Source organism: Streptomyces sp. NPDC021749, assembly GCF_040640655.1.
Taxonomy (GTDB): domain Bacteria; phylum Actinomycetota; class Actinomycetes; order Streptomycetales; family Streptomycetaceae; genus Streptomyces.
In genome coordinates, this window is record NZ_JBFACE010000006.1 from 112160 (window position 1) to 225480 (window position 113321).

General features: G+C 71.8%; 100 protein-coding genes and 3 pseudogenes (2 of these 103 running past the window's edge). 47 read left to right on the plus strand and 56 right to left on the minus strand.

The window, feature by feature from the left end; translation table 11 throughout:
• From AB0G35_RS08265 to AB0G35_RS08275, 3 genes are all read right to left on the minus strand, one after another.
• On the minus strand, positions 1-1592 hold the 5' portion of the coding sequence (locus tag AB0G35_RS08265) for a protein kinase (RefSeq protein ID WP_360945635.1). It extends 646 nt beyond the left edge of the window; 1592 of the gene's 2238 nt are visible here — the first part of the coding sequence; it begins with the start codon at positions 1590-1592; the stop codon falls past the left edge of the window.
• A gap of 7 nt (positions 1593-1599) precedes the next feature.
• Positions 1600-2571 carry a serine/threonine protein kinase gene (locus AB0G35_RS08270; protein WP_360945638.1) on the minus strand — a complete coding sequence of 324 codons (972 nt, stop codon included), beginning with the start codon at positions 2569-2571 and terminating at the stop codon, positions 1600-1602.
• Positions 2572-2678: 107 nt separating this feature from the next.
• Positions 2679-3158, minus strand: coding sequence for a hypothetical protein (locus AB0G35_RS08275; protein WP_360945641.1), 480 nt, complete (start codon positions 3156-3158; stop codon positions 2679-2681).
• 475 nt (positions 3159-3633) lie between these two features.
• On the opposite strand from AB0G35_RS08275, the gene AB0G35_RS08280 reads away from it, so the two are divergent.
• Positions 3634-5403 (plus strand): biotin carboxylase N-terminal domain-containing protein, encoded by a 1770-nt coding sequence (locus AB0G35_RS08280; RefSeq protein WP_360945644.1) that lies wholly within the window; start codon positions 3634-3636, stop codon positions 5401-5403.
• A gap of 78 nt (positions 5404-5481) precedes the next feature.
• On the opposite strand, the gene AB0G35_RS08285 is transcribed toward AB0G35_RS08280, so the two are convergent.
• Positions 5482-6666 (minus strand): alpha/beta hydrolase-fold protein, encoded by a 1185-nt coding sequence (locus AB0G35_RS08285; RefSeq protein WP_360945647.1) that lies wholly within the window; start codon positions 6664-6666, stop codon positions 5482-5484.
• A 357-nt stretch (positions 6667-7023) separates the two neighbouring features.
• Between AB0G35_RS08285 and AB0G35_RS08290 the strand changes: the two genes are divergently transcribed.
• The 6 genes from AB0G35_RS08290 (at position 7024) to AB0G35_RS08315 (ending at position 12744) form a co-directional block, all read left to right on the plus strand.
• Positions 7024-8295, plus strand: a complete 1272-nt coding sequence (locus AB0G35_RS08290) for a hypothetical protein (RefSeq protein ID WP_360945650.1) — start codon at positions 7024-7026, stop codon at positions 8293-8295.
• A 97-nt stretch (positions 8296-8392) separates the two neighbouring features.
• Positions 8393-9661: a DUF4145 domain-containing protein gene (locus AB0G35_RS08295; protein ID WP_360945653.1), complete on the plus strand. Its 1269-nt coding sequence runs from the start codon at positions 8393-8395 to the stop codon at positions 9659-9661.
• A complete protein-coding gene (locus AB0G35_RS08300) occupies positions 9655-10548 on the plus strand; it encodes a carbohydrate kinase family protein (protein ID WP_360945656.1) in 894 nt (297 codons plus the stop codon). The genes AB0G35_RS08295 and AB0G35_RS08300 overlap by 7 nt, the downstream gene beginning before the upstream one ends.
• Complete coding sequence (locus tag AB0G35_RS08305) at positions 10545-11171, plus strand: 2'-5' RNA ligase family protein (RefSeq protein WP_360945659.1); 627 nt, start codon at positions 10545-10547, stop codon at positions 11169-11171. The genes AB0G35_RS08300 and AB0G35_RS08305 overlap by 4 nt, the downstream gene beginning before the upstream one ends.
• Complete coding sequence (locus AB0G35_RS08310; protein WP_360945662.1) at positions 11168-11977, plus strand: inositol monophosphatase; 810 nt, start codon at positions 11168-11170, stop codon at positions 11975-11977. Before AB0G35_RS08305 ends, AB0G35_RS08310 begins: the two co-directional genes overlap by 4 nt.
• Positions 11978-12198: 221 nt before the next feature.
• The gene (locus AB0G35_RS08315) at positions 12199-12744 is read left to right on the plus strand and encodes a helix-turn-helix domain-containing protein (RefSeq protein WP_360946055.1); all 546 of its coding nucleotides are present in this window, start codon (positions 12199-12201) and stop codon (positions 12742-12744) included.
• Between the two features lie 26 nt (positions 12745-12770).
• Here AB0G35_RS08315 and AB0G35_RS08320 read toward each other — a convergent pair whose 3' ends face one another.
• Positions 12771-13754 carry a DeoR/GlpR family DNA-binding transcription regulator gene (locus AB0G35_RS08320; RefSeq protein ID WP_360945665.1) on the minus strand — a complete coding sequence of 328 codons (984 nt, stop codon included), beginning with the start codon at positions 13752-13754 and terminating at the stop codon, positions 12771-12773.
• Between the two features lie 388 nt (positions 13755-14142).
• Entirely contained in the window at positions 14143-15588 is a 1446-nt protein-coding gene (locus AB0G35_RS08325; RefSeq protein ID WP_360945668.1) for an NAD(P)H-quinone dehydrogenase, read from the minus strand.
• A gap of 149 nt (positions 15589-15737) precedes the next feature.
• Here AB0G35_RS08325 and AB0G35_RS08330 point away from each other — a divergent pair, with 149 nt between their 5' ends.
• The 3 genes from AB0G35_RS08330 (at position 15738) to AB0G35_RS08340 (ending at position 19016) form a co-directional block, all read left to right on the plus strand.
• Positions 15738-16175 (plus strand): gamma-glutamylcyclotransferase, encoded by a 438-nt coding sequence (locus AB0G35_RS08330; protein WP_030413146.1) that lies wholly within the window; start codon positions 15738-15740, stop codon positions 16173-16175.
• A 200-nt stretch (positions 16176-16375) separates the two neighbouring features.
• The gene (locus AB0G35_RS08335) at positions 16376-17197 is read left to right on the plus strand and encodes a purine-nucleoside phosphorylase (RefSeq protein ID WP_265361368.1); all 822 of its coding nucleotides are present in this window, start codon (positions 16376-16378) and stop codon (positions 17195-17197) included.
• Positions 17198-17336: 139 nt separating this feature from the next.
• Complete coding sequence (locus tag AB0G35_RS08340) at positions 17337-19016, plus strand: phospho-sugar mutase (protein WP_360945673.1); 1680 nt, start codon at positions 17337-17339, stop codon at positions 19014-19016.
• Between the two features lie 141 nt (positions 19017-19157).
• Here AB0G35_RS08340 and AB0G35_RS08345 read toward each other — a convergent pair whose 3' ends face one another.
• Entirely contained in the window at positions 19158-19784 is a 627-nt protein-coding gene (locus AB0G35_RS08345; protein WP_360945676.1) for a PH domain-containing protein, read from the minus strand.
• A 130-nt stretch (positions 19785-19914) separates the two neighbouring features.
• Here AB0G35_RS08345 and deoC point away from each other — a divergent pair, with 130 nt between their 5' ends.
• The 3 genes from deoC to AB0G35_RS08360 are packed head-to-tail and all read left to right on the plus strand — an operon-like array spanning position 19915 to position 23201.
• Positions 19915-20910, plus strand: a complete 996-nt coding sequence (gene deoC, locus AB0G35_RS08350) for a deoxyribose-phosphate aldolase (RefSeq protein ID WP_360946058.1) — start codon at positions 19915-19917, stop codon at positions 20908-20910.
• 7 nt (positions 20911-20917) lie between these two features.
• Positions 20918-22348 carry an aldehyde dehydrogenase family protein gene (locus AB0G35_RS08355; protein WP_360945679.1) on the plus strand — a complete coding sequence of 477 codons (1431 nt, stop codon included), beginning with the start codon at positions 20918-20920 and terminating at the stop codon, positions 22346-22348.
• Positions 22341-23201 carry an aldehyde dehydrogenase family protein gene (locus AB0G35_RS08360; protein WP_360945682.1) on the plus strand — a complete coding sequence of 287 codons (861 nt, stop codon included), beginning with the start codon at positions 22341-22343 and terminating at the stop codon, positions 23199-23201. Before AB0G35_RS08355 ends, AB0G35_RS08360 begins: the two co-directional genes overlap by 8 nt.
• Positions 23202-23288: 87 nt before the next feature.
• On the opposite strand, the gene AB0G35_RS08365 is transcribed toward AB0G35_RS08360, so the two are convergent.
• Positions 23289-23753 (minus strand): hypothetical protein, encoded by a 465-nt coding sequence (locus tag AB0G35_RS08365; protein WP_360945685.1) that lies wholly within the window; start codon positions 23751-23753, stop codon positions 23289-23291.
• 252 nt (positions 23754-24005) lie between these two features.
• Here AB0G35_RS08365 and AB0G35_RS08370 point away from each other — a divergent pair, with 252 nt between their 5' ends.
• Positions 24006-24614 carry an ATP-binding protein gene (locus AB0G35_RS08370; RefSeq protein ID WP_360946061.1) on the plus strand — a complete coding sequence of 203 codons (609 nt, stop codon included), beginning with the start codon at positions 24006-24008 and terminating at the stop codon, positions 24612-24614.
• A 49-nt stretch (positions 24615-24663) separates the two neighbouring features.
• Positions 24664-25140, plus strand: a complete 477-nt coding sequence (locus AB0G35_RS08375) for an OsmC family protein (RefSeq protein ID WP_360945688.1) — start codon at positions 24664-24666, stop codon at positions 25138-25140.
• A 217-nt stretch (positions 25141-25357) separates the two neighbouring features.
• Here AB0G35_RS08375 and AB0G35_RS08380 read toward each other — a convergent pair whose 3' ends face one another.
• On the minus strand, positions 25358-26155 hold the full coding sequence (locus AB0G35_RS08380; RefSeq protein ID WP_360945691.1) for a SigE family RNA polymerase sigma factor: 798 nt from the start codon (positions 26153-26155) through the stop codon (positions 25358-25360).
• Positions 26156-26397: 242 nt separating this feature from the next.
• Here AB0G35_RS08380 and afsQ1 point away from each other — a divergent pair, with 242 nt between their 5' ends.
• The 5 genes from afsQ1 (at position 26398) to AB0G35_RS08405 (ending at position 31169) form a co-directional block, all read left to right on the plus strand.
• Positions 26398-27075: a two-component system response regulator AfsQ1 gene (gene afsQ1, locus AB0G35_RS08385; RefSeq protein ID WP_026169550.1), complete on the plus strand. Its 678-nt coding sequence runs from the start codon at positions 26398-26400 to the stop codon at positions 27073-27075.
• A 98-nt stretch (positions 27076-27173) separates the two neighbouring features.
• The gene (locus AB0G35_RS08390) at positions 27174-28901 is read left to right on the plus strand and encodes an ATP-binding protein (protein WP_360946064.1); all 1728 of its coding nucleotides are present in this window, start codon (positions 27174-27176) and stop codon (positions 28899-28901) included.
• A gap of 221 nt (positions 28902-29122) precedes the next feature.
• Positions 29123-29797 carry a hypothetical protein gene (locus AB0G35_RS08395; RefSeq protein ID WP_360945694.1) on the plus strand — a complete coding sequence of 225 codons (675 nt, stop codon included), beginning with the start codon at positions 29123-29125 and terminating at the stop codon, positions 29795-29797.
• Between the two features lie 601 nt (positions 29798-30398).
• Positions 30399-30914: a VanZ family protein gene (locus AB0G35_RS08400; RefSeq protein WP_360945697.1), complete on the plus strand. Its 516-nt coding sequence runs from the start codon at positions 30399-30401 to the stop codon at positions 30912-30914.
• A 45-nt stretch (positions 30915-30959) separates the two neighbouring features.
• Positions 30960-31169 carry a PspC domain-containing protein gene (locus AB0G35_RS08405; RefSeq protein WP_360945700.1) on the plus strand — a complete coding sequence of 70 codons (210 nt, stop codon included), beginning with the start codon at positions 30960-30962 and terminating at the stop codon, positions 31167-31169.
• Positions 31170-31424: 255 nt separating this feature from the next.
• Here the strand turns inward: AB0G35_RS08405 and AB0G35_RS08410 are convergent, their stop codons facing one another.
• Positions 31425-31715 carry a hypothetical protein gene (locus tag AB0G35_RS08410; protein WP_360945703.1) on the minus strand — a complete coding sequence of 97 codons (291 nt, stop codon included), beginning with the start codon at positions 31713-31715 and terminating at the stop codon, positions 31425-31427.
• A gap of 143 nt (positions 31716-31858) precedes the next feature.
• Entirely contained in the window at positions 31859-33019 is a 1161-nt protein-coding gene (locus AB0G35_RS08415) for an adenosine deaminase (RefSeq protein ID WP_360945706.1), read from the minus strand.
• Between the two features lie 103 nt (positions 33020-33122).
• On the opposite strand from AB0G35_RS08415, the gene AB0G35_RS08420 reads away from it, so the two are divergent.
• Positions 33123-33938 (plus strand): alpha/beta hydrolase, encoded by an 816-nt coding sequence (locus AB0G35_RS08420; protein ID WP_360945709.1) that lies wholly within the window; start codon positions 33123-33125, stop codon positions 33936-33938.
• Between the two features lie 161 nt (positions 33939-34099).
• Here the strand turns inward: AB0G35_RS08420 and AB0G35_RS08425 are convergent, their stop codons facing one another.
• Positions 34100-35101, minus strand: coding sequence for a LysR substrate-binding domain-containing protein (locus AB0G35_RS08425; protein WP_360945712.1), 1002 nt, complete (start codon positions 35099-35101; stop codon positions 34100-34102).
• Positions 35102-35229: 128 nt separating this feature from the next.
• On the opposite strand from AB0G35_RS08425, the gene AB0G35_RS08430 reads away from it, so the two are divergent.
• Positions 35230-36549, plus strand: coding sequence for an MFS transporter (locus AB0G35_RS08430; RefSeq protein ID WP_360945715.1), 1320 nt, complete (start codon positions 35230-35232; stop codon positions 36547-36549).
• A gap of 121 nt (positions 36550-36670) precedes the next feature.
• Here AB0G35_RS08430 and AB0G35_RS08435 read toward each other — a convergent pair whose 3' ends face one another.
• The 6 genes and pseudogenes from AB0G35_RS08435 to AB0G35_RS08460 all read right to left on the minus strand — a co-directional run.
• On the minus strand, positions 36671-37264 hold the full coding sequence (locus tag AB0G35_RS08435; protein ID WP_360945718.1) for a Uma2 family endonuclease: 594 nt from the start codon (positions 37262-37264) through the stop codon (positions 36671-36673).
• 97 nt (positions 37265-37361) lie between these two features.
• Positions 37362-38639 (minus strand): thymidine phosphorylase, encoded by a 1278-nt coding sequence (locus AB0G35_RS08440; protein ID WP_360945721.1) that lies wholly within the window; start codon positions 38637-38639, stop codon positions 37362-37364.
• Positions 38591-38926 (minus strand): DUF6087 family protein, encoded by a 336-nt coding sequence (locus AB0G35_RS08445; protein WP_360945724.1) that lies wholly within the window; start codon positions 38924-38926, stop codon positions 38591-38593. The genes AB0G35_RS08440 and AB0G35_RS08445 overlap by 49 nt, the downstream gene beginning before the upstream one ends.
• 75 nt (positions 38927-39001) lie before the next feature.
• Entirely contained in the window at positions 39002-40168 is a 1167-nt protein-coding gene (gene tgmC, locus AB0G35_RS08450) for an ATP-grasp peptide maturase system methyltransferase (protein WP_360945727.1), read from the minus strand.
• Positions 40165-41133, minus strand: coding sequence for an ATP-grasp ribosomal peptide maturase (gene tgmB / locus AB0G35_RS08455; protein WP_360945730.1), 969 nt, complete (start codon positions 41131-41133; stop codon positions 40165-40167). Before tgmB ends, tgmC begins: the two co-directional genes overlap by 4 nt.
• Positions 41133-41246: pseudogene (locus tag AB0G35_RS08460) on the minus strand (putative ATP-grasp-modified RiPP); the annotation flags it as partial. The pseudogene AB0G35_RS08460 and the gene tgmB, both read right to left, overlap by 1 nt.
• 14 nt (positions 41247-41260) lie before the next feature.
• Here AB0G35_RS08460 and AB0G35_RS08465 point away from each other — a divergent pair.
• Positions 41261-42505 carry an XRE family transcriptional regulator gene (locus AB0G35_RS08465; protein WP_360945733.1) on the plus strand — a complete coding sequence of 415 codons (1245 nt, stop codon included), beginning with the start codon at positions 41261-41263 and terminating at the stop codon, positions 42503-42505.
• A 2-nt stretch (positions 42506-42507) separates the two neighbouring features.
• On the opposite strand, the gene cutA is transcribed toward AB0G35_RS08465, so the two are convergent.
• Entirely contained in the window at positions 42508-42831 is a 324-nt protein-coding gene (gene cutA, locus AB0G35_RS08470; RefSeq protein ID WP_360945736.1) for a divalent-cation tolerance protein CutA, read from the minus strand.
• Positions 42832-42951: 120 nt separating this feature from the next.
• Here cutA and AB0G35_RS08475 point away from each other — a divergent pair.
• Positions 42952-43146: pseudogene (locus tag AB0G35_RS08475) on the plus strand (DNA mismatch repair protein MutT); the annotation flags it as partial.
• 270 nt (positions 43147-43416) lie between these two features.
• On the opposite strand, the gene AB0G35_RS08480 reads toward AB0G35_RS08475, so the two are convergent.
• The 10 genes from AB0G35_RS08480 to AB0G35_RS08525 form a co-directional block, all read right to left on the minus strand.
• Positions 43417-43812 carry a cytidine deaminase gene (locus AB0G35_RS08480; protein ID WP_360945739.1) on the minus strand — a complete coding sequence of 132 codons (396 nt, stop codon included), beginning with the start codon at positions 43810-43812 and terminating at the stop codon, positions 43417-43419.
• Positions 43809-45098 carry an ABC transporter permease gene (locus AB0G35_RS08485; RefSeq protein ID WP_360945742.1) on the minus strand — a complete coding sequence of 430 codons (1290 nt, stop codon included), beginning with the start codon at positions 45096-45098 and terminating at the stop codon, positions 43809-43811. The genes AB0G35_RS08480 and AB0G35_RS08485 overlap by 4 nt, the downstream gene beginning before the upstream one ends.
• The gene (locus tag AB0G35_RS08490; RefSeq protein WP_360945745.1) at positions 45095-46201 is read right to left on the minus strand and encodes an ABC transporter permease; all 1107 of its coding nucleotides are present in this window, start codon (positions 46199-46201) and stop codon (positions 45095-45097) included. Before AB0G35_RS08490 ends, AB0G35_RS08485 begins: the two co-directional genes overlap by 4 nt.
• A complete protein-coding gene (locus tag AB0G35_RS08495; RefSeq protein ID WP_360946067.1) occupies positions 46198-47826 on the minus strand; it encodes an ABC transporter ATP-binding protein in 1629 nt (542 codons plus the stop codon). Before AB0G35_RS08495 ends, AB0G35_RS08490 begins: the two co-directional genes overlap by 4 nt.
• Positions 47827-48004: 178 nt before the next feature.
• Positions 48005-49042 carry a BMP family ABC transporter substrate-binding protein gene (locus AB0G35_RS08500; RefSeq protein ID WP_360945748.1) on the minus strand — a complete coding sequence of 346 codons (1038 nt, stop codon included), beginning with the start codon at positions 49040-49042 and terminating at the stop codon, positions 48005-48007.
• Between the two features lie 190 nt (positions 49043-49232).
• Positions 49233-50474, minus strand: coding sequence for an amidohydrolase (locus AB0G35_RS08505; RefSeq protein WP_360946070.1), 1242 nt, complete (start codon positions 50472-50474; stop codon positions 49233-49235).
• Between the two features lie 173 nt (positions 50475-50647).
• Positions 50648-51778: a hypothetical protein gene (locus tag AB0G35_RS08510; RefSeq protein ID WP_360946073.1), complete on the minus strand. Its 1131-nt coding sequence runs from the start codon at positions 51776-51778 to the stop codon at positions 50648-50650.
• A gap of 215 nt (positions 51779-51993) precedes the next feature.
• Positions 51994-52932: an N-acetylneuraminate synthase family protein gene (locus tag AB0G35_RS08515; RefSeq protein ID WP_360945751.1), complete on the minus strand. Its 939-nt coding sequence runs from the start codon at positions 52930-52932 to the stop codon at positions 51994-51996.
• Between the two features lie 56 nt (positions 52933-52988).
• Positions 52989-54191, minus strand: a complete 1203-nt coding sequence (locus AB0G35_RS08520; RefSeq protein ID WP_360945754.1) for an acylneuraminate cytidylyltransferase — start codon at positions 54189-54191, stop codon at positions 52989-52991.
• A gap of 38 nt (positions 54192-54229) precedes the next feature.
• The gene (locus AB0G35_RS08525) at positions 54230-55513 is read right to left on the minus strand and encodes a DUF6716 putative glycosyltransferase (RefSeq protein WP_360946076.1); all 1284 of its coding nucleotides are present in this window, start codon (positions 55511-55513) and stop codon (positions 54230-54232) included.
• Between the two features lie 224 nt (positions 55514-55737).
• On the opposite strand from AB0G35_RS08525, the gene AB0G35_RS08530 reads away from it, so the two are divergent.
• Genes AB0G35_RS08530 through AB0G35_RS08540 form a run of 3 tightly spaced genes read left to right on the plus strand, consistent with a single transcriptional unit; the run spans position 55738 to position 59227 of the window.
• Entirely contained in the window at positions 55738-56715 is a 978-nt protein-coding gene (locus AB0G35_RS08530; protein WP_360945757.1) for a glycosyltransferase family 2 protein, read from the plus strand.
• Positions 56715-58070 (plus strand): alpha-2,8-polysialyltransferase family protein, encoded by a 1356-nt coding sequence (locus tag AB0G35_RS08535; RefSeq protein WP_360945760.1) that lies wholly within the window; start codon positions 56715-56717, stop codon positions 58068-58070. Before AB0G35_RS08530 ends, AB0G35_RS08535 begins: the two co-directional genes overlap by 1 nt.
• Entirely contained in the window at positions 58067-59227 is a 1161-nt protein-coding gene (locus AB0G35_RS08540; RefSeq protein WP_360945763.1) for an acyltransferase, read from the plus strand. The genes AB0G35_RS08535 and AB0G35_RS08540 overlap by 4 nt, the downstream gene beginning before the upstream one ends.
• On the opposite strand, the gene AB0G35_RS08545 is transcribed toward AB0G35_RS08540, so the two are convergent.
• A complete protein-coding gene (locus tag AB0G35_RS08545) occupies positions 59228-59926 on the minus strand; it encodes a TetR/AcrR family transcriptional regulator C-terminal domain-containing protein (protein WP_360945766.1) in 699 nt (232 codons plus the stop codon).
• Positions 59927-59963: 37 nt separating this feature from the next.
• Between AB0G35_RS08545 and AB0G35_RS08550 the strand changes: the two genes are divergently transcribed.
• A complete protein-coding gene (locus tag AB0G35_RS08550) occupies positions 59964-61541 on the plus strand; it encodes an FAD-dependent monooxygenase (protein WP_360945769.1) in 1578 nt (525 codons plus the stop codon).
• Between the two features lie 138 nt (positions 61542-61679).
• Here AB0G35_RS08550 and AB0G35_RS08555 read toward each other — a convergent pair whose 3' ends face one another.
• Positions 61680-63107, minus strand: a complete 1428-nt coding sequence (locus AB0G35_RS08555; RefSeq protein WP_360945772.1) for a gluconate:H+ symporter — start codon at positions 63105-63107, stop codon at positions 61680-61682.
• 59 nt (positions 63108-63166) lie between these two features.
• Positions 63167-63697, minus strand: coding sequence for a gluconokinase (locus AB0G35_RS08560; protein WP_360945779.1), 531 nt, complete (start codon positions 63695-63697; stop codon positions 63167-63169).
• 129 nt (positions 63698-63826) lie between these two features.
• On the opposite strand from AB0G35_RS08560, the gene AB0G35_RS08565 reads away from it, so the two are divergent.
• Positions 63827-64528 (plus strand): FadR/GntR family transcriptional regulator, encoded by a 702-nt coding sequence (locus AB0G35_RS08565; protein WP_360945782.1) that lies wholly within the window; start codon positions 63827-63829, stop codon positions 64526-64528.
• Between the two features lie 149 nt (positions 64529-64677).
• Here AB0G35_RS08565 and AB0G35_RS08570 read toward each other — a convergent pair whose 3' ends face one another.
• Complete coding sequence (locus AB0G35_RS08570) at positions 64678-64890, minus strand: hypothetical protein (RefSeq protein ID WP_360945785.1); 213 nt, start codon at positions 64888-64890, stop codon at positions 64678-64680.
• Between the two features lie 80 nt (positions 64891-64970).
• Entirely contained in the window at positions 64971-66569 is a 1599-nt protein-coding gene (locus AB0G35_RS08575) for a methylmalonyl-CoA mutase family protein (RefSeq protein ID WP_360945788.1), read from the minus strand.
• 172 nt (positions 66570-66741) lie between these two features.
• Between AB0G35_RS08575 and AB0G35_RS08580 the strand changes: the two genes are divergently transcribed.
• On the plus strand, positions 66742-67608 hold the full coding sequence (locus tag AB0G35_RS08580) for a L,D-transpeptidase family protein (RefSeq protein ID WP_360945791.1): 867 nt from the start codon (positions 66742-66744) through the stop codon (positions 67606-67608).
• Positions 67609-67786: 178 nt separating this feature from the next.
• On the opposite strand, the gene AB0G35_RS08585 is transcribed toward AB0G35_RS08580, so the two are convergent.
• Positions 67787-68830, minus strand: a complete 1044-nt coding sequence (locus tag AB0G35_RS08585) for a hypothetical protein (protein WP_360945794.1) — start codon at positions 68828-68830, stop codon at positions 67787-67789.
• Positions 68830-69501 (minus strand): RNA polymerase sigma factor, encoded by a 672-nt coding sequence (locus tag AB0G35_RS08590; protein ID WP_360945797.1) that lies wholly within the window; start codon positions 69499-69501, stop codon positions 68830-68832. Before AB0G35_RS08590 ends, AB0G35_RS08585 begins: the two co-directional genes overlap by 1 nt.
• Before the next feature lie 868 nt (positions 69502-70369).
• Here AB0G35_RS08590 and AB0G35_RS08595 point away from each other — a divergent pair.
• Positions 70370-70951: a Uma2 family endonuclease gene (locus tag AB0G35_RS08595; RefSeq protein ID WP_360945800.1), complete on the plus strand. Its 582-nt coding sequence runs from the start codon at positions 70370-70372 to the stop codon at positions 70949-70951.
• Between the two features lie 529 nt (positions 70952-71480).
• Positions 71481-72251 carry a DUF4232 domain-containing protein gene (locus tag AB0G35_RS08600; protein ID WP_360945803.1) on the plus strand — a complete coding sequence of 257 codons (771 nt, stop codon included), beginning with the start codon at positions 71481-71483 and terminating at the stop codon, positions 72249-72251.
• A gap of 513 nt (positions 72252-72764) precedes the next feature.
• On the opposite strand, the gene AB0G35_RS08605 is transcribed toward AB0G35_RS08600, so the two are convergent.
• Positions 72765-74432 (minus strand): glycoside hydrolase family 20 protein, encoded by a 1668-nt coding sequence (locus AB0G35_RS08605; RefSeq protein WP_360945806.1) that lies wholly within the window; start codon positions 74430-74432, stop codon positions 72765-72767.
• A 425-nt stretch (positions 74433-74857) separates the two neighbouring features.
• On the opposite strand from AB0G35_RS08605, the gene AB0G35_RS08610 reads away from it, so the two are divergent.
• The 5 genes from AB0G35_RS08610 to AB0G35_RS08630 all read left to right on the plus strand — a co-directional run bounded on the left by AB0G35_RS08610 (position 74858) and on the right by AB0G35_RS08630 (position 78998).
• Entirely contained in the window at positions 74858-75346 is a 489-nt protein-coding gene (locus tag AB0G35_RS08610) for a 2-oxo-4-hydroxy-4-carboxy-5-ureidoimidazoline decarboxylase (RefSeq protein WP_360945809.1), read from the plus strand.
• A gap of 243 nt (positions 75347-75589) precedes the next feature.
• On the plus strand, positions 75590-75970 hold the full coding sequence (gene sdhC, locus AB0G35_RS08615; RefSeq protein WP_360945812.1) for a succinate dehydrogenase, cytochrome b556 subunit: 381 nt from the start codon (positions 75590-75592) through the stop codon (positions 75968-75970).
• Positions 75971-75976: 6 nt separating this feature from the next.
• Complete coding sequence (locus AB0G35_RS08620; RefSeq protein ID WP_360945815.1) at positions 75977-76450, plus strand: succinate dehydrogenase hydrophobic membrane anchor subunit; 474 nt, start codon at positions 75977-75979, stop codon at positions 76448-76450.
• Positions 76451-76470: 20 nt separating this feature from the next.
• Positions 76471-78225 carry a succinate dehydrogenase flavoprotein subunit gene (gene sdhA / locus AB0G35_RS08625; RefSeq protein WP_360945818.1) on the plus strand — a complete coding sequence of 585 codons (1755 nt, stop codon included), beginning with the start codon at positions 76471-76473 and terminating at the stop codon, positions 78223-78225.
• The gene (locus AB0G35_RS08630) at positions 78225-78998 is read left to right on the plus strand and encodes a succinate dehydrogenase iron-sulfur subunit (RefSeq protein WP_360945821.1); all 774 of its coding nucleotides are present in this window, start codon (positions 78225-78227) and stop codon (positions 78996-78998) included. Before sdhA ends, AB0G35_RS08630 begins: the two co-directional genes overlap by 1 nt.
• On the opposite strand, the gene AB0G35_RS08635 is transcribed toward AB0G35_RS08630, so the two are convergent.
• Positions 78995-79825 carry a hypothetical protein gene (locus AB0G35_RS08635; protein WP_360945824.1) on the minus strand — a complete coding sequence of 277 codons (831 nt, stop codon included), beginning with the start codon at positions 79823-79825 and terminating at the stop codon, positions 78995-78997. The genes AB0G35_RS08630 and AB0G35_RS08635 overlap by 4 nt on opposite strands.
• Before the next feature lie 150 nt (positions 79826-79975).
• Positions 79976-80374 carry a MerR family transcriptional regulator gene (locus AB0G35_RS08640; RefSeq protein ID WP_360945827.1) on the minus strand — a complete coding sequence of 133 codons (399 nt, stop codon included), beginning with the start codon at positions 80372-80374 and terminating at the stop codon, positions 79976-79978.
• Positions 80375-80462: 88 nt separating this feature from the next.
• Between AB0G35_RS08640 and AB0G35_RS08645 the strand changes: the two genes are divergently transcribed.
• Both AB0G35_RS08645 and AB0G35_RS08650 read left to right on the plus strand, forming a co-directional pair.
• Positions 80463-81275, plus strand: coding sequence for an alpha/beta fold hydrolase (locus AB0G35_RS08645; protein ID WP_360945830.1), 813 nt, complete (start codon positions 80463-80465; stop codon positions 81273-81275).
• Positions 81276-81365: 90 nt separating this feature from the next.
• Positions 81366-82426 (plus strand): annotated as a pseudogene (locus tag AB0G35_RS08650) (alpha/beta hydrolase).
• Between the two features lie 80 nt (positions 82427-82506).
• Here the strand turns inward: AB0G35_RS08650 and AB0G35_RS08655 are convergent.
• The 4 genes from AB0G35_RS08655 to AB0G35_RS08670 form a co-directional block, all read right to left on the minus strand.
• Positions 82507-83007 (minus strand): FBP domain-containing protein, encoded by a 501-nt coding sequence (locus AB0G35_RS08655; protein WP_360945833.1) that lies wholly within the window; start codon positions 83005-83007, stop codon positions 82507-82509.
• A gap of 292 nt (positions 83008-83299) precedes the next feature.
• A complete protein-coding gene (locus AB0G35_RS08660; RefSeq protein ID WP_360945836.1) occupies positions 83300-84490 on the minus strand; it encodes a S8 family serine peptidase in 1191 nt (396 codons plus the stop codon).
• Between the two features lie 115 nt (positions 84491-84605).
• On the minus strand, positions 84606-86018 hold the full coding sequence (locus tag AB0G35_RS08665; RefSeq protein ID WP_360945839.1) for a hypothetical protein: 1413 nt from the start codon (positions 86016-86018) through the stop codon (positions 84606-84608).
• Positions 86019-86074: 56 nt separating this feature from the next.
• A complete protein-coding gene (locus AB0G35_RS08670; protein ID WP_360945842.1) occupies positions 86075-86386 on the minus strand; it encodes a hypothetical protein in 312 nt (103 codons plus the stop codon).
• 709 nt (positions 86387-87095) lie between these two features.
• Between AB0G35_RS08670 and AB0G35_RS08675 the strand changes: the two genes are divergently transcribed.
• Positions 87096-87569 (plus strand): hypothetical protein, encoded by a 474-nt coding sequence (locus AB0G35_RS08675; RefSeq protein ID WP_360945845.1) that lies wholly within the window; start codon positions 87096-87098, stop codon positions 87567-87569.
• Between the two features lie 249 nt (positions 87570-87818).
• Here AB0G35_RS08675 and AB0G35_RS08680 read toward each other — a convergent pair whose 3' ends face one another.
• The 3 genes from AB0G35_RS08680 to AB0G35_RS08690 all read right to left on the minus strand — a co-directional run bounded on the left by AB0G35_RS08680 (position 87819) and on the right by AB0G35_RS08690 (position 90754).
• Positions 87819-89168: a metallophosphoesterase gene (locus AB0G35_RS08680; RefSeq protein ID WP_360945847.1), complete on the minus strand. Its 1350-nt coding sequence runs from the start codon at positions 89166-89168 to the stop codon at positions 87819-87821.
• 172 nt (positions 89169-89340) lie between these two features.
• On the minus strand, positions 89341-90066 hold the full coding sequence (gene gntA, locus AB0G35_RS08685) for a guanitoxin biosynthesis heme-dependent pre-guanitoxin N-hydroxylase GntA (protein ID WP_360945850.1): 726 nt from the start codon (positions 90064-90066) through the stop codon (positions 89341-89343).
• Between the two features lie 433 nt (positions 90067-90499).
• Complete coding sequence (locus AB0G35_RS08690; protein WP_360945853.1) at positions 90500-90754, minus strand: hypothetical protein; 255 nt, start codon at positions 90752-90754, stop codon at positions 90500-90502.
• Here AB0G35_RS08690 and AB0G35_RS08695 point away from each other — a divergent pair.
• A complete protein-coding gene (locus AB0G35_RS08695) occupies positions 90753-92141 on the plus strand; it encodes a D-alanyl-D-alanine carboxypeptidase (protein ID WP_360945856.1) in 1389 nt (462 codons plus the stop codon). The genes AB0G35_RS08690 and AB0G35_RS08695 overlap by 2 nt on opposite strands.
• A gap of 150 nt (positions 92142-92291) precedes the next feature.
• Here the strand turns inward: AB0G35_RS08695 and AB0G35_RS08700 are convergent, their stop codons facing one another.
• From AB0G35_RS08700 to glyA, 4 genes are all read right to left on the minus strand, one after another.
• Positions 92292-93215: a YihY/virulence factor BrkB family protein gene (locus AB0G35_RS08700; protein WP_360945859.1), complete on the minus strand. Its 924-nt coding sequence runs from the start codon at positions 93213-93215 to the stop codon at positions 92292-92294.
• Between the two features lie 192 nt (positions 93216-93407).
• A complete protein-coding gene (locus AB0G35_RS08705; protein WP_360945862.1) occupies positions 93408-93992 on the minus strand; it encodes a 2'-5' RNA ligase family protein in 585 nt (194 codons plus the stop codon).
• A 182-nt stretch (positions 93993-94174) separates the two neighbouring features.
• Positions 94175-95188 carry a tryptophan--tRNA ligase gene (gene trpS, locus AB0G35_RS08710; RefSeq protein WP_360945865.1) on the minus strand — a complete coding sequence of 338 codons (1014 nt, stop codon included), beginning with the start codon at positions 95186-95188 and terminating at the stop codon, positions 94175-94177.
• 399 nt (positions 95189-95587) lie between these two features.
• Entirely contained in the window at positions 95588-96934 is a 1347-nt protein-coding gene (glyA, locus tag AB0G35_RS08715) for a serine hydroxymethyltransferase (RefSeq protein ID WP_360945868.1), read from the minus strand.
• 340 nt (positions 96935-97274) lie between these two features.
• Between glyA and rocD the strand changes: the two genes are divergently transcribed.
• A complete protein-coding gene (gene rocD, locus AB0G35_RS08720) occupies positions 97275-98492 on the plus strand; it encodes an ornithine--oxo-acid transaminase (protein WP_360945871.1) in 1218 nt (405 codons plus the stop codon).
• Between the two features lie 215 nt (positions 98493-98707).
• Here the strand turns inward: rocD and AB0G35_RS08725 are convergent, their stop codons facing one another.
• The 3 genes from AB0G35_RS08725 to AB0G35_RS08735 all read right to left on the minus strand — a co-directional run bounded on the left by AB0G35_RS08725 (position 98708) and on the right by AB0G35_RS08735 (position 107344).
• A complete protein-coding gene (locus AB0G35_RS08725) occupies positions 98708-99898 on the minus strand; it encodes a glutathionylspermidine synthase family protein (RefSeq protein ID WP_360945874.1) in 1191 nt (396 codons plus the stop codon).
• Between the two features lie 16 nt (positions 99899-99914).
• Positions 99915-100319, minus strand: coding sequence for a hypothetical protein (locus AB0G35_RS08730; protein WP_360945877.1), 405 nt, complete (start codon positions 100317-100319; stop codon positions 99915-99917).
• Between the two features lie 278 nt (positions 100320-100597).
• On the minus strand, positions 100598-107344 hold the full coding sequence (locus AB0G35_RS08735) for an Ig-like domain-containing protein (RefSeq protein ID WP_360945880.1): 6747 nt from the start codon (positions 107342-107344) through the stop codon (positions 100598-100600).
• Between the two features lie 394 nt (positions 107345-107738).
• On the opposite strand from AB0G35_RS08735, the gene AB0G35_RS08740 reads away from it, so the two are divergent.
• Positions 107739-108287: a GNAT family N-acetyltransferase gene (locus tag AB0G35_RS08740; protein ID WP_360945883.1), complete on the plus strand. Its 549-nt coding sequence runs from the start codon at positions 107739-107741 to the stop codon at positions 108285-108287.
• 104 nt (positions 108288-108391) lie between these two features.
• Here the strand turns inward: AB0G35_RS08740 and AB0G35_RS08745 are convergent, their stop codons facing one another.
• A complete protein-coding gene (locus AB0G35_RS08745) occupies positions 108392-109810 on the minus strand; it encodes a PLP-dependent aminotransferase family protein (RefSeq protein ID WP_360945886.1) in 1419 nt (472 codons plus the stop codon).
• A 47-nt stretch (positions 109811-109857) separates the two neighbouring features.
• On the opposite strand from AB0G35_RS08745, the gene AB0G35_RS08750 reads away from it, so the two are divergent.
• The 3 genes from AB0G35_RS08750 to AB0G35_RS08760 are packed head-to-tail and all read left to right on the plus strand — an operon-like array spanning position 109858 to position 111519.
• Positions 109858-110325, plus strand: a complete 468-nt coding sequence (locus AB0G35_RS08750; RefSeq protein ID WP_360945889.1) for a carboxymuconolactone decarboxylase family protein — start codon at positions 109858-109860, stop codon at positions 110323-110325.
• 4 nt (positions 110326-110329) lie between these two features.
• A complete protein-coding gene (locus AB0G35_RS08755) occupies positions 110330-110779 on the plus strand; it encodes a carboxymuconolactone decarboxylase family protein (protein WP_360945892.1) in 450 nt (149 codons plus the stop codon).
• A complete protein-coding gene (locus tag AB0G35_RS08760) occupies positions 110776-111519 on the plus strand; it encodes an isocitrate lyase/phosphoenolpyruvate mutase family protein (RefSeq protein WP_360945895.1) in 744 nt (247 codons plus the stop codon). Before AB0G35_RS08755 ends, AB0G35_RS08760 begins: the two co-directional genes overlap by 4 nt.
• 15 nt (positions 111520-111534) lie before the next feature.
• On the opposite strand, the gene AB0G35_RS08765 is transcribed toward AB0G35_RS08760, so the two are convergent.
• Both AB0G35_RS08765 and AB0G35_RS08770 read right to left on the minus strand, forming a co-directional pair.
• A complete protein-coding gene (locus AB0G35_RS08765) occupies positions 111535-112011 on the minus strand; it encodes a GNAT family N-acetyltransferase (RefSeq protein ID WP_360945898.1) in 477 nt (158 codons plus the stop codon).
• Positions 112012-112095: 84 nt separating this feature from the next.
• Positions 112096-112617 (minus strand): carboxymuconolactone decarboxylase family protein, encoded by a 522-nt coding sequence (locus tag AB0G35_RS08770; RefSeq protein ID WP_360945901.1) that lies wholly within the window; start codon positions 112615-112617, stop codon positions 112096-112098.
• Positions 112618-112663: 46 nt separating this feature from the next.
• Here AB0G35_RS08770 and AB0G35_RS08775 point away from each other — a divergent pair, with 46 nt between their 5' ends.
• On the plus strand, positions 112664-113321 hold the start of the coding sequence (locus tag AB0G35_RS08775) for a PLP-dependent aminotransferase family protein (protein ID WP_360945904.1). The gene runs 833 nt beyond the window's last position; only the first 658 of its 1491 coding nucleotides appear in the window; it begins with the start codon at positions 112664-112666; its stop codon lies beyond the right edge, outside the window.

Genomic DNA, 113321 nt, shown 5'->3' on the forward strand with positions numbered 1-113321 from the left:
GTGCCGAGGTCCGCGGCGGTCACCGCCCAGGCGTTCTGGCGCGGGTACTGCTTGGCCTTACCGAGCGAGATCGCCAGATAGGCGGTGCCGCCGGAAACCGCCAGCAACTGGCTGTCGATTCCGTTGAACTGGGCGTCCGTCACCTCGGCGAGGTGCCTGCCGGCCTTGCCGGTGGCGAGGTCCACCCGGGCGAGGTAGCGCGAGACGTGGCTCGGAAAGGCACTGCCGTGCTCGTAGCGGGCGACCCGCACGTTCCGGTAGACGTTCCGGCCGTCCGAGGCGACCTGCCAGGTGTCGTCGATGTCGGCCGTCCACTTCACCGCACCCGTCGCCGGGTCGATGCGGTACATCTGCGTGGGGGCGAGCAGGACGGCCGCGTCACCGAGGACGAAGGGCGCCTCGGGCGACTCCTCCTTTTCCGTGCCGCCGGTCTGGATCTGCCACAGCGAGTCCCGCTTCTTCTTCTTGAGGGCACTCACGCTCGGGCCCGGCGCCGGCTTCTTGTACGGGCCCGTCGGCCCCGGCTCCGGTTCCCCGCCGCCCAGCCACGCCCACACGCCCGCCCCGGCGCCCGCCGCGCCCAGTACGGACCCGGCACCGGCCATCAGCAGCCGCCGGCGGGAGGGGCCGGGCGGGGCGGGTGCGGCGGCGGACGGAACGGTCGGCGGCTGGTCGGGCGGGGCCGGCAGCCGCTGGGGGACGATCTGCCAGACCTCGTTCGCGCGGCGGCCGATCTCGGCGAGGACGGGGGCGGGCAGCCGGTCGGCGAAGGTGTCGGCGAAGTCGCCGGAAGCGTCCTGGAGTTGGGCCGCGAGGCGATCCGTGTCCGGCCGTTCGGCGGGGTCCTTGGCCAGACAGGGGCCGAGGATCGCGGCCAGGGCGACGGGGACGCCGGTGAGGTCCGGTGCGGCGTAGTGGACGCGGTAGAGGAGGTCGGCGGGCCGGCCGTCGCCGAACGGACCGCGGCCGGTGGCGGCGAAGACCAGGACGCCGGCGAGCGCGAAGACGTCACCGGCCGGGGTGTGCTCCTGCCCGGCGGCCTGCTCCGGCGACATGAACGCCGGGGTGCCGACCGCGACGCCCGTACGGGTCAGCCGGTCGTCGCCGAGTGCCCGGGCGATACCGAAGTCGATGACCTTCGGGCCGTAGGCGGTGACCATGATGTTCGACGGTTTGAGGTCGCGGTGGACGACATCGGAGCGGTGCAGCTGGCCGAGCGCCCCGCACAGCGCCGCCCCAAGGGCGCGGACCGTCGCCTCGGGCAGCGGGCCGGCCAGCGCCACCGCCTCGTCGAGCGGCGGGCCGATCACGTACTCGGTGGCCATCCAGGGGGTGGCGGCCAGCGGATCGGCGTCGACGACCTGCGCGCCGTGGCGGCCGCCGATCACCCGGGCGGCGTCCGACTCCAGCCGGAAGCGGGTGCGGAACTCGGTCTGCGTGGCGATCCGGGCGTGCAGGGTCTTGAGCGCCACGGTCCGGCCGCCCGCGGAGCGTCCCAGGTAGACGGTGCCCATCCCGCCGCTGCCGAGCCGGGCGATGAGGCGGTACGGGCCGAGGGCGGGCGGGTCGTCGTGCGTGAGGGGGGAGGGCATGGCGGCGTCAGTCCTGGGGTGCGGCGGGCGGGGCCGGGGTGTTCGCGGCGAGCAGTTCGGCCGACTGGCGGGCGAGCGCGGCGATGATCCGGCCGGGCAGCCAGCCCGGGCCGAGCGCGGCGGCGGCCCGCCCGGCCGGATCACCGGAGGCGTCGAGCACGGCCGCGGGCGGTTCCCGGTCCGCCGGGCCGCCGGGGGCGGGGACCGCCGTACGGGGCACGAGCGCGTCCAGCAGCTCGGCGGGGCGCGGCCGGGCCGCCGGATCGCGGGACAGGCAAGCGGTGAGGACGGACCGCAGGTCGGCGGGCAGTTCGCCCCGACCCGGCACGGTATGGCCGGTGGCGGCGTACACGAGCGTCGCACCCAGGGCGTAGACGTCACCCATCGGCTGCGGGGGCCCGCCGTCGGCCTGTTCGGGTGGCAGGCTGCCGTACTCCAGCCCGGGCAGCCCACAGCGCGCGGTGCCGTCCGGGGCGGCGGCCCGTACCGCGCCGAAGCAGGTGAGCCGGGGCCCGTCCGCCGCCAGCAGCACCGCCCCGGGCGACACCCCGGCATGCGCGAGGCCCTGCCCGTGCCCGATGACCAGGGTCTCCACCAGGGCAGCGCCGAGAGCCCGTACGGTCCGCTCGGGCAGCGGTCCGCCGTGCACCGCGAGCGCGCCGGGCAGCGGCACCACGGGAACGTACGGGCGGGCGTGCCAGGGGGACCCGCCGGGCGCGGCGACCTCGGCGGCCGGCGCGGACCAGGGCCCGAGGAGATAGCGCGAGGTCTCCGCCTCCGCGCGGAAGCGCACCGGATCGGCTCCCGGCAACGGCACGCCGAGGAGGACCGTACGGTCGCCGTCCGCGCTCCGCCCGATGAACCGCCGTTCGGGGACGGGAATGCCGCGGGTCCCGTCGTCCAGCCGGCGGAGCACCGCGTACGGGCCGATCCGCCCGCCGCGCACCTCTTCCCCCGCGCCCGCAACCGGCGCCTGCATCCGCGCACCATCCCCCGTCGACGACACCGCCCGAAGAGCCTACCGGGGCGTATCGCGGCGCCCGCCGGGGCCTCGACGGGCGCCCGGGCGGCGGCGGTTCGCGGTGGTCAGAGCGCGCCCGGTGCCGCCGGCCGCGGTCCGTTCGGGGGACCGCCGGCGGACGGACCGCCGGCCGGGTCACCGTTCGCGGGGGCGCGCCCCTCGCCGTACGCCACCAGCGTCAGCACCAGCAGCGACAGCACCACCATCAGCGCGAGGAACGCGGGCCAGCCGGCCAGGCCGACGGAGAGGGCGCCGACGATGCCGTGCACCACCGCCGCGCTGATCAGGACGATCCGGGTGAAGCCGCCGGGGGCCCGGTCGCGGACACCCGTACGGAGCAGGATGCCCGCGCAGAACAGGAGATAGAGGCCGAAGACGGCACCGGCTATCCAGGAGCCGGCGGACATCGCCCGCGGGTCGAGGCCCGCCAGCGACATCTGCTGCCGGTCCACGACGATGCTCAGGATCCAGTTGAGCAGCACGATCCCGCCCGCCTCCAGGACCAGTACCACCGCCGCGGCCAGGGCCACCGGTCGTCGCGCCACCACATCCACCCACTTCCGCCAAGTGCCGGGCCCGATGCCGGTGCCGCGCACAGCCGCCGCCCGGAGTCCAAGAAGGGCATCGCGCACGCTACTAATGGGTAATAGCCGGGGCAAGGGTTCTGCACGGGTGGGTGCGGGACGCTGCGCGGGCCGTGCCCCCCGACCGCGCCCCCGGCACGCCCGGCGGACGGAGCAGCCCGCAAAGTTTCCTTCGCCCATTCGTAGGGACTCCACAAAGAATTGACGATCCGCTGGATGCGGAACGTTCGAGATCTAGGCCACACCGCGTCCCGCGTCGGAGCCCGGGAATCCGGGCCTACCCTGGGATACCAGGGGACTTAGGTCCCTCACTGGCGCCCCGAGCACACTCCGTGTGGGAAAGCTCACCCCAGGGAACGGGTCGGCACGCGGTGTCGCCAGTCCCTAAAATCGCCGCATCCCTTTGTTGCGGCGAAGCGCCAAGGAAGGACCCATCGTGCGCAAGGTGCTCATCGCCAACCGTGGCGAAATCGCTGTTCGCGTTGCCCGTGCATGCCGGGACGCGGGGATCGGCAGCGTCGCTGTCTACGCCGACCCCGACCGGGACGCACTGCACGTCCGCGCGGCAGACGAGGCGTACGCCCTGGGCGGTGACACTCCTGCCACCAGCTACCTGGACATCGCCAAGGTCCTGGCTGCGGCCGCCGATTCGGGCGCGGACGCCATCCACCCCGGCTACGGCTTCCTCTCCGAGAACGCCGAGTTCGCGCAGGCGGTGCTCGACGCGGGGCTGACCTGGATCGGCCCGCCCCCGCAGGCCATCCGCGACCTCGGTGACAAGGTCGCGGCCCGGCACATCGCCCAGCGCGCCGGCGCCCCGCTGGTCGCCGGCACCCCCGACCCGGTCTCCGGCGCGGAGGAGGTCGTCGCCTTCGCCAAGGAGCACGGCCTGCCGATCGCGATCAAGGCGGCCTTCGGCGGCGGCGGCCGCGGCCTGAAGGTCGCCCGCACCCTCGACGAGGTCCCGGAGCTGTACGACTCCGCGGTGCGCGAGGCGGTCGCCGCCTTCGGCCGCGGCGAGTGCTTCGTCGAGCGCTACCTGGACCGCCCGCGGCACGTCGAGACCCAGTGCCTGGCCGACAAGCACGGCAACGTGGTCGTCGTCTCGACCCGTGACTGCTCGCTCCAGCGCCGTCACCAGAAGCTGGTGGAGGAGGCCCCCGCGCCGTTCCTGACGGACGAACAGAACGCCGAGCTGTACCGCGCGTCCAAGGCCATCCTCAAGGAGGCCGGCTACGAGGGCGCCGGCACCTGCGAATTCCTCGTCGGCCAGGACGGCACCATCTCCTTCCTGGAGGTCAACACCCGCCTCCAGGTCGAGCACCCGGTCACCGAGGAGGTCACCGGTATCGACCTGGTCCGCGAGATGTTCCGGATCGCCGACGGCGAGGAGCTCGGCTACGACGACCCGGCGGTGCGCGGCCACTCCTTCGAGTTCCGCATCAACGGCGAGGACCCGGGCCGCAACTTCCTCCCCGCGCCCGGCACGGTCACCCGGTTCGACGCGCCGACCGGCCCCGGTGTGCGTCTGGACGCCGGCGTCGAGGCCGGCTCGGTCATCGGCCCGGCCTGGGACTCCCTGCTGGCCAAGCTGATCGTCTCCGGCGCCACCCGCGAGCAGGCCCTGCAGCGGGCCGCCCGCGCCCTGGCGGAGTTCACCGTCGAGGGAATGGCCACCGCCATCCCGTTCCACCGCACGGTCGTCCAGGACCCCGCCTTCGCGCCCGAACTCACCGGCTCCGCCGACCCGTTCACGGTCCACACCCGCTGGATCGAGACCGAGTTCGTCAACGAGATCCCGCCGTTCGCCGCGCCCGGCGGCGAGGAGGCCGAGACCGACGCCCGTGAGACGGTCGTCGTCGAGGTCGGCGGCAAGCGCCTGGAGGTCTCGCTGCCGTCCTCGCTGGGGATGCCGCTGGCCCGGGCCGCGGTCGCCGGCGGCGCCAAGCCCAAGCGCAAGGCCGCCAAGAAGGCCGGCAGCGCCGCCTCCGGCGACGCCCTCGCCTCCCCGATGCAGGGCACCATCGTCAAGGTCGCCGTCGAGGAGGGCCAGCAGGTCACCGAGGGCGAACTGGTCGTCGTCCTGGAGGCCATGAAGATGGAGCAGCCGATCAACGCCCACCGCACCGGCACGGTCAAGGGCCTGACCGCCGAGGTCGGCGCCGCGCTCACGTCCGGCGCGGTGATCTGCGAGATCAAGGACTGACGCGGCAGCGGTCCGCACGACGCGTGAGGGGCTCCCGGCGAACGCCGCCGGGAGCCCCTCACGCGTATCCGCCCGCCGCTAGGAGTTCCCCACCACGTCCTCCGGGAACGTCAGCTGCTCGTTCATCCAGGTGAGCGCGGCGGGCAGTTCGCGCCGCCAGGTGGCGAAGTTGTGGCTGCCGTGGTCGAGGACGACCGAGTCCGCCTTCATCGGCGGGCGCACCGCGGCCAGGAAGTCCCGCGCGGCCGGGTAGTTCTTCTCACCGGTGCGGCTCGTACCGATCAGCACGTTCACCTGCGGCGCCGGCAGATGCCGCAGCCGCCACACCAGATCGTGCTCCTGGCGCCGCCGGGCCCGGTCCCGGCCGTCACCGAAGAGGTTGCCGGTGGTCGGGTCGTTGCTGACCTTGTAGTCGGGCGAGAGGGCGGCCGCCGAGGTGTACGTACGGTCGTGCCGCATGGCCAGCTGCAGCGCGCAGCTGCCGCCCGAGGAGTAGCCCAGGACGCCCCAGCCGCCCGGGTCGTGCCCGACGCGGTAGTGCGACTTCAGCGCCTCCGGAACGTCCCGCGCGAAGAACGTCTCGGCCTGCGGGCCGCCGGGCACGTCGACGCACTGGGTGTCGCGCGGCGGCGCGATGGTGGGCCGCATCATCACGATGACCGTCGGCTGCATCCGCCCGGACCGGATCATCGCGGCGGCGGTCTGCGGCAGCCGCAGGTGCTGCCCCAGCAGGAACGTCCCGCCCGGATAGCCGCTCAGCGCGACGATCACGGGGAAGCGCTGGCGGGCGTACTGCGGCTGGAAGTACTGCGGCGGCAGATAGACGTACGCCGGGTCCGCCGCCCGGGTCCGCCGCCCGACGATCCGCACCGACTCGACCCGGCCCACCAGCTCCGGCCGGCCCTTCGGCAGCCCGTGCACCTTGTCCAGGCCGTCCGGACCGGACGTCTGCACCAGCCCCTTCGACGGGTCGCCGGCCGGGCCCGCCGCACCGCCGTCGCCCCACTTGCCGACCGCGGCCGGCGCATCGTCGTACAGGCCGAGCAGTTCGTGCCACGACGCGTAGAACTGGAAGTTGGCGTTCACCGCCAGCCCGAGCGCCGAGACGACGGCCAGCTGGGTCAGCACGATCGAACCGAGCCGCCCCAGCATCGCCCGCGGACCGCGCCCGGCGAACCGCGGCCACAGCCAGAGCGTGAGCGCCACACAGACCACGGCGACCGCGGCCATGGCGTACAACAGCGACCGGCTGGTCAGTCCCATGACGATTTTCCCCAGACGTCCCGCGCCGTGCCCCGCTCCCCCGGCGGCCCGCCACGGCGTATTCCGCGGTCCTCCGGAAGGGCCCGGAAGACCTCATTGCGCCAGGTTTGATGTCCCTTGACGCCCCGGCGTTGCGGGCCCCCGCAGGAGTTCGCCCGCGCGACCACTGGGGGATGCCGGGGCTTCATGCGCGGTCCGCCGGACGGCCACTTCCCGGCCCGGGCCGGGCCCCTTCCCCTCCCGCGGGAACTACCCGGTCTGAGAGCGCGTCTCGCCCTGCGGGCAGCGGCACCCGATCACCCTGCCCAGAACCACGGCCGCAGACCGGTATGGCGTTCAGGAGGAGGCACCGCGCGCGTGACCACAGAACTCTGCTCCGTGACCGGCGTCCGCCAAGCCATCACCGTCGTTCTCCCCGTACGCCTGCCGGCAACCCCGTCCTGGGACGAGGGCCCCATCCCGTTCGAACTCGGCAGCCGCCGCGCCGACGCGCAGACCCGGCAGACGTACTTCACCCCGGCAGCGGCGCGGGTACTGTACGGAACGCCGGAACGCCCCTGCCGGTGGCACCGCTTCGTGCAGCTCACCCACGGCCCACTGCACCTGCACGGCCTGGAGCTGCTGCGCACCGCGACCGACCGCTCCCACCGGCACGCGCTGGCGATCCTGCACTTCAGCGTCGAAGGGCCGGCGCTGCTGGATACCCTACGCGCCATCGGCCACCGCCATACGGCGGGCGACGATCCGCTGACCGGACCGCTGGACCCGCACGCCCTGCTCAGTGGAGTGGCAGAGCTCAGAACGGCTGAGTCGCCGTTCGCCATCGCCCGCCCCTACACGGTGGCCTTCTTCACCCCCGGCCCCGAGCACACCGCTGCCCTACGCCATGACGACCGGCTGGCGGACACAGCCGATCGCTGGCTGTGGCAGCTCGCCTCCCGCTCCACCGACGCCGACTTTCCCTCGGCGCCCGAGCACCTGGCGTCCCAGACCGACGCCACCGTCCGGATCTCCGCCGACTGGAGCGCACTCGTGCTCCGCCACGGAGCGGCCTTCCTCGGGCACCGCCCGGACCAGGGCGACGGCGATTTCTACGACTTCGCCGCCCTGCACCACCGCACCATCTACCTCGACGCGCTACTCCTCGGCACGGTGCAGCGGGACCACATCGATGAGCTCACCGACGCACTGTCCGGCGTCTTCGACGATCCGAACCTCGGCCCACGGGTCGCCACCCTGGAACAGCGCATCGCCAGTTTCCGCAGCACCTACTGGCGCCAGCATCTGACCGCCCACGGCCCGGCCAACGAACTGCTCCTCGCCTTCCAGGCGCAGTACCGCCTTCCGGACCGCTTTGCGGAGATCCTCGCGGAGGCGGCCGACTACTCCCGGCTCGTCCAGACACAGGACAGTCAGCAGATCGCCGGCGCCCTCGGCGTACTGACCATCCTCGGGCTCCCGCTGAGCACCGCCCTGGGCATCCTCCAGGTGCTCGACGACCACGACCCCGGCCATTTGCTGCTCGCCCTCGGGGCCGCCGCCCTCGCCACCGCCGTCGCGTTCACCAGCCGCTACGGCCGTCTCGTCCTGTCGTCCCTGCGAGACCGGGTCCGCAGCGGGCCGGACTGACCGCACCCGGCACGCCAACCCCCTTGCAGAAACTGGCAGTTGAGGTAAACGACCTTGGTACCATCGAATAAAAACTGCCGAAGAGGACACGGACGACGTGACAGTCAACGAGGGCGGGTCACTCCGGCTTTACAAGAAGGCTTTACGGTACGCCGAGTCGGACCCCGAGGTCTTTCTCAGCACCGCGAGGAGAGCGGCGGAGTCGATCCTCTTGGATATCGCCATGCAAGAAGCGGTCGGCTCCAAGCCGACACTCGAATCCTTACTGACCGTCCTGGCGGCCAAAGGGCTCGTCCCACCGAAGGTGGTGCTGGCCGTACGGACGATCCAGAATTACGGGAACTACGGCAGTCACGCGCAGCAGAACTTGGACGAGGAGATCTCCAGCGAAGACATCCGCCCGTGCCTCAACGCCTTGACACAATTGGCCGTCTGGTACGGACGCACGAGCAAGGCACTGGCTGAGGACGAGGCCCGGCAGAGCCTGACCGACATCCAGGGCACCGCATGCACCACGCGCCTTGCCGATTCCACACTGATCGTAGTGAAGGCCCTGCTGCTGGGCTGCGGTTTCGAGCAGTTGCTCAGCCAGCGCAACCACCGGCTGGTGCAGGTCCAGTTACCGTGGTCGGACCACCTGGTCAGGGACGTCTCCGGCCGCCTGCTCGACCTCGCGATCTACAACGAGCGGCGGGTGCATCGCCTGCTCGAAGCGGAGGAGCGGGTCCGGGACCAGGTGGTGCCCCTCGGACGCGTCGGCTATTCGATGGGCGGGCGCAATTTCTACCTGCTCGCGGCACGCGCCGGCCGCTGGGGAAACATGACCGCGGAGGAATTCCTGGCGGATCCCGCCGGAGCACAAATCGCGGTGCCCAAACTCAGCGATATGTTCGACAACATCCTGGCGGCATTCTCCACCGACGAGGCCGGCCTACGGGACATGGGTGTGACCATTCTGGACGTCCCCCACCATCTCGGCCTGGAACTCTTCCACCTGAACCGCGACGTACTGGCCGTGGGCGGGCAGAACCTCCGCATGCACGCGCGCGACGACGACGGCTATTTCGAACTGCTCAACTCCGAGATGCTGCCGTCGCAGGCGCAGGAAACGCTGCGCTCGGCAGCCGCCAACGTCCTGATCGCCAACCGGTCATGGCTCACGGACGTGGGCGCCGAACCGGCCGATCTCCACCGTGAACTGATGCGCCGCTTCCACGACCTGGGGGCGGAGAAGAGCCGGTTCGAGGAACTCGTCCAGGACCTCGTCACCCATGCCTCCTTCCCGCAGGAAAGCAGCCGCGCAGGACGGGAACGGCTGGTGCGCCATGTCCTGTTCGAGAGTTACCGGCTGGGAGAGGCATGCTAGAGCGCGACCGCACGGCCCCTCCTGAAGGAGCCAGGGCGGCGAAGCGGGTGCTCGTCGCCGGGGGCGCCAACTTCGACGTCATCATCACGGCGGCCCGGCTGCCGGAGGAGCACGAGAAGCTCCGCGGCGGTTCGTTCTCGGCGACGCCGGGTGGTTCCGCGGCCAACACCGCGCTGGGCCTGGCCCGGCAGGGCTGCGCGGTCCGGCTGGTATCGGCAGTCGGCAATGACGCCCTGGGACGCGTCTGCCTCGACGACCTCCGAGCAGGAGGCGTGGACACCTCGCTGGTCCAGGTTGATCCCATCGCCCGGACCAGCATGGCCATCGTCTTCTCAGCGGGTACGGGAAAGCGGATGATGACGTTCGCGGGCGCGGACCGCGAGGCCGCGATCGGGGCGGTCACCGAAGGCGACGTCCGCGCCGTGGACCACCTGCACGTCGTCGGTGAGCCCACTCCGCCGCTGAGGCGGCTGGTGAGCCTGGCCCGGCAGTACGGCCGGTCGGTCTCGGTCGAGTGGAACGGCCGCGACATGAGCACGCTCGCCCGGGGGCCGTACCTGAACCTGATGAACGCGGACGAGGCGCGGTCCCTTCCCGGTGCCTCACCGGACGACACTGCGGCCACCGCACAGCGGTACGCCGAAGCGCTCAAGGGCGAGGTGATCGTGACACTCGGTGCCCGCGGTGCACTATGGGCATCGCCCGGCCGTCCGCCCCTGCACGTCCCCACCCGATCCGTCGAACCAGTGGACCGCACCGGTGGCGGCGATGCCTTCAACGCCGGCGTCATTGCCGGTTGGCTCAGCGGCGCATCTCCGGAGCACTGCCTACGCCGGGGACTCGACGCAGCGTTGCACGTCATCACGAGGATAGGAGCACAACCATGACCAGATGGCTCGGCATCGCCCTGCTCCCGGACGCGGACCACCTCAGGTCCGCGATCCGGCTGCAGAAGGACATCGGCGGCGAGCACCAGCTGCGTCCGCCCCTGACGGCGGACGGGAACCTCCCCCATGTGACCGTCTTCCAAGGGCCGTTCACCGATGCGATCGACCCCGAGGCAGAACTCGACAAGGTCGGTGGCTCGGTACCGCTGCCGAGCACGGTGCGTCTCACCGCCACCGGCATCGTCTACCAGCCCACCGGCTGGGTCTTCCTCGCCCTGGAAAGGCCGCCCCTGCTGATGAGCCTGCAGGAAGCGGCACTCGACGCCCTGGACGGCCATCTCGACCGTGCGGCTTTCGATCGGACCAAGGACACCTCGCGGTTCTCCGAGAGTGAGCGCGCCAGCTTCGCGCGCTACGGATACCGCTACACCGGCGACGCCTACGCTCCCCACATCACCCTCGGGCGGGCCGAGGAACAGGTCGCCCAGGACCTGGTGCGCACCGCACCCGAGCGCACGTCCGTACCGAAGGAGTGGGTGTTCGACCGGCTCAGCTTCTATGTGATGGGCGAGCACGGAGCCCACGCAACGACGCTGGCGGAACGAACTCTGGGCCTGACGTGAGCGACGCTGCCACGCTCCAGGCGGTCGCCGAGGAGGCCGTCGACGCCGGGAACGCCTGCTTGGCCCGTGCCCAGCGGGGTGACGGGACAGCGAGATGGTTCAAGCCCTCGGGGGAAGAGGTGACCGCCGCGGACATCGAGGTCGAGCGGGTGATCTCGCAGGCCCTGCGACGGCGCACCCCCGACATCCCGGTCGTCGGCGAGGAGTCCGCCGGCGCCTGGCCGCCGCCGACCAGATGCTGGCTGCTGGACCCCATCGACGGCACCATGAATTTCGCGCGCGGGGCTCCGTTCTACGCCGTCTCATTGGCGTACGTGGAAGACGGACAGCCCCGTCTCGGTGTCATCGACGCTCCGGCCCTCGGCCGCCGGTGGCGTACGGGACCGCAGGGCGGGGGGCGAAGCGCCGCGACGCCCCCCGCCCGGAAGGTGCACGAGGCGGTCATCGGCATCACGGGCACCGGCTCCGCCGACGCCCTCCTCGGCCCGCGCATCGGGCAGCTGCAGGCGGCGGCGTGCCGGGTGAGGATGCAGGGCGCCATGAGCCTGGACCTCGTCGGAGTGACGGAGGGCTGGCTGGACGCCTGCGTGTGCCTGCACCCCAAGCCATGGGATGTGGCGGCCGGCGTGGCCCTCCTCCGTGAGCGGGGCACAGCGGTCCTGGGTGACGGCGGTCAGGACTTCGCTTTCGGTTCCCCGCTCCTGGTGGCGGGCAACGCGTCTTTGGCGCAGAGCGTGCTGACCGTGCTCACGGTGGCGGAGCAGCACCATTCGGCGCGGCCGGCTGAGAAGGGCGACGACGGCTGAACCGAGAGGGCAGCTGGTAAAGGAATCGGCTGGCGGAGGGCTCCGACAATGCTTGCGTACCGCACCGAGACATCCCCTCACCGGGCAATGGCATCCTGGACCCACCGGGCCGCAACCGGCCGGGTCGAGGGAGGACGGCGATGGCGACCGAGACGGCAGGGCAGCGGCAGGTGGGCGGGCCGCCGGCGACCGCGGCGGTGCGGTCACCGGACGTGCGACCGATGCGGGCCGACGCCCGCCGCAACTACGAGCGGCTGCTGACCGAGGCCCGTACGGCCTTCACCGAGCACGGTACGGACACCTCGCTGGAGGACATCGCGCGCCGCGCCGGCGTCGGCATCGGCACCCTCTACCGGCACTTCCCCAACCGCACCGCCCTCATGGGCGCGGTCTTCCAGAGCGAGGTCGACGCCCTGCTCGCCCATGCCAGGGACCTCGCCGACGCCCCGCAGCCGTGCGCCGCGCTGGTCGACTGGCTGCGGGCGATCATCACCCATGCCAGCACCTACCGTGGACTGTCCCGCGCCCTGATGACGGCATCGGCGGACGAGAGCTCGGGGATGGCGCGGTGCAGCGTGCCGATGCGGGAGGCCGGCGGCGCGCTGCTGGCCCGCGCCCAGGAGGCCGGGGCGGTACGGCCCGACGTCAACATCAGCGATCTGATGCAGCTGACCAACGGCATCGCACTGGCCGTCGAGGAGTCCCCGGACGACCCGAAGCTCGCCGACCGGCTGCTGACCCTGACCCTGACCGGCCTGAAGCCCTGACCGGACGGGACCTGCCCCAGCGCTCCTCAGCGGCGCCGCGGCGCGAGGTCCGCGACCCGGCCGCCCGGCGCCTCGGACAGCGACGGGGCCGACCGCAGCTGCGGCCCCCCGCCCCCGGCCGGCCCGTGGCTGCGCCGCTGGCCCGGCAGCGGGACGTCCCGCCGGGGGCCCCGGCGGTCACCCGCCCCGCCGTCCAGGCCCGGCTGGCCGGCACCGTGCCCGGCACCCGTACCGCCGGCGACGGCGATCTGGACGCCCTGGTCGGCCAGCGCCTGGAGCTCCGTCGCGGCCCGGTCGTCGTGGGCCGGCGGCTCGTCCGTCACCAGACGGGTGATCACATCCGTCGGCACGGTCTGGAACATCGTGTCGGAACCGAGCTTGGTGTGGTCGGCGAGCACCACCACCTCCCCCGCCGCCTGCACCAGCGCCCGGTCGACGCTGGCGGAGAGCATGTTGGACGTGGACAGCCCGCGCTCGGCGGTCAGCCCGCTGCCCGACAGGAAGGCGCGGGACACCCGGAGCCCCTGCAGGGACTGCTCGGCACCGCTGCCGACCAGCGCGTAGTTGGAGCCGCGCAGGGTGCCCCCGGTCATCACCACCTCGACGCGGTTGGCGTGCGCCAACGCCTGGGCGACCAGCAGGGAGTTGGTGACGACGGTCAGCCCGGGCACCCGGGCGAGCCGGCGGGCCAGCTCCTGGGTGGTCGTCCCGGCGCCGACGACGATGGCCTCGCCCTCTTCGACGAAACCGGCCGCGAGATCGGCGATGGCCGTTTTCTCCGCGGTCGCTAGATGGGATTTCTGCGGGAATCCGGATTCGCGGGTGAAGCCTCCCGGGAGGACCGCGCCGCCGTGCCGGCGGTCGAGCAGTCCCTCTGCCTCCAGCGCCCGCACGTCCCGCCGTACGGTCACTTCGGAGGTCTGGACGACGCGGGCGAGCTCCCGGAGCGACACCGCTCCGTTGGCGCGCACCATTTCAAGGATCAATTGGCGACGTTCTGCAGCGAACACGAAACTGACAGTAACGCCAACGACCGTCTGTTTTCAGCAGGTTGCACCAATTAACGGAAGTTGTTCACGCCGCACAGCGTGACGTGGTATGCGCGGCGCATATGTCGCCGGTACCTCGAACTCCCCTGCCCCGCACACCGCTTGCTGCCTGGTCAACCGGCCTGACGGCCGGGCCGCGGCGGAACCGGCCGACGGCCCCGCGACCGGCCTCCCCGTAGTGGACTGCAGGGACGTTTCATCCCAAGTGCTCACCGGGGGCACAAAGTTTTCAATCGCCGTTCGCCGGCGGCATATCGGCGCTTTATCGGTTGTTCACCGTGGTCACGGCCGCCCGCCGCCGCGCACCGGCCGCCGGGCACCCGCCCGCCGGCCGGCCACGCGCTGCGCCCTACTCGCTGCCCGTCTTCCGCGCGTGCAGCTGCCGGGCGACCTCGGCGATCGAACCGGACAGCGACGGGTACACGGTGAAGGCGCTGGCGATCTGCTCGACGGTCAGATTGTTGTCGACCGCGATCGAGATCGGGTGGATGAGCTCGCTGGCGCGCGGGGAAACGACCACACCGCCGACCACGATGCCGGTGCCGGGACGGCAGAACAGCTTCACGAAACCGTCGCGGATGCCCTGCATCTTCGCCCGCGGATTGCGCAGCAGCGGAAGCTTCACGACCCGGGCGTCGATCTTCCCGGCATCGACATCGGCCTGCGAATAGCCGACCGTGGCGATCTCGGGGTCGGTGAAGACGTTCGCGGACACCGTCTTGAGGTTGAGCGGCGTGACCGCGTCACCGAGGAAGTGGTACATCGCGATCCGGCCCTGCATGGCCGCGACCGACGCCAGCGCGAAGACGCCGGTGCAGTCACCGGCCGCGTACACGCCCGGCGCGCTGGTCCGCGAGACCTTGTCCGTCCAGACGTGGCCGGACTCCTTCAGCTTGACCCCGGCGCCCTCCAGCCCGATGCCCTCGGTGTTGGGGATCGAGCCGACCGCCATCAGGCAGTGCGTACCGGAGATCGTCCGCCCGTCGGACAGCGTCACCTCGACCCGGTCGCCCACCCGCTTGGCGGACTGCGCCCGCGAGCGCGCCATGACGTTCATGCCGCGCCGCCGGAAGACGTCTTCCAGGACCGCGGCGGCGTCCGGGTCCTCGCCCGGCAGCACCCGGTCCCGGGACGAGACCAGCGTGACGCGGGAGCCGAGCGCCTGGTAGGCGCCGGCGAACTCGGCGCCGGTGACACCCGACCCGACCACGATGAGCTCCTCGGGCAGCTCGTCGAGGTCGTAGACCTGCGTCCAGTTCAGGATCCGCTCACCGTCGGGCAGCGCGTCCGGGATCTCGCGGGGGTGCGCGCCGGTGGCGATCAGCACCGCGTCCGCGATCAGGCCCTCGGTCGTGCCGTCCGCCGCGGTCACCGTCACCTTGCGCGAACCGTCCGGCGCCTGGCCCGGCTCCAGCCGGCCGCGGCCGCGCATGACCCGGCCGCCGGCACGGGTCACCGACGCCGTGATGTCATGCGACTGGGCGAGCGCGAGCCGTTTGACCCGTCGGTTGACCTTCCCCAGGTCCACGCCCACGACGCGGGCCGGCCGCTCGTTGTGCGGGGTGTCGTCCTCGACGATGATGCCGAGCTCTTCGTACGACGAGTCGAAGGTCGTCATCACCTCGGCCGTCGCGATCAGGGTCTTCGACGGCACGCAGTCGGTGAGCACCGACGCCCCGCCCAGACCGTCGCAGTCGACGACGGTCACCTCCGCGCCGAGAGAGGCCGCCACCAGGGCCGCTTCGTATCCGCCGGGTCCGCCACCGATGATCACGATCCGAGTCACGTACTCCATTGTCCCGCACGCCCGTACGTCCCTCGCGCCCGGGGGCGGAGTGGAGGCGGAGTGCGGTCCCTACGTGCGCCGGGGCACGCGCTGCCCCGCCCTTGTACGAACCTCCGGTACCAGGAGCCCGACGGGCATCCTCCCGTACCCTCGGAACCATGTCGCTCTACGCCGCGTACGCCGGCAACCTCGACGCGCGGCTGATGTCCCGCCGCGCACCGCACTCGCCGCTGCGCGGCACGGGCTGGCTCAGCGGCTGGCGACTCACCTTCGGCGGCGAGCAGATGGGCTGGGAAGGCGCCCTCGCGACGGTCGTCGAGGATCCGGACTCCCAGCTCTTCGTCGCGCTCTACGACATCGCCCCGATGGACGAGGAGTCCATGGACCGGTGGGAGGGCGTCGGCATGGGCATCTACCGCCGGATGCGGGTCCGGGTGCACACCCTCGAAGGCGACGAGACCGCCTGGATCTACGTCCTCAACGGCTACGAGGGCGGCCTGCCCTCCGCCCGCTACCTGGGCGAGATCGCCGACGCCGCGGAATCCGCCGGCGCCCCGCACGACTACGTCATGGAACTCCGCAAGCGGCCCTGCTGACGGGCGCGGGCGGCCGGGCCTGCCGACCCGGCGCCGTCCGGCCGTGCTCACGTCACGTCCCGTGGCGTGCTCACGCCACGTCCCGGGCGCGACCGCGCCGGGTCCCGCGGCGCGTTCGTCGAAAGCCACAAGACCACGTTCCCCGCACCGTGAGCAGCGACATCTACGCGCGTAGGGGAATACCGGCTACCCTCGTCCGCGTGAACGCATCTGTTACCCCGGACATCGCGCGCGACCCCCAGGGCGCCGCCGACGCCGCCGCCGCCCGCCTGCGCGAGCTGACCGGCGCCGAGACCCACGACGTCGCCCTGGTGATGGGCTCCGGCTGGGCGCCGGCAGCCGAGGCCCTGGGCGCGCCCGAGCACGAATTCCCCGTCACCGAGCTGCCCGGCTTCCCGCCCCCGGCCGTCGCCGGCCACGGCGGCAAGATCCGCTCCTACCAGGTCGGCGAGAAGCGCGCCCTGGTCTTCCTCGGACGCACCCACTACTACGAGGGCCGGGGCGTCGCCGCCGTCGCCCACGGCGTCCGCACCGCCGTCGCCGCCGGCTGCAAGACCGTCGTCCTCACCAACGGGTGCGGCGGTCTGCGCGCGGGCATGCGCCCGGGCCAGCCGGTCCTCATCAGCGACCACCTCAACCTCACCGCCACTTCCCCGATCGTCGGCGCGAACTTCGTCGACCTGACGGACCTGTACTCGCCGCGCCTGCGCGCGCTGTGCAAGGAGATCGACCCGAGCCTGGAGGAGGGCGTCTACGCCCAGTTCCCCGGCCCGCACTACGAGACCCCGGCCGAGATCAAGATGATCCGGACCCTGGGCGCCGACCTGGTCGGCATGTCCACCGTCCTGGAGGCCATCGCGGCCCGCGAGGCCGGTGCGGAGGTGCTCGGGCTGTCGCTGGTGACCAACCTCGCCGCCGGCATGACGGGTGAGCCGCTCAACCACGAAGAGGTCCTGCAGGCCGGCCGCGACTCCGCGACCCGGATGGGGACCCTGCTCGGACAGGTCCTCAGCAAGATCTGAGTCCGGCCGAGGCCCCGGTCACGGTCGGACGCCGCCGGCCGTGGTCAGACCGCCGAGGCCCCGGCCGTGGTCAGGCCGGGGCCGGCCGGTGGTTCCCCGCACCCACCTCACCCACCGCACCCACAGGCAGGAGCATGACGTGGCTACCGAATCCGCGGAGCTGATCGACCGGGCCCAGGCTTGGCTGGCCGAGGACCCCGACCCGGAGACCCGGGACGAGTTGTCCAAGCTGATCGCGGCCGAGGACACCGACGAGCTGGCGGCCCGGTTCGCCGGCACCCTGCAGTTCGGCACGGCCGGGCTGCGCGGGGAGCTGGGCGCGGGCCCGATGCGGATGAACCGTTCGGTGGTCATCCGGGCCGCGGCCGGCCTCGCCGCGTACCTCCGGGCGAAGGGCGAGGGTTCCGGCCTGGTCGTCATCGGCTACGACGCGCGCCACAAGAGCGCCGACTTCGCGCGGGACACCGCGGCCGTCATGGTCGGCGCCGGCCTGCGCGCCGCGCTGCTGCCGCGTCCGCTGCCCACCCCCGTCCTGGCCTTCGCGATCCGGCACCTGGGCGCGGTGGCCGGCGTCGAGGTCACCGCCAGCCACAACCCGCCGCGCGACAACGGCTACAAGGTCTACCTGGGTGACGGTTCGCAGATCGTGCCCCCGGCCGACGGGGAGATCGCCGCGGAGATCGCCGCGGTGCGCTCGCTGGCGGACGTCCCACGGCCCGAGTCCGGCTGGGAGACCCTCGACGACGCGGTCCTGGAGGCCTACCTGGCGCGCACCGACGCGGTGCTGACGCCCGGCTCGGCGCGGGACCTCGACGTCGTCTACACGCCGATGCACGGCGTCGGCCGGGACGTGCTCACCGCCGCCTTCGCCCGGGCCGGCTTCCCGGCCCCCGTGGTCGTCCGGGAGCAGGCCGAGCCGGACCCGGACTTCCCGACGGTGGCGTTCCCCAACCCGGAGGAGCCGGGCGCGATGGACCTCGCGTTCGCCACCGCCCGGGAGCGGGGCGAAGACGTCGACCTGGTGATCGCCAACGACCCGGACGCGGACCGCTGCGCCGTCGCCGTTCCGTCCCCCGGCACCCCGGAGGGCTGGCGGATGCTGCGTGGTGACGAGGTCGGCGCGCTGCTCGCCGCCCACCTCGTCAGCAAGCAGGCGTCCGGCACGTTCGCGACGACCATCGTCTCCTCGCAGCTGATGTCCCGTATCGCCGCGGCCGCCGCGCTGCCCTACGAGGAGACCCTGACCGGCTTCAAGTGGCTGGCCCGGGTGGACGGTCTGCGGTACGCCTACGAGGAGGCGCTCGGGTACTGCGTCGACCCGGAGGGCGTCCGCGACAAGGACGGCATCACCGCCGCCCTGCTGGTCGCCGAGCTGGCCGCGGAGCTCAAGCGGGCCGGCCGGACCGTCGCCGACCTGCTGGACGACCTCGCGGTCGAGTTCGGGGTGCACGCCACCGACCAGCTGTCGGTGCGGGTCGAGGACCTGACGCTGATCGCCGACGCGATGCGCAGGCTCCGCGAGCAGCCGCCGGCCGCGCTGGCGGGTCTGGCGGTGACCCGGGCGGACGATCTGAACCAGGGCACCGACGCCCTCCCGCCGACCGACGGGCTGCGCTACTACCTCTCCGGCTCCCCGGAGGCCGGTATCGAGTCCGCCCGGGTCGTGGTGCGTCCCAGCGGCACCGAGCCCAAGCTGAAGTGCTACCTGGAGGTCGTCGCGCCGGTGTCCGGTCCGGAGGCGCTCGAAGCGGCGCGTACGAAGGCGGCCGCCGCGCTGGCCGCCATCAAGGAGGACCTGTCGGCGGCGGCCGGGATCTGACGGTCACCGCACGGCTTGGAAAGGCCCCTCGCCCGCGGGCGGGGAGCCTTTCCCTGGGTGTCGAGGGTGAAGTCGGTGCCCTGTTTCTCCCTCGCCCGCGGGCGGGGGGCCTTTTGTACGGGAGCCGGAGCCCGCAGGATGTCAGAGGGCGAGCATCACGGCCAGGCCGACGGCACCGACCGCGAGGGGCGCGAGGATCCCGTACGACCAGCGGACCACCGGCTCACCCTGGGCGTCCGCCCGGCCCGCGACGCGTTCCTTGATCTCGCGCAGCTCGTCGAGCGCCTGGTCGGCCATGGCCCGCGGCACCGGCCCGGCGCCGGCGTCCGGGCCGAACCGGGGGGCGTCCGCGCCGGCGCCGCGCAGGGCCTGCCGGTTCGCCTTCTTGCGCTGCCGCAGCGAGACCGGGATCGCCCAGAGCTGGAACTTCCCGGCGGTGGTGAAGACCTCCGTGGCGAACGAGGCCCGCAGCTCCTCGACCGCACCCCACGGGAGCGTGATCGTACGGAAGGGGTTGCGCACGGTCAGCCGCTCGTCACCGGCCCGTACCAGCGGCCGCAGGGTGAAGGCGGCCACCAGCGGGACGCCGAGGAGCAGGGCGAACACCGTGGTCAGCCTGGTGTGCGGGGTGCCGCGCAGCAGGGCGTCGGCGCCGAGCCAGCCGCCGAGCAGCAGGAGCAGGACGCCGCCGACGAGGGACGCGGGCGAGCGGTAGCTGCGCTCGGCGTACTGCTGCGGTGGCGGGGTGGTCCGGTCCTGGCGCGTCATGCCGCCGATTCTGCCTGACCGTCCGGATGCCGGACATTGCGTTACGGCATCATTCGGGCCGACGGCCGGAATGGCGGCATCCAGGGGGATGACATTGCGCTACGCGCGTAGATATGCTCCCCTCGTGACCATGCCCATCACTGTTCCCGCATACGGCAAGGAAGCCGCGGGGCGTCTGGCGTCAATGGCGGACGTGACCGCCGACGACGGTGCGCTGCGCCGCTTCCTCCACGGCCTCCCCGGCGTCGACGCGGTCGGCCTTGAGGCCCGCGCCGCCACCCTCGGCACCCGCTCGATCAAGACCACGGCGAAGGCGTACGCCATCGACCTCGCCATGTCGATGATCGACCTGACGACCCTCGAAGGCGCGGACACCCCGGGCAAGGTCCGGGCGCTGTGCGCCAAGGGCATCAACCCCGATCCCACCGACCGCACCGCTCCCCGGGTCGCGGCGATCTGCGTCTACCCCGACATGGTCGCGACGGCCAAGGAGGCGCTCGGCGACTCCGGCATCCACGTCGCGTCCGTCGCCACCGCGTTCCCCGCCGGCCGCGCCGCACTGCCGGTCAAGCTGGCCGACACCCGGGACGCGGTCGCGGCCGGCGCCGACGAGATCGACATGGTGATCGACCGAGGCGCCTTCCTCTCCGGCCGCTACATGGCGGTCTTCGAGGAGATCAAGCAGGTGAAGGAGGCCTGCCGCCGCGAGGACGGCAGCGCCGCCCACCTGAAGGTCATCTTCGAGACCGGCGAGCTCCAGACGTACGACAACGTCCGCCGGGTCTCCTGGCTGTCGATGCTGGCCGGCGCCGACTTCATCAAGACCTCCACCGGCAAGGTGGCCGTGAACGCCACCCCGCCCGTCACCCTGCTGATGCTGGAGGCGGTGCGCGACTTCCACGCCGCCACCGGCGTGCAGGTCGGCGTGAAGCCGGCCGGCGGGATCCGCACCACCAAGGACGCCATCAAGTACCTGGTGATGGTCAACGAGACGCTCGGCGAGCCCTGGCTGACCCCCGACTGGTTCCGCTTCGGCGCCTCCAGCCTCCTGAACGACCTGCTGATGCAGCGCCAGAAGCTCAGCACCGGCCGCTACTCCGGCCCCGACTACGTCACGGTGGACTGAGGCACCCATGACCTTCGATTACGCACCCGCACCCGAGTCCCGCTCGGTCGTCGACATCGCGCCGTCCTACGGGCTGTTCATCGACGGCGAGTTCGCCCCGGCCGCCGACGGCAAGGTCTTCAAGACCGTCTCCCCGTCGTCCGAGGAGGTCCTCTCCGAGGTCGCCCAGGCCACCTCCGACGACGTCGACCGGGCCGTGAAGGCCGCCCGCAAGGCGTTCGAGAAGTGGTCCGCGCTGCCGGGCGCCGAGCGCGCCAAGTACCTGTTCCGGATCGCCCGGATCATCCAGGAGCGCTCGCGCGAGCTGGCCGTCCTGGAATCGCTCGACAACGGCAAGCCGATCCGCGAGTCCCGCGACGCCGACCTGCCGCTGGTCGCCGCGCACTTCTTCTACTACGCGGGCTGGGCCGACAAGCTCGACCACGCGGGCTACGGCCCGAACCCGCGCCCCCTGGGCGTCGCGGGCCAGGTGATCCCGTGGAACTTCCCCCTGCTGATGCTGGCGTGGAAGATCGCCCCGGCGCTGGCGACCGGCAACACGGTCGTGCTGAAGCCGGCCGAGACCACCCCGCTGTCCGCCCTGTTCTTCGCCGACGTCTGCCGCCAGGCGGGCCTGCCCAAGGGCGTCGTCAACATCCTCACCGGAGACGGCTCGACGGGCGCGGCGCTGGTGGCCCACCCCGACGTCAACAAGGTGGCCTTCACCGGCTCCACCGAGGTCGGCAAGGCCATCGCCCGCACGGTCGCCGGCACGGACAAGAAGCTCACCCTCGAACTGGGCGGCAAGGCGGCGAACATCGTCTTCGACGACGCGCCGATCGACCAGGCCGTCGAGGGCATCGTCAACGGCATCTTCTTCAACCAGGGCCACGTCTGCTGCGCCGGCTCCCGTCTCCTCGTGCAGGAGTCGGTCCAGGATGAGCTGCTGGACGCCCTCAAGCGCCGGATGCAGACCCTGCGCGTGGGCGACCCGCTCGACAAGAACACCGACATCGGTGCGATCAACTCCGCCGAGCAGCTGGCCCGGATCACCGCGCTGGCCGACGCGGGCGAGGCCGAGGGCGCCGAGCGCTGGGCCCCCGCCTGTGAACTCCCCTCCGCCGGCTACTGGTTCGCCCCGACGCTCTTCACGGGTGTCACCCAGGCCCACCGGATCGCCCGGGAGGAGATCTTCGGCCCGGTGCTGTCCGTGCTGACCTTCCGCACCCCGGCCGAGGCCGTGGAGAAGGCCAACAACACCCCGTACGGCCTCTCCGCCGGCATCTGGACGGAGAAGGGCTCGCGCATCCTGTGGATGGCGAACAAGCTCCGCGCGGGCGTCATCTGGTCCAACACGTTCAACAAGTTCGACCCGGCCTCGCCGTTCGGCGGGTACAAGGAGTCGGGGTTCGGCCGCGAGGGCGGCCGGCACGGTCTGGAGGCGTACCTCGATGTCTGAGCGTCTGTCGGTCTTCAAGACCTACAAGCTGTACGTGGGCGGGAAGTTCCCGCGTTCCGAGAGCGGCCGGGTGTACGAGGTGAGTGACGCGAAGGGCAACTGGCGGGCGAACGCACCCCTGTCCTCCCGCAAGGACGCCCGCGACGCGGTGGTCGCCGCGCGCAAGGCGTTCGGCGGCTGGTCGGGCGCCACGGCGTACAACCGCGGGCAGATCCTCTACCGCATCGCCGAGATGCTGGAGGGCCGCCGCGACCAGTTCGTCGCCGAGGTCGCCGACGCCGAGGGGCTGTCCAGGTCCAAGGCCACCGCCCAGGTGGAGGCGGCGATCGACCGCTGGGTCTGGTACGCGGGCTGGTCCGACAAGGTCGCCCAGATCGCCGGCGGCGCCAACCCCGTCGCAGGCCCGTACTTCAACCTCTCCTCGCCCGAGCCGACCGGTGTGGTCGCGGTCCTGGCCCCGCAGGAGTCGTCGTTCCTGGGCCTGGTCTCGGTGATCGCGCCGGCGATCGTCACCGGCAACACCGTCGTGGTGGTCGCCTCGGAGAAGTCCCCGCTGCCGGCCCTGTCGCTGGGTGAGGTGCTGGCCACGTCCGACCTGCCGGGCGGTGTGGTCAACGTCCTCTCGGGCCGTACGGCGGAGATCGCCGCGCCGCTCGCCGCCCACCAGGACGTCAACGCGATCGATCTCGCCGGTGCGGACGCCGAGCTGGCCAAGGAGCTGGAGACCGCGGCGGCCGACAACCTCAAGCGGGTGCTGCGCCCGCGCGCCGAGGACTGGAGCGCCGACCCGGGCACGGACCGGCTGCTGGCCTTCCTGGAGACGAAGACGGTCTGGCACCCGATGGGTGTCTGATCCGGACGCGTCCACGACACACCACCGCCCCGGGTGCCGCGGCACCCGGGGCGGTGGTGTGTCCATAGGCGGACGGGAGTTCGTGGCTCAGCCGGGCAGGACCCGTTCGACCTTGTTGACCAGCGGGACGTCGCGGACCGCCGCGCCGCGCGAGAGGCTGCCGGTCACGAGAGTGGTGCTGAGCGGCTTGAAGTCGGCGACCTGGGTGCCGACGGCGTTGGCGAGCGGATCGACGGGGGTGTTGGCGAGCGGGTCCACCTGGACGTTCTTCAGCGGCCCGACGCCGCCGGCCGCGGAATGCAGCAGCGCTCCGGTCAGCGCGGAGGCGGTGGCACCGGTGTCGGTGCTGCGCTGCTCCTTGCCGTGCCGGTCAGGGCTGTGGTGGTCAGGACCGTGGTGATCAGGACCGTGGTGCGGGGTGGACGCGGGGGCCGCGCCCGCCGTCGCCGCACCGCCCCCCGCGAGCGCGGCGCCGGCCGCGGAGACCACCAGGCCGGCGCGCAGCAGGGTGCGCGGGACTCGGCTGGGCTTGGGACGTGCGTGGGAGGGCATCTGCCACCTGCCTGTGGTTCGGAAGCGTCGGAATGCGTCGGAAGCGTGAGGCGTTCCAGGGGCGTTGAGTAATCGTCTGGCTGCGTAGCGTAGTTGAGCTGCGGGCGGGCGGGCCAGCTCGCGCGCCAGGGGTAGCCCACACGGCGCAATACGGGACAATGGCTGCCCGTGACTTCCGACTCCGCCACCCGGCCGCCCTCCCCCGCGCTCTCGACCCCGGTCGAACCGGGAGGTGCCCGCACCCGCGTCGTCCTGCTGACCGGCCCGTCCGGCACCGGCAAGACGTCACTGGCCGCCCACAGCGGTCTGCCCGTGCTCCGTCTCGACGACTTCTACAAGGAGGGGACGGATCCGACGCTGCCCCAACTGCCGGACGGCGGCGGCGCGGACTGGGACTCGCCGCTCTCGTGGGACGCCGCTGCCGCCGTCGCGGCGATCGAGGCGCTGTGCCGTACGGGGCGCACAAACGTCCCGGTGTACGACATCTCCCTCAGCGCCCGGGTCGGCGCCGCGGAGCTCGATCTCCGGGGTGCCCCGCTGTTCATCGCCGAGGGCATCTTCGCCGCCGACGCGATCGCGGCGTGCCGGGCGGCGGGCCTGCTGGCCGACGCACTGTGCCTGCGCGGGCATCCGGTCACCACCTTCCACCGGCGGCTTCGGCGCGACCTGCGGGAGGCCCGCAAACCGTTCCTGTACCTGATACGCCGGGGGCTGCGGCTGCTGCGCGCCGAGCGGTCGGTGGTGGCCCGGCACATCGCGCTGGGCGCCCATCCGTGCGCGAGGCCGGAGGCGCTGGTGCGTCTTTCCGCGGCGGGCGCGGCCCGTGCCGCGGCCGCGCGGCGATCGGCCGTAGGCTCCTGACGTCCGACCGGGCACTTCGGGTGCCCGGCAACTCAGGGAGGACGTACCGATGCCGAGGGAGCACCACTACCGCACGACGGTCACCTGGACCGGCAACAACGGCACGGGGACCAGCAATTACCGGGCGTACGGGCGGGACCACGAGGTGAGCGCCGAGGGCCCGCCGCCGCTGCCGGGCACCGCGGACCCGGCGTTCCGCGGGACGGCCGACCGCTGGAACCCCGAGCAACTCCTGCTCGCCTCGCTGGCGCAGTGCCACATGCTGTCGTATCTGGCGCTGTGCGCGCTGGCCGGCGTGGTGGTGACCGGATACGCGGACGACGCGGCCGGCACGATGGCGGAGGACGGCCGGGGCTCCGGCCACTTCACCGAGGTGGTGCTGCGGCCGCGCGTCGAGGTGGCGTCGACGGACGACGTCGAACGGGCCCGGGCGCTGCACGTCGACGCGCACGAGAAGTGCTTCATCGCCAACTCGGTGAACTTCCCGGTCCGGCACGAGCCGGAGGTGACCGTGCGGGCGGCGTGAGCGCGCGCGGACGGCGGACGCACGGAAGCGGGCTCGGGCAGACCCCCCGGCCGCCCGAACCCGCTCATTCCCCCCGTACTTCCCCCGTACTTCCCCCGTGCTCCCCCGTATCCCCGATCCCCCTCGGGCCTTTCCCCGCGGGCATCCCCCTTCAGGTGCCCTCGGGTGTTTCCCCCGTGCGGCGCGGCCCGTTCCCCCGGCGGGCCGCGCCGTTCCTTCAGGCCACCAGCTCGCCGAAGGACTCTTCCTCGTCACGGCCGAAGCTGAGCACCTCGTCGTCGCGCAGCCGTCGCAGCGCGCGCCAGATGCTCGACTTCACCGTGCCGACACTGATGTTGAGGATGTCCGCGATCTCCGGGTCCGTGCGGCCCTCGTAGTAGCGCAGCACCAGCATGGTGCGCTGCGTCTCGGGCAGCCGGGCCAGCGCCTGCCACAGCACGGCACGCAGCTCGGTGCCGCGCATCGCGTCCACGTCGCCGGCGGTCTCCGGCAGCTCCTCGGTCGGGTACTCGTTGAGCTTGCGCCGGCGCCAGGCGCTGATGTGCAGGTTGGTCATGGTGCGGCGCAGGTAGCCGCCGAGCGCCGCCTTGTCGCTGATCCGGTCCCAGGCCCGGTAGGTCGAGAACAGCGCGCTCTGCAGCAGGTCCTCGGCCTCGTGGCGGTCACCGGTCAGGTGGTAGGCGGTGGCGTACAGGGAGGCGCGGCGCTCCTGGACGTAGGCGGTGAAGGCCGCTTCGGCCTCGGCCGCCTCCGACGCGGAACGCCGTTCCCCCGTGGCCTCCCCGTACTCCGCTCCCCCGTTGTTCCCCCCGTGGACGGCGCTTCCCCCGTGCCGTCCCGTTCCCCCGTTGATCTCCACCGTCGTCGCGTCGATGGCCACCATGTACGGCGGCCGCTGACGCCCGATGCCGCGAGCACACCCCCGCGAACCCACGGCACCGGACTTCTCCGGCGTCCGTACGACGTCGTGGAGTCGCGTGACAACTGCGCTGGAAGTGGTGCCGTGCGTGGTCATCTCGCGCCCCCCGTCGTAGAGCCGGCTCGTCGGTCCGTTTCGGTGTCCCGGGCGGTGATCGGTGTTGATCTCTCCCGGTGACCCAAAGCCTGCCAACCCAGTTTCATCGCGTTGTCCGCCGACTGTCACAGCCCTGTCACAGGGGCAGGTCCGGCGGTGCGGGCGGTTCGCGGGGGCGGCGGCCCGGGTAGGCCGGGGCCACTGGTCGATGTCCCGGCGCCCCATGGGCCAGAATGGCTGCCGTGCCTTTCCTGTTGCTGATCGAGGACGACGACGCCATCCGCACGGCCCTCGAACTCTCGCTGTCCCGCCAGGGTCACCGTGTGGTGACCGCGGCGACGGGCGAGGACGGTCTGAAGCTGCTGCGCGAGCAGCGCCCGGACCTGATCGTGCTGGATGTGATGCTGCCGGGCATCGACGGTTTCGAGGTGTGCCGCCGGATCCGGCGTACGGACCAGCTGCCCATCATCCTGCTCACCGCGCGCAACGACGACATCGACGTCGTGGTGGGGCTGGAGTCCGGGGCGGACGACTACGTCGTCAAACCGGTCCAGGGGCGGGTGCTGGACGCCCGGATCCGGGCCGTGCTGCGCCGCGGGGAGCGCGAGTCCAGTGACTCGGCGACCTTCGGTTCGCTGGTGATCGACCGGTCCGCGATGACCGTCACCAAGAACGGCGAGGATCTGCAACTGACCCCGACCGAGCTGCGCCTGCTGCTGGAGCTGAGCCGGCGGCCCGGCCAGGCCCTGTCCCGGCAGCAGCTGTTGCGCCTGGTGTGGGAGCACGACTACCTGGGCGACTCGCGCCTGGTGGACGCCTGCGTGCAGCGGCTGCGGGCGAAGGTGGAGGACGTGCCGTCCTCGCCGACGCTGATCCGTACGGTCCGCGGGGTCGGCTACCGGCTGGACTCGCCGCAGTGAGGGAAGGCATCACGGACGGCGGGACGGCGCAGGAGCGCGCGCAGGGCCCGGCCGGCGGCCCCGACGCGCCCGCGTCCGCTACCGGGCCGGGGCGCCGGCTGCTGCGGCTGCTCGGCCGGACACCAGGGCTGCTGCGCTGGACGAGTCTGCGGCTGCGGCTGGTGGTGGTCTTCGCGCTGGTGGCGCTGACCGCGGCGGTGTCCGCCTCCGGCATCGCGTACTGGCTGAACCGCAACACCGTGCTGGACCGTACCCAGAACGCGGTGCTCAAGGACTTCCGCAAGTCGCTGGAGGACAGCACGCGGTCACTGCCGCTGCGCCCGCGGTGCGCCGAACTTCAGGACGCGGCACGGCAGATGGCGGCCGGGCCGCAGAACTACGCGGTGCTGCTGATCGGCGTGGACCGGTCGGGCAAGGACTGCGCGGCCACCACGGACAAGGACCTGCTGACGCTGGCGACGGTGCCGGACTCGCTGCGCAAGGCGGTGAACGAGGTCCGTCCGGTCGACGAGTCCAACCGCTACCCGCACCACCTGTACTGGCAGCGCAAGCAGATCGGGGACACCCCGTACCTCGTCGCTGGGGCGAAGGTGATCGGCGGCGGGCCGACCGGCTACATGATGAAGTCGCTGGCCACCGAGCGGCAGGACCTCAACTCGCTGGCCTGGTCGCTGGGGATCGCGACCGCGCTCGCACTGGTCGGCTCGGCGCTGCTGGCGCAGGCCGCCGCGACGACCGTGCTGCGGCCCGTGCAGCGGCTGGGACACGCGGCGCGGCAGCTCGGCGAGGGACGGCTGGACACCCGGCTGCGGGTGACCGGCACCGACGAACTCGCGGATCTGTCCCGCACGTTCAACCGCACCGCGGAGCGACTGGAACAACGGGTCGAGGAGCTGAGCGGCCGGGAGGCGGCCTCCCGCCGCTTCGTCGCGGACATGTCGCACGAACTGCGCACCCCGCTGACGGCGATCACCGCGGTCACGGAGGTCCTGGAGGAGGAGCAGGACTCCCTGGACCCGATGATCGCTCCCGCGGTGCAGCTGGTGGTGAGCGAGACCCGGCGGCTGAACGACCTGGTGGAGAACCTGATGGAGGTCACCCGCTTCGACGCGGGGACGGCCCGGCTGGTGCTGGACGACGTCGACGTCGCGGACCAGGTCACGGCCTGCATCGACGCGCGGGCCTGGCTGGACGCGGTGGACCTGGACGCGGACCGCGGCATCGTCGCCCGTCTGGACCCGAGGCGGCTCGACGTCATCCTGGCCAACCTGATCGGCAACGCCCTCAAACACGGCGGCTCGCCGGTCCGGGTGTCGGTACGTACCGAGGACGCGGCGGGCGAGGAGCCGGACGGCCCGGCCGGTCCGCAGACGCCGGGCGGCGCCGACCAGGAGGGTCCCGCCGCGGCGGACGGCCCGTCGGGGTCGTGCCGTACCGCCGGCGTGCCCGAGCAGGCCGCCGACCAGCCGCAGCAGACCGGAGAGCCGACGGGCGACGCCCGGCCCGGCACCGGCCAGCTGGTGATCCGCGTACGGGACCACGGCCCCGGCATCCCCGAAGAGGTCCTGCCGCACGTCTTCGACCGCTTCTACAAGGCCAGCGCCTCCCGCCCACGCTCCGAGGGCAGCGGCCTGGGCCTCTCCATCGCGCTGGAGAACGCCCACATCCACGGCGGCGAGATCACCGCCGCCAACCTCCCCGAGGGCGGCGCGGTCTTCACCCTGCGCCTGCCGATGGACGCGTCCCCACTGACCGACAGCGGCCGCCGGAACGGCTCCCCGGACGGGCCCGGGCCCACCAACAAGGGTACGGAGGACGAGGGATGACGGGGAGGGAAGAGCTGATGGCGACCGGGCCGGCGGGTGGACGTGCGGCCGGGCGGACCGGCGGACGTGCGGCCGGGCGGACGGGCGGAGGTGCGGCCGGGCAGACGGGCGGAGGTGCGGCCGGGCAGACGGACGGACGTGCGGCCGGGCAGACGGACGGACGTGCGGCCGGGCGGACGGACGGAGCGGGCGGACGCGGGTGGCGGCGTACGGCCGGGGCGGTGGGTGGACGCGCGGCCGGGCAGACCGGCGGACGTGCGGCCGGGCGGACGGACGGAGCGGGCGGACGCGGGTGGCGGCGTACGGCCGGGGCGGTGGCGCTGCTGGCGCTGGCCGCCACCGGCTGCGGGATCCGCGGTACGTCCGTGCCGGTGGACGCCGGCGGGGCGCCCGCGCGGGTCAGCTGCAAGGCCCCGGCCGGCGAGGCCGCGCCGGACGGGGGCACCCAGGCCACGCTGTACCTGGTGTGCGGCTCGGCGCTGGCCCAGGTGGAGCGGACGATGCCGCCGGCCAAGGGCCCGGCCAACACCGACGTCCGCCTGCGTACCGCCCGTGCCCTCCTCCGGGCGCTGCAGCAGCCGCCCTCCCCCGATGAGGAGAAGGCGGGCTTCAGCAGCGCGCTCCCCGCGGACCTCAAGGTCGAGGGCCCGCACCCGGGAGACCCGGCGGACGCCCTCCGCCTGAGCCTCCCCCCGGACGACCTCCCGTCCTTCGCCCTGGCCCAACTGGTGTGCACCTACGGCGCCAGCCCGGCCCTCGGCCGCACCCATGCAGCCGTCCTCGCCGGCCCCGACCACACCGCCCCCCACCGCTACGACTGTTCCGCCGACGTCCTGACCAACCCGGACATAGCGGACCACGCGGGGTGGGGGGACACGTTGACGGGGAGGGACTGAGGGGCTGAGGGGGCTGCGAGCGCTGAGGGGGTACGAGGGCTGAGGGGCTGCAGGGCTGGGGCTGGATGGGGCTGGCTGAGTCTGGGTGGGTCTGGAGCTGGGCCTGGGTCTGGGTCCGGGTGGGGCTGGGGCTGAGACCGGGTGGGTCTGGGCTGGGACCGGGTGGGTCTGGGTCTGGGGCTGGGGCCCCTCGCCCCGGCGGTTCGAGGCTTGCCCCGCCACCTCTCTCGCTTCCCCCGCCCCCTCCCCCTCTCCCCCTTCGGGGGAGGGGGCGGGGGGTGGGTTCGGGGGTGGGGGGATGCGGACCCTGCGCGCGCGACCGAACTGGCCGCGGCCGACCGTCCGACCCGGCCGACCCGACGGGCCGACGGGCCGACGGGCCGACGGGCCAGCGGACCGGCGGGCCGACGAGGTCACAACCCGCCCCCAACGCCCGACGCCCCACCCCCACGACCGGCCCGCGCGCCCCGCGCCCCGCCCCCCCCCGTGCCCCGTGCCCCGCGCTCCAAGACGGGTGCAATAGGGCGGAACCACGGCCACCAGTCCTGGCGTCCTGGGCTTTGTGCAGCGTCATGGCCACGGCACCACCGCCTCCCCCCAAATGCGCGTCACCGGACTCCTTCTCCTTGTGGCGCATCTGCTGATCGTCGGTTGGCTCACGCTGCGTCCCCGGACCGTGCCCTGGGTGCCGGCCGCGAACCTCGAACCGCTCGCGACGATCCGTGCCGAGCTGGCGCCCGGCTGGTCGTGGGAAGCCGTGCAGCATCTGGGCGGACCTGTCCTGCTGCTGGCGCCGCTGGGCGTGCTGCTGCCCCTCTCCGCCGGCCGTCTGTACGTTTCGCCGCTGGTCTCCTTCACCCGAACCGTCTTCGCCGGCGCGATGATCGCGCTGGCCATCGAACTGCTGCAGTCAGGGATCCCCGGACGGGTCCCGGATGTCGACTCGGTGCTGCTGAACGCCCTGGGTGTGGCGGTGGTGCACCTGGCGGTCGTCCCCGGGGCCCGGGGCCGGCTCCGCCGACGGTACGAGCGTCTCGGGGGTGCAACCCCGAAGATCTCCAGGGTCGACGTCACACCACGGGCTGACGTGCTCTCGGCCAGCCGGACCTACCTTTGAGACATCGGGCAAACGCCCCACGTAGTCGCAAAGGAGTTGCCTCTCATGGCCGCCGCACTGGTCCGTCCCCGCAACAACCGAATGATCGCCGGAGTGTGCGCAGGCCTGGCCCGTCGCTTCGGTACGACACCGGCCACGATGCGCGTGATCTTCCTGGTCTCGTGTCTGCTTCCCGGCCCGCAGTTCCTGGTCTACCTCGCGCTGTGGATACTCCTCCCCTCGGAGGAGAAGGCACACGGCGCCGCCGCCTGGTAGTCCCCGCACCTGGTAGGCCCTGCACCTGGTGGGCCACCCTGCCGGGCGAGCCCCCCGTGCCGGGTAGGTCCCCGTGCCGAGCAGGCCACCGCGCCGCGCAGGTCCCCGCGCCGGGTAGGTCCCCGTGCCGAGCAGGCCCCCTGCCGCGTGACAGGTGGCCGTGCCTCGGCAAGCCGACGGCCCGTACGCCTGCCGAGGCGTACGGGCCGGGGACGGTGCACCGCGCGCCCCGGAGGGCGGCGGGGTGTGCGGGGCTCAGCCCAGCGGGAGGGCCTTGCCGACGGCGCCGGTGGGCAGGCCGCCGAGGAGCTTGTTGCCCTTGGAGTTCAGGTGCGTCTTGACGGCGTTGCTGCCCGGCTTGGCCTTGGTGCCGCCGTTGACGCTCTTGGTGGCCCCCGAGACGGTGTCGGTGGCGCTGTGCAGCAGACCGCCGGCGGTGTCGGCGGCGCCGGTCGCCGGGGCGGCCGAGGCGGCGCCCGCGGCGGTGACGGCGAGGGCGGCACCGAGCGCGGCGGCACCGAGAGTCTTGATCGTTCCCTGCTTCATCGAATTACGTCCTCATTGATGGGGGCTTGACCGGCCCATCAACCTAGTGATGCGGCTACCGGCGCCGCAAACAGCCACAAGGAAACAAAAAACGGCCGGTGGACATTCCACCGGCCGTTGCGCTATATGCTCGCGCTGCCCCGTTACGTACGGTCAGAAGCGCTGCTCGGAGCGGACGTTGAGCCCATCGGGCGGAACAGCCACTCGGCCCGCAGTTCCGCGTAACCGGGCTTGATGACGTCATTAATCATCGCCAGACGTTCATCGAAAGGAATGAACGCTGATTTCATCGCATTGACTGTAAACCACTGCATGTCGTCGAGCGTGTAGCGAAATGTCTTGACCAGGTGCTCGAATTCCCGGGACATGTTCGTACCGCTCATCAGACGGTTGTCGGTGTTGACCGTGAGGCGGAATTGCAGCCGGCGCAGCAGGCCGATGGGGTGCTCCGCGTACGAGGGGGCGGCGCCGGTCTGGAGGTTGGAGGTGGGGCACATCTCCAGCGGGATCCGCTTGTCGCGCACGTAGGAGGCGAGCCGGCCGAGCTTGACCGAGCCGTCGTCGGCGACCTCGATGTCGTCGATGATCCGGACGCCGTGGCCGAGGCGGTCGGCGCCGCACCACTGGAGCGCCTGCCAGATGGAGGGCAGGCCGAAGGCCTCCCCCGCGTGGATGGTGAAGTGGTTGTTCTCCCGCTTGAGGTACTCGAACGCGTCGAGGTGGCGGGTGGGCGGGTAGCCGGCCTCGGCTCCCGCGATGTCGAAGCCGACGACGCCGGAGTCGCGGTAGCGGTTGGCGAGTTCGGCGATCTCCAGGGCGCGGGCGGCGTGCCGCATGGCGGTCAGCAGGGCGCCGACGCGGATGCGGTGGCCGTTCTCGCGGGCCCGCCGCTCGCCCTCGCGGAAGCCCTCGTTGACGGCCTCGACGACCTCTTCGAGGGTCAGGCCCTGCTCCAGGTGCTGCTCGGGCGCGTAGCGGACCTCGGCGTAGACCACGCCGTCGGCGGCCAGGTCCTCGGCGCACTCGGCGGCCACCCGGACCAGTGCGTCGCGGGTCTGCATGACGGCGCAGGTGTGCGCGAAGGTCTCCAGGTAGCGCTCCAGCGAGCCGGAGTCGGCGGCTTCGCGGAACCAGATGCCCAGCTTCTCGGCGTCGGTCTCGGGCAGACCGGTGTATCCGGTCTCGCGGGCCAGGTCGACGACCGTGGCGGGGCGCAGGCCGCCGTCGAGGTGATCGTGCAGCAGCACCTTGGGGGCGCGGCGGATCTGTTCACTGCTCGGAAGGGTGGTGGTCTCGCTCGTCATTTCGGCACTGTAGCCCCTACGCGCGTAGATAGCACCGAACGATACGTAACAGTGACCCGTCCACAGGGTGGCGGGCACCTCTCCTTCTGACATCGTTCTGGTCATGGCTCAGCAAGCGCTGCCGGTGCGCGAGGCCCGGCTGGGAAAACCGCTGGGAGCGAACGGCAAAGAAGGGGCGCGCGAAGCGCTCCGGTGGAAGGGCGGTAGCGGGCGAGGGGCCGGCCCCGTCAGCGGGGTCGCCCTGTTGCTGCCCGGGGGCGGACCGACCGGTATCCGCCGACCGTCGCCGGTGACCGCGCTCGCGGTACGCCCGCTCGCACTCCGGCTGGCCCGCGCGGGGCGCGCCGACGGCCTGGCCGCCCATGTCGTGCACTACCGCTGCCGCGGCTGGAACGGTTCCGCCGCCGACCCCGCGCGCGACGCCACCTGGGCCCTGGAAGAAGTGGTGCGCCGCTACGGCGACGTCCCGGTCTGCCTGGTCGGTACGGGCATGGGCGCCCGCGCCGCCCTGCACGCGGCCGGCCACCCCGCCGTCCACTCCGTACTGGCCATCGCGCCCTGGCTGCCCGACCACCGCGCCACCGGCGAGCAGCCCGATCCGGTGAAACAACTCGTCGGCCGCCAGGTCCTGCTCGTGCACGGCACCAACGACGAACGCCATGACCCCGACCTGTCCTACCGCTACGCCGAGCGTGCCAAGAAGATCAACCGCGACACCTGCCGCTTCGAGGTGCACTCCGACGGCCACTCCCTCCACCAGCACCGCGCCGAAGTCCTCGCCCTGGCCACCGACTTCCTCCTCGGCTCCCTCTTCGCCCACGACTACGCCCGCCCCGTCAAGGACGCCCTCGCCGCACCCCCACCCCTCGGCCTCCGCATGCCCCTGGCCACCGGCTTCGGGGCATCGTTGCGGCACTGAGGGGCGCTCGCACACGGCTGAGGGGAGCTCCAACTCGGGTGCCGGTGCGGTGGGTTGTGCCGCACCGGCACCGTGGCGGCGGGTTGTGCCGCACCCGCACCGTTGTAGCGGGTTGTACCGCACCGGCACCGTGGCGGCGGGTTGTGCCGCACCGGGTCCCGTCACCGCGGCAGCAGCCGCCCCCTCCTGCTCAGCAGGAACTTCTTGAAGGCGGCGACCGGTGGGGTGTCGGGGTGGCCGTCCAGCCAGGCCACGCCGATCTCGCGGACCGCGCGCGGGGCGGTCACCGTCAGTTCGGCAACTCCCGGGCGCGGTACGGCCGGTGGGGGCAGCAGGGCCACGCCGAGGCCGGCCGCGACCAGTCCGCGGAGGGTCTCGGCCTCCTCGCCCTCGAATGCGACGCGAGGGGTGAAGCCCGCCTCGGCGCAGAGCGCGTCGGTGATCCGGCGCAGCCCGTAGCCCGGTTCGAGGGTGACGAACAGTTCGCCGGCGGCCTCCGCGAGCCGGATGCGTTTGCGGGCGGCCAGCGGGTGGTCGTCCGGGACGACCAGCCGCAGCTTCTGCTCGTCGAGCCGGCGGGCGACCAGGTCCGGATAGTCCGGCACCGGCGAGGTCAGGCACAGGTCGAGGTCGCCGGCGCGGAGCCGTTCGATCATCGCCTCGCCGTAGTTCTGCACGAGCTGGAAGCGCACGCGGGGGTGGTCGGCGCGGAAGCTGCGGATCAGCCCCGGTACGGTCTCCGGTCCGAGGGTGTGCAGGAACCCGAAGGCGACCTTGCCGGCGGCCGGGTCGACGTCGGCGCGTACGGACTCGGTGGCGCGCTCCAGGTCCGTCAGCGCGCGTTCGGCGGCGGCGAGGAAGGAGCGGCCGGCCGGGGTGAGGGAGAGCGTACGGCCGTGCCGGGCGAAGAGCGCGACGCCGAGGTCGTCCTCCAGCCGGACGATGGCGCGGCTGAGGGTCGGCTGCGGCACGCCGAGTTCCTGCGCGGCCCGGGTGACGTGTTCGTGCCGGGCGACGGCGGTGAACTGGGCGAGCCGCGGGGCGAGCACCGCCGCCCACGAGCCGACGCCGAGCTCGGCCGCCTCGCCGGACTCCGCCCCGACCGGCCCGACCGGCCCGACCGCGCCGCCCCGGCCCGCTTCCGCCGCACGGTTGCGTCCCACTGCCTCACCGTCTTTTCTGTTGCGACCTTGCAACAGCGGCCCCTCTGACCTCTGCTCATGCGGTACGGAATCGATTATGCAGTTTCCATGCATTGGACGCATGAAGTACGGGGCCCTACGGTCGAAGCATGCCTCCCGCTGATACCGGGGCGTCCGTCACCGACCGTGCGGCCGCCTCTCCCCAGTTGTCCACCAGCTCCTCTTCCTCCGCCGCCGCGCCCGACCCCGAGGCGGGCAAGCTGCGGCCGGGCGGCCCCGGTTACCGCCGGATGAGCTTCGCCCTCTTCGCCGCCGGAGTGGCCACCTTCGCCCTCCTGTATTCCACCCAGGCACTGCTGCCCGCCATCTCGGGCGACCTCGGGGTCTCCCCGGACCAGGCGAGCTGGACCGTTTCGGCGGCCACCTTCGGACTGGCCCTCGGCGTGATCCCGTTGAGCGCGGTGTCCGAACGCTTCGGGCGGCGCACGCTCATGACCGCGTCGCTCTCGGTGGCCGCGGTGATCGCCCTGCTGGTGCCGTTCGCACCGTCGCTCGGTGTCCTGATCGCGCTGCGCGCCGTCCAGGGCGTGGCGCTGGCCGGGCTGCCGGCGTCGGCGATGGCCTTCCTTGCCGAGGAGGTACGCGCCAAGGCGCTGGTGGCGGCCATCGGCCTGTTCGTGGCCGGCAACAGCATCGGCGGGATGTCCGGACGGATCGTGACCGGCTGGGTCGCCCAGGCCTGGGGCTGGCGGGCCGCGCTCGGCGCGGTGGGGCTGATGGCCGTGGTGTGCGCGGTGACGTTCCGGCTGCTGGTGCCCAGGGCCCGGCACTTCGTGCCCCGTTCGGTGGGCCCGCGGGCGCTGGCCCGTACGCTCGGCGGCCACCTCGCCGATCCGCTGCTCCGCCGGCTCTACGCCATCGGCGCGCTGTTCATGACGGTCTTCGGCGCGGTCTACACGGTCATCGGCTACCGCCTGGTCGCCGAACCCTTCAACCTCCCGCAGGGCATCGTCGGTTCGGTCTTCGTGATCTACCTCGTCGGTACGGTCTCCTCGGCGGCGGCCGGCAACCTGGTCGCCCGGGTGGGCCGCCGCGGCGCGCTCTACCTGGCCGTCGGCACCACCTCGGCGGGCCTGCTGCTCACCCTCGCCGACTCGGTCGCCGCGGTGCTCGCCGGCCTGGTCCTGATCACCGCCGGCTTCTTCGCGGGCCACGCGGTGGCCTCGTCGTCGGTCAGCCGCACCGCCAAGACGGCCCGCGCCCAGGCGTCGGCCCTCTACCAGTGCGCGTACTACGTCGGCAGCAGCCTGGGCGGCGCACTGGGCGCCGCCGCCTTCCACGCGGTCGGCTGGCAGGGCACCGTCCTCCTCGGCCTCGCCGCAATGCTCGGCGCCGCGTCGATCACCCTCTACGCCACCCGCAAGGCCGTCGCGGAACGCCGCCTGCTCCACCTGGCCCGGGCGGCATAACCCGCACCCGGGCGGGATCACCGTGATCCCGCCCTCCCCTGAGCCGAAGGGCCCGTTCCGTCACCTGTCCTGGTGGGGCGGGCCCTTCGTCGTACGCTGTTGGGGATCGGGCGGCGCGTCGTCAGTCGACCGGGAAGATCCCGGTGTCCAGGGTGAGTGCGAACGGGGCGGGAAGTTCCAGTTCATCGCCGAACTTCACGGTCTGCAGCACGCGGAAGACGTCGCCGACCGGTTCGCCGTAGAGGGTGATCGCCGGACCGGCAGGGGCCCAGCGGTCAACGAGCAGATAGAGCGGAACGCCGGCCCGGGCGTAGCCCGCCGCCTTCGCGATCCGGTCATTGCTCGCGTTGGACTTCGAGGTGACCTCGACGATCAGCTTGGCGGTGGACGCCGGGACGTACTCGCCGGTCTCGTCGAGCACGACATCGACCGGGACCACGGCGAGGTCCGGGATGTAAAGGCCCTTGCGCAGGGGAACGCCCGTCCCGAGCGTCTGGTAGATGCCCCAGTCCTCCGGGAGCACGGTGTACAGCCGGCGCTGGACCTTCTCGGCGATGAAGTTGTGATTGTTGTCGGGCGGCGGCGACACAGTGACGATCCCCTCGATGATCTCCACCTTCCAGCCCTCGCGCGCGTCCGCCTGCTCCCAGATACGGACGAGGTCGTCCCACTCGGGGCCGTTGCCCGCGGCGTGGTCGACGGTGAGTGCGCTCATGGCGGTCTCCTCTATCGGTACGTCACCGCTCCCAGCATGCCGAACGGGACCGGCGCCGGTCCACCGATCCCGTTCACCCGTACGAGGAAACCGCAGGTCAGCCGATGCGTTCCAGGACCACCGGGCTCGCCGTGAAGGTGGTGTCCGGGGCGCCGACGAGTACTCCGCCGTCCAGGGCCTCCAGGGCGTAGGGGAGCTTTTCGGGGGTGTCGGTGTGGAGGGTGAGGAGGGGCTGGCCGGCGGTGACGCGGTCGCCGGGCTTGGCGTGGAGTTCGATGCCGGCGGCGGCCTGGACCGGGTCCTCCTTGCGGGCGCGGCCGGCGCCCAGGCGCCAGGCGGCGAGGCCGACGGCGTAGGCGTCGAGGGTGGTGAGGGTGCCGGTGGCGGCGGCGGTGACGGTGTGCTGTTCGCGGGCGACCGGGAGCGGGGCGTCCGGGTCGCCGCCCTGGGCGGTGATCATGCGGCGCCAGTGGTCCATGGCGGAGCCGTCGGCGAGCGCCTTGGCCGGGTCGGCGTCCGGCAGCCCGGCCGCGTCGAGCATCTCGCGGGCGAGCGCGAGGGTGAGGTCGATGACGTCCTGGGGGCCGCCGCCGGCCAGCACCTCGACGGACTCGCGGACTTCGAGGGCGTTACCGGCGGTGCGGCCGAGCGGGGTGGCCATGTCGGTGAGCAGGGCGACCGTCTTCACGCCGTGATCGTTGCCCAACTCGACCATGGTGGAGGCGAGTTCGCGGGCGTCGTCGAGGTGCTTCATGAAGGCGCCGGAGCCGACCTTGACGTCGAGGACCAGGGATCCGGTGCCCTCGGCGATCTTCTTGGACATGATCGAGGAGGCGATCAGCGGGATGGACTCGACGGTGCCGGTGACGTCGCGCAGCGCGTAGAGCTTCTTGTCGGCGGGGGCGAGGCCGTCGCCGGCGGCACAGATGACGGAGCCGACGTCACGGAGGACGTCCAGCATCTCGGCGTTGCTGAGGTGGGCGCGCCAGCCGGGGATGGACTCCAGCTTGTCGAGGGTGCCGCCGGTGTGGCCGAGGCCGCGGCCGGAGAGCTGGGGTACGGCGGCGCCGCAGGCGGCGACGAGCGGGGCGAGCGGCAGCGTGATCTTGTCCCCGACGCCGCCGGTGGAGTGCTTGTCGGCGGTGGGGCGGGGCAGCGAGGAGAAGTCCATCCGCTCGCCGGACGCGATCATCGCGGCGGTCCAGCGGGCGATCTCCTTGCGGTTCATGCCGTTGAGGAAGATCGCCATCGCCAGGGCCGACATCTGTTCATGGGCGACCTCGCCGCGGGTGTAGGCGTCGATGACCCAGTCGATCTGATCGGGGGTCAGTTCGCCGCGGTCGCGCTTGGTACGGATGACGGAGATGGCGTCCATGGACGGTTCCTTTCGAACGGGTGGGTCCCGTCCCGTTCTACACGCATAGATGCCGGGTGGCCAGATGCGGGCGGACGAACCCGCGCGGCGGCCCTGGGGGCGCGGCCCCTTGAGGTGCGGTGGGCTTCGCCCTGTCTTTGATGTCGGCTACATCGGATGGCGCGGGGTGCATCTGGGTTCAGGTGCGAGCCTTTGGGGCCGTCACCGGTGACGAGGGGAATTGCGCGGAGCCGTCCGACCTTCGCGTAACGGCGCTCCGCCCATTCCGACAACGGTTCGTCGTTCATCTCGCATCCTTACGATTCGGCGGCTGCTCCCCAGGAGGGTAGGGGGCCCGCCGGGGTTGATCGCCTCGCGCTCGTTCACGCGAGGCGGTGGTGCCAGCGCAGCGACGGGCCGTCCTCGATCCCATATGTGTGGGCCTTGTTGTCGATCTGGAGCTGTACGGCGGTGATACCGGGGCTTCCCGTGTCCTGCCATGCGGTGAGGGTCTGCTCGATGTCGTCCCACAGGGCCACCGGGCCGCCCTGGCGGACGGTCCAGCCATCGCCGTCAGACGTGAATTGCGCGAAGGACTCGCGCTCTGGGTCGAAGAGGTACAGGAGCTCTCGTTCCTCGCGCGTCGAGGCGCGAACGAGGTGTGCGCCGGGCGCGGCAAGCTGGGCGAGGAAGGCGGGCATCCACTCCTCCAGCATGACCGGCGCCACCTTCGCCGCCCGCTCACTGTCGGGGTAGGCCGTGCGTGCGGACAGGTCGCCGGCCGGCGGGACCACGGCTTGCGCCCGAGCCTGCATGAACGAGGAGCGGCCGATGATCCGGCCCTCGGCGGTCCCGTCTTCGCCCACGGTCACCTTTGCCAGACCCGTGCCGTAGGGCCAGGAGCCAATGGTCGTGAGGATGATGCCGCCCGGCTTCGTCTGCCGGATCCAGGTGTGGGGGATGCGGCGTACGGCACAGGTCGCAATCACCCGGTCATACGGGGCGCGGCGGGGGTGCCCCAGGAGACCGTCCCCCGTCACGGTCCATGTCGAGAACCCGGCTGCTTCCAGCGCGGCGTCTGCGCGGGCCGCCACGTTGGGGTCTACCTCGACCGTGGTGACGTTGTCTTCGCCGAGGCGGTGGCACATCAGGGCCGAGGAGTAACCGGTGCCGGTGCCGATCTCCAGCACCTGGTGCCCGTCTTCCACATCCAGGCTCTCGATCATGCCGACTACGGTGACGGGCGTAGTGGACGAGGACGTGGGCACACCTGTCACGAGGTCAGCTGCCTGGTCGGCGGTGAGATGACCATCGAGCTGAGTGGTCAGGGACTGGTCGCTGTAGGCGATCTCCGCCCACTCCGCCGGGTCGGCTCCCACCGCTGTGACCGGTCGCCAGCGGCCACCGTCCACGGGCAGGAAGACCCCAGGGTGCAAGAACAGCTCACGCGGTACGGCCTCGACCGCCGCCCGCCATTGGGGGGTCGAGAGGACACCGGCCTTCTCCAGCCGGTCAGCAAGGGCACGTCGCTCGGATGCGGTTTCCGTCATGGGGCGGGCTCTCTTCGGGTCAGCAGGTCGGCGAATGCGGCGGACATTCCCAGGCCGGTCTTCTCTTCCAGCCACCCACATTGGCCGTTCGGATTCAGCTCCAACCACCAGTAGTCACCCGCCCGGTCAACGGCGAGGTCGAAGCTCCCGGACACCAGCCCGAAGCGGTCCAAGTAGGCAAGGAGCGCCTTGTCCACGTGGTCCGGCAGGTCTACCACGCTGTAGGCGAGGGCGGAGTAGTCCTTGCGCCAGTCCAGGAGGTCGGAGTCGATCCGCACGGGGAACGCTCGCCCGCCGACCACCAGCACTCGCACGTCGGCGACCTTGTCCACGCGGGCTTGGAACAGGTGCGGTGTCACGCGCACGCTGTCATCAATCTCCGCAGCGGTGACCGGGTCTGCCCACCCTGTAACCGGAACTCCGTTTCGCATGTACGAGGTCCACCGCAGAGTCTTGTAGATCACCTGACCGTGTGCGGCGATGAACTCCCGAGCTTCATCCGGGTCATTGGTCACCAGCGTCGACGGCACTGTGAGGCCAAGCCGCTGGGCGACAGCGAGTTGAGCAGGCTTGTGGTCGGCCGCTGCGTTACGAAGGGGATGATTAACCCAAAGTGGGCCTTCGAGGGCGTAAAGGGCACCACCGAGCCCATGGCGAACCTGCGCGGCGGCGAACCGCGCATCGTCATCGCTCAAGTACGGGAAGTCGGGCCAGACGGGGCGGCGCCAGTACACCGCTCGCACGTGATCCAGGTCGACGGTCCTCGACAGGGTACGCACCTGCCCGGCCACTGGGGCCGGGCCGGCGCCGAACCGAGCCGAGACCGTCAGGCATCCGCCGATGTCGGCGGGGTTGAACCTGACCACCGACACGTTTCGCCGGTTGAGTTGTGTGATCACCATGTCGGCGGTGACATCGTCCGCCTCGGTGACCACCAGCAGCGGCCTCTCCTCGGTCACAGGCATCAGTCCTGCTGGCTGTCCTGGTCGTGGCCCTGGTCGTTCTGCGAGTCCGAGTTCGTCGTCGTGGAGGTCTCGGTGCCGGAGCTGGTGCCGTGCTTGCCCATCTCGACCACCTCACGATTTCGGCAGGGTGTTCCGTATCGCACGCAGTGAGGCCGGAATCAGCTATTCGAAGATTGCGGCTGAGTGCGATATCAAACCTGAAAGGGTTGGCGCTCTGGCGCGCGGTCAGGGCAGCGTCACGACCTTCGAAAAGATCGCCCAGATCGCAGATGCGCTGCGCATCCCGGGTGACATGCTCGGCCTCGCTCCTCGCGCGTGGGAGTCGACCAGGCAATCCGGCCGCCCGCCCGTCGTGTCCGCCAATGCCATCACCGACAGCCGGGACGGAGAAGACACAGTGCGGCGTAGGGAGTTCTTCAAGGCATCGGCCGGCGCTGGTTTGGCCGTCGGTCTGCCAGAGTTCAGCCAGACCAGCACCGGTCGACGGATCGGCCGCGCTGTCCCCGACCAGCTGCGGAAGCGTACGGCACGCCTGCGACGCCTTGACGACTTTCTGGGTGGGGGCGACACCTACCGGGTCTATCTCGGTGAGCAACTGGCCACGAAACGCCTGATCCGCGACTGTGACTACAGCGAGGAGACGGGGCTGGCACTCCTCTCAGTGCTCGCTGAACAGGCTCAACAGGCCGGATGGGCCGCATTCGACGGCGGCAACCACACCGACGCCCGCAGCCTGTACGAAGCCAGCCACCAAGCTGCCGCCCAGGCCGGGGATACCGCCCTCGCAGGTAATGCCTTGGCCTTCCTCTCCTATCAAAAAGTCAGTGAGGACCGGAATGCGGGAATCGATATCGCTCTCACTGCATGCCGCACTGCTGGTCCCGACGCCCCACCTGGCGTCCGTGCTCTGCTGCATGAACGCCTTGCGTGGGCTTACGCCGTCGCAGGGGACGTGAAGGGGACGGAACAGGCCCTCAACGATGCAGAGACCGCGCTCAGTGAAAACGACGGGATGCCACAACCTGACTGGGTGGCATGGGTTGACCACAACGAACTCCGGATCATGACTGGTCGCTGCTGGACGGAGTTGCGCCGCCCGCTTCGTGCGGTACCCGTATTGGAAGACGCCCTGTCCAGGTACGAGGACACTCACGCCCGCGACAAGAGCCTGTACCTTTCCTGGCTCGCCGACTCATACCTGTCTGCCGGAGAAATCGAGCAAGCAGCCACCACCGCCCGACGTTCACTGGAACTCTCGGCCGATGTGGCATCTGTGCGCCCACGTCAACGCCTCGAACCGACCCTGCGCCATCTTCATTCCCACCGCGAACTGCCCGCAGTGGCCGAGGTCCTGGAACTTGCACACGCCTGAGGTCAGTCCGGTGCCGTGGTCGTCTCCAGCCAGCGCAGATAGGCATCCGCCCCGGCAACGATCGGGACCGCGGAGACTTCCGGGTTCTGCCAGGGGTGGTGCTTGAGCAGATGCGCCTCGACCTCGTCGTACCGATCGGCGCGGACCTTGAGGACGAGCTGCCATTCCTCGCCTGAGCCGAACTCTCCCTGGTGCCAGAACACGGAGCCGACCGGCCCGACGATCTGCGCCCCGGCTGCGAGCCGTGCGGAGACTACCGACTGCGCCAGCTTCACAGCCGCTTCGCGGTTCTCCGTTGCGGTGGATACCTGAAGGAAGTCAGTCATGCGGCGACTGTAGTGGCGAACTGGCAGACCAGGGTCACTTCATGCGTTCAACGGAACTTTGGGTGGGTGGCGAGGGTCGAGCCGCCGGCTCACCGCGCACCGATCCGATCCTCAGTCAGCAACGGCTTCCTCACCGTCGTCTTCGCCGCCCACGAATGGACCGGCGAACCCGAGAACCGGGAACCGCGGAAGCACGACCACGTGTGCTGGGTCGACGCCGACGCCCTCCCCGAAGAGTTCGTCGACACCACCGCCAGCGCTCTTCGTCGCTACCTGGCCGACGGGGAACAGGTCTCACTGGACGGCTGGAGGTAGACACCAGGTCGCCCAACCGCAGTTCACAGCCGTCGCCATAACAGGTGACGCCCCAACAGGTCACCTGTACGGCGAGAACTGAGCGCAGGTGGGGGTGAGCACTACGAACACCCGGCGTTCCCGAGCGGAAGTGGGTGGCGGGGGTGCCATGCCCTAAGGAGGCGATGGCACCCCTAGGGCCGTACAACAAGGGCTGTCGCCCGTCGCCCGTCAGCCCGCCAAGCGCCCCCAGTAGCCGAAGCCTGCCGCCGCAAGTCCGTCAGCCCGCCGTCACCCCGCCAAGTGCCCCGCCCCGAACGCCTCCGGCAGGAGGTCTGACAGCGGGTGGATACCGGAGGGGGTTTCCACGAGGAGCGTGGGCCCCCCGTGTTCCCAGAGCAGCTGGCGGCAGCGGCCGCACGGGACCAGCGGTTCGCCCGCGCCGTCCACGCACGTGAAGGCGGTCAGGCGGCCGCCGCCGGTGGCGAAGAGGGCGGAGATCAGGCCGCATTCGGCGCACAGGCCGAGGCCGTAGGAGGCGTTCTCGACGTTGCAGCCGGTGACGGTGCGGCCGTCGTCGACGAGGGCCGCGGCGCCGACGGGGTAGCCGGAGTACGGGGCGTAGGCCCGGGACATCGCGTCCCGGGCCTGCGCGCGCAGTGACTCCCAGTCGGGAGCTTCGTTCACTTGCCCTGGCCTCTTCGGTAGATCTTGCCGATCGCCTTCGGTGGCCGCAGCCGCTGTGCGGCCAGCGAGAGCACCAGCAGCGTAGCGATGTACGGGGCGACACCGACGATCTCCAGCGGGACCGTGTCGGTGGTGGCGTACCACAGGGCGAGCAGCGCGGCCGCGACCAGGCTGAGCACGGCCTGGGTGTGCTGTCCGCCGCGCAGCTTCCACAGCGCCAGGCCGACCAGCAGCACGGCGAGCAGGAGCAGCAGGGCGTGGACGGTGGGGCCGCCGCCGCGCAGTTGGAGCGCGTCCATGAAGCCGAACAGGCCGGCGCCCATGGCGACGCCGCCGGGCCGCCAGTTGCCGAAGATCATGGTGGCGAGGCCGATGTAGCCGCGGCCGCCGGTCTGGCCGTCCTGGTAGATGTGGACGTAGATCGCCAGGAACGCGCCGCCGAGGCCGGCCAGTGCGCCGGAGACGAGCACCGCCGCGTACTTGTAGCGGTAGACGTTGACGCCCAGCGACTCGGCCGCGATCGGGCCCTCGCCGCAGGAGCGCAGCCGCAGGCCGAAGGCGGAGCGCCACAGGACGTAGAAGGTGAGCACGAACAGGACGGCGGTCACCACGGTCAGCCAGGAGACGTTGGTGACCAGGGAGCCGGCGATACCGGCGGTGTCGGACACCAGGAACCAGTGGTGCTGCTCGATGGAGTGCAGCCAGTCGGACAGGCCGGGAACGGTGAACGTCGGCATGTCGGGCATCGGCGGCGACTGCTTGTCGTTGCCGCCGGCCGCCGCGGCCGCGCTGCCGTCCGCGCCGAACCACAGCTTGGCCAGGAACTGGGTCACGCCGAGCGCCATGATGTTGATGGCGACGCCGGAGATGATGTGGTCGACGCCGAAGGTGACGGTGGCGACGGCGTGCAGCAGTCCGCCGAGCGCACCGCCGATGACGCCGGCCAGCGCCGCGGCCCAGGGGCCGTGCTGCCAGCCGACCGCGCCCGCGGAGAAGGCGCCGAGCATCATCATGCCTTCGAGGCCGATGTTGATGACTCCGGAGCGCTCGGCCCACAGGCCGCCGAGGCCGGCCAGGCCGATCGGCACGGCGGCGTTGAGCGCGGCGATGTACTGGCCGGACTCGGTCAGGTTGTTGGCGCCGGTGACGATCCGCAGCAGGGACAGCAGGATCAGGCTGCCCGAGATGATCAGCAGGACCTTGGGGTAGCTGAGCCTGGCCCGGGCGGTCTTGGGCTTGTGGTGGTGGGGGCTCTGGTCGACCGGAGCCGTGAGGTTCGTGCTCACGCGGACACCTCCGCCTTCTCGGTCTTGCGGGCCTGGGCGGCGAGCTGCTCGCCGACCTGCCGCTGCTGGAGTCTGAGGCCGTAGCGGCGCACGAGTTCGTAGGCGATGACGACGCAGAGCACGATGACGCCCTGCATCACGCCGACGATCTCCTGCTCGTAGTCCTCGAATTCGAGCTGGGTGCCGGTGCGTTCGAGGAAGCCCCACAGCAGTGCGCCGGCGGCCATCCCGATCGGGTGGTTGCGTCCCAGCAGCGCGATGGCGATGCCGGTGAAGCCGATGCCGATGGGGAAGTCGGTGCCGTAGTTGTACGAGACGCCGAGCAGCGTCGGCATGCCGATCAGGCCGGCCGCGGCGCCGGACAGCAGCATCGAGGTGATGATCATCCGCTTGACGTTGACGCCGCCCGCCTCGGCCGCGGACTCCGACTGACCGACGGTGCGCAGGTCGAAGCCGAAGCGGGTGCGGTTGAGCACGAACCAGTAGGCGAGGCCGACGACGACGGCGACGACGAGGAAGCCGTCGAGCGGAGCGGGCTGGGTGGGGATGGTGAAGAAGTGGCTGGAGGCCGGGAGGTTCGGCGTGTGGAAGAGGTTGCCGTCCTTCACGGCGAGCCGGCCGTCCTGGAGGAAGTAGCCGATGACCGCGGCCGCGATGGCGTTCAGCATGATCGTGGTGATCACCTCGCTGACGCCGCGGGTGGTCTTCAGCAGGCCCGCGATACCGGCCCAGACCGAGCCGACCAGCATCGCGACGATGATGATCAGCGGGATCTGGAGGAACCCGGGGAGGGTCAGTGCGCCGCCGACCACCGCGGCGAAGAACGCCGCGATGCGGTACTGGCCGTCGACCCCGATGTTGAACAGGTTCATCCGGAAGCCGATGGCGACGGCCAGCGCGGACAGGTAGTACGGGACCGCCTTGTTGATGATCCAGACCTGGCTGTCGCTCTTGGAACCGAAGTCGGCCATCACCAGGTAGGCGTGGATCGGGTCCTTGCCGGTGGCCAGGATGATCACCGAGGTGATGGCCAGCGCCGCGACGATCGCCAGGACGGGGGCGGCGATGCCCAGGATCAGCTTGTTCTTGTCGAGCTTCTTCACTCGGACTCTCCCTCCTGGGACGAGCGCGGCTCCTGCTCCGCGGCGGTGTCGCCGTCGGAATGGACGAGATGGCCGCTGGCGGCGCCGGTCATGGCCGACCCCAGCTCCTCCGGGGTGATGGTGGCGGGGTCCGCGTCCGCGACCAGCCGGCCGCGGTACATGACCCGCAGGGTGTCGGACAGCCCGATGAGCTCGTCCAGGTCGGCGGAGATCAGCAGTACGGCCAGCCCTTCGCGGCGCGCCTCACGGATCTGGTCCCAGATCTGGGCCTGGGCGCCGACGTCCACGCCCCGGGTGGGGTGCGCGGCGATCAGCAGCTTGGGGTGATGGCTCATCTCACGGCCGACGATCAGCTTCTGCTGGTTGCCGCCGGAGAGGGAGGCCGCGGTGACCTCGATGCCGGGGGTGCGGACGTCGTACTCGCGGACGATCCGCTCGGTGTCCGCACGGGCGGCCTTCAGGTCCAGCAGCCGGCCCTTGGCATTGGGCTTCTCGGTGACATGGCCCAGGATGCGGTTCTCCCACAGGGGGGCCTCCAGCAGCAGGCCGTGCCGGTGGCGGTCCTCGGGGACGTAGCCGATGCCGTCCTCGCGCCGGGTGCGGGTGGGCAGGTGGCTGATGTCGATGCCGTCCAGCGTGATGGTGCCGCCGTCGGGGTCGCGCATGCCCATGATGGCCTCGACCAGTTCGGCCTGGCCGTTGCCCTCCACGCCCGCGATGCCCAGGACCTCGCCCTTGCGGATGGTCAGCGACACATCGTTGAGGACGGTGCGCTCGACGCCCTCCGCGTCGGCGGTGGCCAGCCGCAGCCCCTCGACCTTGAGCATCTCCACGTCCGTGACGGTGGACTCGCGGGTCTGCGGCGAGGGCAGTTCGCTGCCGACCATCAGCTCGGCGAGCTGCTTGGGCGTGGTCTCGCTGGGGACGACGGAGGCCACGGTGGTGCCGCGCCGGATGACGGTGATGTCGTCGGCGACCGAGAGCACCTCGCCCAGCTTGTGCGAGATGAAGATGACGGTCAGGCCCTCGGACTTGAGCTCGCGCAGGTTGTCGAAGAGCGCGTCGACCTCCTGCGGGACCAGCACGGCGGTCGGCTCGTCGAGGATCAGGGTGCGGGCGCCGCGGTAGAGGACCTTGAGGATCTCCACCCGCTGGCGGTCGGCGACGCCGAGGTCCTCGACGAGGACGTCGGGGCGGATGCCGAGGCCGTAGCGGTCGGAGATCTTGAGGATCTCGGTGCGGGCCTTGCCGCCGATGCCGTGCAGCTTCTCGCCGCCGAGAACGACGTTCTCCAGGACGGTGAGGTTGTCGGCGAGCATGAAGTGCTGGTGCACCATGCCGATGCCGCGGGCGATGGCGTCGGCCGGGCTGTGGAAGCTGACCTGTTCGCCGTCGATGCCGATCGTGCCCTCGTCCGGCTTCTGCATGCCGTAGAGGATCTTCATCAGCGTGGACTTGCCCGCGCCGTTCTCGCCGACCAGGGCGTGCACGGTGCCGCGGCCGATGGTGATGTCGATGTCGTGGTTGGCGACGACACCCGGGAACCGCTTGGTGATCCCGCGGAGTTCCACCGCCGGTGCCGCGGCGGTGGCGCTGTCTGCCTGGGGACTGCTGGACGCTTTGATGGCGCACTCTCCTCGGGAGCAGGGAGTGGTAAGGAAGAGCGGGGAGGTGACGATATCGCGCCAACTACGCGCTACGCGCGTAGCGTTGACGCCGGAACATTGCCTTGCCGCCGGGTCGGTCCGGCGAACGGGCCGGGCGCGGCGGCGTGCTGTCCGCCGCGCCCGACCCGCCGAAGAACTACTGCTTGGCAGGGGTGTCGCTGACCTTCACCTCGCCCGACGCGATCTTCTTCTTCGCCGCGTCGATCTTGGCCTGGATGTCGTCGATGAAGCCGCCCGAGGTGGACAGCCGCACACCGTCGTCCTTGAGCGTGTAGGCCTTGGTGCCGGTCAGGGGCTTCTTGTCGTGCACGCTCTTGACCAGGTCGTACACCGCCACGTCGACGTTCTTCATCACCGACGTGAGGATCGAGTTCTTGTACTTGGCCAGGCCCGGCTGCAGGTACTGGTCGGAGTCGACGCCGATCGCCCAGGTGCCCTTCTTGCCGGCGACCGTCTCGATCGAGCCGTTGCCGGACTGGCCGGCCGCGGTGTAGATGACGTCGATGCCGGCGTCGAGCATGCCCTTGGCCTTGCCCTTGGCGGCGGCCGGGTCGTTGAAGCCCTTGTCGTCGTTGGCGTAGAGGTACTCGGAGGTGACCTTCGCCTTGGGGTCGGTGGCCTTGACGCCCTGCTCGAAGCCGGCCTGGAACTTCTGGATCAGCGCGTTGTTCTGCGCGCCGATGAAGCCGACCTTGTGGGTCTTGCTCTTCAGCGCGGCGGCGACACCGGCGAGGTAGGAGCCCTCGTGTTCGGCGAAGACCATGCCGTAGACGTTCTTGGCCTGGGAGGGGGAGTCGACGACGCCGAAGGCGGTCTTCGGGAACTTCTTGGCGACCTTGTTGACGGACTTGCCGTAGTTGAAGCCGACCCCGATGACCGGGTTGTAGCCCGCCTCGGCCAGCGAGGTCAGCCGCTGCTCGCGGTCCGCCTCGGTCTCGCCGTTCTTGGCGGTCATCATCTTGGCCTTGACACCGAGGTCCTTCTCGGCCTTGTCCACGCCACGAGCCGCCGCCTCGTTGAACGAGTGGTCGTCCCGGCCGCCGACGTCGAAGGCGAGGCCGATGCCCTTGTCCTTGCCACCGGCCTCGGTGGAGGACTCGCCGCAGGCGGTCAGTGAAACGGAGAGGGCCGCGGTGGCGATGCCCGCGGCAACGATCTTGGATACCCGGTGCACGAGGGGCCCCTTCGACTCGTAGCGCCTCCATTGGCGCTGATTCCGCGGAATCGTAACGCGCGTAGATGTCAGGTAAAGGGCAGGTGGAAAGCCGTTATCGATTCGAGGCGTACGGGGCCCGGACGATCTCCACGGCCGCCGTCGGGGCGTTCGACGGCGGCCGGAATTGTTTGGTTCTGTCCGATCTACCTCAGCCGCGGGGCAGCAGGGCGGCGGCGGTGAAGAGCTCCACCCCGACCTGGATGGCGTGCTCGTCGACGTCGAAGTCGCCGCGGTGCAGGTCGTACCGGCCGAGCTCACCGGGGCGCCGGACGCCGAGCCGGGCCATGGCGCCGGGGACCTCCTCCAGGTACCAGGAGAAGTCCTCGCCGCCGAGGGACTGCTCGGTGTCCTCCACGCTGTGGGCGCCGCGCCGGGCGGTCATCGCGTCCTTGAGCAGCGCCACGCTGCCGGCTTCGTTGACCACCGGCGGCACCCCGCGCACGTAGTTGATCTGCGACTTGGCGCCGTGCAGCGTCGCGACCTCGTCGATGGCGGCGTGCACCATGTCCGGGGCCTGGCGCCAGGCGTCGAGATCAAGGCACCGGACGGTGCCGGACAGCTCCGCGCGCTGCGGGATCACGTTGCAGATGTGCCCGGACGACAGCCGGCCCCAGGTGACGGCGAGCCCGGCCCGGGCGTCGACCCGGCGGGAGATCAGCGCCGGCACGTCGAGGGCGACCCGGGCGGCGGCGGTGACCATGTCGGTGGTCAGGTGCGGGCGGGCGGTGTGCCCGCCGGGGCCGTCCAGCTCGACCTCCAGCCGGTCGCAGGCCGAGGTGATCGCGCCGGTCCGCAGCCCGATCTTGCCGGCGTCCACGCGCGGGTCGCAGTGCACCGCGAGGATCCGGCCGACGCCGTCCAGCACCCCGGACTCGATGGCGTCCGCGGCGCCGCCCGGCAGCACCTCCTCGGCGGGCTGGAAGATCAGCCGCACCGGGCGGGGCAGCGCGCCGCTACGGGCCAGTCCGGCCAGCACCAGCCCGGCGCCGAGCACGATGGTGGTGTGCACGTCGTGGCCGCAGGCGTGCGCCCGGCCGGGGACCGCGGAGGCGTAGTCCACGGTCTTGGTGTCCGGGATGGGGAGGGCGTCGATGTCCGCGCGGAGGGCGAGCAGCGGGGCGGTCCCGTCGCCGTACGCGGTGTCCGTGCCGATGTCGCACATCAGGCCGGTGCCGGTGGCGAGTACCCGGGGGCGCAGTCCGGCCTGCTCCAGCCGCTCCTTGATCGCCGCGGTGGTCCGGAACTCCTGGTTGCCGAGCTCGGGATGGCGGTGCAAGTCGCGGCGGAAGTCGATGAGTTCGGCACACAGCGCCTCGGGCAGCGTGCCGGGGAGCGGGGCCCCGGCGGCGGTGTCGGCGGGGGCGTCGGCGTCGTCGGAATCGCGGGACATCAGTTGGTTCACCTGTTGAAGGTTAGGGCCACCGAAGGGGCAACTGTCCCTCGATCAACAAAAGTTCAGCCCCTTAGGGGAAGAAAATCTAGGCCGCTCGGCGCATGGACGGTTTATGGGAGGGGTATGAAGTACGGCTTCCCGCCACGGCCGTCGCCATGCCCCCCACCCGGTCAGCCGGTGGCCATCCGCTGCCCGAACGGAAGGCGTTGCACGTCGCGGGCGGTTCCGGTGACCCCGTCGAGGAAACCCTGTGCGCGCGGTGAAGCGTTGGCCGTCAGCCACTCGGGGTCGATGTCGCAGACCGCGACCCGGACCTCCGTACCGGCCAGGGCGAGCGGCAGGGTGTGCACGACCGTCGACGGGAAGCTGACGATCAGCCGTCCGACGGGGCCGCGGCGGGCGATCAGTTCCAGCGGCAGGTCGGGGCGGACGATCTCCAGGCCGGTGGCGCCGGCGAGCCGGTGCAGCTTCTCGGCGCTCTCGCGGCGGTGGGCGAAGTAGCGGGTGGCGCCGTGCGTACGGGCCAGCGTGGCGACCGCGGCCAGATAGCGGTCGGCGTCCACGACACCGGTCTCCACGAGTGAGGTGCCGACGATGTCGGCGGCGCCCATGACGCGGGGCGGACCGAACCGCGCCCGCGTCCAGGCGAAGTCGTTCCTGGCGAGGTGCACGCCGGGCGGGGCCTCGACGGGCATCGAGCTGAACACGCCGACGGAGCGCCGGCCGCCCTCCGGCGGCGGGGTGAGCCGGCGGCGCGCGGTGGCCGAGAACGGCGCGAAGACCAGGTCCCGGGCGCCGCGCCCGCCGCCGCTCCGGTGCCAGCGCACCAGCCGTTCGCCGCGGGCGAGTTGGGAGATGAACTCCATGGTGGCGGTGCCGTCGTCGACCACGACCAGGTCGGGCGCGCCGGTGAGGGCGAGCAGCAGCTGGACGTAGCGGGAGAACGGGTCGCCGATGACGATCCGGCGGGCCCGGCGCAGCAGCGGAGTGAGCCCGCCGATGGTGCGCAGCGGCGCGGTGGGGCCGCCGCGGGCCTCCTCCCAGCGCACGGTGTGCCCTTCGTCGCGGGCGAGTTCGGCCATCCGGCGCAGCTGGCCGCGGGTCATCGGGTCGTGCGGGGAGAGCACGACGATGGTGACCGAGGTGGCCGCCGGGCCTGCGCCGCCGCCGTCCGGTGCGGCGCCGTCCGGTGCGGCGTCCGGTGCGGCGCCGTCCGACGGGTCGCCGTCCGGTGCGGCCTCCGGTGCGGCGGCCTCCGGCGACGCCGCATGCGCCCATTCCAGGACGTTGAGCAGCTGCACCGGGCTCTCGACGAAGGCGAGGGTGCCGGTGCCGCGGGCGGTGGCACCGGCGGCTGCGGTGCGGGGGCGGTGGCGCTGCCGCGGCACCCCCGGGGGACGGCGGGCGGGAGTACCCGCCGTCCCCTGGGGCGGGACCCCGGCGCCGGGCGTGGAGGGCGCGGCGCAGGTCCCCTCAGGTGAGCTCACCTTGTCTCCCGTCGGCTGGGGGCCGGGTGTCAGACTGCCGCGGGCTGGGCGGTGGCCTCGGCGGCCTCCGCCTCGGCGACCACACCGGCGACCCGGCGCAGCTTCTTCATCGGGCCGAGCTCGGACTCGTAGACCTTCTTGACGCCGTCACCGAGGGACTCCTCGATGGTGCGGATGTCGCGCACGAGGCGGGACAGGCCGCCGGGCTCGACGGAGGCGGCCTGGTCGGAGCCCCACATGGCGCGGTCGAGGGTGATGTGCCGCTCGATGAAGGTGGCGCCGAGGGCGACCGCGGCGAGGGTGGTCTGCAGACCGGTCTCGTGGCCGCTGTAGCCGATCGGGACGTTGGGGTACTCCTCCTGCAGGGTGTTGATCATCCGCAGGTTGAGCTCCTCGGCCTTGGCCGGGTAGGTGCTGGTGGCGTGGCAGAGCAGGATGTTGTCGCTGCCCAGGACCTCGACGGCGTGCCGGATCTGCTTCGGGGTGGACATGCCGGTGGAGAGGATGACGGTGCGGCCGGTGGCGCGCATGGCGCGCAGCAGCTCGTCGTCGGTGAGCGAGGCGGAGGCCACCTTGTAGCAGGGCACGTCGAACTTCTCCAGGAAGGCGACGGACTCCACGTCCCACGGGGAGGCGAACCACGCGATGCCGCGCTTCTTGCAGTACTCGTCGATGGCGCGGTAGCCGTCCTCGTCGAACTCCACGCGGTGGCGGTAGTCGATGTAGGTCATCCGGCCCCAGGGGGTGTCGCGCTCGATGTCCCACTGGTCGCGCGGGGTGCAGATCTCCGGGGTCCGCTTCTGGAACTTCACCGCGTCACAGCCGGCGTCGGCGGCGGCGTCGATCAGCGCGAAGGCGTTCTCCAGGTCGCCGTTGTGGTTGATGCCGATCTCGCCGGTGACGTAGACGGGGCGGCCGGGGCCGGCCTCGCGGGTGCCGAGCTTGCGGAGGCGGGAGTTGGTGCTCATGGGGAGATTCCTTCGTGTGGATACGGGGGTGTGCGGGGGTGGGCTCAGGGAGTCGGTTACAGGGAGGGGCCCAGCAGCCAGCCGGCGATCTCGCGGATCGCGCCGCTGCCTCCGGGCGTGGCGGTGACGGCGCGGGCCGCGCCGCGCACCACGTCGTGCGCCCCGGCGACCGCCACCGGCCAGCCGACGAGGTCGAAGCACGGGAGGTCGTTGACGTCGTTGCCGACGTAGAGCACGCGCTCGGGCGCGACTCCGGCCTCCTCGCACCACTGCTTGAGGGCGAGGTCCTTGCGGTCGATGCCGTGCAGGACGGGCACCCGCAGCTTGCGGGCGCGGGCGGCGACGACCGGGTTGGTCTCGGTGGACAGGATCAGCAGCTTCAGCTCGGCCCGGCGCAGGGCGGCGATGCCCAGGCCGTCGCCGCGGTGGACCGCGACGATCTCCCGGCCGTCGGCGTCGATCAGCACCCGGTCGTCGGTCTGGGTGCCGTCGAAGTCGAGGACGACGGCGTCGATGTCGTCCCTGGTCGGCAGGGCGCCGGGGCGCGGGGCGTCCAGCAGCGGGGCCAGCGCGCGGGCGCGGGCGAGGTCGTGCGGGTCGTCGACCTCCAGCACCCGGGCCGGGTCGGTGCGGACGAGTTCGGTGCGGCCGAAGAAGCGGTGGCCGCTGGCGCGGAAGCCGGCCGCGTCCATGGCGTAGGCGGCGCCGGTCTCCAGCAGGTCCTGGGGGCGGTCCTGGCGGCGCGGCCGGAAGGACTTGTCGTGGTTGACGCCGTGGCCGCCGTCGGTGGCGGTCGCGCCGCCCACCGCGGGCTCGGCGTCGCGCCAGACGAAGCCGTGGAAGGGTGCCACGGTCAGCGCGCTGTCGGCGCCGTCCTCGACGACCGCGGCGGCCACCCCGTCGACGTCCTCGCGGACCAGGAACGGGCTGGTGCACTGGACCAGCAGCACCGCGTCGACGGTGGTGCCCTGCTCGGCCTCGTACGCGTCCATGGCGTGCAGGACAGCGGCCTCGCTGGTGGCGGTGTCGCCCGCGATCTCGCCGGGTCGCCGGACGACGACGGCTCCGGCGCTGCGCGCGGCGGCCGCGATCCCGGCGTCGTCGGTGGAGACCACGACGTCGGTGACCAGGCGGGCGGCGCGGCATTCGCGGACCGCGCGGGCCACCAGGGGCACGCCTCCGACGGCGGCGAGGTTCTTGGCGGGCACGCCCTTGGATCCGCCGCGGGCGGGGATGACGGCAACCACGGTGGGTGGCATTGCGGGCTCCTTGGTCGGGCCGGGGGCAGCGAAGTCGGTCACAGCTGCCCCCAGCGGCGGATGGCGGGGGCGACGCGCTGGACGCCGTGGCGGTAGGCGCCGCGGGCGGCCTCGCGGACGGTCTCGCGGGCGATCCGGCGCAGTCCGCCGGTCTCCTCGGGGGCGTCGGTGTGGCCGGGCAGCGGGGCACCCTGCGGGTCCAGGCCGTGCCGGGCGAGGATGCCGGGCAGGTAGCCGGGGGCGGTGCGCGGTGTGTAGTACGGGCGCAGCGGCGGCAGGCTTTCGGCCTCGCGGAGGGCGGTGACCCGGGCGCGGGCCGCGTCGAAGGCGCGTCCGTACTCCCCCTCGGCGGCGACTCCCTGACGGGCCAGCCAGTCCGGGTCGGGTTCCGGGCGGTGGCCGGCGTCCAGCTCGTCCCAGGAAGCCAGGCAGCCGGAGCCGAGGAAGTGGTGGTTGCCGAGGACCTCGCGGATGCCGAGGTCGGTGAGGACGGCGGTGGGGATGCCGCGGTGCAGGGACTCCAGGGCGGCGGTGGAGCTGACCGTGACCAGCAGGTCGGTGCGGTCCAGGACCTCGCCCATGTTGCCGTACACCAGGCGGCAGTTGGCGGGCAGGCCGCCGGGGGTCTTGGCGGCGAGCTTCTGGTAGGGCAGTTCCTCGATGTGCGTGGTGTGCTCGCCGGGCTTGCTGCGGAGCTTGATCAGCACCTCGCGGTCGGGGTGCTTGCGGGCGTGCTGGGCGGCCCGGCGCAGCAGGTAGGTTCGGTCGGCGCGGTTCTCCGGGACGGAGGGCTGGGCGGCGAACACCACCGTGTACGGGTCGCGTTCGGCCCTGTAGCGGTCGCCGCCGAGGAACGGCAGGGCGCATTCGACGACGCTGCCGTCGTCGGCGCCGACCCCGCGGTAGACGGCCCGGAACCGGTCGGCGTCGTGCCGGGAGTTGGCGAGGACGACGTCCGCGCCGTGCCGCAGCAGCAGCCCGTCGGCGAGCTTCTCGTAGACCACTCCGACGTAGCCGGTGACGACCACGGGGCGCTGCTCGGCGCCCTCCCAGGTCCGGGCGAGGCCGTGCAGCATCGCCTGTACGGCGCCGCCGACGCAGGCCAGTACGACGACGTCGTAGCGCGTGCGGTCGATGGTGCGCACGAAGTCGACGCCCCGGATCTCGCGCAGCGCGTCCGCCCGGGCACCGACCTCGTCGAGCTGGCGGACCGTGGGAGTGGCGCGGCCGCGGAGCAGATACCCGTCGAGCCGGATGTCCGATTGGATTCGGTACGCTGTCAAAGCGCCCCATTTCCATCGGGTATCCGAGTCGGCGAGCACGGCGACTCGCGGCGAGGAAGCGGTACGTGATGGCACGTCGAAGACGCTAGGAAGGCATTCCGTTTGTCGGGCCAACTGGGTCGCAACAAAGGGTTAACAGCGGGTCGACGAACGGCGAACCGGCCTGATTACCGACCCGGTTAACCATCCCGCCATTCTTCGTTCACCCCGGTGTCCCCGCCACGTAAAGACGAATGCCGGGCCCGGCACCTAACGTCACCCGGGTGGTTAAGCTCTCCGTCATCGTGCCGTTCTACAACGTGCAGACATACGCGCCCGACACCCTGAAAAGCCTCGCGGCCAACGCCCGCGACGACTTTGAATTCCTGCTCGTCGACGACTGTTCGCGCGACGAGACCCCGGAGATCCTCGCGCGCGCCGAGCGTGAGCTGCCGGGCGCCAGACTGCTGCGGCACGAACGGAACGGCGGCCTGGCCACCGCCCGCAACACGGGCCTGGACCAGGCGCGCGGGGAGTACCTCACCTTCCTCGACGGCGACGACTGGCTGGCCCCCGGCTACTTCACCGAACTCCTCTGCGCCATCGAGGAGTTGGGGTGCGACTTCGTACGGACCGACCACGTCCAGTGCACCGCCAGGGCGCGCACCGTGCACCGCGTCCCGCACGGCCGGCGCGGGGTGGTGATGGATCCGCGCGCGGTGATCCTGCCCGCGGACCGCTCCACCTCGGTCGACTACGCCTTCGCCTGGGCCGGGATCTACCACCGCCGGCTGCTGGACGACGGGGTGCTGCATTTCAAGGACGGTCTGCGCACCGCCGAGGACCGGCCGTGGATCTGGCGGCTGCACCGCGAGGCGAAGTCCATGGCGGTGGTCGGTCTGCTCGGTGTTTTCTACCGGCGCGGAGTGGCCTCCTCGCTGACCCAGATCGGCGATGTGCGGCAATTGGATTTCATCCGGGCATTCGACCAGGTGATCGAGGAAACCGCACAGGACCGCGATGCGGACCGACTTCTTCCGAAAGCGGTCCGGACCTATTGCGCGATCATTTCCCACCATCTCGGTTCGATCGAACGATTCGAGCCGCAGGTGGCCCGTAAATTGCGTTCGATGAGCGCCGCGGCCATGAAACGCATGCCGCAGGACGTACTGAAGGAAGCCCTGGATTCCATGGATGTGCAGCGCGCGTCCCGACTGCGCCGGCTGCGCCGTCGCCCTGTCCCTGCCGAGGTGGCCGCCTGATGCCCACCCGAGCCCGCACCCAGATCTTCGTGGCGTCCACGCTGTACGGCGCGGCCACGCTCGCCGCGGCACTGGACGCCGACCGGTTCGCGCCGGCCGACCGCCGGCTGCTGCTGCTCAGCAACAACGCCACGACCCCGGAGACCACCGCGCCACTGGACACCATGCCCGGCTTCGAGCGGCTGCGCGGCCGCTTCGACCGGGTGCTGTCGTGGAACGAGACGATCAGCCCCTTCCACCCCGGCGGCTGGTCCCCGCGCGCGGACGACGTCCCGCTGTGGGAGCGCCATCTGCGGCTGCTGTGGGGCCTGGGCGACGACCAGGTCGAGCTGGTCGTGGAGTCCATCCAGGTCAACCCGGCGCTGGCGATCGCCCAGCTCTTCCCGGACGCGCCGATCGAGGTCTACGCGGACGGGCTGATGAGCTACGGCCCGACCCGCAACAAGCTCGACCCGCTGGTCGGCACCCGGATCGGCCGGCTGCTGCACCTGGACCTGGTGCCCGGCCTGTCGCCGCTGCTGCTCACCGAGTTCGACGTGCCGGCGCAGACCGTCCCGACCGACGCCTTCACCAAGGTGCTGTCCGAACTCGCCGACGTCAGCGGTCCGTTGGCGGTGCCGGAGGGCGGGGCGCTGCTCCTCGGCCAGTACCTCTCCGCGCTGGGCATCCTCACGCCCGAGGAGGAAGAGGAGCTGCACGTACGGATGGTGCGCGGCGCCGTCGGGCGCGGGCACCGCGAGATCGTCTTCAAGCCGCACCCCTCCGCGCCGGCCCGCTGGTCACGGCTGCTGGAGCGGGAGGCGGAGAAGCTGGACGTGACGCTGACGGTGCTCGACTCTCCGGTGCTGGCCGAGGTGGTCTACCAGCGGATGCGGCCCGCGCTGGTCGTCGGCTGCTTCTCCACCGCCCTGCTGACCGCGGCCACCTTCTACGGCCTGCCGGTCGCCCGCACCGGAACGGACCTGCTGCTGGAGCGGCTGACGCCGTACCAGAACAGCAACCGCATCCCGGTGACGCTGGTGGACGCGCTGGTCCCGGACCTGGAGGACACCGGTGAGCGGCCGGGTACGGTCGCCACCGCGGCGTCCGTCGAGGGGCTGGTCACCGCGGTCGGCTATGCCATGCAGCATCAGATCTACCCGGGCCTGCGGCCGGCCGCCGAGCGCTACCTCGCCGCCCACCTCGACGCGCGCACCCGGCGCTACTTCAAGCGCCGCCGGCTGACCGCGCTGGCGCTGCCCGGGGCGATCCCCTCCCAGCTGTCGTTCCTCCCGCGCAACGCCGCGGTCCGCCGGGTCGCCCGCCGGGCCCGGGCGGTGCAGCGGCGGCTGAAGAAGCGGGCCGTCTTCGGATGACGACGACCCCGCCGCTGGCGACCGGCGCGCCACCCGTCGCGCCGGAGCTCGTCACCACCACCCCGCAGCGCCTGATACGACGGCGCAGCCGTGACGGCGGACCGTCCCGGCTGCGCGCCCTCGACGGGCTGCGGCTGCTGGCCGCCCTGATGGTCGCCGCGTACCACTACGGTGGGCGCGGCGGCGAGATAGCCGGGGCCTGGGGCGGCTCCCCGGCCCAGCAATTCCCCACCCTGGCACCGCTGTTCGCCTACGGCTGCCTGGGCGTCCAGATCTTCTTCGTGATCAGCGGGTTCGTGATCTGCCTGTCCGGCTGGGGCCGGACCCTGCGGGCCTTCGTCGCCTCCCGCATCTCCCGCCTGTATCCCGCCTACTGGGCCGCGATCCTGATCGTCACCGCGGTCTTCGCGCTCCCCTTCGTCGCCTACAAGGCGCTCGCGCCCAGCGAGGTGCTGACGAACCTCACCATGCTCCAGCAGCCGCTCGGCGTGCACCGCGTCCTCGGCGTGTGCTGGACCCTCTGGGCGGAGATGCGTTTCTACGCGCTCTTCGCGCTCTGCGTCGTCCTGCCGGGCGCCACCCGCGGCCGGGTGGTCCTCTTCTGCGCCGGCTGGACGCTGGCCGCCGCGCTGGCCCAGGCCGCGCACCAGCCGCTGCTGGACGTCGTGCTGATGCCGGAGTACGCGCCGTTCTTCATCGGCGGCATCGGGCTGTACCTGCTGCACCGCTACGGCCCGCGGGACCCGGTCGCCTGGGCGATCGTGCTGGTCAGCTGGCTCATCGGGCAGCACTACGCGGTCGCCGGGCTCTGGCACGCCCCGTCGGTGCACGCCTTCTCCTACCGTTCGACGGCCGGCATCATCGCCGTCGTCACCCTCGGCTTCGTGCTGGTCGGCGCGGTCGCGCTGGGCGCCCTGCGGTGGGCCGACTGGCGCTGGCTGACCGTCGCCGGCGCGCTCACCTACCCCTTCTACCTGGTCCACGAGCACCTGGGCTGGGTCGTGGTGGGCGTCCTGCACCGCACCCTGGGTGTGCCGTCCGCCGTCACGCTGGCCCTGACGACCGTGCTGATGCTGCTGCTGGCGTGGGTGCTGTACCGCTGTGTGGAGCGTCCGCTGACGCCCCGGCTGAAGCGGGCGCTCGATCCACGGCGCTGATCAACGGCCGGCCCGGGCCCCCGGGCCGGCCGTCGCCTCGATGCCCGCGAGGACGATCCGCACACCGGCCTCGAAGCTGCGGTCGAGGTCGGCGAACATCTCCCGGCCGGCGCGCGCCGCCAACGGATAGCAGTCGCCCAGGTCCGCCTCGCGCCGCTCCAGGTCGTAGGCCGGGTCCCGGGCCTCCGGCCGGCCGGGCTCCGGGTGGACCGACTGCTCCTCTATCACCAGCCCGATGGTGAAGTTGTACGCGGTCCACCAGGCGATCGCCGCCTCGGCCAGCGTGAATCCGGCCGCGGTGAGCCGGCGCAGCAGCCCGTCGAGCGGCTGGGCGTAGCTGGTGTCCGTCATCCGCGTGCCGCTGAAGACCTTTCCGCCGTCGCGGTAGCCGAGCAGTTCCCGGCGCAGCCTCCGGCAGGTGTCGAGCAGGAGGTCCTGCCAGGTCCCGTCGTGTCCCGGCGCGCCGGGGCCCGGGCCGTCCGGCCCCTGCCCCATGAGCGGTGCGGCCATCCGCCGGAACATCTCGGTGGCCATCTCGTCGAGCAGTTCCTGTTTGTTCTTGAAGTGCCAGTAGAGCGCGGGGGCCTGGACGTTCAGCTCCTTGGCGATCCGGCGCAGGGTCAGGCCGTCGAGGCCGACCTCGTCCAGCAGCCGCAGGGCGGTCGTGACCACCACTTTCCTGTCGATGCGCGCAACCATGTTGACAACTTAACACCGTTAAGCAACCCTCGGAAACATGGAACTTAACAGCGTTAAGGACAGGGGCGGTCAGCCGGACACCCTTCCCGCTGCCGTCGACGTACTGATCGCCGGAGCGGGCCCGACCGGCCTCGCGCTCGGCATCGACCTCGCCCGCCGCGGCGTGCGCGCCCTGCTCGTCGAGCGCCAGGACCGCCTCTCCCCCGGCGCCCGCGGCAACGGCCTGCAGCCGCGCACCCTGGAGGTCTACGAAGACCTCGGGGTGCTGGACGCGATGCGCGCGGCCGGCGGCGACTACCCGGTCACGGCCCGCTGGGAGGACGGCCGGATCACCGGCACCGAGGTGATGATCGAGCGGGTCGAGCCGACGCCCGCCACACCGCACGCGAACACGATGATGGTGCCGCAGTTCCGCAACGTGGAGCTGCTGCACGAACGGCTCACCGAGCTCGGCGGCAGCGTGCTGTTCTCCACCGAACTCACCGATTTCACCCAGGACGCGGACGGGGTGACGGCCCGTCTCCTCACCGCCGACGGCACGCCGCACTCGGTACGCGCCGCCTACCTGGTCGCCGCCGACGGCGGGCGCAGCACGGTCCGCCGGGCGCTCGGCACCGGGATGACCGGGCCGGGCGGCCTGGAGCTGGATCCGGGCGCCGCGCTGCTCGCGGACGTCCGGATCAGCGGCCTCGACCGGGACCACTGGCACCGCTGGGAGCTGCCCCAGGGCGGTTTCGTCGCCCTGCTCCCGCTCGCCCACACCGACCTCTTCCAGGGCATAATCGCTGCCGTCAGCGAGGCCCCGGACCCCTCACCCGAGGCGGTCCGCGCGGCGATCGCCAGGCACACCCACCTCACCGCCGACCAGATCACCGACGTCGCCTGGACCTCCGTCTTCCGGCCCCGGGTCGGCCTGGCCGACACCTACCGCACCGGCCGGGTCTTCCTCGCCGGTGACGCCGCGCACATCCACTCACCGGCCGGCGGCCAGGGCCTGAACACCAGCGTCCAGGACGCCTACAACCTCGGCTGGAAGCTCGGCCAGGTACTGCGGCACGGCGCGCCGGACACCCTGCTCGACACCTACGAGGCCGAGCGCCGCCCGATAGCCGAGCGCATCCTCGCCACCAGCACCCGGCTGCACCGCACGCGCTCGCTGCGCCGCGGCCGGGACCTGCACCAGCTCGACATCGGCTACCCGGACGGCCCGCTGACCCGGGAGCTGCGGACCGGCCTGCCCGAGGGCGCGCTGCGGGCCGGCGACCGGGCACCCGACGCCCCCTGCCACACCCCCGACGGCAAGGCCGTCCGGCTCTTCGAGAGCTACCGCGGCCCGCACTTCACCCTGCTCGTCCTCGGCGAGACCGACCTCGACGCCGCCGCGCTGCCCGCCGACCCGGCACTGCTGCGGATCGTCCGCGCCGGCGGCCCGGACCCCGACCTCGTCGACACCGACGGCCACCTCCGCGCCGCCTACGGGGACGACCCCGCGGTCCTCCTCGTCCGCCCGGACGGTTACCTCGCCCTCGCCGCCCCGGCCACCGACGCCACCACCGCGGTGACCGCCGCCCTGGCCCCGTACACCGGCGCGCCCGCACCGCAGCCGGCCGCCTGACCCCCGGCCCCTCAAGCGCGCGAGGCCGTCCGAGCGGGAACTCCGCTCGTACGGCCTCGCGCCGGGAACGGGCACCTTGAGGGGGGGTGAGGCGCCCGGGGCGGCAGGGGGACCGCCCGAAAGGTCCACGACCAGCGGCTACACGACCAGGGAGAGCAACAGCACGCACCCGATCCCGACCACCGAGATCAGCGTCTCCATCACCGACCAGGTCTTCAGCGTCTGGCCGACGCTCATCCCGAAGTACTCCTTGACCAGCCAGAATCCGGCGTCGTTGACATGGCTGAAGAACAGCGAGCCGCAGCCGATCGCCAGCACCAGCAGCGCCACATGAGTGGTACTCATCTCCGCGGAGAGCGGGGCCACCAGACCGGCGGCCGAGATCGTGGCCACCGTCGCCGAGCCGGTCGCGAGCCGGATGGCGACCGCGATCAGCCAGGCCAGCAGCAACGTCGACAGATGCCAGCCCTTGGAGACGTCCAGGATCATCTGGCCCACGCCGCAGTCCACCAGCGTCTGCTTGAAGCCGCCGCCCGCGCCGACGATCAGCACCACGCCGGCGATCGGGGCGAGCGACTTCTCCACCGTGGCCGCGGTCCGCCCGCGGCTGAAACCGGCCGCCCGGCCGAGCGTGAACATCGCGACGAGCACGGCGGTCAGCAGCGCGATCAGCGGCGACCCGACCACGTCGAAGACCCGCTGCACACCGGCCTCCGGATCGTCGACGACCACGTCCACCAGGGCCTTGGCCAGCATCATCACCACCGGCAGCAGCACGGTGGCCACGGTTATCCCGAACCCGGGCCGCTTCTCCAGGCCGTCCGACGCCCTGTCGGGCCCGGTGCCCGGGGTGTCCCCGGAAGAGAACAACATCTTCTCCGGCGGGCGGACGTCCACCCAGCGGGCCGCGTAACGGGAGAACAGCGGGCCGGCGACGATCGCGGTCGGCACCGCGACGACCACGCCGAGCGCCAGGGTGATGCCGAGGTTCGCGCCGACCGCGTCGATCGCCACCAGCGGGCCGGGGTGCGGCGGGATCAGACCGTGCATGACGGACAGTCCGGCCAGCGCCGGGATGCCGATCCGCATCAGCGAGAAGTTGCCGCGCTTGGCGACCAGCAGGACCACCGGGATCAGCAGCACGATGCCGACCTCGAAGAAGATCGGCAGTCCGACGATCCCGGCGATCAGCACCATCGCCCAGGGCATCGCCCGCCGTCCCGCCCGCGCCAGGATCGTGTCGACGATCTGGTCCGCGCCGCCGGAGTCGGCGAGCAGCCGGCCGAGGACGGCACCGAGCGCGATCAGCACCCCGGTCCCCGCGACGGTCGTTCCCAGCCCCGTCGAGAAGCTGGCGATGACCTTGTCGAGCGGCGCCCCGGCCACCGCGCCGAGCACCAGCGAGCCGATGATCAGCGACAGGAAGGCGTGCAGCTTGAACGTGGTGATGAGCAGGACGATGACGGCTATGCCGGCCAGGACGGCGATGCCCAGCTGTGCGTGACCGGCCGAGGTGATCGGCTCGGTCGCGTCCGCTGCGAGCATCTCGACGCTGAGATGAGTCACGGCGCTTCCCATGGTTGGAGGGGAGGGAGGACTTGGGTGGACGGGTGGAGGAGAACGGGTTATCCGGCGGAGGAGGCCAGCGCGCGCAGTGCGGCCACCGCCCGCCCGGCGATCTGCTGCGGGGTACCGGAGACGTCGACCGCGACGCCCGCCTCGTCCGATCCGAGGGGTTCGAGCGTGGCGAACTGCGAGTCCAGCAGCGCGGTCGGCATGAAGTGGCCCCGGCGCTCGGCCATCCGCGCCTGGATCAGCGCGCGGTCACCGGTCAGATGCAGGAAGACGAGGCCCGGGGCGGCGGCCCGCAGCCGGTCCCGGTAGGCCCGCTTGAGCGCCGAGCTGCTGACCACGCCGCCCCGCCCGGCCCGGTCGTGCGCCCAGGCGCCGATCGCGTCCAGCCAGGGGCCGCGGTCGGCGTCGTCCAGCGGGACACCGGCCGCCATCTTGGCGATGTTGGCCGGGGGATGGAAGTCGTCGCCCTCGGCGTACGGGACGCCCAGTTCGGCGGCCACCAGCGGGCCGATGGTGGTCTTGCCGGTGCCGGCCACGCCCATCACGACGATGACGTCAGGGGCGGCGTGGGGAGTGCTCATCCCGGGTTACCTCACTGTCTTCCTTGACCCGTGCACCCCACTGAAACCCATTACATATGACGTATTCAAGAGTCCGTGATGCAAACGTCATACTTAATTGGCCGGGGTGCGGGAACGTACGCTTGCTCCATGGAGAACGAGGGGAAGGGCCTGCACGGCCGCGTGCTGGAGGCCCTCGGGCCCGAGATCACCGCGGGCGACCACCCTCCGGGCACGGTCCTGCGCACCGACGAACTGGCGCAGCGCTTCGACGTCTCCCGCACGGTCATCCGCGAGGCGATCCGGGTCCTGGAATCCATGCAACTGGTCGCCTCCCGGCGCCGGGTGGGGGTGACCGTCCGCCCCACCGAGGAGTGGAACGTCTACGACCCGCGGGTCATCGGCTGGCGGCTGTCCGGCCGGGACCGCCCCCGCCAGCTGCGCTCACTGACCGTGCTGCGCTCGGCCGTCGAACCGGTCGCCGCGGGGCTCGCCGCCCAGCACGCCACACCCGCCCAGTGCGCCGCACTCACCGAACACGCCCTGGGCATGGTCGCCACCTCGCGCGGCCAGCAGCTCGACGCGTACCTGGTCCACGACGTGGCCTTCCACCGGGTGATCCTCACCGCCTCCGGCAACGAGATGTTCGCCCGCCTCGCGGACGTCGTCGCGGCCGTCCTGACCGGCCGCACCCACCACCACGTCATGTTCACCGACCCCGACCCGGCGGCGGTCACCCTCCACGTCCAGGTCGCCGAGGCGGTCCGCACGGGCGACGCGGGGGCCGCGGAGCGGCTGACCCGCGAGATCACGACGGGCGCGATGGCCGAACTGGACGTGTTGGCGCCCTAGTCGGGCCACCACGCACTCGACCGTCCCCCCGTTCCGCTGCGCTGTGCGGCGCCTCCCACGTACTCGGCCGTCCCGCCGCGGTGGTCGCTCGCCGGTGCGCGCTGTGCGGCGCCGCGTACGTACCCGTCTGGAAGGGATCGCGTGCTGCCCTAGAACAGCGGCTGCTGCCCCGGGAAGGGGGGCTCCTCGGGGTCGAAGAGCCGCTCGGCGGGGGCCATCAACGGGGCGATCCGCCGCGACCCGGGACAGGAGATCAGCTCCAGGCTCGTCCGCCGCCCCGGCGGGTCATGCCGGGCGTAGCGGCCGCCGACGACGGCGATCTCTCGGGTACAGACGGGGCACGCACGGCGCGGACTGGACATGCGTCCATTGTTCCCTCCCCCGTACCCGGCCGTCCCGCCGCGGGGGTTGCTCGCCGTTGCGCACTGTGCGGCGCCCCGGGCTACAGCCCGGCCGGCGGGACGTACGTGCCCCACACGGACCGCAGCGCATCGCACACCTCGCCCACCGTCGCCCGCGCGCGGAGCGCGTCCCGCATCGGGGGGAGGACGTTGTCCGTGGACGCCGCGGCCTTGCGGAGGGCGTCGAGGGCGGCGGTCACGGCGCGGTCGTCGCGCTGGGACCTCAGCCGGGCGAGCCGTTCGACCTGCTGGGCCTCGATCGCGGGGTCGACCCGCAGCGGCTCGTACGGTTCCTCCTCGTCGAGGAGGAACCGGTTGACGCCGACGACGACCCGCTCGCCGGCGTCGGTTTCCTGAGCGATCCGGTACGCATTGCGTTCGATTTCGTCCTTCTGGAAGCCCGCTTCGATGGCGGCCACCGCGCCGCCCATCTCCTCGACCCGCCGCATCAGCGTGAGGGCGGCCTCCTCCACGTCGTCGGTCATCGACTCCACCGCGTAGGAGCCGGCGAACGGGTCGACGGTGGCGGTCACATCGGTCTCGTGGGCGAGCACCTGCTGGGTCCGCAGGGCGAGCCGGGCCGCCTTGTCCGTCGGCAGGGCGATCGCCTCGTCGAAGGAGTTGGTGTGCAGCGACTGGGTGCCGCCGAGCACCGCGGCGAGGGCCTGGACGGTGACCCGGGCGAGGTTCACCTCCGGCTGCTGGGCGGTGAGTTGCACCCCTGCCGTCTGGGTGTGGAAGCGCAGCATGTGGGATTTCGGGTTGCGTGCGCCGAATTCCTCGCGCATGACCCGGGCCCAAATCCTGCGCGCGGCACGGAATTTGGCGACCTCTTCGAGGAGCGTGGTGCGGGAGACGAAGAAGAAGGACAGCCGGGGGGCGAAGTCGTCGACGTCCATGCCGGCGGCCAGCGCGGTCCGGACGTATGCGATGCCGTTGGCGAGGGTGAAGGCGATCTCCTGCGCGGGAGAGGCGCCGGCCTCCGCCATGTGGTAGCCGGAGATCGAGATGGTGTTCCAGCGGGGGATCTCGGCGCGGCAGTACTGGAAGACGTCCGAGACCAGCCGCAGCGAGGGCGCCGGGGGGAAGATGTAGGTGCCGCGGGCGATGTACTCCTTCAGGATGTCGTTCTGGATGGTGCCGGTCAGGTGGCCGGGCAGGACCCCTTCTTCCTCGCCGACGAGTTGGTAGAGGAGCAGCAGCAGCGCCGCGGGGGCGTTGATCGTCATGGACGTGGACACCTTGTCCAGCGGGATGCCGCCGAACAGCACCCGCATGTCCTCGACGGAGTCGATGGCCACCCCCACCTTGCCGACCTCGCCGGAGGCGATCGGGGTGTCGGAGTCGTGGCCCATCTGGGTCGGCAGGTCGAAGGCGACCGACAGGCCGGTGGTGCCGTGGGCGATCAGCTGCCGGTAGCGGGCGTTGGACTCCCGGGCGGTGCCGAAGCCCGCGTACTGCCGCATCGTCCAGGGCCGTCCGGCGTACATCGTGGGGTGGATACCACGGGTGTAGGGGTAGCCGCCGGGTGCGCCAAGGCGGCGCTCCGGGTCCCAGCCGGCCAGCGCCTCCGGTCCGTACACCGGCTCGACGGGCAGACCGCTCTCGTTGTGCCGCACACTGCCCGGTTCCTGCGCCATGGAAGTACGCCTCCGCCTGGGTGACCGCGATCCGGTGGTCCATTTCCGACGGTCGATGCGCCGTCATCACGGTTTTACGCCGTGCTCACAGCATGCCCGCAGGTTCGCCACGCCGCAGCGCTGGGAAGCATCTCCACTGGCCGATCGGGCCGCCCAGATCCGGGGGTAGCGCATGAGGCGGAGCAGCGGAAGACGTACGGCGCCGGTGGTGACGGTGCTGGTGGTGGCGGCGCTCGCGGTGGGCTGCCGGCCGGTGACGGTGACGAGGACCGGCGCCCCGGACAGCAAGGGCGTCCGTTACGCCCCCACCACCCCGGCTCCCCCGCCGCTCACCGTCCGCCCCACGCCCGCCCGGCACACCGCGCCGGCGCGCCCGCACCGCACCGGGCATCCGGCGCCGCGGGCCCCCCGCGCAATGATGACGGTCGGCTCGCACGGCGGGCAGGTCCGCGAACTCCAGGCGCGATTGACCCAGCTGGGTCTGTTCGACCGCACCCCGACGGGCTACTACGCCTCGGCCACCGCCGCCGCGGTCCGCGCGTTCCAGAAGCGGCAGGGGCTGCCGCGTACGGGGACGGTGCAGCCCGCGGCCTGGCGTGCGCTGCGGGACCGGACCCGTGAGCCGTCGCGGACGGAGCTCTACCCGCCGACCACCAGACCGGTCGGCGTCCCGGACGCGCGCTGTCTGCGGGGAAGGGTGATCTGCATCAGCAAGCGGAGCAACACCCTGGCCTGGGTGGTCGACGGGCGGGTGGTCTCCGCGATGGACGTGCGGTTCGGCTCGCAGTACACCCCGACCCGCGAGGGCACCTTCGTCGTCACGTTCAAGAGCCGGCGCCACGTCTCGACGCTGTACCACACGGCCATGCCGTACGCGATGTTCTTCAGCGGGGGCCAGGCGGTCCATTACTCCGCCGACTTCGCGGCCCGCGGCTACCGCGGCGCCTCGCACGGCTGCGTCAACGTCCGCGACCGGGACCGGATCGCCGCGCTGTTCGCGGCGGTGCACAAGGGGACCACGGTGGTCGTCTACCACTAGCCGGGGGTGGACCACCGAGAAGGAAGAGAGAAGAGGAGAAGGGCGCGGGCAGGGCCGGGGGAACGTGCCCCGCCCGCGCCAAATGCGCTGAGCCGTGGGTACGGGGGGAACCCCGGCTCGTCGCGCAGCCGATGACCAGTCGGCTTCACTCAGTACTGCGTCACCGGCTCGAAAAACGTCACACCCGGCCGGAGGCCGCGGTGCTCGGGGTCGCCCCGGTGGGATCCGTACTGGTCACGGACGGCGTGGGGGCGGGGGTGGAGGCACCGGGGGACTGGGAGGGCTGGTCGCCCTCCTCGTCGCCGGAGCCGCCGGTGCTGCCGCTCTCGCCGGTGGCCCCGGTGCCGCCGGTGGCCCCAGTGCCGCCGGTGACATTGCCGACGACGCCATCGTTGTCACCCGAGCCGCTACCGGACTGATAGCGCGACAGGTAGGCACGGCAGAAGGTGTGCACGTTCTCCGCGCCGCCGGCCCGGCGTTCGAGGCGCTGCCGCGTCTCGCGGTCCATGCGGTCCCGATTGCCGGATTCGTACTCCTGACAGAGAGTGAGCAGAGGCTTCTTCTTGGCGGCCCGGCCCGGGTCGCCCTTCTTGCCGCCCGAGTCACCGTGCCGGCCGGGGGTACCACTGCCCGGCACCGTCGCGCCGGGACTCGCCCCGGGCGTCGCGGTGTCGGAAGGCGCGGTGGACCTGCCGCCGTGCGTGGCGTCGGGCGTGCTGCCCGTGGTGCCGTCGGTCTGCGCCTCGCCGGGCTCAGTGGTGGGCAGCGGTCCGGGCGTCCGTGCGGAGGAGGCACTGGAACCCGGCTCGACGCCCCCGCCACCGCGGAAAGGGCCGGGCAGGACGCCCGCCCCGGCCGCGACGGCGACCCCGCCGATGGCGCAGGCCGCGAGCGCGACGGCGAAGCCACGCCGGAAGGGGCGGGCGAGCCGGGTGCGTTCGGTGACCGCGGTGGCGTGGACCCGCGGCACGGCGGCATCCGATCCGCGGTCCGCCGAACGGGCGCCGGACCCCTGCGGAACGGCCCTGCGGAACGCGGCGACGGCGGCCTCTTCACCGGGCAGCGGCACCGTCTCGGGCGCTCGTGCGCCGAGCGCGGCGGCTGCTGCCAGCAACTGTTCGAGTTCCTGTGCGCCGGCGTCGTACGGGGAACTGACTCGTTCACCACGCAGCAGTCGCTCCGCGGTGTCCTTGTCGAGCCAGTCGTACCGATCGTCGGCCATCACATGTCCTTCTGCGTTCGTGCGGCCGATTCCGTCACACCCGGTAGGCGGGAATCCGCCACGCCCCCGGGGCGCTGCTGCTCGGGGAGGTGGTCCCCGGCGCCCGGCGAGTCACCGATCAGCTCGGCGAGCTTCCGCAGTCCGCGGTGTGCGGCGGTGCGCACCGCGCCGGGCCGTTTGCCGAGCACCTCGGCCGCGCTCTTGGCGTCGAGCCCGACCACCACCCGGAGCACCACGGCCTCGGCCTGGTCCTGCGGCAGCCGGGATATCAGCTGCATGGTGCGTCCGGTGCCGAGGGCCTCCAGCGCCTCGCCGGCGGTGTCGGACGCCGCCGGGGTGTCGGCCAGTTCGCTCTCGTCGCCGCCGATCGCCGGGCGCCGGCCGCGCATCCGGATGTGGTCCAGGGCGCGGTTGCGGGCAATTCGGGCGGCCCAGCCGCGGAAGCGGTCGGCGTCGCCGCTGAAGCGGGACAGGTCCCGGGTTATCTGCAGCCAGGCCTCGGAGGTGACGTCCTCAACGTCCGCTTCGCTCACCAACGTCCGCACATACCCCAGAAGTCGGGGGTGTACGGCGCGGTAGACGGTACGGAACGCTGCCTCGTCGCCGTCCTGCGCCGCCTGCACGGCCACCGTCAGCCGGCGGTCGTCCGGCTGAATGTCGTCCCCTCGCACGGGTCCATCCTGTCGCACGTGGAATGTCCGCCGCCCGGTCCTTGCTGTTGATGCTTCGGTTCGCCGTCGATCGGGGCACTCCGGGAGAACCTCCGGTAACCCCGCCTGTTCCTGCTGACCGTAACCCGTGCGCACACCCGATCCGCACCCGGGCCGGATCGCGGACCGCACGGGGCCGGAACACGGCAGACCGTGCGCCCACCGGCGCGGATGCGCACGTTACGGGCCTGGCCGGGCCCGCGTCCAGACCACTGGCCGTGCCACCGCCCGCACCCCGTGTGACGCTTTCGGGCCGTCCGACGCTGTACCGGATAGAGGGCCGTCACGGCCCTTCACGAACGACGGCCGGGGCCTCTCCTGTGGGGGGTGGCGGCCCCGGCCGTCCTCGTGGTCTCACATGGAACGTGAGGCCGCCCTCGGCGCCCCCGTCGCGGAACCCTCACCCCGTAACGGGGTGTGGCGGCCCCGGCCGTCTCTCCCGGTTTACCGCTCTGACCTGGGACGATGCGCAGCATCGCTGGCCAACGCCGCCAGCTCGCGACCAACCGGCCAGACGCCTCCTGTGCTCCTGAGCAGCCCGACGCGCCGAGCCGTCCCGCACGCCGGCTTGCGGGGCCCTTCGGCTCGGCGCTCGTCGTCCCGGGCCGTGGTGCGGCCCGGTGAGTGGTGTCTCGCCTTGACCGGGACCCCAACGGGATTCTCACCTGCTTCTAGACCGTTCGTGACCTTGCTGTGACGCCAGTCGTGGTGCGGAAACGCTCAGAGGCATCATCCCCGCCCGGTAGGGGCGTACGGCCATGGTGAACCCTGGTTTCGCGGGGCCGGGGAGCTCCCAGTTCCCTGTGGCTGCAAGCGCTACCGTAAAGCCATGACCGCACTGCCCGACTGGATGCGCCCGCCCCGTGCAGAAGGCTGGTTCGCGGAGGACCTGGATCACCTCCCCGAGGCACCGCGCCACACCGAGTTGATCGACGGAGCCCTCGTATTCATGATGTCGCCTCAGCGGTCCTGGCACGGCCGACTCATCACCGCCCTGACCACCACGCTCATGGCGCAGGCGCCGACCGGCATCGAGGTCGAACGGGAAATGACGATCCGCCTCGATGCCCGGAACCGCCCCGAGCCGGACCTCTTGCTGACGGATCTGCCCTACGACCCCGACCGCACCTGGTACGCCCCCGAAGCCGTGAAGCTCGTCGTGGAAGTCGTCTCGCCCGAGTCGGCCCACCGCGACCGCACGGTCAAGCTCCGCAAATACGCGGAGGCCGGTATCCCGCACTACTGGTGCATCGAGGAAGAAGACGGTTCCCCCATCGTCCATGTGTACGAGCTCGACGCACCTACGGGTGCCTATGCGCCCGCCGGAATCTTCCGAGGCTCGCTTCGGCGAGCGGTGCCCTTCGAGATCAATCTCGACCTCGACAAGCTCATGCCTCCCCGGAACAGCTGAGGAGCCATGGCCGGGTCAGCACCGGGACAGGAAACAGGCCGGTGACCAGGGGTGGCGGCCCCGGCCGTCCTCCACGCCTCCTGTGCTCCTGACCGGCCCGACGCGCCGAGCCGTCCCGCACGCCGGCTTGCGGGGGCCTTCGGCTCGGCGCGCGTCGTCCCGGGCCGTGGTGCGGCCCGGTGAGTGGTGTCTCGTCTTGACCGGGACCCCAACGGGATTCTCACCTGCTTCTAGACCGTTCGTGACCTTACCGTGACGTCAGTTCGCGGATGCGGGACCTCTCCGGGAGACCCAGCCTCCGCCGGGTGCTCGCGCGCACTGAGCTGGCCGGCATCCCGGTGCCCGCCGGGCGTGACCCCGTCCTGGCGGAGCAGGTGGTCCTCACGGTGCTTCGCTGCGCCGGGTGCCGGTGGTGGGGCAGGTCGCGTTTGCCGGACGTTAGCGGCGCGGCAGCCGTGCGATAGCGGACCCGGCCAGAGTGGGTGACGTACCGAGGAAACAGCGACACCGACCGCTCTGGGGGACCCGAATGACCGCCGACACCACTGCGCGCACCGCCCGTCGCCGCACCCTGCGCATCGCGGCCGCAGCTCTGACCGCAGCCGCCGCGCTGTCCCTGACCGCCTGCTCCGGCTCGGACGCCGCCGGCACGAAGCCCGCGGCCCACGCGGACACGAGCAAGGCCGCCGCCGATTCCAGCGGTGCGGGCTCCGCCGGGTCCGGTGACGCGGGCTCCTCCGCCGGGGCGCAGGATGTTGACGCCAAGGCGGGCCCCGGCGCCAAGACCGGTGCCAAGACCGGTACCAAGCCGGGTGCTGCGGCCACGCAGTCGGGCGGTGCGCATGCCGCCGGCGGTGGTGGTGGGGCGGGCTCGGGTGTGGAGCGCTGCCACACCTCCGGCCTGAAGGCGTCGTTCGCCACGGGCGGCGATGCGGCCCCGGACCCGGACGCGGACGGGCCGACGACCACCAGCGTCGTGCTGACCAACAAGGGCAGCCGGGCTTGCAGGATCGGCGGTTTCGCGGGTGTGGACCTCAAGTCCGAGAACGGCGGCGAGCGTTGGTCGCTGGCCCGCTCGTCGGCCAAGCACGGCTCGATCACGCTGGGGCCCGGGGACAGCACCGACTTCACGATCAACCTCCTGATGACCAAGGAGGACGAGGGCTTCTACCAGCCTGCCTTCGCGGACATCACCCCGCCCAACGAGACCACGTCGCTCACCATCAAGTGGCCCTGGGGCACGCTCGTCGACCAGCGCGCCGCCACCCACCCGGGCACCTTCGTCAACCCCATCGGCTGACGACCTCGGCGCCGCCCCGGTCATGCGGGCGTGGCTCGGGACGTCCTGTCCCGCCGCGTCCGCAGGGGCCGCCCTTGTCCGGGCTGATCTTGATGTTGCCGCCGGGCCATGTCGGTTCCTTCTCTCGTTGGGTGTCGCCGCGGCCGCTGGGCCGCACACACCGGGCTCTACGGGGCACCCGCCGGAGTGGTTCACGCCTGGTGCGGTACGGCGTTCCCGCACGGTGCGCCGGGCCGGTCGGCAGGAACGGGAACGGGCCCCGGTGGCAGCAGAGGAGACAGGCGGTCAGCGGTCAGCAGTCAGCGATCAGCACTGGACCGGGCACGCCCGGACAACGTGCGACGTCTCCTTGCGGACATACGTGCCTGGTCAGAGGCCCTTCACGGGCCGATCTGACCAGGGGTGGCGGCCCCGGCCGTCCACATGGCTCAGGCCGCCACAAAGCTGTGGCGGCCTCGTGCTCTCACCCGTTTGGTACCGGGTGGCGGCCCGCTCGGCGGGCCGCCTTCCTCGTCAACCGGACAGGCCCGCCTTCTTGGCCAGGGCCGTGAAGGCCGTCCAGGAAAGCGCCGGTGTCCCCGGGTCCCAGGTCTTCTGCGCCAGCGCCGCCAGCGGCAGCCGGATCCCGGCGGCCACCTGCTGCGCGGTCTGCGCTTGGGACCGGTCGCACCAGATCGCGAAGCGCGCCCCGGGGATCCGGTCCGGCCCGGTCATGGAGGAGGGGACGTCCACCGCCGTGGTGCCGCGGATCACCTTCGGCGTCCAGCTCCGGTAGATGCGCTCGCCGGTGGGATAGGTGAACTGGTTGGGTTCGCCGAGGACGTAGTAGAGGTACTCGTCGTTGAAGTTCAGCACGTTGCGGCCCTCGCGCAGGAAGGCCTCGGGGGGACGCTTGCCGTTCTCCTTGCCGGTCCAGTAGTCGACCATCCGGTTCTTGTCGGCGCTGATCGCGGGGCTGGAGAAGAAGCCGTCGTTCCAGGCCTCGATCCGGTTCTTGCCCTGCCCCTCGACGGTCTTCTGCCGGTCGTTGAGCCAGCCGGTGGCCAGGTCCTCGACGGTGCCGTTGCTCCCGTACTTCTGCCGCGCGGCCCGGGCCAGCTGCGGGTACGAGGTGGACGGCGAGGACGACATCAGCGCCTGGTACTCATCGCCGCCCAGGTGCCAGTAGGCGGGGGCGCCCTTGGGGTTGGTGAACAGCTGGCTCATCTCGCGCAGCAGCGAGTCGATCAGCGGACCCGCCGTGGGGTTGGAGATGTCGATCGCGCCCCGGATCACCCGGCCCGAGGCGTTGCGCAGCTGGAGGTCGGGATAGTGGTCCAGCACGGCGCCGAGGTGGCCGGGCGAGTCCAGTTCCGGGACGACGGAGATGTGCAGGCTGCGGGCGAGCGCGATGATCCGGCGGACCTGGGCCTTGGTGAGGTGGTCGGCGGAGACCACCTCGGGGTGGGTGTCGCTCTGGATGCGGAAGCCCTGGTCGTCGGAGAAGTGCAGCTGGAACTGGTTGAGCTTGAGGTCGGCGATCTCCCGCAGCCGGGCCTCGATCCACGCTTCCGTGAACGGCTTGCGGGCGTTGTCCAGCGACATTCCGCGCTGCGGGCGGTCCGGGCGGTCCTGGATGGTGCCCTCGGGGAGCCCGCCGGCGGCGCGTACGGCCTGTTTGACCGTGCGGGTGCCGTAGAAAATTCCGGCGTCGGTGGGGGCCGTGAGAGTGAGCCGCGTTCCTTTGGCGGTGAGGGTGTAGGCCTCGTCGGCGCCGCCCTGGACGGGCAGGTTGTTCCCCTTCTGGGTGCCGTTCTTTCCGGAGAGCTTCACTTCGATGTCTCCGGGGTGTACCGGCTCGTCGCCGTAGACGACAGTCAGCCCGCCCAGGTCACGGGCCATCAGCACGGCCTCGTCGGTGACATTGCTCCGCTTGCCGGCCGGGACCACCACGCGGGCTCCCTTGGAGGGGCGCCAGCCGCGCCCCTCGGCCCGGTGGAACTCGCGTACGGCCGGGATGACCTGCGGCGTTCCCGTGACCGGCGCCCAGCTCGGGGTCGCTGCGGGCGAGGGGTTCACCTTGGCGCTGGTGCTACCGGGGGACTCGGTGTCGGCTGAGTGGGAGCAGCCGGCGAGCAGCAGCGCGCCGGTGAGCGCCGCGGCCGGCAGCGCGGCGCGCGACGGCCGCATCGGGTTCGACATCGTGCAATCCTCACTTTTCGGGGCGAAGGCATTGCCAGGTGTGCGGGGCCGGTCGTCCACCGGATGCGCGGAAGCTCTCTCCTCCGGGTGAAATTCGCGCATCCGTCGGACAGCTGTCGACAGACGTCGTTAGCGTGGCGTCCTCGTTCGTCACCCCTTTCCCAGGGCTTTCCTGGAACCGCCGGATACCGCCGGGGTGTCGTGCTCCACGCACCACCGCCACACCCGTCGCCGCTTCGTTCCGCGTCCCGGCGTCGGTCCGCTTCCCTCAGCTTCCGTCAGCCGCCCGCCCCGCACCTGTCGAAAAGATCCGTTCGTATCCGTCCGAGGAGCCCACGCTGTCCGGTGACACCCCGGCCGTCCGGCCGACGCTGCACCCGCGGCCCGCACGGTGCGGCATACCTTCCCAGGTCCCCTCCGCCGCCGTGCCGCGGCCCCGCCCCGACGGCACGGGCCTGCGCCGCCTCAACGCCCTGGACCGGGACGGTGCGCTGGCCGCGCTGCTGGGTTGCTGCGGCAGCCGCCAGTGGGCCGGGCAGCTCGCCGACCGGCGCCCGTACCGCGATCCGGAGGCCCTGCTCGCCGCCGCCGACCGGGCCTTCACCGGTCTCCCGGTGACCGGTCTGGAGGAGGCGCTCGCCGCCGAGTCCGCCCCGCACCCCCCGGCCGGCACCGGCGGCCCCGGCGCACCGGCCGCCCGTACCGCCCTGAATGCCGCATACGCCGCATACGAGCAGCGCTTCCGTCATGCCTTCGTGATCTGCCTGGACGGCTGCCGCGAGGAGGAGGCGCTCGACCAGATCCTGTTCGGTATCCGCATGCGGCTGGGCAACACCCCCGACGAGGAGCGGGCGGTCACCGCGGAGCAGCTGCGGCGGGTGGCCCGCGGCCGGCTGCACCGCCTCGTCGTCTGAGGCCGGCGCCCGCCGCAGCGCGGGCCCGGGCTCACCACAATCGCGCCGTACATCCGCGAAAGTCCCGGTTCGTCCTTGTGTGATAGCCCGTTGGTGCCTGTTTGATCACACCTAAGGACCCCCGCGCGAGGAACCGACAGCTCGTCGATACGATGACGAGCGGCCGGTGGACCGTACCCGGCCGGGCCCGACCGACAGAGAAGCCGGCTGGCGCCCCAATCCCCGCTCCCGGAGGGTTTTTCCGTGCCGGCTGGAACGCTGTACCGCGGCCGGGAAGGCATGTGGTCCTGGGTGGCTCACCGAGTCACCGGCGTCCTCATCTTCTTCTTCCTGTTCGTCCACGTCCTCGACACCGCACTCGTACGCGTCTCCCCCGAGGCGTACGACAACGTCGTGGCGACCTACAAGACGCCGATCGTCAACGTGATGGAGTACGGCCTGGTGGCCGCCATCCTCTTCCACGCACTGAACGGCCTCCGGGTCGTCCTGGTCGACTTCTGGTCGAAGGGCCCGAGGTACCAGAAGCAGATGCTGTGGACCGTCGTGGGTGTCTGGGTCGTGCTGATGGCCGGTGCCTTCTACCCCGTGCTGCAGCACACGCTGCGCACGCTGTTCGGGAGCTGACGCAAGATGTCCGCTGAAACCACTTCCGCAGGCGCCACGAACGACGTCCGCCTCTACGACGTGGACAACCCGGCCCCGGTCATCGAGGCGCCGCGCAAGCGCACCGGGAAGACCGGCCGCGCCTCCCGGGGCAACTTCGAGATGCAGGCGTGGCTGTTCATGCGGCTGTCCGGCATCGTGCTGGTCGTCCTGGTCCTGGGCCACCTGCTGATCCAGCTCGTGCTCGACGGCGGTGTCTCCAAGATCGGCTTCGCCTTCGTCGCCGGCCGCTGGGCCTCCCCGTTCTGGCAGGTCTGGGACCTGCTGATGCTGTGGCTGGCCATGCTGCACGGCGCCAACGGCCTGCGCACCGTCATCAACGACTACGCGCAGCGGGACAACACCCGCTTCTGGCTGAAGATGCTGCTGTACACCGCGACGGTGTTCACCGTCCTTCTGGGCACGCTGGTGATCTTCACCTTCGACCCGAACATCTCCTGAAGCCGGGGCTGACTGGAACCATGAAGATCCACAAGTACGACACCGTCATCGTCGGCGCCGGCGGCGCGGGCATGCGCGCCGCCATCGAGGCGACCAAGCGCAGCCGCACCGCGGTCCTGACGAAGCTCTACCCGACCCGCTCCCACACCGGCGCCGCCCAGGGCGGTATGGCCGCCGCCCTCGCGAACGTCGAGGAGGACAACTGGGAGTGGCACACCTTCGACACGGTCAAGGGCGGTGACTACCTGGTCGACCAGGACGCCGCCGAGATCCTCGCGAAGGAGGCCATCGACTCGGTCCTCGACCTGGAGAAGATGGGCCTGCCGTTCAACCGCACCCCGGACGGCACGATCGACCAGCGCCGCTTCGGCGGTCACTCCCGCAACCACGGTGAGGCCCCGGTCCGCCGGTCCTGCTACGCGGCCGACCGCACCGGCCACATGATCCTCCAGACGCTGTACCAGAACTGCGTCAAGGAGGGCGTGGAGTTCTTCAACGAGTTCTACGTCCTCGACCAGCTGATCACCGAGGTCGACGGGGTCAAGAAGTCGGCCGGCGTGGTGGCGTACGAGCTCGCCACCGGCGAGATCCACGTCTTCCAGGCGAAGGCCGTCATCTACGCCTCCGGCGGTTGCGGCAAGTTCTTCAAGGTGACCTCGAACGCCCACACCCTGACCGGTGACGGCCAGGCCGCCGTCTACCGCCGCGGTCTGCCGCTGGAGGACATGGAGTTCTTCCAGTTCCACCCGACCGGCATCTGGCGGATGGGCATCCTGCTGACGGAGGGCGCCCGCGGTGAGGGCGGCATCCTCCGCAACAAGGACGGCGAGCGCTTCATGGAGAAGTACGCGCCGGTCATGAAGGACCTCGCGTCCCGTGACGTCGTCTCGCGCTCCATCTACACGGAGATCCGCGAGGGCCGCGGCTGCGGTCCCGAGGGCGACCACGTCTACCTGGACCTCACGCACCTGCCGCCGGAGCAGCTGGACGCCAAGCTGCCGGACATCACCGAGTTCGCGCGGACGTACCTCGGCATCGAGCCCTACACGGACCCGATCCCGATCCAGCCGACCGCGCACTACGCCATGGGCGGCATCCCGACCAACGTCGAGGGTGAGGTCCTGGCGGACAACACCACCGTCGTCCCGGGCCTGTACGCGGCCGGCGAGGTCGCCTGTGTCTCCGTGCACGGCGCCAACCGCCTGGGCACCAACTCGCTGCTGGACATCAACGTCTTCGGCCGCCGGGCCGGCATCGCGGCGGCGGAGTACTCGGCCACCGCCGACTACGTCGAGCTCCCCGAGGACCCGGCGAAGCTGGTCCAGGAGCAGGTCGAGCGGCTGCGCACCGCCACCGGCAGCGAGCGGGTCACCGAGATCCGCAAGGAGCTGCAGGAGACCATGGACGCCAACGTGATGGTGTTCCGCACCGAGCAGACGATCAAGACCGCGGTCGAGAAGATCGGCGAGCTGCGCGAGCGCTACCGGAACGTGTCCATCCAGGACAAGGGCAAGCGGTTCAACACCGACCTGCTGGAGGCCATCGAGCTGGGCAACCTGCTCGACCTGGCCGAGGTCATGGCCGTGTCCGCACTGGCCCGCAAGGAGTCCCGCGGCGGTCACTACCGCGAGGACTACCCCAACCGCGACGACGTCAACTTCATGCGGCACACCATGGCGTACCGCGAGGTGGGCGACGACGGCGCCGAGTCGATCCGCCTCGACTACAAGCCGGTCGTGCAGACCCGCTACCAGCCGATGGAGCGTAAGTACTGATGAGCACCCCGACTCTCGACAAGCACTCCGCGTCCCCGGACGCGGCCGAGGCCGGCGCTTCGCACCTGATCACGGTCACCTTCCGGATCCGCCGGTTCAACCCGGAGGTCTCCGAGGACGCCAGCTGGCAGGACTTCCAGCTGGACATCGACCCCAAGGAGCGCGTCCTGGACGCCCTCCACAAGATCAAGTGGGAGCTGGACGGGTCGCTGACCTTCCGCCGCTCCTGCGCCCACGGCATCTGCGGTTCGGACGCCATGCGGATCAACGGCCGCAACCGTCTCGCCTGCAAGACGCTGATCAAGGACATCAACCCGGAGAAGCCGATCACGGTCGAGGCCATCAAGGGCCTGACGGTCCTCAAGGACCTGGTCGTGGACATGGAGCCGTTCTTCCAGGCCTACCGCGATGTGATGCCCTTCCTCATCACGACCGGCAACGAGCCGACCCGTGAACGTCTGCAGTCCGCCGAGGACCGCGAGCGCTTCGACGACACCACCAAGTGCATCCTGTGCGCCGCCTGCACGTCCTCGTGCCCGGTGTTCTGGAACGACGGCCAGTACTTCGGCCCGGCGGCGATCGTCAACGCGCACCGCTTCATCTTCGACTCGCGCGACGAGGGCGGCGAGCAGCGCCTGGAGATCCTCAACGACAAGGACGGCGTCTGGCGCTGCCGGACGACCTTCAACTGCTCCGAGGCCTGCCCTCGCGGCATCGAGGTCACCAAGGCCATCCAGGAGGTCAAGCGGGCGCTGATCACGCGGCGCTTCTAGCACCGCCGTTCAGCACCGGCCGGGACCACAACGTCCCCGAGGGCCCCGCCCCCGTACGCACGGGAGCGGGGCCCTTCGGCGTGCCCGGCCGCGAAGTGCGGCCCACCGGCGTGCCCGGCCGGCTCCCGCTCCGCCGCCGGGTACACCAGCACCGGCGGCAGCGCGTCGTCCACCAGCGCGACGGGCGCCCGCCGGCAGAAGTACGAGGGGACGAACACCAGCCCCCGCCCCTGGAGGAACAGCTCCCGCTCCACCGGGTACACCACCTCCAGCACCGGCGGCCGCCAGCGCATCGCCGGCCCGAACGTCCGCAGCATCGCCTCCGCCCCGGACTGCCCCAGGGCGTGCACCCGCAACGCCCGGTCCGCGCCCACCCGCCCGGCGATCCGCGGCCAGGCCGGCGCGACCGCCAGGTGGTGGTACGTCCGCAGGCTGCGCGCCAGTTGGCGCAGCGCGGCCGGTTCGCCCTCCCCGATCCCGCGCGCCTCGCCCGGCAGCGCCCGGTGCCCGGCCAGCAGCGCCACCTCGGCGCGCAGCCGCTCGCGCGGGGTGCGCATCACCGCCTCCAGCCCCGGTTCGACGCCCTCCAGCGCCGCGTAGGGGGTGAGGAAGTCCGGGAAGTAGCCGCGCAGCGGCACCAGCGGGAACAGCGTCCGCAGCGGCCCGGGGCCGTGCCGCACCGCATGCTGCCGCCAGGCGGCCAGCGCCGGCTCGCCGCGGTCCTCCCGCAGGATCTGCAGGCTCAGCACGGTCTCCCAGAGCGGGTCGGCACCCTCCGCCACCCTCGTGCGCGCCAAGTCCTGCCCGGTGAAGTGCACTCGTAACACGGCAGCCCCCTGCTTCCGCACCGCTCCCCCGAACGGCGTGCACACGAGGATCGGCCGGGCGGGCGGGTCCTGGCAAGCGGAACGCACAAGAAGACCGCGGAAAGCGCAAGAAGCTTTACGGCCTTCTTGGCGGGCGGGCGCCCGGGCCCGTCAGGCCGAGCGCAGGGCCATCGCGGCCAGGGCCGCGTCCTCCTCACGGCGCTTCCGCATGACCTGCGCATACGCCGTCAGGGCCGCCCTTCGACTGGCCAACTCGGCCATTTCCGCGTCGAGTTGCGCCATCCGCCGCTCCACGATTCCGGCCGAGAGCGCGCACGGGGTGAGTCCCGGACCGCCCTGGGCACAGGGCAGCAGTCCCCGGATCTCGTCGGTGTTCAGCCCGGCGGCAAGCAGCTCCCGGACCCGCCGTACCGTCTCCACCGCCTCCTCACCCCGATAGCGCCGATAGCCGTTCGCATCCCTCTCGGCACTCACCAACCCCTGCTGCTCGTAGTAGCGCAGCACCCTCGGGCTGACCCCCGTACGCCGCGCCAGCTCCCCGATCCGCATCCGTTCCCCTCCCCGCGCCGGGGCCGGACGGAACGGCCCCGGCACCGACTTGACCTTGACACCGGTGTCACAGTGCAACCTCTTCCGCATGACACGGATTCCCGCATCCCCGGCCCCCCTTCCGAAGCTGTCGACCACCGTCGCCGGTGACCCCGCCGGGCCCGGCGTCCTGCTGGCCCACGGAGCGACCGGCAGCGTCCAGAGCAACTACGGCGACCTCATCCCGGCCCTGACCGCGACCGGCCACCACGTCGTGGCCCCCGACTACCCCGGCTCGGGCAACTCCCCGCGCGCCGAAGGCCCGTTGGAGCTGGACGCGCTGGCCGACGCCCTGGTCGACGAGGCCACCGCGGCCGGCATGGACACCTTCACCCTGATCGGCTTCTCCATGGGCACCGCCGTCTCCGTACGGGCCGCGGCCCGGCACCCCGAGCGGGTGCGCGGTCTGGTCCTGACCGCCGGCCTCGCGAAGGCGGACGCCCGGACCAGGGTCTGGATCGACCTCTGGCTGCGCCTCCTGGAGCAGGGGGATTACACCGGCTTCGCGCAGGTGCGGGCCCTCAGCGGGCTGGCCCCCGAGAGCTTCAACGCCCTCTCCCCCGCCGAGCGCGCGGCCGTCCTGGACCCCGACCCGTCCCTGCCGCCCGCCGGTTCCGCCGAACAGGCCGCGCTGGTAAGCACCCTGGACACCACCGCCGACCTGCCCACGATCACCGTGCCCACCCTGGTCATCGCCACCACCCTGGACGCCCTGCTGCACCCGTCCCACTCCCGCTACCTGGCCGACCACATCCCCGGCGCCGAGTACGCGGAGATCGCCACCGGCCACCTCCCCATGGTCGAAAGCCCCGAGGAATGGCAGGAGTTGATCCACACCTTCCTGGCCAAGCACGAGCTGTGAGATGCGCTGGTCCGGTACCCGCGAGTGTGTCTGATGTTCCCTGACGTTCGTCAGTACCGTCCATGCGCGGCCCTGCTTACGCTCGGCCCCATGAACCACGTCACACCGAACCAGCCGAGCCGCTTCGGTAGCCGGCTCCGCCGCGGTGCGGCCGCGTTAGCCCTCGCCGCCACGCTGCCGCTGCCGCTCGCCGGCGCCGCCCTCGCCGCCCCGCACGGGGCCGAGGCGGCGCCGGCCGTCGCCCCGGCCTCCCCGGCGGCCGCCACGCTCCACCTCCCGCGCCCCACCGGCCCGTACACCGTCGGACGCGACACCCTGCACCTCACCGACAAGCAGCGCCGGGACCCCTGGGTGCCCTCGGCCGGCGCACGTGAGCTGATGGCCTCGCTGTACTACCCGGCCCGCCCGGGCACCGGCCACCACCGCGCCCCGTACCTGACCGCCGACGAGGCCCGGCTCCTCCTCCAGGGCATCCACCGCGCCGACGTCCTGCCGGCCGCGGCGCTCGCCGCCACCCGCACCCACGCCCGCACGGACGCCCGGCCGGACGGGGCGGGTGGCCACGGAAGGCCCGGGTCCCACGGGAAGAACGGGTTCCATGGCATGTACGGGACCGACGGCACGCACGGGACCGACCGCTCGTACGGGAAGCACACCGGCTGGCGCTACTCCGCCATGATCGATACCCGGCGGATCGGCGTCGCGGGCACTCCATCGGCGGCGACAGCGCGGCGGCCGCCATGGCGGCCGACCCTCGTCTCCGCGCGGGCATCAACATGGACGGCACGTTCTTCGCGCCCGTCCCCCGCACCGGGCTCGACGGCCGCCCGTTCCTGATGCTCGGCGCGCTCAACGGCCATGCGCCGCAGGACGAGGACACCACCTGGCTGCGGGACTGGCGGCGGCTGGACGGCTGGAAGCGCTGGCTCACCGTCCGCGACGCCGGCCACTTCACCTTCCTCGACCTCCCGGTCCTGGGCGGCCAGCTCGGCGTCACCGACCCCACCGCCCCGCTCCCCGGCAGGCGCTCCGGCGAGATCACCCGCGCCTACGTCACCGCCTTCTTCGACCAGCACCTGCGCGGCCTCCCGCGCCCGCTGCTGAACGGCCCGTCCCCGGCCAACCCGGAGGTGCTGTTCCAGAACCCATGACGGGTGGTGAGGGAGGAACGAGGGCATGCGAGGGGCAGGCCCCTGGCACGCCCCTCACTCACCCCTGGCTCATCCCTCGCTCACCCTGCCATCACCTTGTCGAGGAACTCCTCCAGATTCCGCACCGTGCGCTCGATCCGCGCCTCCAGCGGCAGCGTCTCCTCGTGCCGCCCGGCGAGCTGGGACTGCTTGCGCCCGCGTACGTACAGCGAACACGCGAGGTCGGCGCAGAGATACGTTCCGACGGTGTTCCCCTGCCGCCCGGACGGCCCGGCCCGCCGCGCGGCCAGCAGGCTGACCCCCGACCCCGGATGCCCGGTCATGCAGACCGAACAGACCGTCGTCTTGGTGAAACTCCGCCGCACCCCCTGCGGCACCCTGAGAGTGACACCGACGAGCCCGTCGCCCCGCGGCGCCACCAGATAACTCCGGTCCGGCGCCCCGGGATCCCGCCACCCCAGAAAGTCCAGGTCCTCCCACGGCAGTTCGGCGAGCCCCACCGGCAGATTGATCCGACCCGCCTCCCCCTTCGAACAATTCACAAAGGAGGCACGTATCGCTTTTTCACCTACGGGGTCCATAACGCCCGAAGCTAACAGCGGCCCCGCGGGCTCGTCGCTCGAATTTTTTCCGCCGCACGAGAGCGGGCCGGCACCGGAGCCGTCTCACGCCCCCGGCCGCATCATCACCGCACACTTCGTCCGGTGCGTGAGCTTCGCCTGCTCCGCTCGCGCGAGGCGCTCGGGGCCGGCGTCGTCACGACGGCGTACCGAGGCGGCCGCCACCGCCAGGTCGGCCGGCGCCAGGGCCGCGTTCACCCAACGGTGCGCGCGGGCCGGCCCCCTACCGGGGCGGCCCGCGCGGCGTTACGGCTCAGCCCCAAGCCTGGTTGCCCCTGTTGTTGCGGCGGCGGAGGGCGACCACGAGGCCGATGATGATGCCGGCGACGACCAGGACACCGAGGGCGATGCCGCCGATGAGCAGAGCGGTCTGCTTGCCGCCCATGGGCGGGTTGGGGTCGGAGCCCTTGTCGGCGCCGGGGACCACGGCCTCCTGCGGTGCCTTGCCCTGCGGCATCGGCAGCGGACCGGCCGCCGGGCCGGCGGGGATGTCACGGCGCAGGGCGGGGCCGGGCTGGATGAAGCCGTAGCCGTAATGGGTGTCCGGGAGCTTGAGGTGCTTGCCCTTCTCGGCCTGCGCGAGGCCGGCGGTCTTCACCAGGCGGTTGGCGATCTGGCCGGGGGTGAGGTCGGGGAACTTCTGCTTGAGGAGAGCGGCGGCGGCGGAGACGTAGGCGGTGGCCGCGGAACTGCCGTCGGCAGTGCGGTAGTCCGTATCGCTCTTGCCCATGGCCACGGGGATCTTCATCCCCGGGGCGAGGAGGTCAAGGGTGGAGTTGGCGTTGTTGGCGTCGTCCGGCTCACCGTATTGGTCCACGGAACCGACACCGATGGCACCGGGGCAGGCCGCCGGGTAGTTCTTCTTGGGCAGGCCGTCATTGCCGACGCCGGCCACGACCACGACGCCCTTCTCCACCGCGTAGTGGATCGAGGCGCAGGTGTCGGCGGACGGGCTTTCCACGAAGGACATGTTGATGACGTCGGCACCGTGGTCCACGGCCCACCGCGTTGCTGCCGCACCGTTCTTGTACTGGGGGAGGGGCATGATCTTGGCGTCCGGCGCCAGTCCCTTGATGCCCTCCGAGCCACCCGGTCCGTGGCCATGGCCCGCGATGATCGAGGCCATCGCCGTGCCGTGGTCCCGGATGTCCTGCCCTGGGGAGAGTTTCTCGGTTCCGTCTCCGGCCGACGTGTTCGCGAAGTTCTTACCGGCGACGAATTGACCGGTCAGGTCCTGGTGAGTCTGGCGGAATCCGCTGTCGAGCACCGCCACCGTCACCCCCTTGCCGGTGGCCTGCTTCCAGAGCTGCTGGGCCCCGAACGCCTCCAGTGGCCACTGGCCCTTCCGCACCTGGTCCGCGGAGGCGGTCCCGCCCGCGGACACCAGCAGTGCTCCGGTCAGCGCAGCACCCACCGTCGCGCGCAGTGTTCGGGTGACCCTCATCCTTCGCTCCTTCTTGCTGTGCTGTCCGGCGGCCTTGTTCGGTCTGAGGAAAGGCCCCGCACACCGGAGAGTGCGGGGCCTTTCCTCATTGGCCGCATGCGACGTTATCGTCGGCCTACTCGATGACGCGAGGGGCAACGTTACGTTGCGGGTTCCAGGTCTCCTCGTCCTCGACGAGGTAATCGGGGCGCTGTCCGGTGGTGCGCTCCTTCTCCTTGCCCTTGCCCTTCGCTCCGGCGGCGCCCATCATGCCCGCCTGCTTGCCACCACGGCTGCGGTGCAGGCCCGAGCCGCCCTGCTTGGCACCGCCCGCGGGACCGCCCGGCTTGCCGACCAGTCCGCCGCGGGTGCGGGCCTGCGAACCGCTGAGTCCGGCCGCGCCCTTGAGGCCGCCCGTTTTGCCGGCTGCTCCGGCGCCCGGCATGCCGCCGCGCATCCCGCCCGCGCCCCGGGATCCGCCCATGCCGCCGGGCATGCCGACGACACCGGGCGGGACCGCGCCGCCGGGGAAGCCGCCGGTGCCGCCGGTCACGCCGTGGCTGCCGCCGGTCGTCCCGCCGCTGAAGGTGCCGCCGCCCGTCGGCGGGGCGAGGGTGCCGCCCTGCACGCTGTCGAGACCGGTGGTCACCGGCACCTCGGGTCGGTGCAGCCTGGGGGCGTCGAACCCTTCCGGTACGGCGCCGCCGCCCGCGCCGTTGGGCATACGCGGCTGCTGGGACGCAGACGTGCGAGGGTGACTGCCGCCGATGACGGGCATGTTCACCGGCGGCGGGGCGGGCTTCGTCGACGGGTGCTTCGGCCAGTCGCCCGAAACTCCGCCCGGGTCGGTCCCGTCCTTCAGCACATCGCCGTTGCCCTGGTAGTGCGCTGCGAGCTCTTCCATGACGATGACCGCTTCGACCTGGCGCTCCTTGGTGAGGGACAGGCTGTCCCTGTTGAGCTCCAGCGCCATCCGGGCGTCCATCTTCGGATTGGCCATGTCCTTCTTGAACTGGGTGTCGTCCCCGCTCTCGTCCATGGCACGGTCCACCACACCGGGGTCCTTGATCTTCGACATGGCCGTCTTGGCCTCGCGAAGATTGTGGGCGACCCCGATCTCCGGGCCGGAAGTCCTGGTGCCGATCAGGGTCCGCTCGACGACCCGGGCGTGGCCGTACGTCCTGTCGATCTTCTCCAGGACCTTGGACGCCTCCCTGCGGAACGCATTGGCGGCCGAGCCCTCCCAGTGCGCCGTGGCGTGGTCGACGGCGTCCATGAAGGCCTTGCGGATGCCGCCGTGGCCGTTCTCGCCCGCCAGCCGGTCGGCGGAGGCCCGCCAGTGACGGCCGGAGGTTTCGATCGTCTCCGGGCTGGCGTGCTCGATCATCGCCCGGAGGGCATTGAGGCCGTGGTGGTGGAAGTTCGACGGAGAAGGCGGAGACAGCACACGGTGGCCCTTGAACGACTTCAGCCGCTCTTCCCGCTCGTGGTTCTTGCGCTGCTGCTCCATCGCCTTGGCGTTGTCGTACTCCTGCTTGGCGTCAACCATGCAGGCCCCCCTTCCTTTCCGTCTCCGCCCTTCGTGCGCGCGTCCCCGTGCGGTGCTCAGCCATTCATCGAGGTCTTCGTCTGGTGCTCCTGGTCCTCGTACGCGCCGCGGCTGGCTTCCGTCTTCTCGCCGAACTTGTGGATGAGGTCCTGGAGCGCGTCGATGACCTGAGACATGTACGACTGCATGTCGTCATGGGCCTTCGCGAGGTCGCCCGCTTCGAGGAAATTCACGCCGAATGCCGACTTCGGAATGCTGGTGCTGTATTTCACCTTCTGGCTGGGTTCATCCATGTCGCCTCGAAGGTGGCGGAGTTGGCGTACCACGCTGTCCAGTTCGTCGAGATCGACCCTGAAGCGCTCGCTCATTCCTTCTCCCCGTTCCCCGTCTGCCCCGGCTCGTTCCCCCACGTACCGCCCCGTGAAGCCGTCGCTAAGGGCAACATAAAGTCAATAAATACTAGGGAGTTGGGCACCTTCGATGCAAGATCGAAAGTCATGATCTGTCCGATTTAGCGCAGGATGATGCCGCACTTTGTAGAGGGGTTGTTACCTGCGGGGCGCAACCCGATCCCGGCCCTGACCGAACCCGCTTCGGCCCTCACCGAAGGTGATCACGTCCGCAGGGAGCCCAGTTCGACCACCGTGACGTCCAGGGGTGCGCGGGCGGTCCCCAGGCCTCGGCGACGCGGCGGTACGGCGGTGCAGCGGTGCAGCGGTACGGCGATACGGCAGTGCAGCGGTACGGCGATACGGCAGTGCAGGAGCCCGCGAAGGTGCCAGATGGCGGAGCTCGCGTCTTCGGTCCGCTCAGCCGGCCCCCAAGTCGTGCTACAGCCCCCATTGTTGGCGTACCTCCGATGGTGTTAGGTGTGCGTGAACGAGTGATCAAGAGGTAGAGGAGTGTCGGGTGCGTCGGGGGTCACGTAGCGCGGTCATGGGCGCCGTGTGCATATTCGCGTTGGCGTCTTGCTCTCAGGGAGGCGACAGTGCCAGTGCCGGCGGCTCGGGGGGTGGAAGCTCAGCCGGGGGTAAGGCTCCGGCTGTCGCCTTCAACCCCTCCCAGCTCAGCCAGGCGATGCCCGGCAAGCTCGGTGCTCCTCAAGGGTGGCGCGGCAGTGAGCCGGTGATCTACCAAGGCAGCGAGGCCCTGAAGTACTGCGGCTACCAGGGATTGGCTTGCTCAGGTGTGACCGCGATGGGGAACTCGCAGTATGAGCAGGCCTCCTCGGTGGCGGACTCGGGGCCGAGGCTGCGGTTCACCTTGCTCGCCTACGACGGGGTCAGCAATGCCAAAGCCGGCATGAAGGGAGTGGCCGCGTCCGCGCACAAGGAGGACGGCAAGTCGAAGGCGCTCAGCATTCAGACCGGTGCCGATGACACTGACGCCTACACCACAGGCGACTCTTCCAGTGCCGTCATGCGCGTCGGCACTGTCGTCGCTTACGTGGCAGGCGTCGACGTCACCAAGCCCGCCGACTTGCAGAAGTTCGCCCACCTTCAGGTAGAGCGCATCAAGGCCGCGGCCACTGGCAAGAATCCGGACGCCTAGCCCCTGAACCGGGGCGACGCAGGGAGCGGGCGCAGCGGGGCGACGCAGGGAGCGGGCGCAGGATGCGATGCGCTCGCTGCCTCCGCGGAAGCGACTCACCCTTGGGTCAGTCCTTTTGACGAAGACTCGCTGGCAAGTGAGAGCCTCCTTACGCATCGGGATATGGAGCGCCACGGCGAGCCCTGGAACACGCCGCCTGCCCGAAGACGATCACGCCGGCCGAGCACGCCAGCCCGGCTCGCCCGCCGATCACGCCCGCAGGGAGGCAAGTTCGACCACCGTGACGTCCGGGGGCGCGCCCAGCCGTACGGGCGGTCCCCAGGCTCCCGCGCCGCGGGTCACGTAGAGCTGGGTGTCGCCGTAGCGCTCCAGGCCCGCCACGGTCGGGTTCGTGGCCTCGGCGACGTAGGTGAAGGGCCACATCTGGCCGCCGTGGGTGTGCCCGGAGAGCTGGAGGTCGACCCCGTACCGGACGGTGTCGCGGATGGTGACCGGCTGGTGCGCCAGGAGGACGACGGCGCGGGCCGGGTCGCGGTCGCCCAGCGCCAGGTCGTAGTCGGGGCCGGCGTGTTCCGTCGTCCCGGCGAGGTCGTTGATGCCCGCGAGGTCGAAGCCGGGCAACGCGGTGCGGGCGTTCTCCAGCGGATGGATGCCCAACTCCCTTACGTGGTCCACCCATTGGGGGGCGCCCGAGTAGTACTCGTGGTTGCCCGTGACGAAGTACGCGCCGTGCCGGGCGCGCAGCTCGCGCAGGGGTTCGGCGGCCGGGCCGAGGTCGGCGACGCTGCCGTCGACCAGGTCGCCGACGACGGCGATCAGGTCCGGAGAGGTCCGGTTGATCGTCTCGACGACGCGCCGGGTGTGCGCACGGCCGAGGATCGGTCCCAGGTGGATGTCGCTGACCACGGCGATGCGGAAACCGTGCGCGGCCCGCGGCAGTTTGGCCAGCGGCACGGTCACCCGCTTCACGGACGGGCCGCGGAAGGTGGTCGCGGTCCCGTACCCGACGGCGGCCGTGGCGGCCAGGGAGGCGCCGGCGGCCACCGCCCGGGCGAGGAAGAGCCGCCGGGGCGGTGCGGGGAGCGGGGGCAGGGCGGGGGTGCGGGGCGGCAGGAGGGTGGGGGCGGAGGAGGGGGTGGGAGAGGGAGTGGGAGAAGGAGTGGGGGCGGAGGAAGGAGTGGGGGCGGAGGAAGGAGTGGGAGCTCGCGGGGCCTCGGGGGTCTCGGGCGTGAGGGTCGGGGGCGGGGCCGGGAGTGCGGCGGAGGGCGTGGTTGCCGGTGCCGCCCGCTCCCGGAGGAGCCGCAGGCCCACCGCCCGTACGACCTCGCCGGCCAGCAGCGCCAGTACGAGGTACAGCAGCAGGGCCAGCCACAGGTACCCGGGCCAGGCCAGCACCTGCTCCAGCACGAACGGGACGCCGGCCCGGCCGGCGAGGAGGGCGCCGAGGGAGAGCAGCGGAAGGACGAAGGCCGCGGCGGTGCCGGCGCGGTGGGCCCGGCTGCCGGGTGCCGTGGTGTCGCGGACCAGGCGGCACCACACGTAGCGGTGCACGCCGAAGAACAGGCCGAGGACCGGCACCGCGATCAGGGCGAAGATCACCGCGTCTCCCGAGTAGTCACCGGCCCCCGTACACACCGATCCACGGGCACGGGAATCGGCATGGGCATGGACACGCTATCGGGCGGGCGGGCGAGAACGGGGAAGCAGCGCCCAGCCGGGGGTGGGCAGGCCGCCGGACGCCCGGTCGGCCCGCCCCTCCCGCGCGCTCGGCTCAGGCCCCCGAGGGGGTCAGTTCACGGTCCCGGTCGTGTTCCCGTTCCCCGTCCCGCTCCTGGCCCGCCTCGCGGGGGACGGGGACGAACGGGCACTGCCACTCGGCGGGCTTGGGGCGGCCGGAATAGCGGCGGGCCTCGGAAAGCTCCTCGTATTCCTGCAAATTCGGATTGATATCGCCCTGCAGCTTGATGTCCTGCTTGCGTATCTTCTCCGCCAGGCGGTCCCACATTCCAGCGCCCTTGATGCGGGTGAACTGCTCGTGGGAGTTGAAGGCCAGCATCGGGAAGGGCGGCCGGCGGCCCCAGCGGCGGTGGGTCTCGTGCAGGCCGATCACGAAGAACGGGTGCCCGGCCACGCTGTACGCGAATTCCTTGGCCTGCGGGTCCGAGGCATAGCCCGGAGCCCACCGGTGGTTCTCCGCGTCCTGCTCGTGGAGGAGCTGGAGCTGCTGCCAGAGGAGTTCCTCGAAGCGCAGTTCGTCCACGCCGCGGGGTTGCTCGAAGGTGGCGATGAAACTGGTGAAGTTCCGGGCGCTCCAATCCGCCGCGCCGACGAATTCCGCGAGATCGAGCGCCATCAGCCGGGCGGCCTCCTCGCTCCCCAGCACGTCGTAGTGCCGGTGTGTGATGCCGCCTTGGCGCCAGGCCGAACGGCCCGCCAGGCAGGAGAACCGGTCTCCCAGGATGAACGCCTCGACCTCACCACGCGCGTCCGACGTCATGGTCAGCCTTCCTTCCACCTACATGCCTCCTCGACGGGAGATCATCTCCTTCACGCATCCGAAAGCACCCACCCCGCACGGGCGGCACCCGGGTCCGGGGACGGCGCACGGCAGGGCAGCCGTGACCGCACCCGGGTAGCGCCGGGTCCGCATGAGACGGGGGAAGTCGCCTGGTGATTGTGACCGGTGGAAGCGGATCTGGGAAAACCCCGCAGCAAAATTCCTCGCGACGAATCGCTCACATTCCGGGACGATTACGGCGGTTCACGGAGGGTGAGTCAGCCGCGGGCTGAACGGGGCGGGGCGACGGGGACCGGGCGGGGCGACGGGGACCGGGCCGGGCCGGGCCGGGCGGGGCGACGGGCCCTGACCGGGGCGGCGCGGACCGAGGAGCCGGCCGGCCCCCGGAAGTTCGCCGGAGCCGTCCCGTCCGCTACTTCTCCCCCGCCTCGCCGCGCCGCAGGGCCCGTACGCCACGGAACCCGATCACGCCGATTGCCGTCCCCAAGAGAAAGGACGTCACGGCCAGCAGCAGATGGACCCAGAAGTACGCCGTCGGGTCGCCGGCGTCGTTGAAGGCCAGACCGCTCCCGTCCTTGCAGAGGTTTTTGACGAAAGTGATCCAGATGAACCAGCTCCAGACCCCGAAGGCGAGCAGGAACCAGGACACGGGGCGAGAGAGCTTCATGGGTTCCAGTATGGGCAGCGGCTCCATCCGGCCGTCGGGAGGGGCACTCTTCCGTGGGGTGCTGTCGGCGACCGGGGCAAAGGGGGGTACGTTCAGCGACGTGCCGACGACCTTCAGTGCTTTCACGGCTTCCGCCCCTGCCCGCCCCTCCACGTCCCCCGGCCCGGCGGTGCGTCGCGGCCGGTCCCTGCGTGCCGCCGCCGCACTGGCCGTCTCCGGGCTGCTGGCCTCTCCCCTGCTGGCCGGCACCGCGTACGCCGACCCGAAGGACCCCAAGGCCCCCGCGCCGCCGGCCAAGATGTCGAAGATCGGCGGGGAGCGGCTGGGCACGCCCGGCGTACAGGTGCAGCTGAAGCCCGGTGCGCCGAAGCTGCCGGGGCCGGACGCGCTGACCGCCCGGTCCTGGATCGTCTCGGACGCCGCGTCCGGCAAGGTGCTGGCCGCGAAGAACGCGCACTGGCAGCTGGCGCCCGCCAGCACGCTGAAGATGCTCTTCGCGGACACCGTCATGCCGAAGTTCCCGAAGAACCAGAAGCACACGGTCAAGCCCGCCGACCTCGCGGGCATGGGTGTGGGCAGCAGCCTGGTCGGGATAAAGGAGAACCTGACCTACACGGTCCACGACCTGTGGCTCGGGGTGTTCCTGCGTTCCGGGAACGACGCGGTGCACACGCTCTCGGCGATGAACGGCGGGACGAAGGCCACCGTGAAGCAGATGCAGCAGCGCGCGAAGGAACTGAACGCCCACGACACGCATGTCGTCACGCCGGACGGTTACGACGCGCCGGGGCAGGTCTCCAGCGCGTACGACCTGAGCCTGTTCGCCCGGGCCGGGCTGCAGAACGCCGACTTCCGCGAGTACTGCTCGACCGCGAGCGCCCAGTTCCCCGGGGACAAGGGCAAGGACGGCAAGCGGGCGACGTTCGGGATCCAGAACACCAACCGCCTGCTGAGCGGGGATTACGACATGAAGCCGTATCCCGGGATCGCGGGTGTGAAGAACGGGTCGACGACCAACGCCGGGTCGACCTTCACCGGGCTGGCGCAGCGCGGCGGCCGCAAGCTGCTGGTCACGGTGATGAACCCGGAGAAGAAGGTGCACAACGAGGCCTACCGCGAGGCCGCCAAGCTGCTCGACTGGGGTTTCGCGGCGGCCGACAAGGTCGAGCCGGTCGGCCGGCTGGTCGGGCCGCGCAGCGAGGACGACGGCACCGGCGCGGTGGCCGCCCAGGGCAAGCGCCACAAGGGCGGACACGGGAGCACCCAGGCGGCGCTGGACGGCACCGGCTCGGGCGGCACCTGGACCGCGGTGGGGATCACCGGCGGTGCGGTGGTGGTGCTGGGCGCGGTGGCGCTGGTGGTGCGCCGGCGCCGCGCCGCGAAGTGAACCGGGCGGCGGCCGCACCGGACGGCGGGTGAACCGGGCGGCGGGTGAGCCGGGCAGGGGCCGCACGGGACGGCGGATGAACGGGAGGGCGGGGGCCACACGGGACGGCGACTGAGCCGGGCGGTGGGTGAACGGGAGGGCGGGGGCCCTTTAGGCGGCCTCCGCCCCCGCCTCGGCGGTTCCGGGCCCCGCCTCGCCGGGTTCCTCCGCCCGGCTCGTCCCCTCCCCCTCCCCCGCCGTCGCCGTCCACGAGGCGCAGTACACCAGCAGCTTGGCGGTGAAGTTGATCCACAGCAGCAGGGCGATCGGGGTGCCGAAGGCGCCGTACATGCTGCGTGAGGCGACGCCCTGGAGATAGCCGCTGAGCAGCAGCTTCAGCAGTTCGAAGCCGATCGCGCCGAGGAGGCCGGCGATGACCACGGCGCTGCGCGGCGGGTGGGCGCCGGGCAGTTTGGTCAGGACGTAGACGAGCAGCAGGAAGTCCGCGAGGACGGCGATGCAGAAGCCGGCGGCGGACAGCAGTACGGTGCCGATGCCGCCCTCCGCCAGGCCGAGCGCGTGCGCCGCCTTGCCGACCGCGGAGGACGCGAAGGCCGAGCAGGCGAACGAGAGCAGGGCGACCCCGCCGAGGCCCAGCAGCAGGGCGCCGTCCCGGAGCTTGCCGACGAAGAAGTTGGCGTCGTCGTCGCCCTTCTCCCATACGGCGCGCAGGCAGTCGCGCAGCGAGTCGACCCAGCCGATGCCGGTGAGCAGCAGCGCGGCACCGGCGACCAGACCGATCGTGGTGGCGTTGGCGACGAGCCCGGCGATGTCCATCTGCGCGGAGATGCCGGGGAGCTGCTCGGCGACCTTCTCCTCCAGCTTGTGCAGATCGCGGTCGCTGAGCAGGGCGGCACCGATCGCGGCGGCCACGGTGAGCAGCGGGAAGAGGGCGACGAAGCTGGTGAAGGTGATCGCGGCGGCGAGCCGGGTCCAGTGCACCTGGAGCATGCGTTCGTAGGCGCGCCAGAGGTGAGTGGTCATCAGCCAGCCGACGGCCGGCCCGACCACCGGCAGTTTCCTCAACCAGTCCACGGCATTCCCCTCGTACGGCAGCCGGTCACCCCGGTAATCCGGAACCCTAGAGTCCGACTACCCCGTAACCGCCCCGGCACCTCCGGCCGCTTCGGTGCGCCGGCCGCGAGCGGGAACGCACTCCGGTACGAGCCGGAACGCACGCGGGTACGAGCGGGAACGCGCGCCGGTCGAGCCGGAACGCGCGCGGCGTCAGCAGGAAGGGGCCGGGGGGCGGGAGAGGTCGGCGGCCTGGCGGGGGACGGCGGGGGTCTGCGGGCCGAAGGGGTACTCACGCTCCAGGCGCCAGACGGCGTCCGCGCCCTGCTGGTAGAGGGCGAACCCGGCGATCGTCCAGGTCGCGGAGAAGTCCGCGAGCTCGGCCTGGGCGCGGTCCATGGCGTCCTCGTCGATGCCGTGCGCGACCGTCACATGCGGGTGGTACGGGAACTGCAGGTCACGGGCGCACGGGCCGGAGGCGGCGCGGACCCGGGCCTGGAGGGCGGTGCAGCCGGCCGCGCCCTCGGTGACCTTCACGAAGACGACCGGGGAGAGCGGGCGGAAGGTGTCGGTGCCCTCCAGCCGGAGCGGGAAGGGGCGCGAGCCGGCCGCGACGCCGGCCAGGTGGCGCTCGATGGCGGGCAGCGCGTCGGCGTGGACCTCCGTGGGCGGGAGGAGGGTGATGTGGGTGGGGATGCCGTGTGCGGCAGGGTCCCCGAAGCCCGCGCGCTTCCGCTGGAGGAAGCTGCCGTACGGCTCCGGGACCGCGATCGAAACGCCCAGCGTTACGGTCCCCACTGCGTTCTCCCTCCTGGCGTGTGTGCGGCGCGCTCGCGCACCCTCTTAGTGTGCCGGGTGCGCACCCCGGTCGGGGAGCGTCCCCCGCCCTCGGACGGCCGGGACCTTGTGCCCCCGTGAGTGGGGCGGCGGCCCTTGCGGAGCCGCGCGACCGGCCGGGGCGGGCCGCGCGGACCGTACCGTCAGTGCTTGGCCGGCAGGAATCCGAGCCGGTCGTAGGTGGTGGCGAGGGTCTCCGCGGCGACCGAGCGGGCCTTCTCCGCGCCCTTGGCCAGCAGGGCGTCCAGCGTCTCGGGGTCGTCGAGGTATTCCCGCGTACGGTCCCGGAACGGTGTGACGAAGTCGACCATCACCTCGGCGAGATCCGTCTTGAGGGCGCCGTACATCTTGCCCTCGTAGGACTTCTCCAGGTCCGGGACGGAGGTGCCGGTGAGGGTGGAGAGGATGGTGAGGAGGTTGCTGACGCCGGGCTTGGCCTCGCGGTCGAAGCGGATCACCGTGTCGGTGTCCGTGACGGCGCTCTTGACCTTCTTCGCGGTGACCTTGGGGTCGTCGAGCAGGTCGATGATGCCCTTCGGCGAGGACGCCGACTTGCTCATCTTGATCGACGGGTCCTGAAGATCGAAGATCTTCGCCGTCTCCTTGAGGATGTACGGGTTGGGGATGGCGAAGGTGTCGCCGTAGCGGGTGTTGAAGCGGTCCGCGAGGTCGCGGGTCAGCTCCAGGTGCTGGCGCTGGTCCTCGCCGACCGGGACCTGATCGGCCTGGTAGAGGAGGATGTCGGCCACCATCAGCACGGGGTAGGTGAACAGGCCGACGGTGGTGCGGTCCGCGCCCTGCTTGGCCGACTTGTCCTTGAACTGGGTCATCCGGGAGGCCTCACCGAAGCCGGTGACGCAGTTCATGACCCAGGCGAGCTGGGCGTGCTCGGGCACATGGCTCTGGACGAAGAGCGTGCAGCGCTCCGGGTCGAGGCCGGCGGCGAGCAGCTGGGCGGCCGCGATCCGGGTGTTGCGGCGCAGTTCCGCCGGGTCCTGCGGGACGGTGATCGCATGGAGGTCGACGACCATGTAGAAGGCGTCGTGGGACTCCTGGAGGTCCACCCACTGGCGCACCGCGCCGAGGTAGTTGCCGAGGTGGAAGGAGCCGGCGGTGGGCTGGATACCGGAGAGCACACGCGGACGATCGAGAGCCATGGGATTGATTGTCTCAGGTTCCGGCGGGCGGTAGGCGTCCGGTGGACGGGGAGGGCGGGGTGGGAGGACACCGGGGGCGGGGCGGGGGCCGCGGCGTCGGGGGCGGGGCTCGTAGGGGGTGGAACGTAGGGGCCCGTACGGGGTGGCCCGTAGGGGGTGGCTTGCAGGGGCCTTACGGGGTTGCCCGCAGGGGCCCGTAGGGGGCGGCCCGCAGGGGCCCGTAGGGCAGCCCGCAGGGGCCCGTAGGGCAACCCGCAGGGACCCGTAGGGGGCTCTCGAACGCATCCCGTAGGGGACGGCGAGGCCCCCTGCGGGGCCACAACGTGCAGGTGGGGGCGGGTATTCCCGGGCGGGTGATCCCCGGGGCGGCGGGTGACCCCCGGGATCACCCGCCGGCCGTTACTCCCCGACGGCCAGGCCCGGCGCCGGGTAAGCCGCCATCAGCTCGGCGACCTCGGTGCGGACCACCGTGAGGGCGTCCTCGTCGCCCTTCGCCGCGGCCCGGACGCCGCGGTCGATCCACTCAGCGACCTGCGGCATCCGGTCCGTGCCCAGACCGCGGGAGGTGAGGGCGGGGGTGCCGATGCGGATGCCCGAGGGGTCGAAGGGCTTGCGGGGGTCGAAGGGGACGGTGTTGTAGTTGACGACGATGCCGGCCCGGTCCAGGGCCTTGGCCGCGACCTTGCCGGGGACGTCCTTCGAGGTCAGGTCGATCAGCACCAGGTGGTTGTCGGTGCCGCCGGAGACCAGGTCGTAGCCGCGGGCCAGCAGCGCCTCGGCGAGCGCCTTGGCGTTGGCGACGACGGCGTGCGCGTACTCCCGGAAGGACGGGGCGGCGGCCTCGCGCAGGGCGACCGCAATGGCGGCCGTGGTGTGGTTGTGCGGGCCGCCCTGCAGACCGGGGAAGACCGCCTTGTCGACGGCCTTGGCGTGGCTCGCCCGGGACATCAGCATCGCGCCGCGCGGCCCGCGCAGGGTCTTGTGCGTGGTGGTGGAGATGACGTCCGCGTGCGGGACGGGCGACGGGTGGGCGCCGCCCGCGACCAGCCCGGCGATGTGCGCGATGTCGGCGACGAGGACGGCGCCGACCTCGCGGGCGATCTCGCCGAACGCGGCGAAGTCGATGGTGCGCGGGACAGCCGTACCGCCGCAGAAGATGATCTTCGGGCGTTCCTTGCGGGCGAGGTCGCGCACCTCGTCGAAGTCGATGAGCGCGGTGTCGGCGCGTACGCCGTACTGGACCCCGCGGAACCACGTGCCGGTCGCGGAGACGCCCCAGCCGTGCGTGAGGTGGCCGCCCATCGGCAGCGCCATGCCGAGCACGGTGTCGCCCGGCTCGGCGAACGCGAGGTAGGCGGCGAGGTTGGCGGGCGAGCCCGAGTACGGCTGGACGTTGGCGTGTTCGACGCCGAAGACGGCCTTGGCGCGCTCGACGGCCAGGGTCTCGACGCGGTCGATGTTCTGCTGGCCTTCGTAGTAGCGACGGCCCGGGTACCCCTCGCTGTACTTGTTCTGCAGGACCGTGCCGGTGGCTTCCAGGACGGCGGCGGAGACGTAGTTCTCGCTGGGGATCAGTCGCAGCGTGTCGGCCTGGAGCTGTTCCTCGGCGCCGACCAGCGCGGCCAGTTCGGGGTCGGCGGCGCTCAGCGCGGGATGGGAGAGGGATGCGGACTGCGGGTGCGCGGACTGCGGGTGCGCGGACTGCGGGTGCGCGGACTGCGGGTGCGCGGACTGCGGAAGTGACATGGCGTCCTCCGGGGCGGTCGATCGGTGGTCCGGTCGTGGTCCCGGGGTGCCCAGGCGGGGCGACACCTCGTGGTGGTGGCCACGCAGCGCTCCCTCGGGGTCGCTTCCCCGTACGCCAGTCGCGATGCGCACCGCCGAGTCTAGACGGCCGCGCGCGGCCCGGTGCCGGGAACACCCGTTACGGGCCATGGCCCGGTGTCGGGAGCCCCCCACGAACCGGTGCCGGGAACACCCGACCGCCCCGGCGGCTTCCGGACGAACCGACTGCGGGGCAAGATAGAGGGGCATATGGGGCATCCCACTCCCTGTGTCCCGTACGGTCTACCGGAACGGAGTCACGGTGACGTCCACGGAACACGGCATCGCAGGCGCCCTCGCCGCCGCCGAAGCCCACAGCGCGCACAACTACCACCCGCTCCCCGTGGTGGTGGCGACCGCCGAGGGTGCCTGGATGACGGACGTGACGGGCCGGCGCTACCTGGACATGCTGGCCGGGTACTCCGCACTGAACTTCGGGCACGGCCACCCGCGGCTGCTGGGCGCCGCCCGCGCCCAGCTGGAACGGGTCACCCTCACCTCCCGTGCCTTCCACCACGACCGGTTCGGCGACTTCTGCACCCGGCTGGCCGAGCTGTGCGGGATGGAGCTGGTGCTGCCGATGAACACCGGCGCCGAGGCGGTGGAGACCGCACTGAAGACCGCCCGCAAGTGGGGCTACCAGGTCAAGGGCGTCCCGGACGGCCAGGCGAAGATCATCGTCGCGGACGGCAACTTCCACGGCCGGACCACCACCATCGTCTCGTTCTCCACCGACCCCGAGGCCCGCGCCGGCTTCGGCCCGTACACCCCCGGCTTCGAAATCGTCCCCTACGGCGATCTGGCAGCGATGGAAGCGGCGGTCGACGAGCGGACCGTCGCGGTGCTGCTGGAGCCGATCCAGGGCGAGGCGGGCGTACGGGTGCCGCCGCCCGGCTATCTGGCGGGCGTACGGGAGCTGACCCGGCGCCGCAACGTGCTGTTCGTCGCCGACGAGATCCAGTCCGGGCTGGGCCGCACGGGCCGGACGTTCGCCTGTGAGCACGAGGGCGTGGAGCCCGACGTGTACGTCCTCGGCAAGGCGCTGGGCGGCGGTGTGGTGCCGGTGTCGGCGGTGGTGTCCTCGCGCGAGGTGCTGGGCGTCTTCGCGCCGGGCGAGCACGGCTCGACGTTCGGCGGGAACCCGCTCGCCTGCGCGGTCGCGCTGGAGGTGATCGCGATGCTGCGGACCGGCGAATACCAGGAACGGGCAACGGAGTTGGGCGAGCACCTGCACAGCGAGCTGGGGCTGCTGGTGGCCAGCGGGGCGGTGGACGCGGTGCGCGGCCGCGGGCTGTGGGCCGGCGTGGACATCAACCCGTCCCGCGGCACCGGGCGCGCGGTCTCGGAGCAGCTGATGGACCGCGGCGTCCTGGTCAAGGACACCCACGGCGCGACGATCCGGCTCGCGCCGCCCCTGATGATCAGCAAGGAGGACCTGGACTGGGGGCTGGAACAGCTGCGGCACGTCCTGGAGGCGTGACGGGAGAGCCTGGCGGGAGGACGTGACGGGAGAGCCTGGCGGGAGGACGTGACGGGAGAGCCTGGCGGGAGGACGTGAGGGGAGAGCGTGACAGGGGGCCGGTGGGGGTGAGGTAGAGGGGCGGCGGACGTGCAGCGGGCGGCCGGCGGCGGGTGCGAGGCCCTGGCCGCTCGCTGTGCCAGGGCCTCGCCGGGCCCCGTGGCGGTCCGCCCGGCTCAGCGGATCACATGCGGCAGGAAGCGCGCGTACTCGTCCGTGACGGGCCCCGCCGACTCGCGTATCCCGAGGCCGGCCGCCTCGTCCTCGACGACCCAGGCGCCCAGCACCACCCGGTTGCCGTCGAAGTCCGGCAGCGGCGCCAACTCCTGGTAGCAGCACGGGTCGTCGGGCCCGCGCGGCACCGGCTCGCCGCCCGGCCGGTGCAGGGTGACGCCGGCGCCCTCCCGGCCCAGCAGCGGCTTGGCGGCGTAGCCGCGGGTGTGCGCCAGCTCGCGCGGCCCGTCCAGGTAGGCGGGCAGCAGGTTCGGGTGGCCGGGGTACAGCTCCCACAGGATCGCCAGCAGCGCCTTGTTGGAGAGCAGCATCTTCCAGGCGGGTTCGATCCAGAGGGTGGAGCCGGTGCCGCCGCCGTTGTCGAGGGTGTCCAGGACGTGCGGGCCGAAGTCGTCGGTGGCCAGCCACTCCCACGGATAGAGCTTGAAGCACGCCCGTATGAAGCGCAGCCGCTGGTCGACGAAGCGGCCCGAGAGCCGGTCCCAGCCGATCTCCTCCACCGGGATGGTGACCGTTTCCAGGCCCGCCTGCTGGGCCGTTTCCTCCAGGTAGGCGGCGGTCATCAGGTCCTCGCCGAGCTCGTCGCCCGCGGAGTGCGCGAAGTGCACCGGGGCGCCGGGCGGCAGCAGCGGGGCCTGCCGCTTCCAGGCGGCGACCAGCCGCTCGTGCAGCGAGTTCCACTGGTCGGCGCCGGGGAAACGGTCCTCCATCCAGAACCACTGGGGGCTGGCGGCCTCGACCAGCGAGGTCGGCGTATCGGCGTTGTACTCCAGCATCTTGGCCGGGCCGGTGCCGTCGTAGTGGAGGTCGAACCGGCCGTAGAGCGAGGGGAGTTCGTCGCGCCGGCGCCAGGACTCGGCGACCAGCGCGGCCAGCCGGGGGTCGGTGATCCCGAGGTCGGCGAAGCGGTCGCGGGTGACGATGTGCTCGGCGGCGGCCAGGCACATGCCGTGCAGCTCCTCGACGACCTCCTCCAGCGCCTCGACCTCCGGGAGGGTGAAGGCGTAGTAGGCGCTCTCGTCCCAGTAGGGGCGCAGCGAGTCGTCCGGGTAACGGGTGAGCGGGTAGATCAGGCCCTGCGCCTCGACGGTCTGCTGCCAGTCGGGGCGGGGCTCGATGGTGTGGCGTTCCATGCCGTGCGGTGTCCGCTCAGCCGCCGAAGGAGCCGTGCCGGCCGGAGCCGCCGTGCCCGCCGGAGCAGCCGAAGCCGCCGCGGTTGACGGCGGTGGTCCGGCTGAAGGTGCCGTTGTCGGCGTACTTGCCGCCGCCGTTGTCCGGGTCGTAGTACCACTGCGCGTCGACCGCGCGCTTGCCGCGGCCCGACGTGCCGGAACCGGCGCCGCCGGTGCCCGAGCTGCCGGTGGACGAGCCGCCGCCCGCCGAGCAGTTCTTGGCGTCCACGACGCGGTAGCCCTTGACGACGTCGTAGCTGTTGCGGTCGACGCAGCGCTTGTCCGGGTCGGAGCCGCAGGACGTCAGGGCGGCGGCCAGGGCGCCCATACCGCCCAGGATCACCGTGCTCGACCGCAGCCGTCGGCGTGCTTTCTCGGCCATCTTCTGGAACCCCCGTGTACGGACATCTGTGTGAACGGGGAGCAAGCTTAGGGGCACCCGGCACGGCGCCGGACCGCCCCTTCGGACGGCCCGGCGCTGTGCGGTGGATGAGTGAGCGGATATGGATCGGAGTGGACGGTTATCGGTGGCCGGTCATCGGTGGCCGGTCATCGGTGGACGGCTGTCGGTGGACGGCTGTCGGTGGACGGCTGTCGGAGGCCGGTCATCGGTGGACAGCCGCCCATGGACGGTCGTCGGAGTGGACGGTGGGACGTCGGTCACAGTCCGACGACGATCTGGGTGTCGGTGCCGGTGGAGGTGCCGAAGTTGCCGTCTCCCGTGTAGTTCGCGGTGACCAGGTAGCTGCCGGGTGTGACCAGCGCGGAACTGGCCGTGGCGACACCGCTGCCGTCCAGGGTTCCGGTGAGGTTCACGGTGGTCACACCGTCGGTGATGGTGAAGTTGACGGTGCCCGTCGGAACGCCGCTGCCGGGTGGCACCGGCACTACGAGGGCCGTGAACGTGACCGTCTGCCCGCTCGTGGACGGGTCCGGGAACGAGGTGACCGTGGTGAGCGTCGAGGCCTGGGTCACCGTCTGGGTGTCCGTCCCGACGGAGCCGGCGAAGTCGGCGTCACCGTTGTAGGTCGCGGTGACGTTGTGCGTACCGGCGTCCAGGGCGTTCGTGGTGACGGTCGCGACCCCCGCGACGACGGTGCCGGTCAGCGTGCCGCCCCCGCCACCGTCGATGACGAAGGTGACGGTGCCGGTCGGGCTGCCTGCCCCGGGCGAGTCGACGGTGACGTTCGCGGTGAAGGTCACCAGCTCCCCGACCACCGAGGGGTCGGGCGCGGAGGCGACGGTGGTCGTCGTGGACGCCTGGGTCACGGTCTGCGTGTCGGTGCCGCTGGAGGCCGTGAAGTTGGCGTCACCGCTGTAGGTCGCCGTGACGGTGTGGGTACCGACCGGAATGGCACTGGTCGTGACGCTTACCGTGCCCCCGGAAAGGGTCCCGGTCAGCGTCGGACCACCGGCGACCACGAACGTCACCGTGCCGGTGGGAGTGCCGGCGCCGGGAGACACCGGTGCCACGGTGGCCGTCAAGGTCACCGACTCACCGACCACCGACGGATCGGGGGCCGTCGTGACCGACGTGGTCGTCGCCGCCTGCGTCACCGTCTGCGTGTCCGCGCCGACCGAGCCGGTGAAGTTCCCGTCACCGCTGTACGTCGCGGTCACGGCGTACGCCCCGGCCGTCACCAGCCCGTTGGTGCTGACACTGACCGTGCCGCCGCTCAGCGTTCCGGTCAGGCTTACGGTCGTGACGCCGTCGGTGGCTACGAACGTGACCGTCCCGGTCGGGGTTCCCGCACCCGGAGAGACCGGAGCAACGGTCGCCGTGAAGGTCACCGTCTGCCCGACCACGGACGGGTCCGGGGAGGTCGTCACCGACGTGGTCGTCGCGGCCGGAACGACCGTCTGGGTGTCCGACCCGCCGGAGCCGGTGAAGTTGCCGTCACCGCCGTACGTCGCCGTGACGGTGTGGGTACCAACCGGAATCGCGCTGGTCGTGACGCTCGCCGTACCGCCCGAGAGCGTTGCCGTCAGCGTCGGGCCACCGGTGACCACGAAGGTGACCGTGCCGGTCGGGGTGCCCGTGCCCGGCGACAGCGGCGCGACCGTGGCCGTCAGGGTCACCGGCTGGCCGAAGACCGACGGATCGGGGGCCGTCGTGACCGACGTGGTCGTCGCCGCCTGCGTCACCGTCTGCGTGTCCGACCCGACGGAACCCGTGAAGTTCCCGTCACCGCTGTACGTCGCCGTGACGGAGTAAGTCCCGGCCGTCACCAGCCCGTTGGTGCTGACACTGACCGTGCCGCCGCTCAGCGTTCCGGTCAGGCTTACGGTCGTGACGCCGTCGGTGGCTACGAACGTGACCGTCCCGGTCGGGGTTCCCGCACCCGGAGAGACCGGAGCAACGGTCGCCGTGAAGGTCACGGTCTGCCCGACCACGGACGGGTCCGGGGAGGTCGTCACCGACGTGGTCGTCGCCGCCTGCGTCACCGTCTGCGTGTCCGTACCGACCGAGCCGGTGAAGTTGCCGTCACCGCTGTAGGTCGCCGTGACGGTGTGGGTACCGACCGGAATGGCACTCGTGCTGACGCTCGCCGTACCGCCGGAGAGCGTCGCGGTCAGCGTCGGACCGCCGGCGACGACGAACGTCACCGTACCGGTCGGAGTTCCCGCCCCCGGAGACACCGGAGCAACCGTCGCCGTCAAAGTCACCGACTCACCGAACACCGACGGATCGGGCGCCGTCGTGACCGACGTGGTCGTCGCCGCCTGCGTCACCGTGTGGGTGTCCGTGCCGACCGAGCCGGTGAAGTTGCCGTCACCGCTGTAGGTCGCCGTGACGGTGTGGGTACCGACCGGAATGGCACTCGTGCTGACGCTCGCCGTACCGCCGGAAAGGGTCCCGGTCAGCGTCGGACCGCCGGCGACGACGAACGTCACCGTACCGGTCGGAGTTCCCGCCCCCGGAGACACCGGAGCAACCGTCGCCGTCAAAGTCACCGACTCACCGAACACCGACGGATCGGGCGCCGTCGTGACCGACGTGGTCGTCGCCGCCTGCGTCACCGTGTGGGTGTCCGACCCGACCGAGCCGGTGAAGTTGCCGTCACCGCTGTACGTCGCCGTGACGGTGTGGGTACCGACCGGAATGGCACTGGTCGTAACACTCACCGTGCCCCCGGAAAGGGTCCCGGTCAGCGTCGGGCCACCGGTGACCACGAAGGTGACCGTGCCGGTGGGAGTGCCGGCCCCCGGCGCCACCGGGGCGACCGTGGCCGTGAGCGTCACCGGCTCACCGAACACCGACGGATCGGGCGCCGTCGTGACCGACGTGGTCGTCGCCGCCTGCGTCACCGTCTGCGTGTCCGACCCGACGGAACCCGTGAAGTTGCCGTCACCGCTGTACGTCGCCGTGACGGAGTAAGTCCCGGCGGTCACCAGCCCGTTGGTGCTGACGCTGACCGTGCCGCCGCTCAGCGTCCCGGTCAGGCTTACGGTCGTGACACCGTCGGTGGCTACGAACGTGACCGTCCCGGTCGGCGTACCCGCACCCGGCGACACCGGAGCAACGGTCGCCGTGAAGGTCACCGTCTGCCCGACCACGGACGGGTCCGGGGACGAGGAGACGACCGTGGTCGTCGCCGCCTGCGTCACCGTCTGGGTGTCCGACCCGACCGAGCTGGTGAAGTTGGCGTCACCGCTGTAGGTCGCCGTGACGGTGTGGGTACCGACCGGAATGGCACTGGTCGTGACGCTTACCGTGCCTCCGGAGAGGGTGCCGGTCAGCGTCGGACCGCCGGCGACGACGAAGGTGACCGTACCGGTTGGGGTTCCCACGCCCGGCGACACCGGCGCGACCGTGGCCGTCAAGGTCACCGGCTGGCCGAACACCGACGGGTCGGGAGAGGTGGTGACCGTCGTGGTCGTCGCCGCCTGCGTCACCGTCTGCGTGTCCGCGCCGACCGAGCCGGTGAAGTTCCCGTCACCGCTGTACGTCGCGGTCACGGCGTACGCCCCGGCCGTCACCAGCCCGTTGGTGCTGACACTGACCGTGCCGCCGCTCAGCGTCCCGGTCAGAGTCACGGTCGTGACACCGTCAGAGGCCAGGAACGTGACCGTCCCGGTCGGGGTGCCCGCCCCCGGAGACACCGGGGCGACGGTCGCCGTGAAGGTCACCGTCTGCCCGACCACGGACGGGTCCGGGGAGGTCGTCACCGACGTGGTCGTCGCGGCCGGAACGACCGTCTGGGTGTCCGACCCGCTGGAGCCGGTGAAGTTGCCGTCACCGCTGTAGGTCGCCGTGACGGTGTGGGTACCAACCGGAATCGCGCTGGTCGTGACGCTCGCCGTACCGCCCGAGAGCGTTGCCGTCAGCGTCGGACCGCCGGCGACGACGAACGTCACCGTGCCGGTGGGAGTGCCCGCGCCCGGCGACAGCGGCGCGACCGTGGCCGTCAAGGTCACCGGCTGGCCGAAGACCGACGGGTCGGGAGAGGTGGTGACCGTCGTGGTCGTCGCCGACACGCCCACGGTCTGGGTGTCCGTGCCGACCGAGCCGGTGAAGTTGCCGTCGCCGCTGTACGTCGCGGTGACGGAGTAAGTCCCGGCGGTGACCAGCCCGTTGGTGCTGACGCTGACCGTGCCGCCGCTGAGGGTGCCGGTCAGGCTCACCGTGGTCACACCGTTGGTCACGACGAAGGTCACCGTGCCCGTGGGGGTGCCCGCGCCCGGCGCGACCGGGGCGACCGTCGCCGTGAAGGTCACCGTCTGTCCGACCACGGACGGGTCCGGGGACGAGGAGACGACCGTGGTCGTCGCCGCCTGCGTCACCGTCTGGGTGTCCGACCCCACCGAGCTGGTGAAGTTGGCGTCACCGCTGTACGTCGCCGTGACGGTGTGGGTACCGACCGGAATGGCACTGGTCGTGACGCTCGCCGTACCGCCCGAGAGCGTTGCCGTCAGCGTCGGACCGCCGGCGACGACGAACGTCACCGTGCCGGTCGGGGTACCCGCGCCCGGAGACACCGGCGCGACCGTGGCCGTCAAGGTCACCGGCTGGCCGAAGACCGACGGGTCCGGGGCCGTCGTGACCGTGGTGGTGGTCGAGGCCTGGGTGACGGTCTGGGTGTCGGTGCCGCTGGAGCCGGTGTAGTTGCCGTCGCCGCTGTAGGTCGCGGTGACGGAGTACGTGCCGGGGGTCACCAGGCCGTTGGTGCTGACGCTGACCGTACCGCCGCTGAGGGTGCCGGTCAGGCTCACCGTGGTGACACCGTTGGTCACGACGAAGGTCACCGTGCCCGTGGGGGTGCCCGCGCCCGGCGCGACCGGGGCGACCGTGGCCGTGAAGGTCACCGTCTGCCCGACCACGGACGGGTCCGGGGAGGAGGTGACCGTCGTGGTGGTCGAGGCCGGGGTGACCGTCTGGGTGTCGGTGTCGCTGGAGCCGGTGAAGTTGGCGTCGCCGGCATAGGTCGCGGTGACGGTGTAAACGCCCGAGGTCACCAGCCCGTTGGTGTTGACGGCCGCGACGCCGGCGCCGTCCAGGGTGCCGGTCAGGTTCACCGTGGTGACCCCGTTGGTGATGGTGAATGTGACGGTGCCGGTCGGGACACCGCCGCCGGGAGCCACCGGGCCCACGAAAGCGGTGAAGGTGACCGGCTGTCCCGTCACGGAGGGGTCGGGGAAGGAGGTGACCGTGGTGGTGGTCGCAGCCTGGGTGACCGTCTGGGTGTCGGTGCCGCTGGAGCCGGTGAAGTTGGCGTCACCGCTGTAGGTCGCCGTGACCGTGTGCGTACCAGCCGTCAGTGTGCTGGTCGTGACGGTCGCCGTACCGCCCACGACCGGCGCCGTCAGGGTGCCGCCCCCGCCGCCACCGATGACGAAGGTGACCGTCCCGGTCGGGCTGCCCGCACCCGGGGACACCGGCGCGACCGTGGCCGTGAAAGTGACCGGCTGCCCGAAGAGCGACGGGTCCGGGGCCGAGGTGACCGTAGTGGTGGTCGCAGCCTGGGTGACCGTCTGGGTGTCGGTGCCGCTGGAGCCGGTGAAGTTGGCGTCACCGCTGTAGGTCGCCGTGACCGTGTGCGTACCGGCCGTCAGTGTGCTGGTGGTGACGGTCGCCGTACCGGCCACGACCGGCGCCGTCAGGGTCGGGCCGCCGGAGATGACGAAGGTGACCGTGCCGGTCGGGGTGCCCGCACCCGGGGGGACGGGCGCGACCGTGGCCGTGAAGGTGACCGGCTGGCCGACGACGGACGGGTCCGGGGACGAGGAGACCGTCGTGGTCGTGGCGGCCTTGTTGACGAGCTGGGTGTCGGTGCCGCTGGAACCGTTGAAGTTGCCGTCGCCGCTGTAGGTGGCGGTGACGGTGTGCGTACCGGCCGTCAGTGTGCTGGTCGTGACGGTCGCCGTGCCGCCCACGAGCGGCGCCGTCAGGGTCGGGCCGCCGGAGATGACGAAGGTGACCGTGCCGGTCGGGCTGCCCGCACCCGGGGGGACGGGCGCGACCGTGGCCGTGAAGGTGACCGGCTGGCCGACGACGGACGGGTCCGGGGACGAGGAGACCGTCGTGGTCGTGGCGGCCTTGTTGACGAGCTGGGTGTCGGTGCCGCTGGAACCGTTGAAGTTGCCGTCGCCGCTGTAGGTGGCGGTGACGGTGTGCGAGCCGACGCTGAGGCCGCTGGTGGTCACGCTCGCCGTACCGCCCACGAGCGGCGCCGTCAGCGTCGGGCCGCCGGAGATGACGAAGGTGACGGTCCCGGTCGGCGTGCCCGGGCCGGGTGGGGAGGGGGCGACGGTGGCGGTGAAGGTGACCGGCTGGCCGAACACCGAGGGGTCGGGCGAGGACGTGACCGTGGTGGTCGTCGACGCCATGCCCTGCACGGTCTGGGTGTCGGTCCCGGTGGACGCCGCGTAGTTGGTGCTGCCGTTGTACGTGGCGGTGATGGAGTGGGTGCCGACGCTGAGGGTGTTGGTGGTGACGCTGGCGTTGCCGCCCACGAGCGGTGCCGTCAGGGTGCCGCCCCCGCCGCCCCCGATGACGAAGGTGACCGTGCCCGTCGGGGTGCCTCCGCCCGGCGCGACCGGCGCGACATGCGCGGTGATGGTGACCGTCTGGCCGAAGAGGGAGGGGTCGGGGGACGAGGTGACCGTGGTGGTCGTGGAAGCCTGCACGACGGTGAGCGAGCCGAGCCCGCTGGAGGGGGAGAAGTTGATGCTGCCGTTGTAGTTCGCCGTGACGGTGTGGAACCCGACGCTCACATTGTTGACGGTGACGGTCGCGGTGCCGCCGACGAGCGGCGCCGTCACGGTGGGCCCGCCGCTCACGGAGAAGGTGACGGTGCCGGTGGGTGTGCCCAGTCCGAGCGGGATCACGGTTGCGGTTAAGGTCACGGGTTGTCCGAAGACCGCCGGATTCGGCGCCGCGGACACCAACGTGAAGGTAAATGCCATGGTGCGGCCCTTCGATGGGTGTATGGAGGGCGGCGGGCCGTCCGCCCCCACCGAGCCCGAAAGGCTGCGGTGAGCGACAACTTCCTGTAGGAGTGGCTGGGCGGTCAGGGCAGCCGGCGTCCCGGGCTGCTGCGTACCGGTGTCCTCCCCCTACGGGTGGGCAAACCCGCCGATCGTTAGCATCAGTAGGCGCGCCGTTCACTCGTACGCGCCATAGCCGCTCCCACGTTTCCCCCGGATAGCGCAGCGCTCGGCGGCTCCCGTGTCACGCACGGCGCGCTCCGCGGGCGCGGGCGGTGCGCGGACCACGCCCGGGGCACATGCGGTCGGTACATTGCGGAGCCCGGGGCGCCCCGGACACGAAGGGCCGGCCCTCAGTCGGAAAGGTGACGCCATGACCGAAAGCGCTCCGGTGCCCTCGCCCGGCGCGATACCGGGCGGCCTGACGCTGCGCCCTCCCGTACCGTCGGACCACCCGCGCCTTCAGGTGGCACTGGCCGACTGGTGGGGCGGCCTGGGCGGTGAAGCGGGCGCGCTGCAGCGCCAGTTGCTGGTACCGCGGCTGTTTCTGCAGCACTTCGCGGACACCAGCCTTCTCGTCGAGCGCCCGGACCGGACCCTGCACGCGTTCCTGATCGGCTTTCTGTCCCAGACCGATCCGCGGACCGCGTACATCCACTTCGTGGGTGTGTGCCCGGACGGCAGACGGGGCGGCCTCGGCAGGACGCTGTACGAGCGGTTCTTCGCGCTGGCCGGAGAGGCCGGCCGCCGTCAGGTCCGCTGCATCACCAGCCCCAACAACCGCGATTCCGTCGCGTACCACACCCGTATGGGCTTCCGCCTGGAGCCGGGCGACCGCACCGACGAGCACGGCACTCCGGTGCACACGGACTACGACGGGCCGGGGCTGGACCGGATCTCGTTCGTACGGGAGTTGGCGTAGCGGCGCGCCGGCCGCCGTGGCGGCCCGGCGGGTGAGCCGTCAAGGACGGGGGACTTCAAGGAACTCCAGGCTCGCTGAGGCCCCCGCCTCTCCCCCGCCCCCGGTCATGCCCCCGGCTCCGGCGGCAGAGCCCTGACCAGTGCGTCCAGGGCGCCGTGGAAAGCGTGGTCCGGTGGGGTGCCGTAGGCGACGACCAGGGCGTCCCGGGGGGTGGGTGGGGCGGTGGGGGTGTGGAAGCGGGTGAGGCCCTCCAGGGCGAGGCCCTGCCAGCGGGCGGCCTGGACGATGGACTGCTCGGTGCCGGGCGGGAGTTCGAGTACGGCGTGCAGGCCGGCGGCGATGCCGGAGATGTGGACGTGCGGGGCCCGTTCGGCGAGGGCCGCGACGAGCTGGTCGCGGCGGCGCCGGTAGCGCAGCCGCATCCCGCGGAGGTGCCGGTCGTAGCCGCCGGAGGAGAGGAACTCGGCGAGGGTGAGCTGTTCCAGCTGGCCGGACTGCCATTCGCCGGTGCGTTTGACGGCCAGCAGCGGGTCGACGAGGCGGTCCGGCAGCACCATCCAGGCCAGCCGCAGGGCGGGGGCCAGGCTCTTGCTGGCGGTGCCCAGGTAGACGACGTGGTCGGGGTCGAGGCCCTGGAGGGCGCCGACGGGCTGCCGGTCGTAGCGGAACTCGCCGTCGTAGTCGTCCTCCAGGATGTAACCGCCGGTAGTGCACGCCCAGTTGACGGCGGCCGCGCGGCGGTCGGGGTGCAGCGGGACGCCGGTGGGGAACTGGTGGGCGGGGGTGAGCAGGGCCGCGCGGACGTCGTCGAGCCCGGCCAGGTCCTCGGTGCGGGCGCCGCGCTCGTCGACGACGAGGGGGACGGTGCGCAGTCCGGCGCGGGTGATGACGTCGCGGTGGAAGTCCAGTCCGTACGACTCGACGGCCAGCCGGCCGGTGCCGAGGGTGCGGGCGAGCAGGGCCAGGCCCTGCATGAAGCCGGTGCAGACGACGATCCGGTCGGGGTCGGCGCGGACCCCGCGGGCCCGGGCGAGGTAGTCGGCGAGGACGGTGCGCAGTTCGGGGCGGCCGGCCGGGTCGCCGTAGCCGAAGGCCTCGCTGGGCGCGGCGGTCAGCGCGCGGCGGGCGGCGGTGAGCCAGGCGGTGCGGGGGAAGGCGGAGACGTCCGGGGTGCCGGGGGTGAGGTCGAAGCGCGGCGGGCCGGGGCGGGCGACGGGGCCGTGCGGGCGGCGTACGGCGGGGGCGGTGCGCGGCAGTACGCGGTCGGCGACCCGGGTGCCGGAGCCCTGGCGGGCGCTGAGCCAGCCCTCCGCGACGAGTTCGGCGTAGGCGTCGGCGACGGTGTTGCGGGCGATGCCGAGGTCGGCGGCGAGCGAGCGGGAGGAGGGCAGGCGGGTGCCGGGGGCCAGCCGTCCGGTCCGTACGGCGTCCCGCAGTGCGCGGATCAGTGCGGCGCGCAGTCCGCCGGGGCCGGTGAGGTCAAGATGCAGATCACGACCGAAAGTGGACCATGATTTCGCCATGGAAGTGGACCATACCGGCGTGCCACTGCCGACGTAGCGTCGTAGCCATGACGACGACATCCACGACCTCCACCGGGCCCCGGATGCCTTGGGCCGAACTCGCGCCCGAGGTCTACAAGGCCATGATCGCGCTGGACGCGGCGGCGAAGAAGGACCTGGACCCGCCGCTGGTCGAGCTGGTCAAGATCCGGGCCTCCCAGATCAACAAGTGCGCCTTCTGCCTCGACATGCACATCAGGGACGCCCGTGAGGCCGGCGAGACGGAGGAGCGGATCTCTCTGCTCGCCGCCTGGGCGGAGGCCGAGGAGTACTACACCGACAAGGAGCGGGCGGCGCTGGCGCTGACCGAGGCCGTCACCGTCCTGACGGAAGGCTTCGTCCCGGACGAGGTGTACGAGCGGGCCGCCGCCCACTTCGAGGAGCCCGAGCTCGCCCGGCTCATCGCCCTGATCACCACCATCAACGCCTGGAACCGCTTCGGTGTGACCACCCGCATGACCCCGGGGAGGGCCTGAACCGATGACCCATCGGATGAAGTTCTGGGGCCGGCAGCCGGCGTTCTACCAGGCGCAGCTGGCGCTCACCACGGCTGCCAAGAAGGGGCTGGGCGACCCGGTGCTGGCCGAGCTGGTGGTGCTGCGCGCCTCGCAGCTCAACCGGTGTGCGTTCTGCATCGACATGCATGTGAAGAACCTGCACGAGGCCGGGGTGAGCCGGCAGCGGATCGATCTGCTGCCGGCGTGGGAGGAGGCGGGCGAGGTCTACTCGGCGCGGGAACGGGCCGCGCTGGCCCTCACCGAGGCCGTCACCGTCCTGACCGACGGGCACGTCCCGGACGAGGTCTACGAGCGGGCCGCCGCCCACTTCGACGAGCGTGAACTGGCCCATCTGCTGGCGGTGATCGTCGCGATCAACAACTGGAACCGGGTCAATGTGACGGTCCGCCAGCCGCCGGGGTCGGAGCTGTGAGCGCCGCCGCGACGCTGCGCGCGCTGCACCACGGCCCGGAGCTGCCGCTGGTCCTGCCCGGCCCGTGGGACGCGGCCGCCGCCCGGGTCTTCGCGGACGCCGGCTTCCCGGCGCTGGCCACGCCCAGCGCCGGGATCGCCGCCTCCCTGGGCCACGAGGACGGCCGGACGCCGCCGGAGGAGATGTTCGCCGCGATCGCCCGGATCGTGCGGGCGGTGGACGTGCCCGTCACGGCGGACGTGGAGGCCGGGTACGGACTGTCGGCGACGGAGCTGGTGGGCCGGCTGCTGGACGCCGGGGCGGCCGGCTGCAACCTGGAGGACACCGACCATGCCACCGGCGCCCTGCGCGATGCCGAGGAGCAGGCGGCCTGGCTGGCGGAGGTACGGGCCGAGGCCGGTGACGCGCTGGTGATCAACGCGCGGATCGACACCTACCTGCGTGGCGTCGAGGGCGAGCGGGAGACGGCGGAGACGGTGCGCCGCGGTCTGCTCTACGCGGCGGCGGGCGCCGACTGCGTCTATCCGATCTTCGCTCCGCCCGCGCTGCTGTCCGCTCTGGCCACCGCGATCGGACGCCCGGTGAACGCCCTCGCGGTGCCCGGCGGGCCCACCCCGCAGGAGCTGGGCGCGCTGGGCGCGGCCCGGATCACGTTCGGCGGCGGGCTGCAGCACGCGGCGATGGCGACGCTGGCGGAGGTGGCCGAGCGGCTGCGGGGCGGGCGGCCCGCGCAGGGTTAGGGCCGGTCCGGCGGATCACGGCCGGGTGAGGTCCAGTTCGCCGACGCGCTGGTCGCCGCTCATCTCTCCGGTCAGTCGGAATCCAAGTCCGAGGTAGAAGGCTTCGGGGCCGTCGCTGCCGGGATGCCAGCAGGCCGTCAGGCAGGTGCCGCCACGGCGGCGGATCTCGCCGGCTACTGCCCGGACCGCGAAGCGGCCATAGCCGCGGCCTTGCTCCCCGGCGGCGATGTTCAGACGCCACAGCCCCGAGCGGATGTCGGTGCCGGTGCCGTCGCCGGCGAAGTCGATGTCGAAGAAGGCCATCAGGAAGCCGACCACTCGGTCCTCGTCGAGGATGAGCCGGGGCCATGCGACGTCGGGATGCACGTACGCCTCGGCGAGGGACTTGACGACCGGAGCGACCAAGTGGTCCTGCTCGGGACGTACCTTCAGGGCGATCGCGGCGTCGAAGTTGCCGGGAGTGATCTTCTCCAAGCGGGGCGAGGAAACCATGCCGGAAGATTACGGACCCGCGGGGTCCGGGGCCGCGGCGGGGCGGACGTACAGGGGTCGTCCGCCCATGCCGCGGCCCCGGCGTCAGCGTTCGTCGGTCCCGGCCACCTTTCCCGTGCTGATCGCGATCCGGTTCCAGGTGTTGATGGTGAAGATCAGCGCCAGCAGCCGGGCCAGTTCCTCCGCCGCGAAGTGCCGGGCGGCCCGCTCGTACACCGCGTCCGGCACCCCGCCGTGGGCGACCAGCGTGACGGCCTCGGTGAGCGCCAGCGCCGCCCGCTCCCGCTCGGTGAAGAAGTGGCCCGCCTCCTCCCAGACGGCGACCATGTGCAGCCGCTCCTCGCTCTCCCCGGCCTTGCGGGCGTCGGTGGTGTGCATGTGCAGGCAGTAGGCGCACTTGTTGAGCTGCGAGGACCGGATCTGGACCAGTTCGACCAGGGCCGGGTCCAGGCCCTCGCGGGCCGCGGCGTCGAAGCCGATCAGTGCCCGGAAGGCCTTGGGGGCGGCCTTGGCGAAATCGACCCGGGGGCTGCGGAGTTCGGTGGATGCGCCTGCTGCGGTGGCGGTTGCGGTGTGCGTCGTGTCCTGCGCTGCGGTGTGCGTCATGCCTCGAATCTAGGAGCCGGGGCGACCGGCTGTAGGGTGCATTTCCATGCCGGAATCATGGGTCAATTCCGCCGAGGGCCTGGGCACCGACCTGCATCTGGAACTGACCGGTCCGGGCGGCCGGCGTGCCGCCCTGCTCCGTGCGCTCCGCGAGGCCGTACGGTCCGGGCGGCTGGCCCCCGGCACCCGCCTGCCGCCGTACCGTTCGCTCGCCGCCGATCTCGGCCTCGCCCGCAACACCGTCGCCGACGCCTACGCCGAACTCGTCGCGGAGGGCTGGCTCACCGCCCGCCAGGGCTCCGGCACCCGCGTGGCACACCGGGCCCGGCCGCTCACGCCCACCCGCGCCCCGGCCCACCGCACCCCGGCGGCCCCTCCCCGGCACAACCTCCTCCAGGGGCAGCCGGACGCCGCCGCGTTCCCCCGTACGGCCTGGGTCGCCGCCGCCCGCCGGGCGCTGACCGCCGCCCCCGACGACGCGTTCGGGCCCGGCGATCCGCGCGGCCGCCCGGAACTGCGCCGCGCCCTGACCGACTATCTGGCCCGCACCCGCGGCGTCCGCACCGATCCCGGCCGGATCGTCATCTGCTCCGGTTTCGCGCACGCCCTGCGGCTGCTGTTCCCCGCCGTCCTCCCCGGCCCGCTCGCCGTCGAGGCGTACGGCCTGCCCTTCCACCGGCAGCTCCTGGCCGCGTCCGGCACCG

Coding starts and splice junctions, on each gene's coding strand:
- AB0G35_RS08270 (WP_360945638.1), bottom strand. CDS start 2,571: ATGCAGGCGCCGGTTGCGGGCGCGGGGGAAGAGGTGCGCGGCGGGCGG.
- AB0G35_RS08285 (WP_360945647.1), bottom strand. CDS start 6,666: ATGGGACTGACCAGCCGGTCGCTGTTGTACGCCATGGCCGCGGTCGCC.
- AB0G35_RS08300 (WP_360945656.1), top strand. CDS start 9,655: ATGCTAGAGCGCGACCGCACGGCCCCTCCTGAAGGAGCCAGGGCGGCG.
- AB0G35_RS08305 (WP_360945659.1), top strand. CDS start 10,545: ATGACCAGATGGCTCGGCATCGCCCTGCTCCCGGACGCGGACCACCTC.
- AB0G35_RS08315 (WP_360946055.1), top strand. CDS start 12,199: ATGCGGGCCGACGCCCGCCGCAACTACGAGCGGCTGCTGACCGAGGCC.
- AB0G35_RS08325 (WP_360945668.1), bottom strand. CDS start 15,588: ATGGAGTACGTGACTCGGATCGTGATCATCGGTGGCGGACCCGGCGGA.
- AB0G35_RS08330 (WP_030413146.1), top strand. CDS start 15,738: ATGTCGCTCTACGCCGCGTACGCCGGCAACCTCGACGCGCGGCTGATG.
- AB0G35_RS08345 (WP_360945676.1), bottom strand. CDS start 19,784: ATGACGCGCCAGGACCGGACCACCCCGCCACCGCAGCAGTACGCCGAG.
- deoC (WP_360946058.1), top strand. CDS start 19,915: ATGCCCATCACTGTTCCCGCATACGGCAAGGAAGCCGCGGGGCGTCTG.
- AB0G35_RS08355 (WP_360945679.1), top strand. CDS start 20,918: ATGACCTTCGATTACGCACCCGCACCCGAGTCCCGCTCGGTCGTCGAC.
- AB0G35_RS08360 (WP_360945682.1), top strand. CDS start 22,341: ATGTCTGAGCGTCTGTCGGTCTTCAAGACCTACAAGCTGTACGTGGGC.
- AB0G35_RS08365 (WP_360945685.1), bottom strand. CDS start 23,753: ATGCCCTCCCACGCACGTCCCAAGCCCAGCCGAGTCCCGCGCACCCTG.
- AB0G35_RS08375 (WP_360945688.1), top strand. CDS start 24,664: ATGCCGAGGGAGCACCACTACCGCACGACGGTCACCTGGACCGGCAAC.
- AB0G35_RS08380 (WP_360945691.1), bottom strand. CDS start 26,155: ATGACCACGCACGGCACCACTTCCAGCGCAGTTGTCACGCGACTCCAC.
- AB0G35_RS08400 (WP_360945697.1), top strand. CDS start 30,399: ATGCGCGTCACCGGACTCCTTCTCCTTGTGGCGCATCTGCTGATCGTC.
- AB0G35_RS08405 (WP_360945700.1), top strand. CDS start 30,960: ATGGCCGCCGCACTGGTCCGTCCCCGCAACAACCGAATGATCGCCGGA.
- AB0G35_RS08410 (WP_360945703.1), bottom strand. CDS start 31,715: ATGAAGCAGGGAACGATCAAGACTCTCGGTGCCGCCGCGCTCGGTGCC.
- AB0G35_RS08415 (WP_360945706.1), bottom strand. CDS start 33,019: ATGACGAGCGAGACCACCACCCTTCCGAGCAGTGAACAGATCCGCCGC.
- AB0G35_RS08420 (WP_360945709.1), top strand. CDS start 33,123: ATGGCTCAGCAAGCGCTGCCGGTGCGCGAGGCCCGGCTGGGAAAACCG.
- AB0G35_RS08430 (WP_360945715.1), top strand. CDS start 35,230: ATGCCTCCCGCTGATACCGGGGCGTCCGTCACCGACCGTGCGGCCGCC.
- AB0G35_RS08435 (WP_360945718.1), bottom strand. CDS start 37,264: ATGAGCGCACTCACCGTCGACCACGCCGCGGGCAACGGCCCCGAGTGG.
- AB0G35_RS08440 (WP_360945721.1), bottom strand. CDS start 38,639: ATGGACGCCATCTCCGTCATCCGTACCAAGCGCGACCGCGGCGAACTG.
- AB0G35_RS08445 (WP_360945724.1), bottom strand. CDS start 38,926: ATGAACGACGAACCGTTGTCGGAATGGGCGGAGCGCCGTTACGCGAAG.
- tgmC (WP_360945727.1), bottom strand. CDS start 40,168: ATGACGGAAACCGCATCCGAGCGACGTGCCCTTGCTGACCGGCTGGAG.
- tgmB (WP_360945730.1), bottom strand. CDS start 41,133: ATGCCTGTGACCGAGGAGAGGCCGCTGCTGGTGGTCACCGAGGCGGAC.
- cutA (WP_360945736.1), bottom strand. CDS start 42,831: ATGACTGACTTCCTTCAGGTATCCACCGCAACGGAGAACCGCGAAGCG.
- AB0G35_RS08505 (WP_360946070.1), bottom strand. CDS start 50,474: ATGTCCCGCGATTCCGACGACGCCGACGCCCCCGCCGACACCGCCGCC.
- AB0G35_RS08515 (WP_360945751.1), bottom strand. CDS start 52,932: ATGAGCACCAACTCCCGCCTCCGCAAGCTCGGCACCCGCGAGGCCGGC.
- AB0G35_RS08520 (WP_360945754.1), bottom strand. CDS start 54,191: ATGCCACCCACCGTGGTTGCCGTCATCCCCGCCCGCGGCGGATCCAAG.
- AB0G35_RS08535 (WP_360945760.1), top strand. CDS start 56,715: ATGCCCACCCGAGCCCGCACCCAGATCTTCGTGGCGTCCACGCTGTAC.
- AB0G35_RS08540 (WP_360945763.1), top strand. CDS start 58,067: ATGACGACGACCCCGCCGCTGGCGACCGGCGCGCCACCCGTCGCGCCG.
- AB0G35_RS08545 (WP_360945766.1), bottom strand. CDS start 59,926: ATGGTTGCGCGCATCGACAGGAAAGTGGTGGTCACGACCGCCCTGCGG.
- AB0G35_RS08550 (WP_360945769.1), top strand. CDS start 59,964: ATGGAACTTAACAGCGTTAAGGACAGGGGCGGTCAGCCGGACACCCTT.
- AB0G35_RS08560 (WP_360945779.1), bottom strand. CDS start 63,697: ATGAGCACTCCCCACGCCGCCCCTGACGTCATCGTCGTGATGGGCGTG.
- AB0G35_RS08565 (WP_360945782.1), top strand. CDS start 63,827: ATGGAGAACGAGGGGAAGGGCCTGCACGGCCGCGTGCTGGAGGCCCTC.
- AB0G35_RS08570 (WP_360945785.1), bottom strand. CDS start 64,890: ATGTCCAGTCCGCGCCGTGCGTGCCCCGTCTGTACCCGAGAGATCGCC.
- AB0G35_RS08575 (WP_360945788.1), bottom strand. CDS start 66,569: ATGGCGCAGGAACCGGGCAGTGTGCGGCACAACGAGAGCGGTCTGCCC.
- AB0G35_RS08580 (WP_360945791.1), top strand. CDS start 66,742: ATGAGGCGGAGCAGCGGAAGACGTACGGCGCCGGTGGTGACGGTGCTG.
- AB0G35_RS08585 (WP_360945794.1), bottom strand. CDS start 68,830: ATGGCCGACGATCGGTACGACTGGCTCGACAAGGACACCGCGGAGCGA.
- AB0G35_RS08595 (WP_360945800.1), top strand. CDS start 70,370: ATGACCGCACTGCCCGACTGGATGCGCCCGCCCCGTGCAGAAGGCTGG.
- AB0G35_RS08600 (WP_360945803.1), top strand. CDS start 71,481: ATGACCGCCGACACCACTGCGCGCACCGCCCGTCGCCGCACCCTGCGC.
- AB0G35_RS08605 (WP_360945806.1), bottom strand. CDS start 74,432: ATGTCGAACCCGATGCGGCCGTCGCGCGCCGCGCTGCCGGCCGCGGCG.
- AB0G35_RS08620 (WP_360945815.1), top strand. CDS start 75,977: ATGTCCGCTGAAACCACTTCCGCAGGCGCCACGAACGACGTCCGCCTC.
- sdhA (WP_360945818.1), top strand. CDS start 76,471: ATGAAGATCCACAAGTACGACACCGTCATCGTCGGCGCCGGCGGCGCG.
- AB0G35_RS08630 (WP_360945821.1), top strand. CDS start 78,225: ATGAGCACCCCGACTCTCGACAAGCACTCCGCGTCCCCGGACGCGGCC.
- AB0G35_RS08640 (WP_360945827.1), bottom strand. CDS start 80,374: ATGCGGATCGGGGAGCTGGCGCGGCGTACGGGGGTCAGCCCGAGGGTG.
- AB0G35_RS08645 (WP_360945830.1), top strand. CDS start 80,463: ATGACACGGATTCCCGCATCCCCGGCCCCCCTTCCGAAGCTGTCGACC.
- AB0G35_RS08655 (WP_360945833.1), bottom strand. CDS start 83,007: ATGGACCCCGTAGGTGAAAAAGCGATACGTGCCTCCTTTGTGAATTGT.
- AB0G35_RS08660 (WP_360945836.1), bottom strand. CDS start 84,490: ATGAGGGTCACCCGAACACTGCGCGCGACGGTGGGTGCTGCGCTGACC.
- AB0G35_RS08665 (WP_360945839.1), bottom strand. CDS start 86,018: ATGGTTGACGCCAAGCAGGAGTACGACAACGCCAAGGCGATGGAGCAG.
- AB0G35_RS08670 (WP_360945842.1), bottom strand. CDS start 86,386: ATGAGCGAGCGCTTCAGGGTCGATCTCGACGAACTGGACAGCGTGGTA.
- AB0G35_RS08675 (WP_360945845.1), top strand. CDS start 87,096: ATGCCCGGCAAGCTCGGTGCTCCTCAAGGGTGGCGCGGCAGTGAGCCG.
- gntA (WP_360945850.1), bottom strand. CDS start 90,066: ATGACGTCGGACGCGCGTGGTGAGGTCGAGGCGTTCATCCTGGGAGAC.
- AB0G35_RS08695 (WP_360945856.1), top strand. CDS start 90,753: ATGGGTTCCAGTATGGGCAGCGGCTCCATCCGGCCGTCGGGAGGGGCA.
- AB0G35_RS08690 (WP_360945853.1), bottom strand. CDS start 90,754: ATGAAGCTCTCTCGCCCCGTGTCCTGGTTCCTGCTCGCCTTCGGGGTC.
- trpS (WP_360945865.1), bottom strand. CDS start 95,188: ATGGCTCTCGATCGTCCGCGTGTGCTCTCCGGTATCCAGCCCACCGCC.
- glyA (WP_360945868.1), bottom strand. CDS start 96,934: ATGTCACTTCCGCAGTCCGCGCACCCGCAGTCCGCGCACCCGCAGTCC.
- AB0G35_RS08725 (WP_360945874.1), bottom strand. CDS start 99,898: ATGGAACGCCACACCATCGAGCCCCGCCCCGACTGGCAGCAGACCGTC.
- AB0G35_RS08730 (WP_360945877.1), bottom strand. CDS start 100,319: ATGGCCGAGAAAGCACGCCGACGGCTGCGGTCGAGCACGGTGATCCTG.
- AB0G35_RS08735 (WP_360945880.1), bottom strand. CDS start 107,344: ATGGCATTTACCTTCACGTTGGTGTCCGCGGCGCCGAATCCGGCGGTC.
- AB0G35_RS08740 (WP_360945883.1), top strand. CDS start 107,739: ATGACCGAAAGCGCTCCGGTGCCCTCGCCCGGCGCGATACCGGGCGGC.
- AB0G35_RS08745 (WP_360945886.1), bottom strand. CDS start 109,810: ATGGCGAAATCATGGTCCACTTTCGGTCGTGATCTGCATCTTGACCTC.
- AB0G35_RS08750 (WP_360945889.1), top strand. CDS start 109,858: ATGACGACGACATCCACGACCTCCACCGGGCCCCGGATGCCTTGGGCC.
- AB0G35_RS08755 (WP_360945892.1), top strand. CDS start 110,330: ATGACCCATCGGATGAAGTTCTGGGGCCGGCAGCCGGCGTTCTACCAG.
- AB0G35_RS08765 (WP_360945898.1), bottom strand. CDS start 112,011: ATGGTTTCCTCGCCCCGCTTGGAGAAGATCACTCCCGGCAACTTCGAC.
- AB0G35_RS08770 (WP_360945901.1), bottom strand. CDS start 112,617: ATGACGCACACCGCAGCGCAGGACACGACGCACACCGCAACCGCCACC.